Genomic DNA, 115,343 nt, shown 5'->3' with positions numbered 1-115,343 from the left:
TCAGACTCTGGCGATGAACGGCGTCGTGACGACGGGGGCGGCCATCTATATCACCCTCGGACAGAATATCGGAACGTGTCTTACGGCCATGCTTTCCAGCGCCGGAGCCAACAGGACGGCCAAGAGGGCGGCGGCCATCCATCTGACGTTTAATACGCTGGGAGCCGTTATTTTCGGTATCGGAATGTTTGCGCTGTCCCTGCTCCGGCCAGCGATGGCCGGTTCGGGGATTAGCTCCGTCCAGATTTCGATGTTCCATACAATTTTCAATGTGACGAACACCCTTCTTTTATATCCGTTTGCCAACCAGCTCGTGAAAATTTCAGGGCTGCTTGTAAAGGATGGGGAACCGGAAGAGGAGAGCAGAGAGGACAGCCGTGAAATCGAGACGGCCTTCCGCCATCTGGATCAGCGTATTTTCGAATCGCCTGTCTTTGCCATTGAGGTGGCTCAGATGGAGACCGTACATATGGGGCAGATAGCCCTCAATAATATCCGTCTTGCCACAAGCGCCATTTTGAACAGGGATAAAGAGAAGACAAAAGAGGTTTACAGGAATGAGAAGGACATCGACAGGATGGAAGAGCTTCTGACAGGATATCTTATCAAAGTCAATAACCTGTCCCTGACCGAACACCAGAAGCTCCTGGTCAACAACCTGTTCTACAGTATCAGCGATATTGAGAGGGTGGGCGACCACTGCGAGAACCTGGCGGAGCAGGCTGATTATATGGAAGAACATAAGGTGGCCTTCTCAGAGACGGGAAGCTCAGATTTGAGCGCGATCAGCGAGAAGGTGGTAAAATCATTCACCCACGCCATTGCGGCCAGACAAACGGGCGATATGGACGATGTGAGGAAGGTGAGCCAGTATGAGGACGACGTGGATATGCTGGAAGAAGAATTGCGGGACAAACATATTGAACGCCTTTCAAGCGGCCAGTGCGATCCGTCCTCCGGAGTCGTTTTCTTGGATATTATCAGCAATCTGGAGAGAATATCAGACCATGCCTATAATCTGGCGGGGTATGTGAAAGATGAGATGTAAGAGATTTTATTTAAGAAACTGAGTATGGAAAATTTCAGATAGAAAACGGATCATAAGAAACGGCTGGTGGAAAGTCCTTTTTCACAGGCCGTTTCTTATTTAAGTGACTTACAATGGAAAATCCGTGAAGCATACAACGGGATTTTGCAGATTACCGGGTCAGGATCCTGGGGTTTCTTTTTTGTTTAAAAGCTCCCTGTCAAAAAAAACATCGACGATCCGTTTTTCCGGAGGCGGGGTCAGAAGTGAACCTGCAATACCGCAGACAATCGCGATGGGCAGGGCAATCATCATCGGATGGACACCGATGGAGATGCCGCCGAACAGACCGATGACAATGGCGCCGGAGATGCCGCCTCCCAGCATGGAGGCCATGGCTCCTGCAGCATTAAAACGTTTCCAGAACATCCCGGCAACCACCGGCATAAAGAGCGCCGCAGACAGACAGGTCCACCCGTAAGTAGTCAGTTCCAGAACACTGTCGGGCGGGTTCATGGAGGCAATTACGCCGATTGCACCGACAACACCGGTGGCAAGGCGTGATATCATAAGCATCTTTTTCTCAGATACATCGGGATGGATGCTGCTGTAAAGATCCTTGGCTACCGCAGTGCCGACCACATGAAGCGTAGAGTCAACGGTGGACATCATAGCGGCAAAGATCGCCGAAATCATAATACCGCCCAGGACGGCATTCAACTGCGTTTTAATCAGCTGAGGCAGAGCCTCATCGGGGGCGTCCAGGCCGGGCAGCAGGATGCGGGCGCCGAATCCCATTACACTGACATTGAAATACATCCAGGTGATGAAAACCATGGCAATCGGAAGCGCCAGTTTCATGACCTTCAGATTTTTAGCGGTGGCAAAACGGATCAGCATATAGGGCTGTCCGAACGAACCGAACAGATAATAAACAACCCACGACACAATCAGAATATTGGGAAAGGCATTGTTTACCCCGTGGGGACTCAAGAGTCCCGGATCGATGCTCTGCAGGGCTGTCTGAAGGTTTCCGATGCCGCCTATCTTACTGAGAATAATCGGGGTGGCGAACAGAAAGCAGATAACCATGACAATGGCCTGAATAAAATCCGTGTAGGCAACAGCCAGGAAACCGCCTGCCGTGGTATAAAATACAACGATAATGCCAAAGAGAATGATGCCCCACATATACGGAATGCCGAAAATACTTTCCATCAGGATTCCTGAGCTGACAAACTGCACCATGAGCATTGGTATGTAGAAAATGAAAATCATCACGGCGATGATTGTATTGATGGTTTTATTTTCATAGCGGGCAAACAAGAGGCCCGGGATAGTGAGTGCATTGACTTTTTCAGAAATTAACCGTATCCTTTTACCGAGCAGGACCCAGGCCAGGATGCCGCCGAAGGACATGCAGAGCCCGCCCCAGATGACTCCGGCCCAGCCGTTGCGGTAACCATAGCCCGTAACACCAATAAAAGTGCTGGCGCTGATCAGCGTCGCAGCCCAGGTGGTTGCAATAACCCATGGCCCCAGGGAGCGTCCGCCTACATAGAAGGCCGACATGCTTGTACTTGCCTTACCGGCATAAATGCCGATTATGAAAGTCGCAATCAGATAAACGGTTAAAATGATCAGATATGTTTTTACCATTGGCAGAAATCCTCCTTTCTTGCAGCCGGTCCGCTACCACTTTTTATAGCAGTATACGGTGGCGCCAACAACAGAAGCCAGATAAATCAGCCAGAATACAGTTACCCAGTCCGGAAGATTAAACATTCTGTTTCCCCCTTTCATTAAGCGGATACGATTCCGCTTCCATGTACAGTAACCCCACCCTTTAAAATCAGTTCAGCCTGTGTAAGATTGGCCAGATCATCCATTGGATTGCCGCTCAGGACAAGCAGATCCGCCAGTTTTCCCGGTGTTATGGAACCGATTTTATCCTGCATTCTCAGGTTTTCGGCTGCGGTGATGGTAGCCGAATTCAGAATATCGCCCCTGCTCATCCCATAGGATTCCATCTGCTTCATTTCAAACAGGAAATCCTCATGGGGGGTGTAGGTAGCGCCGCAGTCCCGTCCGAAAGCAATTTTGACCCCAGCTTTGCAGGCATTAGAGAATTGACGCCCTTTACGTTCGTTTACTTCCGCTGCTGTACGGACTACAAAGGGAGTCAGCCATGTCCCGGGCACGGTTCCGTTCTCGGCAATCCGCACATAGGGGGTGAAGGTGGGAACAATATAGGAGCCTTTTTCCAGCAGTTTTTCGATTACCTCTTCGTCCATAAAACTGCAGTGTTCGATGCTGGTGGCACCCGCTTCCAGCGCATTTAAGATGGACTGTTTGCCATGACAGTGGACTGCGCTTGCCATTCCGTACTTTTCCCCCTGTTCAATGGCAGCTCTCATCTCATCCACTTCCAGTTCGGAAACACCCGGTTCTTCACCTTCCCGGCCAAGGCCGCCTGAGCCCATGAATTTCAGGAACTGGGCCCCGTCGTGTATCAGTTCCCGCGCAGCCTTGCGGGCTTCGTACGGAGAATCCACGATTTTCCCGGTAAAATGTCCTCCCGTCATTTTGATGGCCATACCACAGGAAACGATGCGCGGTCCCTCAAAACGTCCCTTTTCAACCTCATCCCTCAGGGCAATCACTTCCATTCCGGTGGAGCCGCAGTCACGCACCGTTGTGATTCCTGCGTGCAGAAGTTTCTCCATACTGTGCATGCACTCCATCAGGATCTGGCTGGTATTGGAATTATGCATAACCGTCATAGGCATATTTCCGCCGTTCATACACAGGTGGGCATGACATTCTATCAGTCCGGGAACCACATATTTTCCGGTCAAATCGACTACGTTGACGTCTTCATGCGCTTCGATCCCAGCCTCCACCCGAAGGATGCTTTCCCCCTCGATAAGAATATCTTTTGGAAGAAATCTGCTGTCCTGCCATACCAGGGCGTTTTTGTAAAGTGTCATCATTGAATCAGCCTCCTTCTCCCCCTTGAAACACCAGGGGCTTCTCTTTGATTTAATAGTATCTGAGGTTCGGGTTGAAGTCCAATTGAAAAAAAGAAGGTCTTATTGTAAAATTATTGACATATATAGAAACTTTCTATTATAATCCATTTAAAACCGGTGTAGAGGGGAGGATGAGTGTCATTAATATAGAAAATATCAAAGCATTTATTTTCCTGTATCGCAGCGGGAGCTTTCAAAAAGCTGCTTCCGAGTTGTATATTACTCAGCCGTCCCTGACATCCAGAATCAAGTCGCTGGAAAAGGAGCTGGAGGCCGAACTTTTTGTCCGAAGCAGAAAGGGTGTGGAACTCACTGAAAAGGGCCAGATATTCCTTCCCTATGCATTTCGCATCATGGACGCCTATACACACGGACGGGAAGCAGTCCGCAAGAAGAGCGACGTGCTCTGTATCGGTTCTTCCTCCTATTCGTTATTATTAAATAACATGCTGGATTTTTTGAGAAAAGACAGACAGCTCACGTTGAATGTAAGAACAGGGCCAACCCAGGCTCTGCTTGAATATCTGCTCAATGGTGAAATAGACTGTGCAATCTCCCAGTATATTGATCATCCGGATATTTCCCAGAGCTTTTTGTTTGATGAGCCTATTTCACTCTTTTCATCGCTGAATCATCCGTTTGCAGTCCGGAAAAAGCCGGTTACACTGGAAGAGCTTTCCCTTGAACCTCTGGTCGTGTACGACGGGAAATCGAGTTTCTGGTCTGAGATAGAGCGGTACTTTGACAGGAAGGGACTTATCCCTTACCGGATGGTGGAGATAGACAGCCTGGCTGCCAGTAAGAGCGTCATTATGCAGGGCAATGCACTTGCATTTCTTCCGGACCATCCGCTGGAAGCGGATGTGGCGGGAGGGAAGCTGTACAGGGTGCCGACAATTCCGCCGATCAGGGTGAAGAGGGGGAACTACCTCAGTTTCCGTAAGGATATAGCGCCCGAGAAGATGGGGTATGTTACATTATTATCGGAATATTTCACAGATCATTGATTCACAGAACAAGGAATATAAAAGCAGAAAATAAATAAGCGAATGCGGCATCCCGGCAATTTTGCTCACAGGGATGCCGTATTCGCTTATTATATAATAAATGTCACGTTTCTTCCAGATAGTTTTTTTCTATGTAATACCGTTCGGAACCCTTATGCAGCGGAATAGCCAGATCGTTGCAGATAAATCCTTTCTGCGTCAGTGAAGCGAGTGAATCGTGGCTGGCGGCCAGCTGTGGGATAGACTCATCCAGAATTTTCGTAATCTGGTAGACGAGATCCTCATCCATTCTCTCATCGACGCAGAGAAGGCATTTGATGCCGAAGGAGTCAACGTCTTCGTCCTGGCCCGGATACGTTCCGGCCGGGATTACCGTCTTATAATAGAAAGAATTCTTTGAAAGAATGGTCCCAAGTTCCTCAGGAGTGTACTTCAGGAGACGGCAGGGAATGGTATCTGCAAGCTCGGTCAGCCCGGTGATGGGAATTCCGGCGAAACCGTGTACGGCATCGAGACTTCCATCCTCTACGGCAACGGAACCGGAGCCAAGCCCGGAGTTGACAAGGGTGGTCCTTTTGGAGTTCAGGCCAACCGCATCGATGGCAATGCGTGCGGAAAGATCCGTTGTAGAACCCTGAGGGCCGATTGCAGCGCTTTTACCCGCCAGATCGTGGACGAAAGTGAGCCCTGCCGACTCAGGGGCCATCCAGTTGGAAACGCTGACATAAATGGCGCCTATGGTCCGAAGGCTCTTAACGGGCCGGTTCTCAAACTCATGTGTTCCGGAATACGCAGCCAGCGCCACATCTCCGCTTACAAGCCCCATGTCTATCTGTCCGTCCTCAATCCATTCCACATTGGTGAAAGAACCGTTGGAGGCGCTGATATTGATTTTGATATTGGAGTCATGCTCACTGATCACCTGGGCAATGGCATTGCCGACCGGGAACATGGTCCCCCCACTGTCGGCTGTTCCTATCGTCAGAACCTGAAGTCCGCTTTTCATCTCCTGGGATGTCTCAGAATCGGAGGAGAACGGGGAACTGTCGGAGCCGGAGGAAGAACAACTGCACAAAGCGGTGGAAAGACCCAGAAGGGCGGTAAAGACGAAAGCTTTTGAAAATAATTTTTTCATTTATATATCACCTGTTTGTATTTTATGGTTAAACATGGTTGTCTGATGCAGAAGATGATTAAAAAAATATGCGAAATCTTTACATCCGTCTATACTATAACACAGGTGGGGGAATTCGTCCAATAAAACAACGAAAAGCACGCTTCGCGCACGTTTCATTGCCAATCAACGATAAACAGCCCGGCTGTTTTTGGGGGGCCGGGCTGTCTATGTAAATTAGTATATTAAGTTAGCAATGAACGTGCTTTTATTTCACAAAACTTCCGAATACGGAAAGGAAGATTGGATTGTAGATATCGTCGATGATAACGGCGAAGGATGGGTAAAGAACCCATGCTACATTGTGCCATCCGTACTCATCCATAACGGCTTTCTCATTGGCAACGGCATTAGGGCCGGAACCGCATCCCCATCCGCAGTTACCTGCAGCCATAACAGCAGCGCCGTAGTCGCGGCCGAACATGTTGTAGGATACGAAGATTGCAAATGCTGCCATTAAGACTGCCTGACAGAGAAGGATGATACCCATCTGGCCGGCTACAGGAGCCAGTTTCGTGATATCGGTGGTCATGAGCACGAGAGCCAGGTAAAGTTCCAGGAACATATGCTCAATGGCGTCGACTTCAGGAACATAGAACTTGATATTGCATGCTTCCATAACATTACGGGCGATTGCGCCTGCGAACAGACAGCCGATGAATTTAGGCATTTCAATCATTGGGATGTTGTCAAGGATGCAGTAAATCGGCATACCGAGAGCAGCGATAAGCAGTGTCATGGCAAACATGGAAATCATTCTGCTGTTGTCAAGTGTTGCAACAGTACCTGTTTTTGCTGATTCCGGTTTGTCGTTCGGGTCGGATTTAAGACCGTGACGGGAAATCAGGAATGCGGCTACAGGACCGCCAATCAGGGAACCCATGATATTTCCCATGGTACCGGCAGCAACACCGATTGTGGTGGCATCCGCTGCGCCCCAGCTTTCAAAGATAGGTCCGAATGCGGATGCTGTACCAACGCCGCCCGACATTGCGGAAGAAGAGCATTGCAGAGCCAGAAGCGGATGAAGGCCAATCATGTTGCCTACGAATACGCCCAGAAGATCCTGAAGAGTAATCAGGACGCAGGCTGCGATGGCAATCATGGCGCAGAGCTTGCCGCCTGCATGGCGGAGCATCTTTAAGCTGAAGCCGAAACCTACGCAGAGGAAGAACAGGTTCTGGCATAAGTCTTTCATAATAGCTGCATCGAAGGAGAGGCCGATAATGCCGGCTCCTTTGATGATAGCGACAACAATTGAGAAAATGATACCGGATACAACCGGTGCCGGGATTGCGTATTTACGCAGTAATTTTGAGTGGTTTACAATCGCACGGCCAAGAAAGATTACAATGGCGGCGAAGCCCAGTGTGGTGAGATACTCGAACTTGAAATTTGCAACAGCCCCATCTGCTGCCGGTGTGTAAGTACCGAAATAGCCCATGATAGTTTCCATAGAAACAATACCCTCCATTTCTTTTAATAAAGTTTATATTTTTTTTATAAATTTAGTGTAAAAGATTCGTTAATCGAAGTCAATTTATGTAATTAAGTAAAGAGTTTAGTAACTATAGTAAGTGAATAAGGAGGAATTGGTGAGAAATTCGGACAGGCAGGGGGATTGGGGGGGGGTGAAAACACCCCGTGGAATACATCGCAAGTGAACAGTAACGTTGAGTGTGCTTGTTTCTCAAATATAAATATGCATTTCTATACTTCTGGCCTGCAGTATTGTATAATAGAATAAACAAGAATTGACCGGGCAGAGCGAGGAAAACTTCTTTACTATTTTGAAAGGGTGGAAAATGATGACAGAAAGTTCTGATAAAACAAAAGTTAAAAGAGAAGAAAGACGCAAATCACTCAGAAAGATAAAGAAATTGAGTTTCCAACGGTGCTTGATGGAGTTATCAACACATTTGAATTTATACTGGACGAAAATTTTACAAATGCAATTACCGCATATAATATTTGGGCATTTAGAGGAAATGTTGATGTTGGAATCATTGGAACTCCGCCATATAAAGGAAGCGCTGTTTTACAGTTATTTGATGAGATTTCCAAAATACTGTTAGATAATGGAGTAGATCCAAAATACCTGAGGACGGATTGAGAGAAGATAGATGGGGAGTAAACAATTCAAGTCTGTTGCGCCACACATTTTGAAGTTGTAAAGGAGGGATAATTATGGAATTTCCTTTTCTTGACGCACCAAACACAGCAGCGATTATTTGTTGTCATGTAATTAACGGCGAAGAACCTGTTTTATATGTAACACATGATGCAGATGATGGTATGTGGCAGTTTTTATGTGGAAAGGAACACGAAATAGAAGAGGCAAGGCTGGTTTCTCTAAAATATGTATTTGATCTGGATGACTCAGTTGGTATGTTGGCAGATATGCCCTGCGGTTACTATGCAATAAGACAAAAACGGGAGGATGATTGGATGGTTGGAAAGCGTTAAAGCTCAGTTTTACAAAAATACTGAATGGAAAAATTAAATTCGGAGGAGTTGTATGACGTTCCCTATATTATCCCCAGGAGGACATTTAAGAAATGGCTTTTGATTTAAACGGAGGTTTAAATAATCGTAATAAGGACACCAGATAGCTTGAGTTATCTGGTGTCCTGCATTTTTATACACTGTTTGAATTAAGAAATTATAAAAACTAAGTTTGTCCACTGTTTGGAGGACATGCTTTTATGGCACGTTCTTGCAGGCTGCGGAGTGGAGCGGTGAACGGAGCCGCTTCTTTTACTGGTTCCCGGGCTTAATAAATAAAAAGCTGTGTCCAGTAATCTGTTCCGCTGGCGTCTTTGTAATGGCCTACGCCGATAGAGGTGTAGTCTTTATTAAGAATATTTGCCCTGTGTCCTGAACTGTTCATCCAGCCCTGCATTACGGCCTCCGGTGAATTCTGGCCATAGGCGATGTTTTCGCCGGTTCCTCTGTAGCTCACACCGGCCTGGCTCAGAGCGGTGCTGAAACTACTGCCGTCCGGTCTGGTGTGGGAAAATGTTTTCTTGATTTCCTGGGCGCGGAGCTGGGCTGCCTCCGCCACGCGTGTATCGACAGTCAGAGGACTTAAACCGGCTTTTGCACGTTCTGCATTTACCAGGGCGACAACAGCATTACTGTACGCATCCTGGCCTTCTTCCTGCTCCGGCTGATCGGGAGTCTCATTATCCGGCAGCTCCGGTGTCGGGAAAATAAAATCAGGAGGAGCCACTTCCGGCAGAACCGGTCCTGTCCCCCAGTTACCATTCTGATTCCAGTTACCTCCCTGGTTCCAGTTACCGTTCTGTCCCCAATTTCCGCTGCCCGGAAGACAGTCCTTTCCTCCTATTCCAATTACATAAGCGCTTCCGCCTGAAAAAGGAATCTGATAGGTAGATACCGCAGCGAAGGATGTCATTGGCATTGCAGCCGTTGCAAACATAACCGCAGCAGCAGATAAAGTGTTAACGAATATTCGTCTCATGGTTTTTCCTCCTTAGTTGTTACATAATTATTACATATTTGTTACAAAATCATATTAACACATAATAACTGGAAAACCATTAGGGAAAAACTGGAATTACCACGGAATCAGCGCCCGGTATCCTCTGGAATTCTAATCTTTTACATACCGGTACCGGATTGACGGTCTTCCGCCGGTCTGATAATCAATTGTACTGATAAGCTCCCCTGTTTCTACCATATAATTCATATATCTGCGGATTGTAATCCGTGACAAATGAATCCGTTCGGCAATCTGCTCACTGGAATACGTGTCATCCCTGTTTTCTTTCAGAAACGCGCGTATCAGCCCAAGCGTCGTCTCGTTCAACCCCTTCGCCAGGTTAGCCGAGGCGGTTCCGGTGCTTTCCTGGCGGGTCAAAAGCTTATCGATTTCACCCTGCCCCATGTTACTTTTGGCCTGGTTTAAATACTCCTTCATCTGGCTGTATTTATCCAGGGCCACTTTAAAACGGGTATACTCAAACGGTTTGACAAGATAGTCGATTACACCCCGGGAGAGGAGCTGGAGGACGATGTCCGTATCGCTGGCCGAGGTTACCATGATGATTGAGGGCGCCTTGCCCATGGCATGGAGCTGATCGATAAATTCGGCGCCGTTCATAAGCGGGGTATAGTAATCCAGGATAATCAAATCCGCATCGTTTTCTTTCAGATACTCAAGTGCCTCGATTCCGCTTTTAAAAACATGAATCACCCGGAAGGAAGGGGTCAGCTCCACATACTGTTTGTTGATGGACGCCACCATGGGATCGTCTTCTATGATAATGACCTGATACATTACAGGTTCTCCTTTCTTGTAAAGGTGAGGGTAAAACAGGAACCTTCGCCTTTTTCCGTATCAATGGCGATATCCCCGTTATACTCTTCTGCAATCTGGCGAAGCAGATAGAGGCCGGTTCCACGGGTTTCGCCCTTGGAAGAAATGCCTTTTTCGAAAATATGCTCCAGCAGTTCCTGGCTGATTCCGCCACCGGTGTCCTCACATGTAATAATGTTGCAGTCAGGGCGGCAGTAGATTCCAAGCGTGATCTCTTTCAGCTCATTGTCCTGGTTTTTGCAGCTGTTCAGTTCCTCTATGGCATTTTCCAGCAGGTTGCCGATGATGGTGATTAAGGCGTCCTGAGGGAGAATCAGCTCACTTTCGATGCAGCTGCTGTCGTGTGTCAGGGACAGACGGATACCCAGCTCCGCGGCGTGCATCATTTTTCCGATAATCAGCGCGCAGATCCTGGATACGCGGATACAGTCGGCCGTCTCGCGGATGGACTGGCTGGATACCAGATTACTGTTGATGATAAACTGTATGGCCTGCTCGATTTCCCCGATCTGGAGATACCCCAGGATGACATGGAGCTTATTTAAGAATTCATGGTTAAAAGCGCGCAGCGTATCAAGCATGCTCCTGGTGCCGGACAGTTCGTCGGACATGGCGAGCATATCCGTTCGATCCACCATGATTACGAGCATGCCCTGAATCGGTTTTTTGCCTTTCCCCTGGATCGGAATTTCATTCATCAGGATCGAACGGCCGCCGATCATACAGGACTGTCGGTGGACGGATTTGCCCGTACTTACAACCGAGTCGAAATTTGTGGCGGGGTAAAGCTCGCGGAAATATTTTCCCATCAGCGGAGGGCCTTCCTCGGGGCCGTCGTGAAAGAGATTTCTGGCGACAATGTTGGAAAACAGGATCTTACCCTCGGTATCCGTGGCGATCAGGCCTTCCTCAATGGCGTTCATCACCTCGTCCTGCCGTATGTACATGTTGAGAAGCTCATGGGGATTAAAGCCCATCAGGGATTTTCTTAAAAACCGGATAAAGGCGTGGGTCAGCGGAATGCTGACGAGCATCATCAGGAAGAAAATCGCTATATGCACAAGCAGTATGTTCCGGTGTCTCGCCGATATATGCGCGGTAAAGACGGAAGCCATGACAAAACCGATGATTTTTCCGTCTTTTCTCTTGACTGCATGGAAAGCGCGCCTCTGGGCGCCCTTTGTCCCGTATCCCGTTGTGATATATGGTTCGCTCCCCTGTAAGATCATGGTTTCATCCCCGTCCACAAAAGTTTCGCCCGTCTTCAGGCGGTCCGTGTGATAGAAACGCAGTCCGTTGTTGTTATAGATGACGACAACGCTGATGTCGGGGATATTGGCGCTGAGAGAGTCGATATCCTCTTTGGCCACATTGCTGGGATAACCGTCCTCGAGCATGGAAATGACCTCCGGCATGGAGGCAATATAAGAGGCGGTGCCGCTTATGATGGCGTCCATATCCCGGCGCTGCCTCGTAATATCAAAATACAGGGTAATTGCCAGTGAAAATACGATAACGAATGCGGATAACAGTGTAAAAGAGCGGTACAGCTCTTTTTCAAGCGCATTCCGGGAATCTGTCTGATCCACGGCGCACCTCCTTATAAATCTGTTTCATTTTTTATTCTTCGGAAATTTATATTTTTATCTGTTTCAATCATACTATGATGGTATTTTACCATGTTGTTTCATGTTTTGGTAGTTTATTTGCTACGAAGCGTGAGATTTGGCGGCAGCATCCGTTTCGTCGGCGTCCGCCAAACAAAATTACAAAATTTTGCACAAGCAGGCAAATACCGCGGATGAAATGCGAAGGAGCGGGAATAATATTTATGAAATTTCAAAAAACCCCTTGCTATTTTGGGATTAATTGGTTACAATACAAGGTAGGTTGATTATTATTTAACAATCATGAATTTAATATATTCTTAGGAGGAATGAAATCATGGCAGTAAAAGTTGCAATCAATGGTTTTGGCCGCATTGGCCGTCTGGCATTCAGACAGATGTTTGGCGCTGAAGGTTACGAGGTAGTAGCAATCAACGACTTAACAAATCCAACAATGTTAGCCCATCTTTTAAAGTATGATTCTGCACAGGGCAGATACGAAGGACATACCGTAGAAGCAGGCGAAGATTACATCGTTGTAGACGGCAAGAAGATCACAATCTACGCTAAAGCTAACGCTGCTGAACTTCCTTGGGGAGAGATCGGTGTAGACGTCGTATTAGAATGTACCGGTTTTTATACATCAAAAGCAAAAGCACAGGCTCATATCGATGCAGGCGCTAAGAAAGTAGTTATCTCCGCTCCGGCAGGAAATGACCTTCCTACAGTCGTTTTCAATGTAAACCACGACATACTGACAAAAGAAGATACCATTATCTCCGCAGCATCCTGTACAACAAACTGTCTGGCTCCTATGGCTAAGGCATTAAACGACTATGCTCCGATTCAGTCCGGTATCATGTCCACAATCCATGCATACACAGGCGATCAGATGATCCTCGACGGACCACACAGAAAAGGCGATTTAAGAAGAGCAAGAGCAGGCGCTGTTAATATCGTTCCAAACTCCACAGGCGCTGCAAAAGCAATCGGCCTTGTAATTCCGGAATTAAACGGCAAATTAATCGGTTCCGCACAGCGTGTTCCGGTACCGACAGGTTCCACAACAATCCTTGTAGCAGTAGTTAAAAAAGCTGGTGTTACGAAAGAAGAAATCAACGCAGCTATGAAAGCAGCTTCCACTGAGTCCTTTGGTTACACAGAGGATGAGATCGTTTCCTCCGATATCGTTGGCATAAGATATGGTTCTTTATTCGATGCAACACAGACCATGGTTTCCCCTATCGGCGACGACTTATATCAGGTACAGGTTGTTTCCTGGTATGACAACGAAAACTCCTATACAAGCCAGATGGTTCGTACAATCAAATACTTCGCAGAATTATCATAATCGGAGAGACGGCAGAACGTATTTGCAGTGATTGGATCCCCGTTTCTTTGTGAACGGAGAGAGCGAACAAGCATAATAAGGATTCAACATGGGTCCGGTCCTCGGGACCGGACCTTTTTTCATATCACAGGAAAGCGCTCCTATGATATGAAAAAGCCTCATAGACAGTCAAGAAAGGAGCATTTTGCATGCTGAATAAGAAATCAGTTGATGATATCAATGTGAAAGGCAAAAAAGTTCTGGTACGCTGTGACTTCAACGTACCGTTAAAGGAAGGTAAAATCACCGACGAGAACCGTTTGGTGGCAGCCCTTCCGACTATTAAGAAATTAATCGGAGACGGCGGAAAAGTGATTCTCTGTTCCCACCTTGGCAAACCGAAGGGCGAGCCGAAACCGGAACTTTCCTTAGCGCCGGTAGCCGTACGCCTTTCCGAATTACTCGGACAGGAAGTAAAGTTTGCAGCGGATCCCGAGGTAGTGGGACCAAATGCAAAGGCAGCCGTAGCCGCCATGAAGGACGGAGACGTGGTATTACTGGAGAATACGCGTTACAGAGCGGAAGAGACAAAGAACGGAGAAGCGTTCAGCAAAGAGCTGGCATCTCTGTGTGAGGTTTATGTGGACGACGCATTCGGTACGGCCCACAGGGCGCACTGCTCCAACGTCGGCGTAACCCAGTATGTTTCAGAGGCCGCTGTCGGCTACTTAATGCAGAAAGAGATCGATTTCCTCGGCAATGCCGTTGACAGTCCGGTACGTCCTTTCGTTGCAATCCTGGGCGGAGCCAAGGTTGCCGACAAACTGAATGTTATTTCAAACCTTCTTGAAAAATGTGATACCCTGATTATCGGCGGTGGCATGGCATTTACCTTCTTAAAGGCACAGGGACTTGAGATTGGAAAATCCCTGGTGGACGACACGAAATTAGATTACTGCAGAGAGATGGTGGAGAAGGCTGAAAAACTCGGCAAGAACCTGCTCCTTCCCGTAGATGCCGCCGTGGCAGAATCCTTCCCGAACCCAATCGATGCGCCGATCGAGGTCCGCTATGTAGCGGTAGACGCGATCCCGGCAGATACAATGGGACTCGATATCGGAACCGAGACGGCAAAACTCTATGCGGAGGCCGTAAAATCCGCAAAGACAGTCGTATGGAACGGGCCAATGGGCGTATTTGAGAACCCCGTCCTTGCAAAGGGAACGATTGCCGTGGCCAAAGCTCTGGCTGAGACGGAGGCAACTACCATCATTGGCGGAGGAGACTCTGCGGCCGCAGTGAACCAGCTTGGTTTTGGAGATAAGATGAGCCATATTTCCACGGGCGGCGGAGCTTCCCTGGAATTCCTGGAAGGCAAAGAGCTTCCCGGCGTGGCGGCAGCCAACGATCGATAAGACGAAACGGAGTGTAGGAGGATAAAAAGATGGCAAGAAGAAAAATTGTTGCAGGCAACTGGAAGATGAACATGACCCCAACGGAGGCGGTTGCCCTTGTAAATACATTAAAACCACTGGTAGCTTCAGAAGAGACGGACGTCGTTTTCTGTGTTCCGGCTATCGATATCATCCCTGTCGTAGAAGCCTGCAAGGGAAGCAATATCGCAGTGGGCGCCGAAAACATGTACTTTGAAGAAAAAGGCGCGTACACCGGAGAAATCGCACCGAACATGCTCACGGACGCGGGCGTGAAATATGTGATTATCGGACATTCCGAGAGAAGAGAGTACTTTGCCGAGACAAATGAGACCGTAAATAAGAAAGTCCTGAAGGCATTTGAACACGGCCTTACACCAATCGTATGCTGCGGTGAAACTCTGGCACAGAGAGAACAGGGTATCACGATCGACTGGATCCGCCAGCAGATCAAGATTGCTTTCCTAGACGTAACCGCAGAGCAGGCCCAAACTGCCGTAATCGCCTATGAGCCAATCTGGGCTATCGGAACAGGCAAGACGGCCACAACGGAGCAGGCGGAAGAAGTATGTGCGGCAATCCGCGTATGCATCGGAGAGATCTACGACGAGGCGACGGCAGAGGCAATCCGCATCCAGTACGGCGGTTCTGTAAACGGCGGAAACGCTGCGGAACTGTTTGCTCAGCCGGATATCGACGGCGGCCTTGTAGGCGGCGCTTCCCTGAAAGAAGAATTCGGGAAAATCGTTAATTACAAATAAGTCTTTTTAGTAATAAGCTGTTTTAACAATGCAGGAGCCGAATGACAGAGCGTCAGGCGGCTCCTTTTTTTAATTCATAGGAAATTACGTCCTATGAATTAAAAACGCTCCGCGAGGATGCACACCCGCAGGAAGTGGTAATAATAAATTACCGAATTCGCATTTTTCCAATCATAACCGGAATGGCAGAGACATTGAAACACTTGTTTCGCTGTGATATAATAAATTATTATAAGAATCAAACAAGTTTTACAACGACTGAAAGGGGACGGAAAATATGGACAGACCGGTCAGAAGACTTCGGCTGGAGCACGGACTTAATATAAGAGATATGGGAGGATTTGAGACGGCCGACGGCAGGGTAACTGCTTTTGGGAAACTCCTGAGGGCCGGAGCCCTTCATAACCTGACTGAGGAGGAGTGGAAACGGCTGACTGAATACGGAGTTAAGACGGTCCTGGATCTGCGCAGCCTGTCGGAGATAGAGACTGCCGCGGATGCGGTGCCGGAGGGAGTGGAGTGGTATCACTGCCCGATACAGACAGAGCAGATTGATACAAAGGATATAACGGAATCGGCGGAGAAAGCGTTTGCCGGGAGCCTGACGGAAGGTTACCTGAATATTGTTAAGAACCACGGCGCCCTTCTGGCCGAGGCGGTAAAGAAGCTGATTGCCGGCCTGGAGCGGGGAGCCGTTCTTTTCCACTGTACGGCCGGGAAAGACAGAACCGGGATTCTGGCATCCTGCATTTACTATCTCTGCGGTATCGCGGAGGAAGATATAACGGCTGATTATGAAGTGACTTATACATATAACAAAAAAGGCATGGACAAACTGCTGGGTATGCTGGATGAGGAGACGAGAGGCAGGATGGAGCCTTTCATGAGATCGGATGCACAGAGCATGGAGCGCCTTCTGGATTTCTACAGGGAAGTATCCCTTCCCCAATACCTTGGCCAATACGGCGTGACGGAGACGGAGCTTGAATCGCTGCGGAACAGTTTCCTTAAGTGAGGCGGGTAACGGACCGGAGTTACGGGAACACCAAAAGCAGGTGCGGCGTCTGTTTCGGCTGCCGCCGGATACAAAAGGACGGGACGGAAAAAAACGTGATTCTTTTTTACGAAGGAGGGAGGGGCTGGAATGGAAAATAACAGGCTTTTTAAGACGAATGTATTGGTCAGCCTGATTCTGGTAATCGGCTTTGCCCTCACGGCAATGCTCAGCTACCGGGCCAACTATGAGGCTTCTCTCGACAGCATTGAGCAGGTGTCGTCCCTGACGGCAGAGGGAATTTATTACCAGTTGTCGACGAAATTTGCAAAGCCGGTCAACATCTCGCTGACGATGGCCCATGACAGCCTGCTTAAGAATCATCTTTTGGAGGAATCTTCCCGCCTGGAGGATGAGGAGTATATTAAAACGACGAAAACATATCTCGACACATACCGTGAAAAATACGGTTTTGATTCTGTATTTCTTGTTTCTGCCGCCTCATCGCGCTATTACAATTTCAACGGGGTCGACCGTATACTGACTGAGGACAGTCCGGAAAACACCTGGTACTACAAACTGCTTCAAAGTGATGAGGAATATTCCCTGAATGTAGATAATGATGAAGTGGCAGGGGCGGACAATGTGATTACCGTGTTTGTGAACTGCAAGGTAAAGGCGGACGATGGTTCCACACTGGGGATTGTCGGCGTCGGAATCCGCATTGAATATCTGAAAGAGCTGCTTCAGGGCTATGAAGATAAATTCGATGTGACGGCCAGCCTGCTGAACCGGGATGGAATGATCGAGGTATCGACGACATATAACGGATACGAACAGAGGGACTGGTTTAAAATCAACGGCTGCGAAACCATCAGGGGACAGGTGCTGGACTGGAAGTCATCGGATACAAATCTGGAGGTTTGGGCATCCCAGGGTGAGAAAGGGACGGAAAAAAGCTATGTGGTCGCCCGTTATATACCGGAGCTTTCCTGGTATCTGACCGTGGAACAGGACACGGGACAGATACTCAGTTCCATCAGGATTCAGCTTTACATGACAGCGATATTGCTTTTGCTCATTATTGTGACGGTTCTGATTGTCATCACGGCCGTGATCCGCAATTTTAACAAACAGATTACTGAGCTGATGGAAGAGAGACAGGGCAGCTTTAAGAGGGCTACGGAGCAGCTCTATGATAATATTTATGAGCTGAACATCACGAAAAACTGTACCGTGGGTAAGAGGACGGAAGCGTATTTCGGGAGCCTTGGCGCCGGGGATCTGCCGTACAGTGAAGGACTGCATGTTATCGCTGAAAAACAGATTAAAGAAGAATTCCGGGAAGGCTATGTCAGTACCTTTGAACCATCCAATGTGATAAAAGAATATGAGAGCGGCAATAACCATCTGCGCTATGATTTTCAGATTACACAGGATGGGACGAACTATTTCTGGATGCGGATAGACGCTTATATTTTTTACTCCTCGGAAGACGATTCGATCCATATGTTCACCTACAGGAAGAACATTGAGGAGGAGAAGGAAAAGGAAATGCAGGCCGTGATGGATGAGATGACCCAGTTTTATACCAAGACGGAAACGGAACGGCTGATAGAGGCCGTCCTGGCTGAACACAGGCCGGGAATGTATGCTTTCTTTATCTTTGACATTGATAACTTTAAGAAAGTGAATGATCAGCTGGGGCACGTGTTCGGGGATTACTGTATCCGGGAATTTACCGGAATTATCAAAAGACATTTTGAGAACAAAGATATTCTGGGACGGATTGGAGGCGACGAGTTTGTGGCCTTTGCAGAGGTACCCGATATGGACTCGGTACGGAGAAAAGCCGGGGAACTTACCCGTTCCCTTGACACGGTCATCGAATACCAGGATATGAAATGGAATATATCCGCCAGCATCGGCGTGGCGGTCTACCCGTCGGGCGGCCTGCAGTTCGTGGAACTTTACAGGAATGCCGACAGAGCGCTTTACCAGACAAAGGAGAGGGGAAAGAACGGTTTCACAATCCATAAGCCCGTTATCCCGGCGGAATAAACAGGAAAACCTGGGAAAATTCGTCAAAAATTTATCATACAGCCATTGAAAGTTACCGTGAAATCATGTAAAATAAGAAATTGGCAAGAATAATATAAATGCCTTCTGTTTTACCCGTGATTACCGGTGTTTCAATGGCTTTTTTCCGGGTGTCGGATCCGGTTTAAGCATGCACTCCGGGAGAAACAGGAGAAGAAGATAAAGGAGATAGATTATGAGCAAAAAACCAACTGTATTAATGATACTTGATGGTTATGGCCTGAACGGCAATTGTGAGCACAATGCGGTTTGTGAGGCAAAGACACCGGTTATGGATCAGTTGATGAGCCAGTGCCCTTATGTGAGAGGCAACGCCAGCGGCCTTGCCGTCGGTCTTCCCGACGGCCAGATGGGCAACTCTGAGGTAGGCCATCTGAATATGGGAGCCGGCCGTATCGTATATCAGGAACTTACAAGAATCACGAAATCTATCGAAGATGGTGATTTCTTCACCATTCCGGAATTTTTGAAGGCAGTGGAGAACTGCAAAAAAAATAATTCGGCTCTTCATCTGTTCGGACTTGTTTCCGACGGAGGCGTCCACAGCCACAATACCCATATTTACGGACTTCTTGAACTGGCAAAGAAAAACGGACTTGAGAAAGTATATGTACACTGCTTCCTGGACGGCCGTGACACACCGCCTGCATCGGGCAGGGATTTTGTTGCGGAGCTGGAAGAGAAGATGAAAGAGATTGGAGTCGGCCGCGTCGCTTCCGTAATGGGACGTTACTATGTAATGGACCGCGACAAAAACTGGGATCGTGTGGAGCGGGCATACAAGGTACTGGTGGACGGCGAGGGAGAGAAGGCGGACAGTGCGACCGGCGGCATCCAGGCATCCTATGATAAGGAAGTCAACGATGAGTTTGTGGTTCCCTTCAATGTAGAGGAGAACGGTAAACCGGTGGCCCTGATCCGGGATGGGGATTCCGTTATTTTCTATAACTTCCGTCCCGACCGCGCAAGGGAGATTACAAGAGCATTCTGTGATGATGAGTTCACCGGCTTTGCAAGAAAGAAACGTCTGGATCTGGTATTTGTATGCTTTACGGATTATGACGAGACAATCGGCAACAAACTGGTTGCTTTCAGAAAAGAGGAGATTACCAATACATTCGGCGAATTCCTGGCGGCACATGGAAAAACACAGGCGAGGATTGCCGAGACGGAGAAATACGCCCATGTGACATTCTTCTTTAATGGAGGAATCGAGGAGCCGAACGAGGGCGAGGACCGTATTCTGGTTCCGTCACCGAAAGAGGTTCCGACCTATGATCTGAAACCGGAGATGAGTGCACCGCAGGTATGCGATAAACTGGTGGAGGCAATTAAGTCCGGCAGATACGATGTGATCATCATCAACTTTGCAAACCCTGATATGGTAGGCCATACGGGAGTTGAAGCGGCCGCCATCAAGGCAATTGAGACGGTGGACGCCTGCGTGGGAAGAACCGTGGACGCCATCAAAGAGACAGACGGCGTGCTCTTCATCTGCGCCGACCACGGTAATGCAGAGCAGCTTGTGGACTATGAAACGGGCGAACCCTGGACCGCCCATACGACGAACCAGGTGCCTTTCATCCTTGTAAATGCAGATCCGGCTTACAAATTGAGGGAGGGCGGATGCCTGGCCGATATTGCTCCAACCTTAATAGAACTGATGGGAATGGAACAGCCGAAGGAAATGACTGGAAAATCACTGCTTGTGAAGTAGAAATAAGAAACACCCCGGCCAACCGGAAACTCACGAAGGGAGAACCGGCAATCCGGGGTGTTTCTGCATCATTGAAAGGGCATCGGATTACTCGTAGAGCTTGTGATAGATTTCTTCGCTGAGGGCATCGACATAGGCCTGGTTCGGAAGATCCTGTCCTGTGATCAGACGATCCTGAATTAATTCGAACCGCTTCAGTTCCAGCTCCTCCCCGGTCAGTCCGGGTTCCTCTTTTTTCAGCTCCTCATCCAGTTGTGTTCCGGTCCAGGTGGAGGTAAACCATGCAATCAGTTCCTCCGTGCGTTTTTCTTCCGCTTCCGCCTGCTTCAGGGCTGCGGCCAGGGAACTGCGGGTCTTGAACGAGACAACGAGGCAGGCAAGGCCGATGAGGGTAATAACCGACTGGAAGAAAATTTTGGAGCCTCCGGCCATTGGAAGATTGATAATTCCGGTCCAGCAGACGACGGCAAACACGAGCGCAGCGCCTCCCACCATCAGAAAAGCGGAGCTGGAAGAACGGAGATCCTCGCAGCGCTGGCGCCCGCTGACATAGACTCCGGCCGAGGCGGCCCTGGTCCGGTTTTCCTGTGTTCCGGCCGTGCCGGAGCCTTCTGCGGCGTCCTCCGGTCCGCTGTCGCGGCTTAAAAGCGTCTCAAAATTCTCCAGGTTTTCCAGGCTGTCCAGGTGTTCAAAATCAATCAGGTTATCCATGAGCTGTGAGGCGTCAAAGCCCTCCATGTCATGGTAGCGGTCCGTGGCGGCCTCTATTTTCTGCTGCTTCTCCAATTCGCGTTTTTCGGCCTCATAAGCTTCCTGTGATTCCACGAGCTCACCGCCGCAGTCGCTGCATGTAGTGATTCCATCGACAAATTCCATGTCGCATTTCGGGCAATATGGCATAATCAGTTCTCCTTGGTATTTTATATAGGTTTATTATAAGATAGAAAAGGGGATACGTCCAGAGGGAGTTGAGAAATGAGGACGCCTGTTTTTTTGATCTGTTTTTTGATTTGACGGCAACTTTTTTCCTGCTTTTGCAGTCTAATGTTTGAAAAGACAATTAAAACGAAAAACGAAAAAGGAGAAAAAAGGATGAAATTAAACAAGGTTAAAAAATATGCCGCTGTTGCAATGTGTGCTCTGGCTATGGTGAATGCGGTTCCCGCTATGCCTGCTTATGCGGCGCGGAGGAACCATGCTGCGGCTTCTACCGGGAAGGATACGGCTAAGATGCAGGATATTGCGGAAAAAGTGCAGAACGCATTTAAAAAACAGGATCTTGGAAAGGTGGCGGATCTTTGTGCGTATCCGGTGGTCATTTCCTATGCGGACGGCGAACTGGAGGAAATCCCCGATAAAGCCGGTTTTATGGCCCTGGGAAACTCGGCGGTTTTTACGCAGAAGCTTCTTGATTCAATCGAATCCACAAACATTGCCAAACTGAGCAGCACCGGCAACGGGGCCGTACAGATGGGTGAGGATTACGGACTGGCGCTCTGCAAAGTTAACGGAAAATGGAAAATCTATAATTTCATTTTAGACAGCGCTAAAAGCACGGTATCCGATTCCGTCAATGTCAAAGATGCGGCCCGGATGGCAGAACTGATTCAGAAAACATTCTCCTACCGCGACCTGGAGACTCTTTCCAAAATGTGCAACTACCCGGTCATCATCACCTATGCCGACGGCAGCTCCGTAGAATACAGCACGCCCCAGCAGCTCATGAAACTGGGAGAGGATAAAGTCTTCACGAAAAAACTGTCTACAGCAATCGACCAGACCGATATCAAAAAGCTCCAGGAAATCGGCAGATCCGGCGTCCAGATGGGCAACAGCTCCGGACTCAACATGTACAAATTCAACGGCTACTGGAAAATCAACCAGATTTATCAGTAATAAATACCCAAGGGGTAGCGTGCAAACACTTCACTGAAGTGTTTGCACGCTACCCTTTTCTCAACCGTTACGGTTCACACCCGGGCTGAAAACAGCTGTACTGCGAACCATAACGCTCAATCCCCATCCAGGAAAGAAATTTCTTTATCCACTTCCATTTACCATCAAAATAAGATAGAATAAAAAGAGCGTTCAAAAGAAGGGAAGAGATACTGATGAACCGAATGAAGACGAGTGAACTGATGAAACGCTTTGCGCCGTATTATCTGAGATATTGGAAGGTGCTGCTGTTTGATTTATTCTGTGCTGCGTTGACGACGCTGTGTGAGATCGTGCTCCCGCTTATTTTGCGGTATATTACCAACGAGGGGATGTATAATCTGGCAAACCTCACGGTAAAGACGATTGTCACCATCGGCCTTATGTACTTTGGGCTCAGAATCGTGGATGGGCTGGCCAGCTTTTACATGGCCTACACGGGCCACATTATGGGAGCCAGGATTGAGACGGATATGAGGAAGGACGCATTCTGCCACCTGCAGAAGCTGTCGGACAGTTTTTACAGCAACACGAAGGTGGGGCAGATTATGTCCCGCATTACGAGTGATTTGTTTGACGTGACGGAATTTGCCCATCACTGTCCCGAAGAATTCTTTATTGCATTCCTGAAAATCATAATCTCATTTTTCATACTGGCCAGGATTAATCTGCTGCTGACCATAGTGATCTTTATCTTTATTCCTGTCATGGCGGTATCCTGTACTTACTTTAACCTGAAAGTGCGCGCGGCCTTTAAGATGCAGCGCAACCATGTCGGGGAACTGAACGCCCGAATCGAGGACAGCCTTCTGGGAAACAGAGTGGTCAGGGCCTTTGGCAATGAAAAACTGGAAATTGAAAAGTTTCAGCAGGATAACCTCAAATTTCTCGAAATCAAAAAGCAGACTTATTTTTACATGGCGGCATTCCAGGACACGGTCAGAATGTTTGACGGTGTGATGTATGTGGTTGTCATCATTGCCGGAGGAATATTTCTGGTGAAGGGGATTATAAGCCCTGGAGATTTGGTGGCCTATACGATGTATGTGACGACGCTCTTATCCACGATCCGCAGAATTATTGAATTTGCCGAGCAGTTCCAGCGCGGAATGACCGGGATTGAAAGATTCTGTGAAATTATGGATGCTGACATTGACATCTTCAATGAGGACGATGCGGTGGAGCTTAAAGATTCCCGCGGAGAGATTAGATTTGAAAATGTTTCGTTCGAATATCCGGATGATCACACACTGGTGTTATCCGGGATCAATCTGACCATCCGTCCGGGGGAGAAGATTGCCCTGGTGGGACCTTCCGGCGGCGGTAAGACGACGCTCTGCAACCTGATACCGAGGTTTTATGACCCGACCGGGGGAAGGATCTGCGTTGACGGGAAAGATCTGCGGGGAATTACGCTGGAGAGCCTGAGAAGCCAGGTGGGTATGGTGCAGCAGGATGTGTACCTGTTCTCCGGCACGATCTATGATAACATTGTATACGGAAGGCCGGGAGCGTCCAGAGAGGAAGTCATCGAGGCGGCTAAGATGGCCGGAGCCGATGAATTTATCGACGGGATGTCAGGAGGCTACGATACCTATGTGGGAGAGCGCGGCGTGAAGCTGTCGGGAGGACAGAAACAGCGCATCAGCATTGCCAGGGTATTTTTGAAAAATCCGCCGATTCTGATTTTGGATGAGGCGACATCGGCTCTCGACAATGAGAGTGAAAAGATGGTGTCACAGTCTCTCGATAAGCTGGCTGTGGGAAGGACAACACTTACGATTGCCCACAGGCTCAGCACCATCCGCGGCGCGGACCGGATTCTTGTATTGTCCGGCAACGGCATACAGGAAGAGGGAAGCCACGACGAGCTGATGGAAAAACAGGGAATCTACTATCATTTATATACATCTGCCAACGGATTTGAAGATAACGGGGCAGAACGATTGGAGGAAACAAAATGAAAATTGCAGTTGTGACAGACAGCAACAGCGGTATTACGCAGGCGCAGGGCAAGGAACTTGGAATTAAGGTTCTTCCTATGCCTTTTATGATTGATGGAAAAGAATATATGGAGGATATCAGCCTGACACAGCGCGAATTTTATGAGAAGATGGCCGAGGATCTGGATATTTCCACTTCCCAGCCGTCGCCGGATTCAATTGTGGAGCTGTGGGACGGACTCCTTGAAGAATATGATGAGATTGTCCATATTCCGATGTCCAGCGGCTTGTCGGGTTCCTGCCAGACGGCTCTGATGCTGGCCGAGGATTATGACGGCCGTGTCCAGGTGGTAAATAACCACCAGATATCCGTAACCCAGAGACAGTCGGCCCTGGATGCCCTCACGATGGCTGAGAGGGGAATGAGCGCCCTGGAAATCAGGGAGGAGCTTGAGCGGACCAGCCATAATTCCACGATCTATATAACGGTGGACACCCTGAAATACCTTAAGAAGGGCGGCAGGATCACGCCGGCCGCCGCTGCTCTCGGAACGCTTCTCAGACTGAAACCGGTCCTTACGATACAGGGAGAGAAGCTGGACGCCTTTGCCAAGGCAAGGACGATGAAGCAGGCCAAAGCGATGATGATTTCCGCCATCCAGCACGATTTGGAGACAAGATGGAACGACAGGGAGGGAAAGAATACCCACCTTGAAATCGCCCACAGCAACAGTGAGGAAGCTGCCTTACAGCTGAAAGAGGAGCTGCAGGAGATTTTCCCGCATACGGATATTTATATGGATCCCCTGTCACTGAGTGTTGCGTGCCATATCGGCCCGGGAGGGCTGGCAATCGCGGCAGTGAAGAAAATCGAGTGCTAAATGAGAGGGATGAAGAGACTGAGAAGGAAATTAAAGCGTTCCGTAAGCATGAAGGTGCCGCTGCTTTTCTGTTTCCTGCTGGTGACTCTGATGCCGCTTCTCATTCAGGCCAGGTTTCTGGCCGGATTTTTCCGTCAGAGCCAGATTGAGGAGAGCATGATAGAGGCGCAAAGCAAATGCCTGATGCTTGCCAACAAGATGGTGACCCTGGATTATATCAACAATCCGTCCAACAATCCCGGCCTGGAGGCCGAGATGAATGTGACGGCGGATTTGTTTAACGGGCGTATCATAGTCATTGACAGCAGCTTTAAGATAATTAAAGACACGTTTGATCTGACCAAGGGAAAAACGAGTGTTGTGGAGGAGGTTCTGCGCTCATTTGAGGGAGAAACCATAAACCGGCGCAACAAAAAGAAGGATTATTTCTATCTGACCCTTCCGGTCTATTCCAAGGCGGATGCCAAGAAGGTGGAGGGAGTCCTCCTGATGACGGCCTCCACGGAGAGTATGGCCCTTCTGGAAAGCCAGGTCATGCATAAAGCGGGATTTCTGCAGTTTGTGCTTCTGTGCTTTGTGATTGCGGTGGATTTTCTGGCGGCATCGTTCCTTATGAAACCGTTCAGAAAGCTTCAGGAGAGGCTGAACCTCGTCTCGGAGGGGAATCTCGACCAGGATATCCAGGTGGAAGATTACAAAGAGACAAAGGGCATATCCGACGCGGTCAGCCAGACACTGAAAAAGTTAAAGGCTGTGGATCAGTCCAGACAGGAGTTTGTATCCAATGTTTCCCATGAGCTTAAGACGCCGATCACCTCAATACGGGTGCTGGCGGATTCGCTGATGGGGATGGAAGACGCTCCGGTGGAACTGTATAAGGAATTCATGGCGGATATCTCGGATGAGATCGACCGCGAGGGCAAGATTATCGACGATCTTCTTTCGCTTGTTAAGATGGATAAATCCTCACCGGATATGAATATTGCATCCGTTTCCATCAATGCGCTGATGGAACAGATTTTAAAGCGTCTGAGGCCGATTGCCAAGAGGCGTAATATTGAGCTGGTATTTGAGAGCCAGAGAGAGGTTACGGCCGATATCGACGAGGTAAAACTGTCGCTGGCCTTAAGCAACCTGGTGGAAAATGCGGTCAAGTACAACCGTGAGGATGGCTGGGTCCATGTGGTCCTGGACGCGGATCACAAATTCTTTTATGTAAAGGTAATTGACAACGGAATCGGGATTCCTCAGGAGTTCCAGGAGCACGTGTTTGAGCGTTTCTACAGGGTGGATAAGGCGCGTTCAAGGGAGACGGGCGGAACCGGCCTGGGCCTGGCGATTACAAAAAATATTGTAATCCTGCACCAGGGGGCGATCAAGCTCCAGAGTAAAGAAGGGGAGGGAACCACATTTACGGTCCGCATTCCTCTTAATTACATTCCGTAATATCCTGTGACGGCTGTATTCGGGCTACTGCCCACAGGCAGCATTTTGCGCCGGACCCCTTAGATGTGAAAGGATGGAAGTATATTTGAAACGATTATTTTGCCTTATGGCGGCTCTTTTATTGTGTCTTGGAATTTCAGGATGCGGGCGGGAGGAGAAAATTGCCGGGCCGGAAAAAGGCAGTTACCGGATTTATTATCTGAATCCCTCCAGGACAAAGCTTGCCAGCGTGGAGTATAAAACGGAAACGACCGATCAGGAGACATTGATCGGAGAATTGGCGGGACAGCTTTTAGAGGCTCCGGATAACCCGGATTACCAGGCTGCACTGGGAGAAAAGGTAATACTTCTGGATATGAGAAAAGAGGACAATGTCCTCTACCTGAATTTTAATAAAGATTATACGGCGATGAAGGCGACGAGGGAGATTCTGTGCCGTGCGGCGATGGCAAAGACCTTTACCCAGGTGGACGGAATCGATTATATCAGCATCAACTGCGACGGACAGCCGCTCCTCGATCACCAGGGCAGCCCGGTGGGGGCATTTTCAGCCTCCGACTTCGCGGAGAGCATCTCTGACGTGAACTCCTTCGAGAGAGTGGAGCTGAAGCTCTATTTTGCCAACGAAAAGAAAGATATGCTGGTGGAGGAGACAAGGGAAGTCGTCCACAATGTCAACACCTCCCTGGAGAGACTCGTGGTAGAGCAGCTGATCGCTGGTTCACAGGCGGGAAATTCGCCCGTGCTGCCAAAGGACACCAGGATTCTGAACGTGTCTTTGACGGATAATACCTGCTATGTAAATCTTGACAGTACTTTTATAAACGGCGAGGTGGAGGCGGCAGATTATATTCCGGTCTACGCGCTGGTCAACTCGCTGACGGAACTTCAGACGGTCAATAAGGTCCAGATTACGGTGAACGGGTCGGCCAATGTGATGTACCGCAATGCGATTTCTCTTTCGACGCCTTTGGAGAGGGAGAAGAAGTATATTGTGGCTGAGAAATGAGAACGCCGCCGCAGGCTGGGGGGCGGGATGGTGAGTGGGAGGTTATGAGTCTTCAGTCCCGGTTTGTAGTTTGTCGCAGGTGGGGAATCCGGGCAGGTTATGACCCGGGACTGAAGACGCCGAGGTTATCGCTTACCATTCCGGCCCGGCCTGCGGCCGCTGAATTGTTCTGTTTTATCTACCACGTCCGCTATCTTTCTTCGGAGGCGTCGCGGCCTCGTATCTTAATTAAATCCCCACTTTGGAGGTAATAAAATAAAAAGACCGTTTTTATGGATTGCAGGAGCATATGTACTTGGAGAGGTCACTGCTTACTGGTTCGGTAAAATGACGGAATACACAGGACGGGCGGCTGTTTCAGGCGGCTTGTTTGTGGTGGCGGTATTGCTGGCGGCAGGTATTTTACTTGGGTTTTATCTGAGAGTTGGAACGGGGAGTCTGCTTTTGTTGATTGGGGATGTAAAGGTCCCCAGGAGGTGGTTTTTACTGGCTATTCTGACGCTTTTCTGTTTGTCGGGGTGGTTCAGGATGAGAGTGGAAATGAAGAAATGGCCGCTGGAGGCTATATTGGCGGAGAGGGAATACGGGGAAGAGCGGGGCGGTAAAACGGGAAAGCGGGTGGATGCGGAAGGCAGGATCCGCGATGTAACGTTTAAAAATGAGATATATACTATTATTCTGGAGCCGGTGACGGTGACGGCCGGGGAGGAGCGGTATGAGGAGAACCGGATCATGGTTTCGGTGGAGGCAAAGACGGCGGAACGTCTGCCGGTGAATCGTTTGAAGGTTGGAGTGAATCTGTGGGTAAGAGGAAAAGCGGAATTGTTTCAGGAGGCCAGAAATCCGGGAGAATTTGATTATCGGATGTATTACCGCTCTCAGAAGCTGCGCTGCAGGATTAAAGCGGATAAGATAGAGACGGCGGGTGGGGATGAGGCTGCTTTTTGGAGACAGATTTCATCCGTCAGGCAATTTGTGAAAGAGGCGCTCGCTTTTCTTTATGGTGAGGAAGACAGAGGTGTTTTTCAGGCCATTCTTCTGGGAGATAAGAGTGAGATGGACAGTGAAATACGCGAGCTGTATCAGGACGGAGGGATTGCCCATGTACTTGCGGTGAGCGGCCTACATGTTTCTTTAATCGGGATGAGCCTATATGGATTTCTGAGAAAAAGAGGCGTTGGATATGGAAAAGCCGGTGTTGTATCGGCGGCTCTGCTTTTTTTCTACGGCTCGATGACGGGATTTGGGGCCTCCGTTTTCCGGGCGGTTTTTATGGTTTTCTGTTCCTTTCTGGCTTCGTATCTCGGGCGTACTTATGATTTGCTGTCGGCCATGGCGCTTTCCCTTATTTTACTTCTTTTCGATTCCCCATACCTGCTTTTTACAAGCGGGCTGCAATTGTCTTATGGCGCGGTAGGGGCCGTGGGTCTTTATAATGACTGGCGGTTAGTGCAGGGAAAGGAGAGGCGGTTATCGGGGGAGGGCGGAAAAAAGGTAAAAGACGGGAATGTGGATGTGGGAACTATGCTGGGGGCGCTTCGCTCTGCCCTGTCTGTCAGCCTGGCGATTCAGGTTGTCACTCTTCCTGCGATATTGTATCATTTTTATGAATTTCCCTTTTACGGGGTGGTTCTTAACCTGGTGGTAATTCCGCTGATGGCATATGTGGCGGGATCGGGGATTGCGGCGGTTGGTCTTTACGGCATATGGAGGGCTGTGAGTATCTTAAATCTGGCCGTGGCAGGGGGAGAGATGGGCGGCGGTTTGAAAAGCGGGCCGGTACAGTTCCTGGGCGGAGCCGCGTATTTACTTGGCGTAATCAGCCATGGCGCGGCGGGGCCCGGACACTACATCCTGTCCCTTTACCGCGGGCTCTGCCGTTTTACCCTGCAGCTTCCGTTGGCAACGGTGCTTACGGGGCGGCCTCCGCTTTGGTGTATTGGCCTTTATTATAGTGTGCTGGTATTTGTGTATATTCAGGCATTGAAAAGTGCGGCTGGGGACAGCGGTGAAGGAACGGTCGGAGCCACATTTGGAGTTAAGGCTGAAAGAACGGCTAAAACCGCGGCCTGTTTCTTTGCCATGCTGTTTCTGGCGGTAAGGCCGCGGGTCAGGGGGCTGGAAGTTTATTTCCTGGATGTGGGCCAGGGGGACGGGATATTTTTTCGCACAGGAACCGTCACGGCGCTGACGGACTGCGGAAGCAGCCAGCTTAAAAGTGTGGGAAAAAACAGGCTGGTTCCTTTTTTGAAAAGTAAGGGGATTGGCAGGCTGGACTACGTTTTTATCAGCCATGGCGACAGTGATCATATAAACGGAATCGTCTGGATGCTGGAAAATGAGAAAAATATTTCGGTTGGCCATATTGTCATGCCCTGTCTGGGAGAGGGGGAGGAAGTTTACCGGCGGATAGAAACGCTTGGAAAAATGAGAGGAGCGGATATCGTTTATATGGAGGCCGGGCAAAATCTGGATGAAGGAGCGCTGAAAATCACCGCCGTTTACCCCGGAAGGGAAGTCTATTCGAAGGACAGAAACGGGCATTCACTGGTGCTTTCCGTTATTTATGAGGAATACAGCATGCTGCTGACAGGGGATGTGGGGACTGCGGGAGAGAAGAAAATGCTGGAGGCGGGAGAATTGCCGTGCAAGGAGCAGCCGGAAGGACGGTTTGAAGGGGGAATTTCGGTTTTAAAAGCGGCCCATCACGGTTCTTCTACGTCTACGGGGCAGGAATTTCTGGCCTATGTGAAACCGTCGGTCACAATCCTGTCGTACGGCCGGGGAAACTCGTATGGTCATCCTTCACCGGAGGTGGTGGAACGTCTGGAAGAAATCGGAACCGGGATTTGGAGCACGGAACGATCGGGCGCCATTCGGGTTACGACAGATGGAAAGAAAATGAAGGTGAGAGGTTTTCTGCTGGACAGGAACCGTGGTTCCGGTCTATAATACCAGCAGGAACAATGTTACTGTTCACACTGCATTGCACTGTGAACAGTAACGCAACAATCTCCTGACGGACTGTCAGTAACGAATGCGGGTGAGGTCAAACCCGGCGACATTTTAGCAACACGAAGGAGCAGATTACAGATGCAGATAATCAATGAGGATATAAAGAGCGGACAATACAAAACGGTATATCTGCTGTTCGGTGAAGAGTCATTTTTGAAGCAGAGCTATAAAAAGAAGCTCAAAGAGGCCATTGCCGGTGACGATACAATGAATTACAATTATTTCGAGGGAAAAGGGCTGGATGTGAATGAACTGATCAGTCTTGCCGATACGATGCCGTTTTTCAGTGACAGGCGTCTGATTGTGGTGGAGGACAGCGGATTTTTTAAGACTTCCACCGATGCGCTGACCGACTATCTCCCTTCAATACCGGATACAACGTGTATTGTATTTGTGGAAGATGCCGTGGACAAGAGAAACCGCCTCTTTAAAAAAGTAAAGGAGCTGGGCCACGCTGCGGAGATGAAACGGCAGGACAGCGCACAGCTCGCAAGGTGGGCCGGCACAATTCTGGCACAGAACGGGAGAAAAATTACGAATGCCACGATGAACCTGTTTCTGGAGCGGACCGGCGACGATATGGAGAATATCAGAATGGAGCTTGAAAAGCTGATTTCCTATACGATGGGTGCGGATGTGGTCACTACGGAGGACGTGGAGGCCGTAACAACGGTTCAGGTGACCAATAAGATATTCGATATGGTCAATGCCATCGTAACGAGGAAAACGAGGCTTGCCATGGATTTGTATGAAGATCTCCTGACACTGAAAGAACCGCCGATGCGTATTCTGTTCCTGATAGCAAGACAGTTTAACCAGCTATTACTGGTTAAAGAATTGACGGCAAAGGGAACGGACAGAGGTACCATTGCATCGAAACTGAAAATCCCGCCGTTTGTTGCAGGAAAGGTTTCGGCCCAGGCCGGGGCATTTACAAAGGAACAGATTCTGGCCTGCGTGAAAGGATGTGTGGAGGCAGAGGAAGCAGTGAAAACGGGAAGGCTGAACGACAGGATGGCGGTTGAACTTCTGATTACGAAAAAGTACTGATTTGGAAAGAATGCTGACTTGGAAAAAATACTGATTCGAAAAGAATGCTGAACTTAAAAAAATTGCTCTGATTAAAATACTTCATTAGAAAGAAGACTTCATTTGATGAATATTTTATTAAAAAAGCATTCATTCGAAAATATTCCGGCATAGAAAAAGGTTTCCGCCACACCTGAGCGGAAACCTTTTTTCTATATAATGGGTTAATTAATTGTATAAATTGAAAGTTCCAGAGATTAAGCCATTGCGTTAACGGCTTTAGATAAACGGGATACTTTACGGGAAGCTGTATTTTTGTGATAAACTCCCTTTGTGGTAGCCTTGTCAATCTCGCTGATTGCAACTAATAATGCAGCCTGTGCAGCAGCCTTGTCACCGGCAGTAATTGCAGCATCAACTTTCTTGGTAACTGTTTTAACCTTGGATCTGATCGCTTTGTTTCTTTCAGCTCTTGTTTCAGCTACTAAAATTCTTTTCTTTGCAGATTTAATGTTAGCCAATCTGTACACCTCCATCTGATATATCATATATTATCAATTCTTTGGTTTGCATTAAAGCCTGGACACGGACAGTTCAATGTAAACATACTATTGTATTTTATCGAATAAAGTCAGGGATGTCAATATGTATTTTCCGGATTTATACAGTTTTTTCAGTATATTTTAAAGGAAAAACAGAAAAACTATAAAGAGTGAAAGTACCCATGAACCGCGAAAGGAGATTTGCGATGTTTGGCCGGAAAAACAGCAGGATAACCGATGAAAATAAAATAGGAGAATTACCGTCATTTGAAGCCAGGACCGACCTGGCCGTGGAGGAACAGGAGAGCTTTGCCGGGGACGGCGGAGAAATAAAGGGCGTTGCGCTCCGGGAATGGCATCACAGGAACAGCCATATCAGGATGACGGAAGTTTCCATTCTGGATGAGCGTGGGGCAAAGGCCATGGGAAAACCGATGGGAACCTATCTGACCCTGGATGTCCCGGATATGGCGGAAAAGGACGACGGCTATCATGAGGAAGTGGCCGAGGAGCTGGGGAAACAATTGAACCAGCTCATTAAGAAAATGTGTCCGCAGAAGAAAGAACAGGCCTCGATCCTCGTTGTGGGCCTTGGCAACATCCAGGTGACGCCGGATTCCCTTGGGCCGAGGGTGGTGGATAACCTTCAGATGACAAGGCATTTCCTGGGAGAATACGGGGATGATTTCTGTGAAAAGAACAAACTTCCCGTACTGAGCGGCATTGTGCCCGGCGTCATGGCGCAGACGGGAATGGAGACGGCCGAGATTGTAAAAGGAATTGTGGAGGAGACGAAGCCGGATATGGTCCTGGCGATCGATGCCCTGGCCGCAAGAAACGTCAGACGTCTGGCATCCACGATCCAGCTTACGGATACGGGAATCCATCCGGGTTCCGGCGTGGGAAACCACAGGCACAGCATGACGAAGGAGAGCCTGGGAGTGCCTGTGGCGGCTCTGGGAATCCCGACTGTGGTAGGTGCGGCGGCCATTGTACACGGCACGGTAGAGGCGCTGATTCATACGTTGTCGCTGAACAGTGGGACTGAAGGATATGCGAAATATATTGAGGATCTCGATCCGGAGAGCCAGTATGAACTGATCAGAGAGCTGATGGAGCCGGAGTTCGGCCCGATGTTTGTAACGCCACAGGATATCGACGAGAGGGTAAAACAGCTCAGTTTCACCGTTTCCGAGGGGATTCACAGGGCATTGTACGGCAAGAAAGAGTGAGTGAATACCGGCGCATCATGGTATAAATTCCGGGCGCTTTGTGAAGCGGAACCCATACAGCGGCGTACCAGATTAAGAAATCGGCAAGATTCAGGTAAAAAGAACCGGCTCCTGCATAGAATGGTAAAAGGAGAGAATTTTTAAGGCGGGACAGACATGAGGCCGGGAAAAATAAGAATCATTAGAGAATATATTGCAGGAAATAGAAAAATATCAATCTTCCGGCCGGCGGCAGCAATTTTGTGCCTGTTTCTGTTTGCTTTCTTTGGAGGCAGGGCGCTGCGGGGACTGCCGTCGGCTGTGGGGAATATTGTATCAAATTCATTCAGCGGTTACGAGAGCCGGACAGCGCTTTTTATATGGAGAAGCTGGTATCCGTCGGCCGGATTTACAGGTATAAATTCCGGTGGAGCAAGCAAAGAGGTTGATGAAATGGCAGGCCGCCTGGCTGGCTTTATTTTAAAACAGGTGCCTTACTACAGGCTGGCCGAGGGCAGTCAGGGGAAACTGTACAGAGAACTGGAGCCGGATCCGTCGTATGGGAATTATCTGGAGAGCAGCCGGATTTTAAAGGAATATGAGTGTCTTGTCAGAGATTTGGAAGGCAGCAGTGTGCTGGCCTCGGGCGGTGTTTCTACCTATACTAATACGTCGGAAAATGAAAATGGACCAGGGGCAGCAGGAATGTCCCCCGGCAATGCCGCGGGTTCAGGCACCGGAGAAGGACAGGGAGAGTCCGTGCAGACAGCCGGGGGGCAAAGCGCAGCGGGAGGCCAGCTTAAGGCATCCGGAAGTCCGGCCGGAGACTCGCTTATCAATAAGGGGACCGTCAGTTCGTCCGGAATCAGATACGTTTCAGCGCAATTGGCCGACTATGATTTCCTGATGAAACATTTTTATACGGTACACCCGACCACAACGGCGGGCAGAGATATGATGAGCGCGAAAACATTTTTGTCGGAGGATTTCTCGCTGAAACAGGGCAGTGATAAACCGCAGATTCTGATTTACCATACACATTCGCAGGAAGAATTTGCAGACTATCATGAAGGAAACAAGGATGCCACAATTGTGGGAGTGGGCACCTATCTCACCGAGCTGCTTGAGCAGAAGGGATATAATGTTATTCATGACACCTCTGTTTATGACCTCCGGGATGGGAAACTGGATCGGAGCAAGGCCTATACATACGCACTGGACGGAATAACGGCTATTCTGCAGAAAAATCCGTCCATTCAGGTGGTTCTCGACATTCACAGGGACGGCGTGAAAGAAAGCACGCATCTGGTTAAAGAAATAAACGGGAAAAAGACGGCCACGATTATGTTTTTCAACGGAACCAGCCAGACACCGGACGGGGCGATTGAATACCTTAAAAACCCCTACCGAACCGATAATATGGCGTTCAGCTTCCAGATGAAGCTCTGCGCCGACGCCTGCTATCCCGGGTTTACGCGGAAGATTTATCTGAAAGGGCTTCGGTATAACCAGCATGTGAGGCCGTGTTCAGCGCTCATAGAGGTGGGGGCGCAGAATAATACATATGAGGAGGCCAGGAATGCGATGGAGCCGCTGGCGGAGCTGGTGGATATGGTGGTGAGGCCGGAAGGGTGAAAATTTAACTGATTTAACTAATTTTGTTAAAGCCGTTTTTTAATAACGTCATGTTTATTAAAATCATCTTTAATAAAGTCATATTGTGAATCACGATAGTAATATTTTACAAATAAAAATCCCAGCAGAATCACCAGAGTCGTAAGGATACCGCCTTCGATTCCGAAAATACCGCCTGTAACAATGTTGTCGGCGGTAAAACGGGTAGTTATGATTCCTGAAATATTGATCCCGCTTACCGGCATGCCGAAGATCAGGCCCTGAAATGAGTTCCAGGTAAAATGATACCCGATGCACATCCAGATATTGCCCGATTTTATGTACATATAGGAGAAGAGAAATCCTACAAAAACGATATTGCAGAAGGATAAAAACGTTACTCCATTATTTCCTAGATGGATAAGACCAAATATGACGGATGGAATAAACATAATAAAAGGAAGATTTCCCACCCTGCGCAGAGTGGACATCAAAAACCCCCGGTTCATAATTTCTTCCCCTAAAGCAACGAGCATAAAGATAAAGAACCACCAAAACTGAAGCCATGAGAAGGTCGGTTTCCATGACTCCACAACAGCCTGCCCGGTTAAAACAAGGAGCAGAAAGACAATGGAGCAGCAGAGCGCGCCCAGGAACATACCGGTGAGCAATTCTTTACAGCCCTTTTTGACGGGTTTAAGGCCGATGGAAGAAAGAGTACGCTTCATGATCAGATGCCAAGCGGCAAGGGGAACGAGGATCATAACGGAATCATATAAAATCTGTCCGTAAACGGGAAAGAACACATCGTTTATCCAATTGAAGACCGCGTCGGACTGTTCGATGGCAGAGGGGTAGTGGCCGCTTATGATCAGGAGCCGCCGTATCACGACGACTGATATAGATGTCATGAAGTTGGCCAGAACGTAAAATGCCGAAATTACAAGGAGGATAACCCAGCCGGAACGCACCTGGCCGCTTTTATTTTTAATGACGGGGTTGTTTATAAGTAGATTCATATATGATACCTTTCGTTTTTTGATTTTCAGCAGTTATATAAATTATCATATCTTTTAATGACCAGGCGTACAAGAGTTTTAGAAAAGTTTTGAAAAAATCAGAGGAAAATGAACAGGCGGGATGGCCGGGAAACAACGGAAAGCACGCTTCGCGAATTTTTTCATTGCCACTCAATCAAATGAGTCTGCTGAAGGAAAAGCAGACTCATTTGGATCAGTACGACAGATTACTTTTTTAACTCGGAGGTGCTCGAGCCTTCTACATATTGCGGCTCTAATACAATATATGCGGCGGGAGCCGATGTCCCATCCTTGACGGCTCTCCGGCTTTCGATGCGGTGCAGCATCTGATTGGCTGCCGCCTCTCCCAGGGATTGCTGTGAAACACCGCAGGTGGTGAATACGAAATCCTGAAAATCGGTGGGCTGAACGGGATCGAGCACGACCATGTTCAAATCGTGAGGGATGGATTTGCCCAGTGTCTTGCACTGGCTGTAAAAATCGACAGCGATTTCATTAACCAGGCAGACTGCCGCCGTGACAGACGGATGTTCCTTAAAAACATTGGAGGCGTCAAATGTTTGACGGGTATTCAAAACATCCGAGTACGCATTGATATCAATATTGTATACATTGCTTTCGTCAAACTTGATTCCGCTGTCTTCCAAAGCGGTACGGTATCCCCAATAGGCATTGCGCCCGGCGATAAATGACTGCGGCACACTGAGAAGGACAATCTCCCGGTGTCCGAGGGAGACCAACTGTTTAACGGCCTGATAAGCCGCTTTCTCATCATCGGATATGACGGAGTCGCAATTGACGGCCGTATCATGGCGGTTAACCATAACGATGGGAAGATTGCTCTGAGCTACTTGGGCAATTTTCTGCGGTGTGGCGCTGATAGTTACAAGAAAAGCTCCGGCCACCTTATTTGCATTTGCGGTATCCAGGTATTCGTCACACAAAGTTGTCTTATAATCACTGTTGCAGAGGAGAACCATAAAACCGTGTTCATATAAAATCTTCTGGATGGTTTTAGCAATTTCTATCTGCGCATAGCTGGAGATGTTTCCCATGATTAAGGCAACCATATTGGAATACCCCTGAGCCAGGCTGCGGGCCATCTGATTGGGCTGATATCCGATTTTTGCGATTGCTTTTTCGACAAGCAGCCGCGATTTTTTGCTTACATTGGGGCTGTTTCTCAAAACCCGCGAAACGGTCGCCCGCGAAAGGCCGCATTCTTCAGCAACATCATCAATAGTGGCGCTCATAAGAAAAACCTCTTTCTAAGTAAATTTTGTTTGTTAATAATTGGAAATAATATGTTTCATTATATCCCAACGTCAGTTTAATGTCAAAGGAATTGACAGCTGTTCCGGGGGTTGTTCCGGGGCCTCTGTTTAGTGCAGCGTGTAATATTCGGGACGGCGGTTTTTCCAACTTGCAACGCTGTCCCGGACTTCTTCCTGATAATCGAGATCCAGAACTGCGTATTGAATCTCCTCCCGGTTAGAACACTGGGAAATAACCGTGCCCCAGGGATCGGCCACCTGTGACCGCCCGAAGGGGATGGACTCCACAACGTGGCCGTACTGGTTTACTGCGACGACATAAGTCAGATTAAACAGTGCGGTTCCTTTTACGAGAGTATCCCAGTGATCGGTGCGCGGCGGAAGCGGATTTCCGGCCGGGAAATAGGCCGGCACAAAAATGATTTCGGCGCCGTCCTGCACCATCCCCCGGGCCAGTTCAGGAAAACGTAAATCATAACATACCATCAGGCCGATTCTGCCGAAATCTGTATCAAACACTGCTGCTTCGGTACCTCCCTCCACATATTGGGATTCATCATATCCGATTGCTTTCATTAAGTGCATTTTATTATACCGTCCGATAATTTTCCCGTCCCGGTTAATAAAGAGCGCCGTATTATAGTACTTCCCATTTTCAGCCTGGCACATAAAGGTTCCCGGTATCAGATTGACATGAAGTTTTTTTGCAAGTGCGCACATCTGAGTGACAAAGTATCCGTCCAGAGGTTCCGGCCCCTGAGATTCCGAGCGGGCATCCGCATCAAAATAACTGTCTTCCGGAAAGACAATCACATCCAGGCCATTTTCTTCTTGAGCTGCTTTCTTCGCCATTCCAATCATCTTTTTGACATTTTCTTCGGCTGTGCCGGTGGAACCCATTTGACATAAAGCTACCTTGACCATATTCTTATCCCCTTTTAATCGCTGAGTGTAATATTAAATTTGCAGGTTCTACGATATTAAAGAGAGCGGTTACAAAACTGGTTTCTTAGAAAAATCATACATTATTAAAACGAAAAGGTCAATATAAAGTGAAAATAGATTGAAAAATTAGCTAAAATACACAATAAAAAATTAATTATTTGTTTAAAATGAGTATTTAATTCCTAAAGGTTATATTGTATGATTGAAAATATGAGAGCGGTCTCACAAAAGGAGAATCAAATAATAAGCATTCTGTTTTATCAGCCGGCTTGTCCGGTTACAGAGCTAAGAGGAGGTAAAGTGGTGAGAACAAACGTAGTAAAGGAAATGTCGTGGGTGGAATTTGATGAAAGAAGAAAGGAGACAAAGACCGTGATTATTCCCTCCGGAGCGGTGGAGGTTTACGGGCCCCATCTGCCGATGGGAAGCGATATTATTGTTTCTAAAAAAATTGCAGAGCTTGTGGCGGAAAAAACGGGAGCATTGGTGGGTCCCTGTCTGGAGGTAGGGCAGTCATTCGATTTGAATGCGTTCCCGGGAACGATCCCGACCAGGGCGGCAAATTTAAAGGCAGTTTACCGCGATATCTGTGAGGCTTTTATCAAATGGGGGTTTGAAAACATTTTTATTGTTAACAGCCATGTGGCGAATACGCAGCCCCTCAATGAGCTGATGGACGAACTGAGACAGGAGTACGGGATTACCGGGGCTTTGATTGCATTCTGGCAGTATATCCCAACGCTTACGAAGGATGTCTGGGAGACGGAAACGCCCCACGGCCATGCCAGTGAGGCGGGTACATCCGTACTGCTTCATCTTGCGCCGGAGCTGGTGGATATGGAGAAGGCGGTAAATTCTCCTTCCCTGATCGAAGATCCTTATCCCAATATTACCGTCTATACGGATTTCATTGAATATACAAAGACAGGAACACTCGGGGATGCAACAAAGGGGAGTGCGGATAAAGGCGCGGAAGCGGTGAAAAGAGCGGTTGAGGAGGTAAGCAATTACATTAAGGATTGTATGATTCACAAAGGGACAAAGTGAGAATAAGGAGGGGTATCATGAAAAAATGTTTTATTTGGGTGATGGCTGCAGTGGCATGTCTGGGGATGACAGCCTGCGGAGGAGCGAAAGAAAAAACGGTTTCCGGCAATGAGACATCCGGCAATGGGGAGGGAGGATTTGCAAAACAGTCCATAAAAGTCAGTTATGCAGGTACGAGCCAGGGAATTGACGGGATTGCCTTTGAAAAATGGGCGGAACTGGTTGCCGAAAAAACGGACGGGGCGGTTACGCTGGACGGCTACGGTGACTGCCAGCTTTCGGGCGGCGACATGGACCGCATGGTTGAATTGCTGGTTCAGGGCGGAGCCTATGATCTCTGTATATTAAGTGAGGGCGTTATGGAGGGAATCAACGGTGAATTCTATGCGTTGGAGGTTCCGTTCGCTTTTAACGGTTACGACGATGTATATGCACATGTGGATTCCGAGAAAGGACAGGCGTGGTTAAAGGAAGAATTTTCGGACACCGGCCTGACGTATCTTGCGACCCTGCCCAATGGAATTTCCCAGTTGACAAATGCCAAACACGAGGTTTATGAACCGTCTGATTTAAAGGATCTCCTGATCCGGGTTTACGGCGACAGTGATTTCAGGCTGATAAAAGCGCTGGGAGCCGATGCGGTGCCGATGAGCTTTTCGGAGCTGTATTCCGCCCTGCAGCAGGGCACGGTAGACGGCCAGATTAACGGACTTCAGACGATAAGCTCCGCCAACCTTCAGGAGGTTCAGAAATATGTCACAATGCTCAATATGACCTGGTCCGGTTATCATATGGTGACAAACAGCAAGGCCTGGTCCGGGTACAGTGAGGAACTCCGGAAAGTACTGGAAGAAACTTCGGTCGAAGCGGCCGGATATGCGCGTACCCATCTTGCGGAAACAGAAGAGAAACTTCGCGGTGAATTCGAAGAGGCCGGCGTTGTTTTCTGTGACTTATCGGAAGAACAGCTTGGTAAATTCAAAGAACTGGCTCTCCCGGTGGCAGAGGAGACGATTAGTACATTGAGTGAGAATACGATTGAGGTTTGGGAACTGAAGTGATACTTGTTTTTCGGCCGCCGCAGTAACGGGAAAGTCCCCGGCGGCCGATTCTTCTAGCGGAGGAATCAGTATGAAAAAGAAACTCCATCCGGATGATATTTTGGCGGTAATGGTATTTGCAGTTATGCTTACTATTACATTTGTAAACGTTGTTTCCAGGTATGTGTTCCATTTTGGCCTCTCCTTTTCCGAGGAGCTGGTTACCCATCTGGCAGTCCTGCTGTCGGGATTAGGGGCGTCACAGGCGGTCCGCAATGAATCCCATTACGATATTCCTTTGCTGGACGGCCTTATCCCCAAAAAACTGTCTTATATATTTAAATTATTTTCCGCTGCACTGACAATGGTATTTTGTCTCTACATGGCATACATGGGAGCGGTCATGGTGACACAGCAGTTTGCACTGCATAAACTGAGTGCCGCAATGCGGATTCCGGAGTGGATTTATGGCCTGGCTATCCCGGTAGGGTGCGGTTTTATGGGATACTATGCCGTAATCGTACTGTTCCGGGCGCTCCGGGGAAGTAAAAAACCGAATGGTACGGATAAAGGGGAAGGGGGAACGGTATGATTGGTTTTATTGTATTGTGTATTTTTCTGGCGCTTGTTTTAATTGGTGCTCCAATTGGAACATCGATGGGAATTGCCGGCCTGGTATGTCTTATTTTGGATGGTACGACATTGACCGTTGTACCCTATAACTACTACTCCTCTTTGACGAGCTTTGTTTTACTGGCTATCCCTTATTTTATTTTAGGCGGCGCCATTATGGAGCGGGCAGGAATTTCATCCAGGTTAATACGCTTTGCAAAGTCGATGGTCGGGCACATCCACGGCGGTCTCGCAATCGTCTGTGTCGTTGTCTGCTGCTTTTTTGCCGCTATCTGCGGCTCCGGACCGGCCACGGTGGCAGCTCTCGGGATGATCCTTGTTCCGGCTATGGTAGAAGTGGGGCATCCTGCGAATTCTTCAGCTGCCCTGATGGCAACATCGGGTTCGATCGGTATTATTATTCCGCCGTCTATTGTATTTATCGTCTATGCGTCGATCACCGGGCAGTCCACCAGCGATCTTTTTATGGCTGGAATTATTCCCGGGCTGATTATGGGAGCGTTTCTAATTATTGCCTGTCTTGTCACTACGGATAAAAAGAAACTGAAGGTACTTCCCAAAGCTTCGGCAAAAGAACGGTGGAGCGCTTTTAAGGATGCGTTTTGGGGTCTTTTAATGCCTGTAATTATTCTGGGCGGCATCTACGGCGGTATTTTTACAGCGACCGAGGCGGCTGCGGTATCGGCTGTTTACGGTTTGTTCGTAGGAGTTTTTATCTATCGGACGCTTAAGTTTAAAGATATAATTGAAATTTTCAGTTCCGCCTGTGAGACCAGCGGACAAACCATGTTTACGATTGGAACGGCGGCTCTTTTTGCCTACGTATTGACGATTTCCGGTATTTCCGGAGCGGTTACGAATCTTCTGGAAACATGCACCAACGGAAATACGTTTATATTCCTGCTGATTGTAAATGTGGTTTTGATTATTGCCGGCTGCTTTATCGATGGGAACTGCTGCCAGTATATTTTTACTCCTATATTTTACCCGGTTGCGCTTAGTCTCGGATATAGTCCGGTTGCGCTGGGCGTGGTAATGTGCATGAACTGCGCGGTTGGAATGGTCACGCCTCCGGTCGGCTGCAACCTGAATGTTGTCAGCAGTGTCAGCGGCGTACCGTTTAAAGAGGTCGTCAAAGGCGTTGTGCCATATATTATAGCAGGATTCGCGGCGCTGCTGCTGATCACCTATGTTCCGGGTATCTGCACATGGCTGCCGAATACGCTGAAGGGATAAAAAATGGAAGGTTAAATAGGGTCCGGCTGTTTTGTCAGCCGGACCGTTTGGATCAGTATGGCCGGTGGGAGGAGGCAATATGGATAGTCTGAAGAATGAAAAGATAGGGGAAAAGAAAGAGGAAAAGGAATATAGGCCGCCGCAGGAATTGAAAAGAGGGATTAAAAGCTGGCAGGTATCTTTTATTGGTCTGGGAGGCGTGATTGGTTCCTGTTACTTTCTGGGACTGGGAGCGTTAATCCGGGATATGGGCCCGGCGGTATTCTTCGCGTTTATTGTCGTAGGGATTATCGTATATGGAATGATGATTTCCTACGCAGAATTGTTGGTAAATCTGCCGCGCAAGGGATCCTTTATCGCGTATACCAATGAATTCCTGGGAAAAAGCGCCTCGGTTGGAATTGGATGGGCCTTCTGGTTTAACTGGGTTTGCTATGTTCCGTCGGAAGCCATTGCCGTCTCTGTGGTTTTAAACTCGCTGGTTCCCGGGATACCGGCGATGTATGCAATTGGGGCATTGACGCTGCTTACCATTATTAACCTGTGTGCCATAGATATTTTTGCGAAAGTGGAATCTACACTTGCCATTATAAAAGTCAGTGTCATTATTCTGTTTGCGGTGATTGCATTTGGTATTTGGGTTGGACTGTGGGGAAGCAGCGGGTTTCTTGGTGCACGGGTGAATTTTTCCGGGAGTGATTGGACGAAAAATCTGTTTCCGAACGGGGCAGGAGCCGTTTTAACGAACATGGTAGTAGTGCTGGTGACGTTCCAGGGAACGGAAATTGTGGGACTTGCCGCAGCCGAAGCGCAGGATCCGGAACACTCGGTGCCGGCTGCCTGCAAAAGCGTTACCGGCAGAATCGCCGCCTTATATCTGCTTCCCGTTTTTCTGATACTCTGCATTTTTCCGAGCGCTCAGGCAACGGTGGTCGATTCGGTATTCGCCCAGGTACTTACTTATTATCATTTGAATTTTTTTGCCGGAATAATGTCTGCAGTCGTTCTGGTTGCCGCCTTTAGTTGTGCCAATACCGGCTTTTACGGAACGGTAAGAAGTCTCTATGGCCTTTCTATAGAAGGACTGGCGCCAAAGAAACTGGGAAGTCTGGATAAAAAGGGGAACCCTAAAAATGCCGTTTTATTTACACTTGCCAGTATGTGGCTTGTACTTACTCTGGGTTTGTCGGCAGGGGGAGCGGCGTTGTATGAGAAACTTCTGAGCGTTTCCGGATTTACGGGAACGCTGGCCTGGATTGGAATTATCGCTTCGCAGCTTCAGTTCAGAAAACGGCTGCAAAAGAACGGTTACAATCCCCAGGAGTGTTTGAGGGCCTGTGTATCACCAAAACAGCAGTGGGTATCGGTATTCGCACTGGCGGCCCAGACACTCTGTCTGATTATGCTGGCATTTGGGAAAGGACAGCAGACAGTTTTTGTGATCGCATGCCTTGCCGTTATAATTCCGGTGGTAATTTACAGGATAGTGGGAAAAAGGGGACGGGAGGAGAAGAGTGAAGGCGGGGAGAAGACGTTTGATGAGATGTTTCCGCCGTTATGAGGATGAGTGGTAGGGGAAAAAGAGTCGCTTAACTGGCAATTAAGCGACATTTTTTTGCAGTTTTTCCACTGCTGCTAGATTCCTGTAAATTATAACACCCTTTCAGGGGATGGTCAACTGATAGAAAATGAATCTTAAGGGAATAAATGTTAAATAATTTCTTGCTTTTTCTTAATATTTTCCATATTTTAATGACAATTTCATCGTAGCCGTTTGAAACACACTCGCTTTTTCTTTTAAAATCACACGAACAATAGCATTATTTGTATATGAATACAAGGATATTGTAAAAAAGGGTCGCTTAATTGCCAGTTAAGCGATCCTTTTCAGGAAGGGGGCATTTATGAGCTGGTACGTATTACAGTGTAGAACAGGCCGGGAAGATACGATAATCCGTTCCTGCAGACAGCATATTTCACAGGATGCCCTCGATGACGCGTTTACATTCCGCTGTGAGAGGCTCTGGCGCTCGGATGGTGTCTGGAAACTGGTGGAGAAAGAATTGTTTCCCGGATATGTATTCCTTGAGAGCAGCAGGCCGGATAAACTTTCGGAGGAACTGGAAGCTTATCGTACGATACTGAGAGTGATGGAAGAACCGGGATATCTGATTTCTGTGTATGAGGAGGAAGAATGGTATCTGAGGAAGCTTTGCGGCGAACATCATTATCTTAGAATGTCCTATGGCTATAAGGACCAGGAAAAAGGCACTTCCTATATTACGGAAGGTCCCTTAAAGGGACTTGAAAATCAGATTGTAAAGTTTGACTGGCACCGCCGCTTTGCCCAGGTGGAAATTCCGGTATCACGGAAAAAGGTTGTCGTCTGGGCCGGGATTGGAATTGATGAGAAAATCCTGGAAGACACGAGTGGTGGAAGACAGGGAATGAGACAAGAGGGAGTAAAGGTTCTTGTTTCATAAAAGGGTTTGTAAAAATATGCATAAAGGTTGTACAGCTATTGAGGCATGCAGCCGGATTGTGTTGTTATACTGGTCGGGTTTAAGGTACCGGAGAGAAAAGGCATTTTGGAGCTTATAATTATAGTAGATGTAGGTTCTAAGAATGTTAGTATGGTTTTCGGCTAAAAATCTGAAAAAGGATCTGGAGTTTTTTAATAACTGCAGGAATGGCGAAGCCATGTCTTTTTTGGTCAGAGAGGAGTTCGGATATGTGGTATGTAATTCAGACTGTTACCGGAAAAGAGGAAGAGCTGATGCTCTTTATCCGTACATTATTGAGCCGGGAGCATTTTGAGAATTGCTTTATGATTCGGGCGGAATGGCTGAAACGGCTGGGGGGAGAGTGGCAGTTGCAGGTAAGGCCTTTATTTCCGGGATATGTATTTATAGAGACAGAGGAGCCGGAACGGATTTATATGGAATTGAAGGGTGTACCGAGATTTTCAAGACTGCTGGGGAGCGGCAAAGACGATTTTATTCCGGTTAAAGAGGCGGAAGAGAAGTTTCTGCGGGCAATTATGGATTGCAGAGAGGATTATAGCAATGCTGTCGTACGGTTGGCAGTTGTGAAGACTGACATAGATGGAAATGTGGTTTCCATAGGGGGAGCACTAAAATGCTTTGAAAGAGAGCATATTAAGGTGAATCTCCATAAGAGATATGCAATGGTGAAAACGTTGATGCTGGGAGAAGAAAGAACACTGATATTTGGAATACGCCTTGAAAAGGATAAAGAAATCAAGAGAATAAGATGACAGTGTGGAAGTTGTAAATGTTCATTTGAATAAGAATAGAGAGGTATTCAGAAAAGAGTATGTATAAAAAATATATAAAGAGGTTTTTAGACATTTGCTTGTCTGTGCTAGGGTTGATAATTTTATCACCCCTTTTTTTATTGCTTATGATCGCAATTAAGATGGATTCGAAAGGACCAATACTGTTCAGGCAGAAAAGAGTGGGGATTCATAAAACATATTTCAATATTTTGAAATTCCGTACGATGAAGGTCGATACGCCGAAAGATACGCCGACCCATATGTTAGCAGATCCGGAACAGTACATAACTAGAGTGGGGAGATTTTTGAGAAAGACCTCCCTTGATGAACTTCCACAGATTATTAATATTTTAAAAGGTGATATGAGCATTGTAGGGCCGAGGCCGGCTCTATGGAACCAGTTTGATTTGATTGCGGAGCGGGATAAGTATGGTGCTAATGATGTGATGCCGGGGTTGACGGGATGGGCTCAGATTAATGGAAGGGATGAGTTGGAGATTCCGGTGAAGGCAAAGATGGATGGGGAGTATGTGAAGAGGCTGGGGGTCAGAATGGATTGTGTCTGTCTTTTGGGGACGGTGTTATCAGTGCTTAAAGGGGATGGTGTGGTGGAAGGCGGAACTGGAGAAATAAAGAAGCGGACGCAGCAGTAATTGAAATAAGAAGAGTCAGCATTCTTTGCTTGATAAACAGAAAAAGAGAGTATTATGAAAAAAATATTAATAACAGGGGCTAATAGTTATATTGGGACTTCATTTGAAAAATGGGTAATGGATCCACGGTTTGATGGAAAGTATTGGGTGGATACTGTAGACATGAGGGGAGAAGAGTGGAGAAAAAGAGATTTTTCGCAGTATGATGTGGTGTTTCATGTGGCAGGAATTGCCCATCAAAAAGAAACAATGAAAAATATAGAACAGTATTATAAAGTGAACCGTGACTTAGCAATAGAAACAGCTTTGAAAGCAAAAACTGAATGGGTAAAGCAGTTTGTTTTTTTGAGTTCTATGAGCGTGTACGGTATAAAAGAAGGGGGAATTAACTCTCAAACAATGGAGGCTCCAAAGAGCAATTATGGAAAATCAAAATTAGAGGCAGAAACTGAAATTCTTAGAATGGCAACAGATGATTTTAGAATAGCAATTCTTCGTCCGCCCATGGTTTATGGACATGGTTGTAAAGGCAATTATAAGCGGCTTTCACATTATGCAAAAAAGCTACCTGTTTTTCCTGATATTCACAATAAACGGAGCATGATTTACATAGAAAATTTATGTATGTTTGTTCAAAGTATTATTGATAATGGGAAAAGCGGTCTCTACTGTCCACAAGATCCGGAATACGTATGCACCAGTAAAATGGTAAGAGACATTGCAGATATGACAGGGCATAGAATTATTATGATACCGCTTTGGGACGGGGTATCAAAAATATTTCCTATATCGATTATTAAAAAAGTATTTGGGAGCCTTTACTACGAAAATTTTGATGTCTGCAAACAGTTTTATACTTATAATCAATCTTTAATACGAACTGAAAAAATAGGAAGGCAGGGAGAAAGTCAGAAAAATGAATGAGGAAAACATCCCAATAAAAGAAATTCAAAAAAAATTACTGGAGATACTGATTTATTTCAGAGATTTCTGTAATGAAAATAATCTGTCTTTTGTATTAGCAGGGGGCACTTGTTTGGGAGCTGTCAGACATAAAGGATTTATTCCGTGGGATGATGATATAGACGTATTTATGTTTCGTGAAGATTATGAAAAATTACCCGAACTATGGAAAAAATATGCCGATACAGAAAGGTATACCTGTGTTAGATCGAACGAGAATTATAATATACATCATACTGCTACTGAAATAAAAGATAATAATACTACATTTATTAATAAACATAGCGTCGATTTAGATATTCATCAAGGAATTATGATCGATGTAATACCATTGGATGGGGTTCCTAAAAGTAGGAAAAAACAGTTTTATCAAATGATAAATTCAATGATATATTGCTGCTTTAATTTTCAGAGACTGCCAGAACATAAAAGTAAGGGGATTTTTTACTTGACAAAGTTGGCATTAGGCATTATTCGAACCGATAAAATGAGATATATATTATGGCATAATGCGGAAAAAAGAATGGCAAAATATTTACCATCGACATGTAATTACGTTGCTTCATTGGGTGAGGGAATGACGATTATGCGACAACATTTCAAAAAAGAATGGATGGAAAATATAATATATATGGAATTTGAAGGGTATAGGATGCCAGTTCCATCGGGGTATAATGAATTTCTGACTATTTCATATGGAAATTATATGGAGCTTCCTCCGGTAGAAGAGAGAGTTCTGCGTCATAATATTCTATTTATGGATTTAAATACCTCATATAAGAAATATAGAGGTTATAAATACTACCTAAATAAAAATAAATCTTAATTTTACAATTTGCGATAAAAAAAGAGGAGAGAACATGCTGAATTTTACAGTTGGACCGGTTATGATGAATAGCGCGATTTTAAATATTGGAGCTAACCAGGTTCCATATTTTAGAACACAGGATTTTTCAAAATTAATGATGGAAAATGAAAAAATGATGTTGAGAGCGATTGAAGCAAATGAAAGTTCACGAGTGATTTTTTTAACATCGTCAGGAACAGGGGCAATGGAAGCTTCAGTAAAAAATCTTTTTACTGGCCAAGATAAAGTTTTAGTTGTTAACGGAGGTGGATTTGGTGCAAGATTTAAGGCTATTTGTGATATGCATGGAATTCCTGCGGATTCCATTATTCTAGAACATGGGCACGCACTGTCTGAGGAAGATTTGTACCCATATGAAGGAAAGAAATACACAGCATTTCTCGTAAATGCAAATGAAACTTCAACAGGTGTTTTGTACGATATGGAGATGATTTCTGAATTTTGCAAAAGAAATAATTTGTTTTTGCTGGTTGATGCTATCAGCACTTTTCTTGCAGATCCTTACCATATGAAAAAGTGGGGGGTAAATGCAACGGTTATAAGTTCACAGAAGGCATTAGCAATTCCGGCAGGGATGGCTTTTGTGGTTGTGGATGAAAAAGCACAGGAGAGAATTTCCAGAATTAAGTTGAAAGAGATGTACTTTAACTTTAAAGACTATCTTTCAAATGGAAAGCGTGGACAAACACCATATACCCCTGCAGTCGGTACGCTATATCAGTTAAATAAAAGACTGGAAATGGTTTTAGAAGAGGGAGTTGAAAAACAGTGTCAGAAGACGGCTGAAATTGCTAATCTGTTTCGTCAAAAAATAAAAGGACTTCCATTTGAGATCTCCTCCGAGAATTGCTCCAACGCCCTTACACCACTGAGGTTGAAGGGAAAAATGATGGCGACAGAGTTAATTAATTATCTGGCAGATACCTATGATATTTATATAAATCCTTGCAGTGGAGAAGAGAAGGAAACTCATATAAGAGTAGGGCATATTGGTGAAATAAGTGATGAACAAATGAATGTTTTAATTGATGCATTTTATGACATGAATAGAAAAGGGGTATTATAGATGAAAGCATTATTGTTGGCAGCGGGAAGAGGAACACGGATCAGTCGCTATTTAAATGGGAACCCTAAATGTACGGTATCAATAGGGAAGACTTCATTGATAGAAAATACAATAAAAGCTTTGCAAAAAGCAGGAATATCAGAAATTGGAATAGCAACAGGTTATCGTCATGAAGTCATTAAAAGCATACTGAGAGACCATCCTATTAAATATTTTTATAATCCGTTTTATGATGTAACAAATAGTATTGCATCGGCATGGTTTGCGAAAGAATTTTTGATTGGACAAGAAGATATCCTAATTATGAATGCCGATGTCTTTGTAGAAGATGCCATTTTAGATATTGTTATTAATGAAAATCGAAGTCCAGTTATGTTGTCTGATGAATCTAGAAAAGAAGACGGAGATTACAAATTTTATTATGAAAATGAAATATTAATGAAATATGGAAAAGAATTAACTGGTGCAGATATCACAGGTGAGTATGTAGGAATTGCAAAAATTAAAAAAGAACATTTAACCAGATTCCTTAGTAAAATGGACGAGATGATAAATCAACAAAATCATTCTGTATGGTGGGAAAATATTTTATATGAGGAAGTAAATAATTATCCTGTATATGTACATAATATTCAAGGGAAATTTTGGGCAGAAGTAGATTATATAGAAGATTATGAAAGGATTTTAAATTATCTTGGTTATCAGTTAGGAGATTTCCTAAATGTCCAGGTAGATTAAAAAAATGGGTATGTTAAAAAAATTCAAAACTTTTTTTTCAACGCGAAGGTCAATGGCAGAGGTAAAAGATTATGAACTGCTTCATAATATGTCAGATAACGAACTGAAAGCTCTTCAAATCTGTTTTTTGGACATTATGAAGGATATTATTGCAATTTGTAATAAACATAATATATGTTATTTCCTCGCAGGTGGAACAGCTTTAGGCGCTGTTCGTCATAATGGTTTTATTCCATGGGATGATGATGTGGATTTAATTATGCCAAGAAAGGATTTAAATCGATTTGTACAAATTTTTGATCAGGAACTGGGAGATAAGTATGAATTGTGTAGCCCTAATGCAGAGCCACATATGGTCAGTAGTCTGATAACAGAGGTGTACAAAAAGAATACGTTAAAGACTATTCTGATGAATATTAATACTCCATTCCCCAAAGGCGTTCATATAGATATTTTTCCAATTGAATGTGTACCAGAACAGAAGGTCGAAAGAAATATTAAAGGAATAATATCGTTGGTAGCACAATATTGGACAGTTTCTTCGCTTCTTTATAAGTATCGAGATCTACGAGTAAAAAAATTTTTTAGTCGGACAATGTCTGGAAGAGTAAATTATCGTATCCGAATGATTCTTGGTTTTTTATCAAGTTTTCGTTCTTATGAATTTTGGTACAACCATTATGATATGTTTATAAGAGGAAAAGATTCAGACTTATGGGCAGTACCAACAGATATAGGCCATTATTTTGGCCATATTATGCCAAAAGAGGTTTACTTTCCGCCAGTTAAAGGTATTTTTGAAGGTATAGAAGTTAATTTACCTCATGACGTAGATACATATTTAAAAAATCAGTATGGTGATTATATGAGAATACCACCAATCGAGGAGAGGGAACGCCATTATTTTGTGGACTTTTGCCTTGATCTTACGAAGCGGAATGAAGAAAAAGGAAATGAGTAAAAGGTAAGAATCTGATGAAAAAAGAGCAGGAACAAGTAATAGATTTTGTAATTCCCTGGGTAGATGGCGCTGATATTGAGTGGAGAAAACAAAAGAAGCTTTATTGTGGAGAGATAGTGGGTGATGGTGATATATCACGTTACAGAGATTGGGATGTATTACGCTATTGGTTTCGTGGAGTGGAAAAATATGCTCCTTGGGTTAATAGAATACATTTTATAACATGTGGTCAATGCCCAGAATGGTTAAATCTAAAGCATGAGAAATTACATTTTGTAAAGCATGAAGATTATATACCAAAAGAGTTTTTACCAACATTCAGTTCCCATACAATTGAGTTGAATTTACATCTAATTAAAGGGCTAGCAGAACAGTTTGTATATTTTAATGATGATATCTTTTTAACTTCGACTGTTGAACCAACGGACTTTTTTAAAAACGGTTTACCCTGTACCCAGGCTGTCATGAATGCTATTGCCAACACAGATATAAATAACTATATGCCCCATATTCTAATGAATATAATGGGAATTATTAATATGAATTTTGATAGAAGTGCGGTAACAAAAAATTGGAGTAAGTGGTACAATCTTCAATACGGTAAAAATGTTATAAAGAATATTTTGCTTTCGCCATGGAAGAATTATACGGGATTTTATAACGAACATTTATGCACATCGTTTTTGAAAAAAACATTTTTTGAAGTTTGGGATAAGGAATCTGAGATTTTATCCAAAACATGTAGAAGAAAAGTTCGAACGAAAGAAGACGTCAATCAATATTTAATTGCCTATTGGCAACTTTTAACTGGACAATTTACTCCAGGCAAAATGAAAGGAAAATACCTGACAATTGGCCAGAATTCAGCCGAACAAATTTATAATACAATTGCTCACCAAAATAACAAAATAGTTTGTGTTAATGATGACCCTTTTGATATAAATTTTGAGTTTGAAAAGAAAAATATAATTAAAGCATTTGACTTTATTTTGCCGCAAAAATCTCGATTTGAAAATTAATTTTATACACTTTGGAAAAAGAAAGCGTTTATTATGAAAAGTATTATGTTTAATTTTTGCCACGTTATTATCGCATTATTATTGGGGATATTGTTGCTGTTTTCTTTTTATCCTGCTTATTTTGAGTTTATTCCGTTTATAGCTAAGTATGATATTTTAATAAATATTATTACAATTTGTTGTGTATTTTTTTATTTTCTACGCTATAGAAAAATACGTTCTGTTATTTTAATTGTTTGTCTTTTTACGATAATACAATTAATTTCTACGATTTTTAACCATGTAGACGTTAAAACATCTATATGGGGAAGAGGGATCTTACTGCTATCTATGTGTGGAGGAATACAGTGGGGCTATAATTATAATGAAAAAATGTTCCTTAAAATAATTTACTATTTATTTTATTGCTTGTTAATTATTAACTTGGCTACAATGTTTTTTTTCCCAGGAGGAATGTTCGAAAACATAAATGGTATCAAAGAGTATAATTTTTTTCTGGGTAATTATAATGTTTTTGTACTTTACTTTTTTATGGCAGGGATCTCAGGCTTTCTATATATAAAGAAATATAGGGGAAAAATGACAGTTGATTACATAATCTTATATTGTGTTATGTTTTTAACACTTTACAAGATGAGATCCGCAACATCTATTGTTGGTATATCATTGTTATTAATTTACAATATGTTTTTGAATAATAAATATACGCGCTTTATTTTAAATATCAAATTATATACAATCTTAAATATAATTTTTTTCTATGTAGTTGTATGGAATTCGTCTGAAAATCTGATTCTTAAAGCTATAACAGGCTTTCTAAAACGTGATATTACTTTTTCAGGCAGAGCAGAGATTTGGAAAGTAATAAAGCCATTTATTTACCAACATTGGCTAATCGGAAATGGTTTGGAAACTCAAGACGTTATTTTTGAAAAACTTAGTCCCGTACAAGCTGTTCATGCTCATAATATATATTTAGACATTTTGTATAAAAATGGGGTTTTAGGTTTTTTATGCATTGTGTTTATATTCTTTTTACTAATAAATAAATTGAAGAAAGTGGAAAGCCAGCAGATGCGGTACTATTTAGAGGCTTTTTTAGGGATATTCATGTTGATGTGCCAATTTGAAGCATATTCTATTAAATTTCTATTCTTCATGTTGGTATTTATATATATATATGCATCGGAAAATCAGAAAAAAGGTATACAATTAGGTAAACAACAGTGAAGACAAGACGAACATTATATAATTCGATAGCCAGTCTCACCTATTATATTATTACGATTTTATTGGGGATTGTTAACCGCAAGGCTGTAGTAAGTATTTTAGGAATAGAATATCAAGGGATTAATGGACTTTTCAGTAATGTTTTGTCCATGTTGTCTATTGCTGAATTAGGAATTGGGACTGCAATTATTTATCATTTATATAAACCGATACATGACAAGAATACTGCTGAAATACAGGTCTTGATGCGATTTTATAAAAAGTGCTATACTGCAATTGCATGTATTATAGGGGGATTAGGGATATGTATTATACCAGGTTTGAAATTTATAGTAGCTGATAACACTCTTCCGTATTCATTAACGGAATTGTATATATGGTTTTTGCTGGATGCAGTGGTATCATATTTATTTACATATAAACGTTCTATTTTGGTTGCAGATCAAAAGAATTATATTGTTGTAGGATGCGATTTGGTATACCAATGTGCGGTGAAGTTGGGGCAAGTTGTCATTCTTTATATGACACATGATTTCATACTTTATCTGTTTGTTATGGTAGTAACAAGGATTGCAGAAAATTTATATATTAATTATCTTTCTCAGAAGCTATATCCTTTTCTTATTGAAAAAAACGCAGAAAAGTTATCTCCACAGCTATTGAAAGATATAAAGCAAAAAGTGAAAGGAACTATCTTTCACAAAATTGGAAGTTTTGTTGTCTTAGGAACGGACAATATATTGATATCAAAGTTTCTTGGGTTGAAAGCAGTAGGAATATATTCAAATTATTTTTTAATAATCAATGCGATTAAAAATATTTGTACGCAATTGATATCGGCTGCGACGGCCAGCGTAGGACAATTACTTACAGAAAAAAATGAAGCAAAAGCTTATAATATTTTTATGGAAATGCAAATTTTGAATACAGGACTGATTAATTGTGCTGCAATAGGAATTTTTTGGGTAACGTCACCTCTAATAACAGTTATTTTTGGCAAGGAATTCACTCTTTCCAATGGGACTTTATTTATTCTTTCCTTTAATTTTTATATTCAAGGTATAAGAAATGTTTTTAGTATATTTAAAGAAGCAGCAGGTATATTATATGAGGATCGCTTCATTCCGGTTATAGAATCCGTAACAAATATAGTAATGTCAATTTTACTATTAAAATATTTCGGAATGGCTGGAATATTCATGGGGACAATTATCAGTACGCTTATAATTTTCTTTTATACCTATCCTTTGCTCGTTTATAGAAACATTTTTGGGAAATCTTTATTTGAATATTATTTAGAAATGCTATGGCTTCTAATTATACCAATGATTAGCTTGTTCTTTTCAAATGAAATTTTAAAGCGGTTTATTTATAATAATTTATATGAACAGATTATAGTAAACTTCATAATATCTGTTTTAATTTCTTCGTTGACTTTCGTTTGCTTCTATGCAATTTTTCATAAAGAAAGTGTTTTACTGATTAGACGTTTGACTAATCTTATAAGAAAAAATACCTCGATAAAGTGAAAAATAAACAAAAAATGTAACACCTAATATTATTGTGTGGTATTGAAAAAATAAAAAGTAACATGTTTCTATTTGTATTATTAAAAGCCGCGTTTATCCGCCTTACTGGCAGATAAACGCGGCTTTTTAATTTTACGTTATCTAAATCAGTATTTCAGGTATTCTACTATTTAAATCCGAATTTTCTATTTCTCTTTTAAAGAACAACCTTGAAAGAATTCTTAAAAAATGCTATATTTTATTGGAAGCTGATTAAATAAATAAAATGAGAGGAATCCCACCCATGGCAATAGTTGACCAGAGCAAAATCAGAAATTTCTGCATCATCGCCCACATTGATCACGGCAAGTCAACCCTTGCAGACCGAATCATAGAGAGAACCGGCTTACTTACCAGCAGGGAGATGCAGTCCCAGGTACTTGACAATATGGACTTGGAGCGTGAGCGTGGAATCACGATCAAAGCCCAGGCTGTCCGTACCGTATACACAGCAAAAGACGGAGAAGAATATATATTCAACCTGATTGATACCCCAGGCCATGTCGATTTCAACTACGAGGTATCGAGGAGTCTGGCGGCCTGTGACGGCGCTATCCTTGTCGTGGATGCCGCCCAGGGAATCGAGGCGCAGACACTGGCGAACGTATATCTTGCCCTCGATCATAACCTGGATGTATTCCCGGTTATCAACAAAATCGATCTTCCAAGCGCGGAACCGGACAGGGTTGCCGCCGAAATCGAAGACGTAATCGGAATTGAAGCGCATGATGCACCGAGAATCTCTGCCAAAATAGGCTTGAATATCGATGAAGTCCTGGAACAGATCGTAGAGAAAATTCCTGCCCCGCAGGGTGACGCATCCGCCCCGCTTCAGGCCCTTATTTTCGATTCCCTGTATGATTCATACAAGGGCGTTATTGTATTCTGCCGAATCAAGAACGGAAGCGTCCGAAAAGGGACTCCGATTAAGATGATGGCAACCGGGGCCACGGCCGATGTTGTGGAGGTCGGTTATTTCGGAGCCGGTCAATTCTTCCCGTGTGAGGAACTGGAAGCCGGAATGGTAGGTTACATCACGGCCAGTATCAAGAATGTAAGAGACACCATGGTGGGCGACACCATTACAAATGAGGAGAATCCATGCTCAGAGCCCCTTCCGGGATATAAGAAAGTGACTCCGATGGTATACTGCGGCCTTTATCCGGTCGACGGGGCAAAATATCCCGATCTCCGGGACGCCCTGGAAAAACTTCAGTTAAATGATGCCTCCCTCTTCTTTGAACCGGAGACATCCATCGCCCTCGGATTTGGTTTCCGCTGCGGTTTCTTAGGTCTTTTGCACCTCGACATCATTGAAGAGCGTCTGGAACGTGAATATAACCTGGATCTCGTGACGACGGCCCCCGGCGTTGTTTACCGCGTCCATAAGACAAATGGGGATATGATGGAACTTACGAATCCGTCCAATCTTCCGGATCCGTCCGAGATTGAATATATGGAAGAACCGATTGTGTCCGCAGAAATCATGGTAACAACCGAATTTGTCGGTGCAATCATGACACTGTGCCAGGAGCGCCGCGGCGTTTATCTTGGAATGGAATATATCGAGGCGACCAGAGCCTTATTAAAATATGAACTTCCACTGAATGAGATTATCTATGACTTCTTTGACGCACTGAAATCACGTTCACGCGGATATGCCTCTTTTGATTACGAACTGAAGGGATATGAAGAGTCCAAACTGGTGAAACTCGACATACTTGTGAACCGGGAAGAGGTCGATGCACTTTCCTTTATCGTATTTGAAGGTTCTGCCTATGAACGCGGCAGAAGGATGTGTGAGAAGTTAAAGGATGAAATCCCGAGACATCTGTTTGAAATTCCGATTCAGGCTGCCGTCGGCGGAAAAATCATTGCCAGGGAGACGGTCAGGGCGATGAGAAAAGACGTACTCGCCAAGTGTTACGGCGGCGATATCTCGCGTAAGAGAAAACTTCTGGAAAAACAGAAGGAAGGCAAGAAGAGAATGCGTCAGATCGGCAACGTGGAAATTCCACAGAAGGCATTTATGAGCGTTTTGAAGCTGGATGAAGAGTAACTGGAATAAGCGATAGATAATAAACATCGGATATTAAGCGCCTGATAACAAACATCAGGCAATAAACATCAATCAATAGGCATCAATCAATAAACATCAGATAATAAGCATCAGGCAATAAATAACAGAAACCACAACAAATCATCAATCAGGCAGGAAAAAATGGAAAATAAGAACCCACTGGAATTATACATCCACATTCCATTCTGCGTTAAAAAATGTCAATACTGCGATTTCCTTTCTTTTGCAGCGGACGAAGAGACAAAACAAAGATATGTGGAGCAATTGGTAAAAGAAATCGGCATATGCGGGAAGAGAATGACCGGGCAGGGCGCGAAAACGTCCTTCCCGGTAATTTCTGCGTTTATAGGAGGCGGCACCCCGTCCTCCCTTGACCACCGCCATATTATCTCTATTATGAATGCAATAAAAGAAAATTTCACATTATTGCCGGAGGCAGAGATTACAATTGAGGCCAATCCGGGGACTCTTACCGCTGATAAGCTGCATGCTTACAGGGCGACCGGAATCAACCGCCTGAGCCTGGGCCTGCAGTCGGCCAACCCGAGTGAATTAAAAGCGCTGGGCCGAATCCATACCTGGAATGAATTTTTAGAAAGTTTCCGTTTGGCACGGGCAGCCGGTTTTGAGAATATCAATATCGATCTGATGTCGGCGCTTCCCGGGCAGAGCTTTGAATCTTATGCCGACACGCTCGAGTGCGTTGTACTTCTCGAACCGGAACATATTTCGGCATATAGTCTCATCATTGAGGAGGGAACTCCTTTCTATGAGAAATACGCATCAATGGAAGAAGAGATCAGGAAATATGGAGCAGTACGGCAAAAGGATGGTTCCAATAATTCTTTCCAAAGCTCTGCCGTTCCGGAACTACTTCCGCTTCCGGATGAAGAGGAAGAACGGAAAATGTATCATTACACGAAAGAATATCTGGCTGAAAAAGGGTATCACCGTTATGAAATCTCCAATTACTCCAGGCCTGGCAGGGAGTGCGTCCACAATAGGGGATATTGGCTCGGCACCGATTATCTCGGTATCGGCCTGGGGGCCGCGTCGCTTGCTGGCGGGGAGCGGTTTTCCGTAACCAGGGATATGGGACAGTATCTTGCATTAACCGAAGAAGAACTGGCAGCGGGACTTCAGTATGAGAACAGGGAGAGTCTGACGGAGCAGGAGAAGATGGAAGAATTCATGTTCCTGGGACTTCGGCTGACAGACGGCATTTTGGCCAGGGACTTTGAAATCCGGTTTGGCATCAATATAGAAAAGATATATGGTGAAATTTTTGGAAAACTGATGGAAGAAGGCCTGCTCCGGATGACGGGGACAGGAGAGGAAAGAAGATATCAGCTGACCGGGTTTGGACTTGATGTGAGTAACTGCGTGCTGGCAGAATTTCTTCTATAAAAAGGTTTTCTATAAGATCTTCTATAAGAAAAAAGGGAACACAGGCTGCTGTTCGCAGGTAATATTCCGCGAGGTGTTTATGCGCGCATCTTGCATAGAAATCCCGAACTGCAACGCGCATTACGCAGGAATCATTCGAGCCTGTAAGGAAATCTTTACATTTACATATGTATTTGCTATTATATAGTGAGTTTTAAAGAAACGATAACATTTATAAATGCGCTATTTAAAAAAGACATTTAAAAAAGACATTATAAAAAGAGATACTATAAAAAGCGATAAAAAGCTTGACACCAAAGCTATAAGATTAAAAAAAGAAGTAAATCAGCTTTATCCGGGAGGAACCACAGAATGGAAATCACATTGACACACTATTTGATCGTATGTCCCCTTTTATTTTTGGCAGGCTTGCTGGATTCAATTGCAGGAGGGGGCGGTCTGATTTCGCTTCCGGCTTTTCTGATTGCCGGAATCCCTCCGCATATGGCGCTTGGAACCAATAAAATGGGATCCTCCATGGGAGCAACCATTTCCACATTCCGCTTTGCAAAAAACGGATATATCCATTTGAAAAAAGTCATCTGGTTTATTGCAGCAGCCCTGACGGGTTCCACGATTGGCTCAAACCTGACGCTTTTAGTGAGTGAGAAAATCATAGAGTACCTGATGGTGATAGTGCTTCCCATCGTTGCTTTTTATGTGCTTTGTAATAAGAAAATCGGTGATGATTCACAGGCAGGGACAATATCGCCTGAGAAGTCATTTATCGTGTCGCTCACCGCAGCGTTTGTGTTTGGCATCTATGACGGCTTTTACGGCCCGGGAACAGGTACATTTCTGATACTCATCCTCACGGGTGCGGCAAAATACACGCTCAAAGAGGCGGCCGGAACGACTAAGGCCATCAACCTGTCGTCCAATATCGCTGCGCTTGTCACGTTCATCATAAACGGCAAGGTATTATACCCCCTTGGCCTGGCGGCAGGGCTCTGCAGCATTGTCGGAAATTATATCGGCTCCGGCCTCGTCCTTTCCAACGGACAGAAAATCGTGCGCCCGCTGGTGTTGGTCGTGTTGACAATCCTGTTTGGAAAAATCCTGTTTGGATAAAAAGATTAAAAACAGGATGGCAGCATAATACTCGATGTTTTACAAAATTCAATATTTTACAAAATTCAATGTTTTACAAATTACACCGTTTTACAAAATTTATAAAAAGACAATGCTCATAGAACATATCAATATGGAGGAAGACCCATGAAATGGAAAAAATTCACCCTGACGACAACGACAGAGGCCGTTGATTTGATCAGTTGTACATTTGACGAGATAGGTATAGAAGGAATTGAAATTGAGGATAACATCCCGCTGACGGAAAAAGAGACAAAGGGGATGTTTATCGACATCCTTCCCGAGCTTCCGCCCGATGAAGGTGTGGCAAAAGTCAGCTTCTATCTGGATGACGACGAGAATGTGGATGAAATGTTAAAAAAAGTGGACGAGGCCCTGGAAGAGCTTAAAATGTTTACCGACCTTGGCGCATGCACCATTGAGGAATCGGAGACCGAGGACAAGGACTGGATCAACAATTGGAAACAGTATTTCAAACCGTTTACCGTAGACAATATCCTGATCAAACCAACATGGGAAACCATACCGGAAGAGCATAAAGACAAGCTTTTGATCCAGATCGATCCGGGAACCGCATTTGGAACGGGAATGCATGAGACGACACAGCTCTGCATCCGCCAGCTTCAAAAATATGTAAACTGTGATACAAAAGTGCTGGACGTGGGAACCGGAAGCGGAATCCTTGGGATTACAGCCCTGAAGCTTGGCGCCAAAGAGGTATTTGGCACCGACCTGGACGAGAATGCCATCACGGCCGTAGGGGAGAACCTGGAGGCAAACGGCATTTCCACCGACCGTTTTAAGGTGCTGCAGGGAAATATTATCGATGACAAGAGTGTGCAGGACATTGCGGGCTATGAGTGTTACGATGTGGCCGTTGCCAATATCCTGGCCGATATCATCATCCTGCTCCAGAAGGAAATTCCGGTACACATTAAAAAAGGAGGAATTTTTATTACCTCCGGAATTATCAATATGAAGGAAGACGCGGTTAAAGCGGCGTTTGCGGCCAATGATGCCTTCGAAGTGATTGAAGTGACCTATCAGGGAGAATGGGTTTCCGTAACGGCGCGAAAGAAATAAGAGTACAGAAAAGATTCCAAAGCAGGGCGTCACTTCAGCCATTAAGGGGAAAACATGTATCATTTTTTTGTAGAACGCGAACAGATTGGAGAGGACGTCATCACGGTCGTCGGCTCCGATGTAAACCATATAAAAAATGTCCTCAGGATGAATCCGGGAGAGCAGGTGCTGATCAGCGACAAGAGGGGCGGCGATTATCTGTGTGTGGTGAAGGATTTTACCCGGGAAACCGTACGCTTCGGCATTTTAGAGGCCAGAGAAAGCGGAATGGAGCTTCCTGCCAGAATACACCTGTTTCAGGGACTGCCTAAAAGTGATAAGATGGAACTTATCATCCAGAAGGCTGTGGAGCTTGGCGTTTACCGGATCATTCCGGTGGAGACAAAGCGCGTGGTGGTAAAGCTGGACTTGAAAAAAGAGGAGGCCAGGCTGAAACGCTGGAATGCCATTTCCGAGAGCGCGGCCAAACAGTCAAAACGCAGTATAATCCCTGAGGTAACCGGTGTGGTAAAATATAGAGAAGCGCTTCAGATGACGGAAGGTTTTGGACTCAAATTGGTTCCCTATGAATGTGCCGAGGGGATGGAAGAGACCAGAAGACTTCTGGGAAAAGCGGAGCCGGGCATGGATATCGCAGTGTTTATCGGTCCGGAAGGCGGCTTTGAGGAAGAGGAGATCCGCCAGGCAAAGGAGAGGGAGATTTACCCTGTCACACTCGGAAAACGGATTTTGAGAACCGAGACGGCGGGGCTGTGCATTTTGTCGGCGCTGATGATTTCACTGGAACAATAGAAAAGAGGAATGAACATGGAAGCATACTTTGACAATTCGGCCACCACGCAGGTTTTTGACAGCGTGAAAGACGCGGTAGTGAACGCCATGACCATGGACTACGGCAATGCGGCGGCCCGGCACATGAAGGGTGTGGAGGCGGAAAATATTATTAAAGAGGCCAAAAGAGAGATTGCAAACTCCCTGAAAGTGCAGGAAAAAGAGATACTGTTCACTTCCGGCGGAACGGAATCCAATAACCTCGCACTGATTGGAACGGCGCTGGCGAATCAGAGGGCCGGCAAACATCTGATCACGACGGCTGTGGAACATCCGTCCATTTACAATACAATGGCATGGCTGGAGGAGCAGGGATTTGAAGTTACCTATCTTCCCGTGGATTCATTCGGCTGCATTTCACTGGAGGAGCTTTCCGAGGCGGTCAGGGAGGATACAATCCTGGTTTCCGTCATGTATGTCAATAATGAGATTGGCGCGGTGGAGCCGGTGGAAGAAATTTCACGGTGCATTAAGAAAAAGAATCCAAAGACGTATTTCCATGTGGATGCAATCCAGGCCTATGGTAAATATCAGATCCGGCCGAAAAAACAGGGGATTGATCTGCTGTCCGTCAGCGGACACAAGATTCACGGCCCCAAAGGGATTGGCTTTTTATATATTGATGAGAAGACAAAGATCCGCCCTATTATTTTCGGCGGCGGCCAGCAGAAGGGGATGCGTTCCGGAACCGAGAACGTACCGGGCTGTGCCGGCCTGGGAGCGGCCGTTAAGGAAATTTACCGGGATCACGCGGAGCATGTGGAGAAACTCTATACTCTGAGAGAGCGGCTGATAGCCGGGCTTAAGACCATTGAAGGTGTGACAATCAATGGCCATGAGGACAGACAGAATGCGCCCCAGGTGGTCAGCGCCAGCTTTGAGGGTGTTAAGAGCGAAGTCCTTCTTCATGCGCTGGAAGACAAGGGAATCTATGTTTCTTCCGGCTCGGCCTGTTCATCCAACCATCCCGGTGTCAGCGGAACACTTAAGGCAATCGGGGTGAAAAAAGAACTGCAGGATTCTACGCTGCGTTTCAGCTTTGGGATGTTTAACACGGAGGAAGAGGTAGACTACGCCGTTGAAACGCTGAAAGAGCTGCTTCCGGTACTGAGACGTTACAGAGCGAAATAATATGGCATCCAATGAGACGCAGGACAATGAAAGCGGATGAGCCATTCAGAGAGACAGAGAGGATAAATTAATTTATGGTACGGTCATTTTTAATAAAGTATGCCGAGATCGGTGTTAAAGGTAAGAACAGATACATTTTTGAGGATAAGCTGACCTCCCACATACATCACGCGTTAAAACGCCTGGACGGCAATTTCTCCGTGACTAAAGAGTCGGGGCGCATTTATGCGCATGCGGCTTCGGAATTCGATTATGACGAGGTTGTGGCTACTTTGAAGTGCGTATTCGGCATTGCCGGTATCTGCCCGATGGTCCAGATTGAAGACAAAGGATATGAGGATTTAAAAGAGCAGGTGGTCAAATATATTGACGAAACGTACCCCGACAAAAATTTTACGTTTAAAGTGGACACGAGAAGGGCCAACAAACAGTATCCCTATACATCCGAGCAGATCAACCGTGATTTGGGTGAGATTATACTGGAAACATACACTGAAACAAAGGTGGATGTCCACAATCCGGACGTGCTTCTCCATGTGGAGATCAGAGGAAAGCTCATCAACCTTTATTCCCTCGTTATTCCGGGCCCCGGGGGCATGCCGGTGGGAACCAACGGAAAGGCCATGCTTCTCTTATCAGGCGGTATCGACAGTCCGGTGGCAGGCTATATGATTGCAAAACGCGGCGTCATGATCGAGGCTACGTATTTCCATGCTCCGCCTTATACAAGTGAGAGGGCAAAACAGAAGGTCGTGGATCTGGCGAAACTGGTATCCAGGTATTCAGGACCGATTAAGCTCCATGTCGTGAATTTTACCGATATCCAGCTTTATATCTATGATCAGTGTCCTCATGAGGAGCTGACGATTATCATGCGCCGTTACATGATGAAGATTGCAGAAGAGCTGGCTAAAAAGGACGGCTGCCTCGGCCTGATCACAGGGGAGAGCATCGGACAGGTGGCCTCCCAGACCGTACATTCGTTGGCGGTAACAAACGAAGTGTGCACCTTGCCGGTATTCCGTCCGGTAATTGGGTTTGATAAACAGGAGATCGTGGATATTTCACAGAAAATCGGAACGTATGAGACATCGATCGAACCGTATGAGGACTGCTGTACGATATTTGTAGCAAAACATCCGGTTACAAAACCAAATCTGGAAATTATCCGCAAGTCGGAGAAAAAACTGGAAGAAAAGATTGATGAAATGATGAAACAGGCGATAGAGACGGCAGAAATAATAAGATGCTGATATTAAAAAGAACCGCTGCAAAGCAGGTGCTCAGGCAGCGGTTTTTTCCGTCAACAGTGCGTATTTTTTTGTTGAAGGTAATCACTTATACAATGTATGGTGCTAAGATGGTCAGAATCTCATCAATTTCTGATTCAGAATGGATGTTCAGATCGATAGGCTTGGACAAATCAAGGCTGAAGATACCCATGATGGACTTTGCATCAATTACATACCTGCCGGATACAAGGTCAAAATCGACATTAAATTTTGCTAAATCATTTACAAAGGATTTAACTTTATCAATAGAATTTAAAGAAATACTAACTGTTTTCATGAAAAAACCTCCTCTTGCTGCTAAGTTGTCACAGCGTATTATGATGGTAAAATGCTAACTCTATACTACCGAGATATGGAGGAAAAGTCAAGAGAGAGATTGTATGAAATCAGATGCTTTGCCGTTAATGTTCACGCCGGGCTGTATCCATGGGACGGTCTGCCGGGCGCAGAGCGGCTGGTTATAGTTTGGTCCGTCCGGTAAATTTTTAATTTAAGGAGAATGACAATGAAAAAAGCAGCACTGCACAATCTGGGATGCAAGGTAAATGCCTATGAGACAGAAGCCATGCAGCAGCTCCTGGAAGATGCCGGCTATGAGATCGTGCCCTTTAAGGAAGGGGCCGACGTATATATTATCAACACCTGTTCCGTGACAAACGTAGCAGACAAAAAATCAAGGCAAATGCTGCACCGCGCCAAAAAGATGAATCCGGAATCCGTGGTTGTGGCGGTGGGCTGTTATGTCCAGGCTGCCAAGGATGATTTGGAAAAAGACAGCGCTGTGGATTTGATAATTGGGAATAATAAGAAAAAAGATCTGGTGGAGCTTTTGGAACGGTATTTCGGCGACAGGGAAGAGCGCGAGGAAGTGATTGATATCGCTGCTTCCCATGAATATGAAGAACTGCACGTTAAAAAAATCGCCGGCCACACAAGGGCCTTTATTAAGGTCCAGGACGGCTGCAACCAGTTTTGCAGCTATTGCATCATTCCTTACACAAGAGGACGGGTCAGAAGCCGTGCTGTGGAGGATGTGGTGAGGGAAGTCGAGGGGCTGGCGGCAGCGGGATATAAAGAGATTGTACTGACGGGAATCCACCTGAGCTCCTATGGCGTCGATTTTGCGGGGGAGAAGAAGGAAAACCTTCTGAGTCTAATTCAGAAGCTTGATAAGATAGAGGGTCTCGAGAGAATCCGTCTTGGTTCGCTGGAACCGCGTATTATAACGGAGGAATTCACCTCTGCCCTGGCGTCGCTTAGAACGATCTGCCCCCATTTCCATCTTTCCCTTCAGAGCGGATGCAATGCAACCCTGGCCAGAATGAACCGCCACTATACGGCGGAGGATTATCTGGAACGGTGCGGGATTCTTAGAAAACACTTCGACAATCCGGCAGTCACGACGGATGTGATCGTAGGGTTTCCGGGAGAGACGGAGGAAGAATTCGCCACGACAAAAAAGTTTTTGGAGACCGTGCGGTTTTATGAGATGCATATTTTCAAATATTCAAAGCGGGAGGGCACAAAGGCTGCCGTGATGGAAAATCAGGTGCCGGAGCCGGTGAAATCGGTCCGCAGTGATATTCTTCTTACACTGGAGCGTGAAATGTCCGGGGCGTACCGGGAATCATTTCTCGGAAAAGAGACGGAAGTGCTTCTGGAGGAGCCTGTTATCATAGAAGGGGTGACTTATATGATGGGGCATACCAGACAGTATGTAAAGGCAGCAGTGCCGTTCAGGGAAGGGCTTAAGAATGCCACGGTTAAGGGGATGTTGAAAGGGAAACTGACGGATGAGATTCTCCTTTTGGAAGAATCGAGGTAACGGTGAACGTGAAATAATTACGAATAAGGCTGCATTGGGAAGGCACAGCGGACGATTGTGAATGGTCTGCTGTGCCTTTTGCAATTTTGTTTGTAAATGTGGTAAAATGGAATTATAAGATATGAAAACGGATGCTGGAGACGGTATTTGACACCGAAGTGGAATAACAGAACTGTTACACCGGGCCTGGTAGCACGGATTATTGAGTGGGCTGCGGAGGGGGATTCTGCTGAGGAGGTTGCATGGTCACGTGATGACTTCAGATTATAGGGGAAGGTAATGAGGAGGAAGAAAATGGGAAATAGTTTAAGGGAGATCCCCGGAGTGGGAGAACGGATTGAACAGCATCTGTTGAATATTGGAATTAATAAGGTAAGTGATTTGGTAGGGAAGGATCCGGAGGAGCTGTATCGTCTTGACTGTATTAAAAAGGGATTTCAGGAGGACAGATGCCAGCTCTATGTTTTCAGGCTGGCCGTTTACTATGCGGAACATGAGGCGCGTGAGCCGGAGAAATTGAAGTGGTGGTATTGGAAGGATAAAGAGTATCCGGAAAGGAATGAGGGGGAGGGGTGAGGGGAAGAACGGAAAGAATGAAAAAGAACTGGTGGCGTCCCACTACACCGCAGTGCACAACTTCGATTCCGCTGCGCTGCATCTGCAACGGCACACTTTCACGCTAGGCTCGAAAAGACCTCGCCAAGTGTTCAATGCGTCAGTCGCGGGCATTCGCCCTATGAAAAAACAGCCAAGTACATCCTCTTATGTGAGCAAGCTCCCAACGAAAAGAACTGGTGGCGACCCACTACACCGCAGTGCACGACTTCGATTCCGCTACGCTGCATCTCAGTCGCGGGCATTCGCCCTATGAAAAAACGGCCAAGCATAACTCTTTATGTGAGCAAGCTCCCAACAGAGTTATACTCGGCCGTTTTTTCGCACTGCTCATTGCAGGCGCGAAAATTTCTCTTGCCGAATGAAGGTTTTTAATGTAGAATAGATAAGAGTAGTTTAAAGGACGTGGATAAAATCATGGGCGATATTAGTAATACACAATTTTTTAAGGCAGTACAGGAAGAGAAGAAGCTGGAAGTTAGCCAGGTTCTGGAGCAGGTTTATGTTGCTTTGACTGAAAAGGGGTACAACCCTATTAATCAGATGGTCGGGTATATTATGTCTGGAGATCCGACCTATATTACCAGCCATAAGAGCGCCAGGAGCCTGATTATGAAGGTTGAGCGTGATGAGATTCTGGAAGAACTGATGAAGGTTTACGTGGAGACAAAACTTAAATAGTACGGGCTTGACCCGGGATTGGTTTTGTGGGACGGCTTTGGGCCGTTTTCTTTTGTTCTATATGATTCCGGAACGGATAACAGCGTAAGATAGGAAAGGCAGGACAGTTGGCAGGATGCCAGCTTGTTTTGTTATGGGTAAAACAGCTTATGAGAGTGATGGGACTTGACTTTGGGTCTAAGACGACGGGGGTGGCGGTCAGCGATCTGCTGGGTTTCACGGCCCAGGGCGTTGAGACGATCACCCGCAAGGACGAGAATAAACTGCGCCAGACGTGCGCGCGGATTGAAGAATTGATCGGGGAATACCAGATTGAAACGATAGTTTTAGGGTATCCTAAGAATATGAATAATACATCGGGAGGGCGCGTGGAGAAGACGCTTGCATTTAAAGAAATGCTGGAGCGCCGCACCGGTCTGCCTGTGATTTTATGGGACGAGCGTTTGACTACGACTGCTGCAGAGCAGATTTTAATAGAAAGCGGAGTGCGCCGCGAGAACAGGAAAGCAGTGATTGATAAAGTTGCGGCTTCCCTTATTTTGCAGGGCTATCTGGATTCACTGGCTATCAGTAAGGAAAATATGGCAAATACACAGCCGATGGAACAGTCGGAGGAATAGTGCCGCAGAAGGCGACGGTGCGCCGGGACAATTCTGCAGGCAGGAAAGGAAAATCAGAATGGATACATTTGACAAAATTATGGAAAACAGCGACGATATGATTACGCTCCAGACTGAGGATGGAGAATCAATCAGTTTTTATGTACTGGAAGAGACTAAGATGAATGGGGAAACCTATCTTTTAGTGACCGATTCAAAAGAGGAAGATGGCGACTGCTATCTTTTAAGAGATAAATCAAAACCGGAAGACCCGGAAGCATCTTATGAATTTGTGGACGATGACGGAGAACTCGATTACATGTCCAAAATTTTTGAGGAGCTTATGAGCGACCTGGGAGTAGAGATAGAGAAATAACAGAGATAGAGAAATAACAGAAAAACGAAAATGAAAGACACACGGAGGTGCAATCTTTGAAACAGGATATGAAACAAAATAAGGTAAAGATCATTCCGCTCGGAGGACTGGAACAGATCGGCATGAACATGACTGCCTTTGAATATGAAGACAGTATTATTGTCGTGGACTGCGGTCTGGCATTCCCAAGCGACGACATGCTGGGAATCGATTTGGTTATTCCGGACGTGACCTATTTAAAGAACAATATCAGCAAGGTGAAGGGCTTTGTTATCACACACGGCCACGAAGATCATATCGGCGCGCTGCCGTACGTACTGAAAGATGTACCGGCTCCCGTATATGGAACTAAGCTGACAATCGGACTGATTGACAATAAATTAAAAGAACACAACATGACAAAGTCCATCAAACGCAAGGTGGTAAAACACGGCCAGTCCATCAACCTGGGCTGCTTCAGAATCGAATTCGTTAAGACGAACCACAGTATTGCAGATGCATCCGCTCTTGCGATCTTCACACCGGCTGGAATTATTCTTCACACGGGTGACTTTAAGATCGATTATACTCCCGTATTTGGTGAGCCGGCTGACCTGCAGCGTTTTGCAGAGCTTGGCAAGAAAGGCGTTCTGGCGCTTATGTGCGACAGTACCAATGCCATCAGACCGGGATTTACCATGTCGGAGAGAACGGTTGGAAAAACCTTTGATTCCATTTTTGCAGAACATAAGAATAACAGGATTCTTGTTGCGACCTTTGCGTCCAATGTAGACCGCGTTCAGCAGATTATCAATTCCGCCTATAAGTATGGAAGAAAAGTCGTGGTGGAAGGCCGAAGCATGGTCAATGTAATCGGCACGGCCAGCGAACTGGGATATATCAATATTCCGGAGGGAACGCTGATCGATATTGAACACCTGAAAAATTACAAGAAAGAGGATACGGTCCTGATTACGACGGGAAGCCAGGGAGAATCCATGGCCGCCCTTTCCAGAATGGCCGCCAGCCTTCATAAAAAAGTATCCATTATGCCGGGAGATGTGGTAATATTAAGTTCAACACCGATCCCAGGCAATGAAAAGGCAGTTTCCAAGGTAATCAACGAGCTTTCCATGAAGGGAGCCGAGGTTATTTTCCAGGATACCCATGTTTCCGGACATGCCTGCCAGGAAGAAATCAAACTGATGTATTCCCTGATCCGTCCGAAATATGCGATTCCTGTGCACGGCGAGTACCGTCACCTGATGGCACAGAAGGGCCTGGCGGAGTCCATGGGCATCCCGAAGGAGAATGTCATCATCATGTCGTCCGGCGATGTGGTGGAGATTGGAGAAGAGGGCTACAAGATCGAAGATCACGTTCAGGCGGGAGGAATCCTTGTAGACGGACTCGGTATCGGCGATGTGGGCAATATCGTCCTGCGCGACCGTCAGAACCTGGCACAGAACGGTATCATTATCGTAGTGCTGACGCTTGAAAAATACAGCAACCAGCTCATGGCAGGCCCCGACATCGTGTCGAGAGGTTTTGTATACGTCAGAGAGTCGGAGGATCTGATGGATGAAGCCCAGAAGATCGTGGATGCGGCCGTACAGGACTGCCTGAAACGCCACGTGAGCGACTGGGGCAAGATTAAGAATATTATCAGAGACAGCTTAAGCGATTTCCTCTGGAAGAAGATGAAGAGAAATCCGATGATCCTTCCAATTATAATGGAAGTGTAAAACCGGTAGAGGATAAAAGAATACTGCTCACGGGCAGTATTCTGCAAGGCGTTTTCGCGCTTATTCTGCACGAAAATCCGAGTTACACGGCGCGAAACGGTATTTTTACCGTTTCTGTGCATCGTGAATAGACAGGAGTGACCGCGTATGAGCCGGACAACAAGAGAAATTAACAGAATAACCACGACAATTATCAGCATGTCAATCAGGCTGCTGTTCTATGCTCTTGTATTTTTCCTGCTTTATGAAGGTATCACCAGGGGGTACAGCATCGGGCATGAGATTTTTGCCCCGACGGCTGTGGCCGAAGCACCCGGTAAAGACATGGAGATTACGGTAAAAGAGGGCGAGTCCGTTTCGGCTGTGGCCGGAGAACTGGAAAAGAGCGGACTGATTAAGAACAAGCTGATTTTTGTTATCCAGGCAAAATTTTATGATTACGAAGTATATCCGGGTACTTACACGCTCAATACATCAATGACATCAAAAGATATGCTGAAACTGATCGATGAGAGTGGAATCGAGAACGAAAAAGCGGAAGCCAAAGCCAAAGAAAGCAGTGCCGTAACCGGCTCGTCTTCAAGTACCGAAGCGGAGAGCGGCAGCCAGAACACACCAAGCCAGGAAAGCGGCGGTTCGGGTGAGGAAAATGCAGCGAACGGCGTAAGTGCAGTGAATGAAAACGGCGGCAGCGCAGTTGGCGGAGAAGTGAATGACGGCGTGGCTGAGGCCGGCGGAGCAGGCGGAAATACCGGCGATGCAGGAGCCGGCAGCGCGGACGACGGCCTTCCGGCCGGCGACGTAGCCGATGAAGATGGAGCTTATGAGTCATGGTAGTGAATGAGAGAATAACATCCTATATTAATTCTCTGGATACGGGAAACGGCAGTCTCTGTGATGAAATAGAAGAGGAGGCTGTTTCTTCTTATGTCCCGATCATCAGAAAAGAGACGTCGGCTCTGTTAAAGACCCTTGTGGCAATGAAACAGCCGAAGGAAATTCTGGAGGTGGGCACCGCAGTGGGCTATTCCGCTCTTCTGATGAGCCGTGTGATGCCAAAAGACTGCCACATTACAACAATTGAAAAATACGAAAAACGTATTCCTATAGCGAAAGACAATTTTAAAAGGGCAGGGGAAGAAGGGCGGATCACTCTATTGGAGGGTGATGCAGAAGAAATTCTGAGCGCGCTTTCCGGCCCTTATGATTTTATATTCATGGATGCGGCCAAAGGGCAGTATATGCACTGGCTGCCTGTTATCCTGAAACTGCTTCCAAAAGGGGGCGTCCTGGTATCCGACAATGTGCTCCAGGACGGTGATATCATCGAATCCCGGTATGCGGTGGAGCGCAGGAACAGGACCATCCATGCGAGGATGAGGGAATATCTTTATACGCTCACCCATATGGAAGAATTTGAGACATCGATTGTCCCGATAGGGGACGGAGTCACAATCAGCGTAAAGAAATGAGGACCTGGAATATGAGAAAACTGGAGCTTTTGATTCCGGCGGGAAGTCTGGATGGATTAAAGACTGCGGTAATTTACGGAGCCGATGCCGTCTATCTCGGCGGAGAGGCGTTCGGCCTGCGGGCTAAGGCCAAGAATTTTACCAATGAAGAGATTAAAGAGGGAATTGCCTTTGCACACGGGAGAGGTGTCAAAGTTTATATAACGGCCAACATCCTGGCGCACAATGAAGATCTGCCGGGAGTGGAGCGCTATTTTGAGGAACTGAAGGAGATAAAACCGGATGCGCTGATTATATCGGATCCCGGCGTATTTGCCATTGCAAAGAGGGTTCTGCCCGATATGGAGATTCATATCAGCACCCAGGCCAATAATACCAACTATGGAACTTACCTGTTCTGGTACGGCCTGGGAGCAAAGAGAGTCGTTACCGCCCGGGAGCTGTCGCTGAAAGAGATACGGGAAATCAGGGATAAGATTCCGGAGGATATGGAGATAGAGAGCTTCATGCATGGGGCAATGTGTATTTCCTACTCGGGGCGCTGCCTGCTGAGCAATTATTTTGTGGGCAGGGATGCCAACCAGGGCGCCTGCACCCATCCGTGCCGCTGGAAATATTCGGTGGTGGAGGAGACACGGCCGGGAGAATACATGCCCGTATACGAAAATGAGCGCGGAACCTATATTTTCAATTCCAAGGATCTGTGCATGATCGAGCACATTCCGGAGATGATCGAGGCGGGAATCGACAGCTTTAAGATAGAAGGCAGGATGAAGACGGCCCTCTATGTAGCCACGGTAGCCAGGACTTACAGGAAAGCGATCGATGATTATCTGAAGAGCCCGGAGCTTTACAGGGAGAATATGGAGTGGTATAAAGCGGAAATTGGAAAATGCACATACAGGGAATTCACTACGGGATTCTATTTTAACAAGCCGGATGCCACTACACAGATTTACGACAGCAACACCTATGTGAAGAATTATACGTATCTCGGAACGGTGGAGGAAGTCAGGGAGGACGGCCTGATCCGGATCGAACAGAAAAACAAGTTTTCCGTTGGCGAGACAGTGGAGATTATGAAACCGGACGGCAGGAATCTGGAAGTTCAGGTTGCAGCCATTTATGATGAGGAAGGAAATCAGGTGGAAAGTGCGCCCCATCCCAAACAGATTCTTTATGTAGATCTGGGAGGAAATGCGGAGTACTATGATATTATCCGCAGAAGCGAGATGTAACGTTACGGATACTGTTTACATTGGAGGTTTACCCTACAAAGGAGGAAATCAATGACCTGGATCTTGGAAGGCGCTGCCGTTTTATGTCTGCTTTACTATGGGATTATCGCATTGTATTCTGGGCTGTCCACTTCGTTTGCACTGTTCTGGCCGTCGATGGCCGTTGTGTTTACGCTGCTTGCAGCGGGACTTCATTACTGTAATAAGCATCCGCAGTTGGTTCCGCACTGGCTGCCGGTGTCGGTGACTACATTTTGTACGGCCTGTGCCGTCATCTTTGTGGCGGTGGAGCTGATGATTGGATGGAGTGCCATTGCATCCAGCCGCCGGGCCGCCGAGTACGTGATTGTGCTGGGAGCTAAGGTGAGGGGCAGTGAGGTGAGCAATTCCCTGAAGAAAAGGCTGGACAGGGCGCTCACTTATGCGGAGAATAATCCGAATACCGTGCTGGTGCTTTCGGGCGGGCAGGGAGCGGGAGAGGATATCAGTGAGGCCAGGGCCATGTATGATTATCTTCTGTACAATGGTATTCCCGAATCCCAGCTTCTGTTGGAAGAACAGTCGGTCAACACGGTGCAGAACATTGTTTACAGTAAAAAGGTAATTGATTACCAGGAAAAATATAAAGCCATGGCGGCGAAAGAAAGCCTGATGGACAGCTACAGGGAGCGGTCCGACTCCGTGAAGATTGCGGTTCTGACCAGCAATTACCATGTTTTCAGGGCCAAATCCATTGCGAAAAAACAGGGGATCTACAATATTTCAGGGATTGCAGCCCCGGGAGATCCTGTTTTGGCCGTACATATGTGGGTAAGAGAAGGTTTTGCTGTACTGAAAGATAAATTTATGGGTAAAATGTAAGAAAGGAATGTGTATTGCCGTTCATAGACTGAGAAAGAGCAGAAACGCCGCAGACAGCGATACGAACAATCAGGAAAAGGATGATGAGAATGACAGTGAAGGATTTAAATGCATATCAGGTAGTATCAGAAACGTATGTAAAAGAATTAAATTCAGAAGCAATGATCCTGGAGCACAAGAAAACCGGCGCCAGGATTTTCCTGCTTTCTAATGAGGACGAAAATAAGGTATTTACCATTGGCTTCAGGACACCTCCGTCCGACAGCACGGGAGTTCCCCACATTCTGGAGCACAGCGTGCTCTGCGGATCGGAAAAATTCCCTGTGAAGGATCCGTTTGTGGAACTGGTAAAGGGATCCCTCAACACATTCTTAAATGCCATGACTTATCCGGATAAAACGGTTTACCCGGTAGCAAGCTGCAATGACAAGGATTTCCAGAACCTGATGGACGTCTATATGGATGCCGTGCTTCATCCCAATATTTACAATGAGGAAAAGATCTTTATGCAGGAAGGATGGCACTATGAGATGGAATCCGAGGATGGCCCCGTCACCTACAACGGAGTCGTTTACAATGAGATGAAGGGGGCCTTTTCATCACCGGAGAGCGTACTGGACCGGTATACGAGAAATGTGCTTTTCCCCGATACCTGCTACAGCAACGAGTCGGGAGGCGCTCCGGATGTGATTCCGTCCCTGACTTATGAAGAATTCCTGGATTTCCACAGAAAATATTATCATCCGTCCAACAGCTTTATCTATCTTTACGGAGATATGGATATGGCGGAGAAACTGGACTGGCTGGATCGGGAATATCTGAGCCGCTACGACAGGCAGGAGGTAGATTCCGAGATTCATATGCAGAAACCGTTTGATAAGCCGGAAGAACGTGAAATCTTTTATTCTATTACGGATTCCGAGCCGGAGGAACAGGCGACCTACCTTTCCGTGAACACCGTCGTGGGAGACGATCTCAATCCTCTCCACTATATGGCATTCCAGATTCTGGAATACACGCTGATTGATGCGCCGGGAGCTCCCTTAAAAGAGGAACTTGTAAAGGCGGGAATCGGCCAGGACATTCTGGGCGGCTACGAGAACGGCATTTTGCAGCCCTATTTTTCCGTGATAGCCAAGGATGCAGACAAGGAACAGCTGGGTGAATTCCTGGCCGTGGTCAAGGGCACGCTGCGGAAACTGGCCGACCAGGGAATCAATAAGAAGAGCCTTCTGGCCGGCATCAATTACTATGAGTTCCGTTACAGGGAGGCAGACTTCGGTTCGGCGCCCAAGGGCCTGATGTACGGTCTCCAGAGTATGGACAGCTGGCTTTATGACGGCGATCCTCTGATGCATCTGGAATATGAAAAGACATTTGAATTCCTGAAGAAAGCAGTGGACGAGGGATATTTTGAGGACCTGATCCGGACCTTCCTTCTGGATAACCCGTTTGAAGCCGTCATCACGGTCAGCCCGAAGCGTAATCTGACGGCCATCGAGGACGAAAATTTACGGAAAAAGCTGGCAGAATATAAGAAAAGCCTTACGGAAAGCGAAATCAAGGTCCTGGTAGAAAAGACGAAGGAACTGAAAACTTATCAGGATACCCCGTCACCCAGGGAGGATCTGGAGAAGATTCCTCTGCTTAGGCGTGAAGATATAGAAGAAAAACCGGAGAAACTCTGCCTGGAAGTGAAAGAGATGGACGGAACGACCGTGCTCTGCCACAATATGTTCACATCCGGAATCGGATACCTGAAGGTGATGTTTGACACGAACCGCGTGCCGTCGGAAGATCTGCCCTATGTCGGCCTCCTGAAAGCTGTTCTGGGCTATGTGAACACAAAAGAGCACAGCTACAGTGATTTGGCCAATGAGATTAATTTAAACAGCGGCGGTATCAGCCTGAGCGTGACTTCTTTCCCGAATTTATCGGATCCGGAGAAGTTTACGGGAGCCTTTACCGCCAGTGCCCGCGTGCTTTACGATAAGCTTGATTTTGGTTTTACAATGATTGGCGAGATGCTGATGGATTCCATTCTGGATGACGGGAAACGACTCGGTGAGATAGTCGGGGAAATGAAGTCCAGGAGCCAGGCAAAGCTGAATGCGGCCGCCCATTCCGCAGCGGTGGCGAGAGCTACGTCCTATTTTTCGGCCACCTCTGCTTTCAACGATGTGACCGGAGGCATTGCCTATTATCAGTTCCTCGAAGATATGGCGAAGAATTACGACGCGAAAAAAGAAGTCCTGATGCAGAAGTTAAAAGAGACGGCAGGACGCCTTTTCACGGCCGACAATATGACGGTGAGCTACACGGCGGACGATGAGGGATTTCAATATCTGGAATCTGCCATGAAGCTTTTAAAGGATAAACTTCCAAAGACCGGCGGCCCGGCGTATCCGTTCGTATGGGAAAAGGGCAACAGGAACGAAGGTTTCATGACGTCCTCACAGGTGAATTACGTGGCGCGCTGCGGCACCTTCTCCGGCAGCGGATATTCCTACACGGGTGCGCTGCGTGTCCTGAAACCGATTCTGGGTTATGACTATCTCTGGCTCAACGTCCGCGTTAAGGGCGGAGCTTACGGAGTCATGAACAGCGCCGGACGGTCCGGCGAGGGATATTTTGTATCCTACCGTGATCCGAACCTGAAAGAGACGGATCAGGTCTTTGAGGGTGTGGCCGAATATCTGGAGCAGTTCGATGCGGACGAGAGGGATATGACGAAATACGTGATCGGCACCATCAGTGATCTGGACACACCGCTCTTACCTCCGTACAAAGGAGCCAAAGCAGTTTCCGCCTGGTATTCGGGCGTGACCGATGAGATGCTCGCGGAGGAGAGAAGACAGATCCTGACCGCAAAGCCGGAGGATATCCGTGCGCTGGCAGGCATTATCAGAGCCATCTTAGACACGGGAAGTTTCTGCGTGGTGGGCAATGCCGAGAAGATTAAAGAAAATAAAGAGCTGTTCGGCAGCATAAAGAACCTGTTTAATTAAACGGGAAACGCTTGAAACAACGAATGTAACGGTTCAGAAGGTACGGAAGCGTTACCAACGAATGACAAATAAATGTAACGGTTTATGCGCTTAAAGTCCCCGAAAGGCGGCTTTCAAAGCGCGTGGACCGTTATGGATGAAGGAGCATGAATGCAGGATAATTTAAAATCAGGATTTGTAACTTTAATAGGACGGCCGAACGTGGGAAAATCTACGCTCATGAATCATCTGATCGGACAGAAGATCGCGATCACGTCCGATAAGCCGCAGACGACCAGGAACAGAATCCAGACAGTGTATACGGACGAGAGGGGACAGATTATCTTCCTCGACACCCCGGGCATCCACAAAGCAAAGAACAAGCTGGGGGAATACATGGTCAGCGTGGCGGAACACACGTTGAAGGAAGTCGATGTGATTCTGTGGCTGGTGGAGCCGAGCACATTTATCGGTGCGGGAGAGCGTCATATTGCAGAACAGCTTAATAAGGTAAAGACACCGGTCATGCTGGTCATCAATAAGATTGACACGGTAAAGAGGGAGGAGATCCTCACCTTTATCGCAGCCTATAAGGACATCTGCAAATTTGCCGAGATTATCCCGGTGTCGGCGTTAAAGGAAATCAATATCGAGGATGTAAAAGACTGCATTTTCAAATATCTGCCCTGCGGCCCGCAGTTTTACGACGAGGACACGGTAACGGATCAGCCCATGCGCCAGATTGCCGCCGAGCTTATCAGAGAGAAAGCCCTGAGAATGCTGGATGACGAGATTCCTCACGGTATTGCCGTTGTGATCGACCAGATGAAGGAACGTCCGAACGGACTCATTGATATCGATGCCACGATCGTCTGCGAACGCGAGTCCCACAAGGGAATTATCATAGGAAAAAACGGCGGGAAGTTAAAAAAGATCGGGACCTCGGCCAGGACGGAGATCCAGAACCTGATGGATACTCAGGTGAACTTAAAACTCTGGGTCAAGGTCAGGAAAGAGTGGCGTGACAGTGATCTTTATATGAAGAATTACGGTTATAACCCGAAGGACATATAGAGTTACCGGGTGCGGTGTGAACCGCAGCTCTATAGAAGCTTAGAGGACACGGCTTTCCTGCACTGGGAATCCGTGCCCCGAAAAAGGTCAGGAGGCGGAAGTTTTGAGAGAACTGGTTAAAACTACGGGCATGGTGCTCAGCGCATTTCCGGCAGGGGAATACGACAAACGTCTTGTCATCCTGACAAAAGAGCGGGGAAAAATCACCGTCTTTGCAAGGGGGGCAAAAAGGCCGGGAAGCCTGCTTCGGGCGCCCAGCCGTCCATTTGCATTCGGCGTGTTTTCTCTTTCGGAGGGGCGGGATGCATACAACCTCTACGGCGCCGAGATAGAAAATTATTTTGAGGGCCTTGAAAGGGACATGGAGTGCGCCTGCTATGCCTCCTATTTCGTGGAGTTTGCCGACTATTATGAGAGAGAGGGGATTGAGGGGACGGAGATGCTTAAGCTTCTCTACCAGTCCTTCAGGGCCCTCTTAAAACCTGCAATCCCAAACAGGCTGGTACAGCGGATTTTTGAGCTTAAGGCCATGTCCATAAACGGCGAGTACACGGAACGGCCGGGCCGGGCCGTCAGTGAGTCGGCCGTGTATGCCTGGGAATTTACCGTATTTTCACCGGTGGAAAAACTGTATACGTTTCTGCTTACCGATGAGGTGTTTGAGGAGTTCAGACGCTGCGTCGAAGACAATAAAAAGCACTACATAGACAAAAAATTTCATTCCCTGGAGATCCTGGAGGCGATTGTGTGATTCCATGTAAAGAAAAACCGGGGCACCTATTGAAAATAAAGGAAAAAGAAGGTATACTATAAAAACTTGATGCAAAATTAAAAGGGAGGATGAGTGATGAAAAAGTCAGGACTGCTTTTGGCAGTTGCTGCCGTGTCCGTTATGCTGATGACAGGCTGCGGTTCCCGGCAGAAAAGTACATTCTCTCCGTCTGTAAGCTGTGTATATGTGACGCAGGATGGCGCTGTTTCCAGTGCACTGGTTCAGGAATATGAAGGAGATGCTGTTGACGGCAAAGATTTACAGCAATATCTGGAAGCCGCTGTGATCCGGTTCAATCAGGAGAACGGGGCTGAAGGGCTGGCGGAGAACAAGATGGGAGGCAGCAAGCTTCCGGTATCGTTACAGAGCTCCACCGCCGACAAAGGTGTGCTGAAGGCCATATTCGACTATGCGTCCCTGGAGGATCTGATTCATTTCCGCCAGACAAATGACAACGAGGATATGAGCAATACGGTCACAGCACTTGAGGTTAAGAAAACTGCCGATGCCGATACGGCGGGCTGGTTCGCCGACGCGAAGTTCGTGAAAGCGGATGGGAAAGAGGCTGCGGCGGACGAGATAAAGTCGAATGCCGAGGCGTCTGTCGCCATGATAGAAGGCGGTGGCAATATTATGTTTTCCGGCAAAATCCTTTACATGACGGAAGGTACAGAAAAGAGAGATGAATACACGGTAACAATACCGGAGGGCGGCAAAGCCCTGGTCGTGTTCAAATAGATAGGAGGATAAATTAAAGATGGAAAAGACAATGGAAAAAATTGTAGCCCTTGCCAAATCAAGAGGTTTTGTATACCCTGGTTCTGAGATTTACGGCGGACTTGCCAATACATGGGACTATGGTAACCTTGGTGTGGAGCTGAAGAACAATGTAAAGAAAGCATGGTGGCAGAAATTCGTGCAGGAGAGCCCGTACAACGTAGGCGTTGACTGTGCAATCTTAATGAACTCCCAGACATGGGTAGCTTCCGGCCATCTCGGCGGATTTTCCGATCCTCTTATGGACTGTAAGGCATGTAAAGAGCGTTTCCGTGCCGACAAGCTGATTGAGGACTATATGGATGAGAAGGGAATCAAAATCGAGGGTTCCGTTGACGCCTGGTCCCAGGAAGAGATGAAAAAGTACATCGACGACAACAATATCTGCTGCCCAAGCTGCGGCAAGCATGATTTTACCGATATCCGTCAGTTCAACCTGATGTTCAAGACATTCCAGGGTGTAACGGAGGATGCCAAGAATACCGTATATTTAAGGCCTGAGACTGCCCAGGGTATCTTCGTTAACTTCAAGAACGTACAGAGAACATCCAGAAAGAAGATCCCGTTCGGAATTGCCCAGATCGGTAAATCCTTCCGTAATGAGATTACACCCGGAAACTTCACGTTCCGTACAAGAGAGTTCGAGCAGATGGAGCTTGAGTTCTTCTGTGAGCCGGATACCGATCTGGAGTGGTTCGCATACTGGAAAGAGTACTGCATCAACTGGCTGAAAGCGTTAGGCATCAAAGATGAAGAGATGCGTGCAAGAGATCATGAGAAGGAAGAGCTGAGCTTCTACAGCAAGGCTACAACGGATCTGGAATTCCTGTTCCCATTCGGCTGGGGAGAACTCTGGGGCATTGCGGACAGAACCGATTATGACCTGACACAGCATCAGAACACATCCGGACAGGATATGGCTTACTTTGATGATGAGAAGAAGACAAAATACATCCCTTACGTAGTTGAGCCGTCACTGGGCGCCGACCGTGTGACACTGGCATTCCTCTGCGCAGCCTATGACGAGGAGGAGATTGGAGAGGGCGATGTCAGAACCGTCCTTCATTTCCATCCGGCGCTTGCACCTGTAAAAGTAGGCGTGCTTCCTCTGTCCAAGAAACTGAATGAGGGTGCGGAGAAGGTTTATGCCGAGCTTTGCAAATACTACAACTGTGAGTTTGACGACAGAGGCAACATCGGAAAACGTTACAGAAGACAGGATGAGATCGGTACTCCGTTCTGCATCACCTATGACTTCGACTCCGAGACAGACAACGCTGTTACGGTAAGAGACCGTGACACAATGGAGCAGGTACGTGTTCCGATTGCAGAGCTGAAGGATTATTTTGAGGATAAATTCAGATTTTAATACAATGATATAAGACAGCGCAGGGCCGGAATTTCCAGGGGCGGAGTCTCCTATGATTCCGGCCCTGATTTCTTCGGGTTGAGGCTGGTGAATGAAAGAATCCGGATAAAAAAGGCCTTTGGTTGCAGTTTTAAAAAGCTGCAGCCGGAGGCCTTTTTTATAAAAACGTCTTTAACATGGGTGTTCTGTCCTGTTTTATAAAACGGTGTCATACCAGAGCCATCAGCCGCACCCACACACCGCTCGCCCCTTTAACGGCGGGAAAGGTTCCGATGGTGCTGCAGTGCGTGCAGCCCAGTTTTTCCAGGTTGCAGACGTTTTCTACAATACAGACGCCGTTTCCCATCAGAATTTTATGTACCTCCGTATCGCTGCCGTCCACACTGATGCTTTCCAGGGCAATAAAGCGGCTTTTCTTCGTCACCAGGTATTCTGCCGCTGACGGTGCGAGGCGGATATAGCCCCTGTTGATATAACCGTCGCTGCCATCCGTCCATTTATCGGCATGGCCGGTGTGAAGCAGAACCGCGTCCCCGTCGGGGATGATGCCGTTTACCTCTTCCCACTGTTTCAGATCATCCTTTGTTACGGCATAATTATACTCCGGAACGGAGAGGCTCACTACGGTGGCCGGGCCGATCAGAACGGCCGGGTCAACCGTTTCAATGCTGCCCCATTTACTGCACACATGGAACGGGGAATCCATATGGGTGCCGGTGTGGGGACAATAGCGGATTACTTCCAGGTTGTGAAGCGCGGGGCCGTCGCCTTCCCTGGAGAAGAAGTCTAATTCCGGGAGTGCAAGCGCCGGATCACAGGGCATATCGGCCTCTGCCATGTGGCTTAAATCTATCAGTCTGTTTCCTTTTAATTCGATCATATTTCTATCCTCCGTTATCTGATTAATCCTGTTTTTACTGTTCATTCCCTGCCCAGTAACATCTGAGCTTTACCGTAAGGTTAAATTTCTGCATTTTCTGCTTCCGGTTCGTCAAATCCAAGAATCATGCCGGCGGCAAAGCTTACGCCCAGCGCGATTAATCCTGTAATGACGGCATGGATCAAGTTCATTGCGTTTTGTACATCCATGAAAATCAGGATGGAGGCAGCGGCAGGAGGCACGAAGGAAAATGCCCGGACCGTTACAAGGCCGGCATACAGGCCAGCGGCTGCGCTGCCGATCAGGGCGGCAATCATAGGACGTTTATAGCCAAAATTAGAGTAAGTAGACGGCTCACTGGCGCCGCTTAATACGGCCGTGATTCCCATTCCGAAACACTGTTCCTTTCGCTTTTTATCTTTTGCCCTGACGGCAGTGGCCAGACAGGCGCCTCCCTGGGATACGTTTACGCAGAGCAGGGAAATGATACACAACGCTTCATATCCGTTCAGCCCCACGGTAGAGATGGCGTCCAGAATGAAAGGCCACTGCATACCGCACATGTTTAAGAATGGGAACATGACTGCGAAACAGATTTCCGCAAGCACATGGTTGACCGACTGAATCCACATAACAAAGGTGCGGATCAGCTCTGCGATTCCGTTGCCGATCGGCCCGATCACCAGTACTGCGAGAAGTGAGGAGAGGAGCAGGACCAGCATTTGCCCGAAGAAATTAAACAGGCTTTCCGGCAGCCGTTTTTCCACCTCACGGTAGAGCAGCCCCATGACCCACACGAGAAGAATTATGGGCAGTACGCTGTAGCTGTACGTAACATCCGAGACAGGAAGGCCGAAAAAAGAGACAGCGCCCCCTGAAAACAGACCCAGAAAGTCCGGTGAAAACATGATCCCGACCGCAGCTACGGGGAGCAGGGCGGGCAGTTTAAAATACTTTGCCGCAGATACCGCCACCTCAAAGGGAAGGAAGTAGTAGGGGGCGTCGCCGATGGCGCTTAATATCGTGTAGGTCTGGTTCCCGGAGGGGAGGACGCCGCAGAGCGTCAGGATAATAATCAGCACCTTGATTAGACCTCCTGCCATAATCAGGGGAATGACCGGGAGCATGCATTCCTGTATTGCCTTCATAATTCCCTGAAGAATGCGCAGGCCTGTGTTTTTTTCTTGTACCTGAGTCATAATAAATTTTTCCTGTAACTATTCAGATTCCGGATAGTTATTTTTTCCTTTCATTTTTTTATCCTCAGGTGATAACGCATCAGCCAGGGCCCTTGGAGAAGGCTCACCACGAAAGATCATGTTCCAGATAAAAATCTGCGTTGTCCACCGTGATGGTATCGGTGGGTTCATAATAAAATTCGTCTAAGGTTTTTCCGTCCAGATAGTCGCAGAGATATTCAATTCCATCGAGAATCATGGACGGATGCTGCAGGACAGTCCCATGGATGCCTCCCTCTGCCATGATTTTGAGCGTGCTTTTCTGGCCGTCGATGCCTACGACTGCGATTTGGCCGTCTGCCCCGGCTTCGCGGAGCGCCTGGTAACATCCTTCCGCCATATTGTCGTTCTGGCAGATGACGCCGTCTATGTTATCGTAAATCCGGAGGCAGTCCTCCATCACGCTTTTTGCATTTTTTATGGTAAACTCACCGTCATATTCACCGAGAACATGAATCCGGCTGCTTCCGGCAAGTACATCCGCAATGGCCTGGCCGCGGTCGATTGTACCCGAGGAATCCGGAATTCCAGTGAGCTGGATGACATTCCACTCCTCTTTATCGGGAAAACGCTCCTCCAGTATCTGTAAAAATAGAAGGGCGGCTTCTTTTCCCATGGAGTAGTGATCGGCTCCCACAAAACTTACGACCCGGGCGGAGGGGGAGCTTCGGATGCGGTTATCCACGGTGATAACAGGGATACCCTTTGTATTTGCGTATTCGACGGAGGAGAGGCAGCCCTCCATTGTGTTCGGAATGAGTACAATTCCGTCTACGCCGCTGTCCGCCATGTTCAGGATATCCTGGTTCTGCCGTTTCTGGCTTCCGTCTGCATCGCATAGAAGAATCTCTGCCCGGAGATTGCCTCCTGTTCCCGGATATGCCTTTTCCACAAGCTCTTTCATTGCCTTCCGGTAAGCAAGCCGGGTGGTGGGCATGCTGACTCCGATTGTATAATGGTCTTTTTTTACAGCCGGAAGTTCCTTCAGTTCTTCCCCGGCCCGGCTGCACCCTGTGGGCAGCAGAAGAGACAGGATTACCGCTATGAAAAATGTGTTATGAAAAGCAGGCCTGATTTTGCTGATTTTAAAATTTGTCTTTTTCATTTTTATCTTTCCGTCATTTTTGACTAAATTTATTATAACTGAAGTGAAAAATTGTTTAAATACACCATTTTTTCACTTTAGTGTCTTTTATTTACTTCTTACTTCGCGTTACTGTCCGATCAGCCACATGGCGTTTTCACGGTATTTACTGGGAGTCGTATTTTCAAGCTTTTTAAAGATTTTCAAAAAGTGCTGGAAATTCGGATATCCGACCAGATCCGCCACCTCGTACACTTTATAGCCGGGATCGCGGAGCAGTTCTTTCGCCTTATCGACCCTCAACTTCTGAAGGTACTTATTAAAACCGGTCCCCTCCACCTCGGTGAAGATCCGGGACAGATAGGAGGGGTTAATGTAGACCTGGGCCGCCACCTGTTCCAGGGAAAGCCGTTCTCCATAGTGAAGCTGGATATATTCTTTGGCCAGGCGGACAATTGCGCTTTTGCGGCCGCTTACCTCCGGCGGCAGTTCCTCTGAAGAGCCGGGGTATTCACAGCCGGACTCCTCCTCATCCGGCGGCAATGGAGAAGGAGAGAAATGGTTTTGAAGGCCGTTTCGAAGCAGTTCCATCTGTTCCCGTTCCCCGATTTTTTCCAGACATCTTGTCGCTGCTTCAAACAGTGCGTCGGCGGAGGCCGGTTTGAGCAGGTATTCGACGACTCGGCCGCTGGAGAGCATCCTGCGGGCGGCTTCGAAATCACTGTATCCGCTGAGCCCTATCACGGCAATATCGTATTTTCTCCGGCAGATTTCCTCTAAGAGCATGACTCCGTCCATACCCGGCATCCGGATATCAAGGATCATGATATCCGGTTTGGCTGTTTCCATGAGCCGAAGAGCATCCAGACCGTTTTCGGCCTCGTAAAGCGCTGTAATTCCCAGGCGTTTCCATTCAATCTGCTGTAATGCATATTTTCTGGCGGCAGGTTCGTCGTCCACGACGATCATTGTATATTCTCGCTGCATTTGTTTCTCCTTTCAAGCGGTACTTCTAATATCACGGTGGTTCCCTGTCCCGGCCGGCTTTCCATTGAAATGCCGTAATCCTCCCCGTAGGTGATTCGGATCTGTTCCCTGATATTGCGCAGGGCATACCCTTTACCGCGGACATGATCGAAGACGGCCATTTCAGAGAGCACCTCCCGGCACGTTTCATCCGACATGCCGATTCCGTCATCCTGCACGGTGAAGCGGAGTCTCGTACCTGTTTTTTGGAAACGGATCCGGAGGCAGTGGTTTCCGGGTTTCTTTTCAAAACCGTGGACAATGGCGTTTTCTACGATTGGCTGGTACAATTGCTTTAATGAGAGATAGGAGTCCATATCGGGAAAGGTTTCTATCCGGCATTCCATGGCCTGTCCGTAACGCATCTGCTGGATCTGCAGGTAGGCACGGAGCATTTCAAGGATCTCATTCAGAGGGATTTTTTCCTGCCCCCTGGCCAGATTCAGGCGGAAATACTGGGACAGCTTCAAAATCATGGCAGCGGAAACATTTGCCTTCTCTTCATCGGCCTTGCAGTAAATCGTGTTCAGGGTATTGTACAAAAAGTGTTCGTCCATCTGGGACTGGAGGGAAGAAAGTTCCGCCTGTTTGCGGAGGAGCTGCTGCACATAGACCTCATCGATCAGCTTTTTCAGCCGGATGATCATATGGTCGTAGGCGCGCAGCACAAGGCCGATTTCATTTTTCCCTCCGGAAAAGCCGAGGGGTTCAAGCTGTCCTTTCTCCATCAGTTCCATTTTTTTCTGCAGTTTTCCAAGCGGCCGGACTACCAGAAAATAGAGGATCAAGGAGCCGAGCAGAACACCGGCCAGACCGGAAATAAACAGGATACCGATAAATTTTCGGTCTGCAATGCCCGTATAAATCTGCTGTTCCGGGACTGCGCACATGTATTTCCAGCCGTCCTCAAGAGAGGTATAGAAGCCCACCAGCCATCGCCGCCCATCGGCTACGGCAAAATAGCTGCCCGTATTTTCCGTTTTGGAGTAGGCTTCCCTGAACAGAGGATTCTCTGCCAGCATTTCATCCGGCATAATGGAGCCGTCATCCGAGGCGTCGCAGTAGAGAAGCCGCCCCTGATAGGAGCCGATCACATTCAGGCTTCCTTCCCGGCCGCGCAGACCAGCCATGATATTTTCAAGATAGCCGTTCTTCAGCACGGAAACAAGGGAAGCGTGTTCCGTATTTTTATTGCCCGGGATGGCTCTCCAGCAGGCCAGACGCGTTTCACCATTTTCATAGGCAGGGAGCAGCGACCAGGTGGTCTGGCCCTGCATGCCGTCAAGCCAGGCCTGGTAGAGTAAACGTCCCGTTCCCTCCGGATCCGGAAGCTTTTCATCCGGGTCGGATGAGAGAATAGAGGGAGGATTATCTGAAAGAAGATACATATGTTCAATATAATTGTTTGGCCAGGAACTCTGCCCCAGGGCAAGGAGAAGACCGCTTTGGAGTCCCGGTTCCTCTGGAGATTCAAGATACTTTTTTAAAAGCTCCAGGAATTCCCTGCTTCCGGACAGAGTTTTACCGGTACTTTCAAGCTCTTTCATGACGTCCTGCATCAGCAGGGAGGTTTCATAGAGGCGTTCCGCCGTCTGAGTCTCCGCCGCTTTCAACTGCGCCTCTCTGGACGTGCTGATGTCATAGGAGCCGAACGCGGCGGCAGGAATCAGAATGATGAGAAAAACAATCACCGGAATCTGAATCTGGATTTTTTGATACCATGGAATTTTTTGCATTTTTTCACCTCACCCGATTTTTGTAAAGTAAAATACCCGATTTGGCATTTATTTTAGCGTATTCAGGGAGAAAGTACAAGCCGGTCTCCCTGCTTTCCGGGAATGAGGTTAAGAAATGATAAATTTTGTAAATAATTTGGAAATATTTCTAGAAAACCCCTTTACTAGAGGCAAGTTTATGTTATAATATTCACGATGGGCGGATTGAGCAGGCGCATATCCAGATACCCATTGCAGCGTCATGTATGCATGTAAGCAGCAGTGGACATCTGGATATGCGCCTGTAAGAGTGGGACCTGAGCGTACATTTAAGCGCCTATTAAGTAAAAAGCTCCTCGCGGATGCACATTTGCGCGAAGATGCAGCCCGCCGCAAAGCGGCAGCGCCCGGCACGCGGGTCCGGTAAGCCGGACTCTTTACTTTTGGGAAAATAGACGTTTAAATGTGCGCTTGCAAGAGCGTACCGCAGACGGACAGGCGAGGAACTTCAGTCTGTGGGCAGTCTCAATCCACGTCTCATCGAAACATGTAAATGTTAACATATAAACTTTAGGAGGAAGAAAACTTATGGCAAAATGGGTTTATAAGTTCGAAGAAGGCAGTGCAGCAATGAGAAACCTTCTCGGAGGCAAAGGCTGCAACCTTGCAGAGATGACCAACTTAGGAATGCCGATTCCACAGGGCTTCACAGTAACAACAGAGGCTTGTACAGAGTACTACAACAGTGGAAAACAGATCACACAGGAAATTCAGGATCAGATTTTCGAAGCAATTACCTGGTTAGAGGGTATCAATGGTAAGAAATTCGGAGATACAGAAGATCCGTTACTGGTATCTGTACGTTCCGGTGCACGTGCTTCCATGCCTGGTATGATGGACACAATCCTGAACCTTGGCTTAAATGACGTTGCAGTGGAAGGCTTTGCAAAGAAGACAGGAAATCCAAGATTTGCATATGATTCTTACAGAAGATTTATCCAGATGTATTCCGACGTAGTTATGGAAGTTCCGAAGTCCCATTTCGAGAAAATCATCGATGCGATGAAAGAAGAAAAAGGCGTACACTTCGATACAGAATTAACTGCCGATGACTTAAAAGAACTGGCTCAGAAGTTCAAAGCCGTTTACAAAGAGGCTATGAACGGCGAAGAGTTCCCACAGGAACCGAAGGATCAGTTAATGGGCGCTGTTAAAGCCGTATTCCGTTCCTGGGACAACCCACGTGCCATCGTTTACCGCCGTATGAATGATATCCCTGGCGACTGGGGTACCGCAGTAAACGTACAGACCATGGTATTTGGTAACAAGGGTGAGACAAGCGGTACAGGCGTTGCCTTTACACGTAACCCATCCACAGGTGAAAAAGGCATTTACGGTGAGTACCTGATCAATGCACAGGGCGAGGACGTTGTTGCCGGCGTTCGTACACCACAGCCTATTACACAGTTAGAGAAAGATCTTCCGGACTGCTACAAACAGTTTATGGATCTGGCTATGAAGCTGGAAAAACATTTCCGTGATATGCAGGATATGGAGTTCACAATTGAAGAGGGCAAACTTTACTTCTTACAGACACGTAACGGCAAGAGAACAGCTCCGGCTGCACTTCAGATTGCCTGCGATTTAGTAGACGAAGGCATGATCACAGAGGAAGAGGCTGTTTGCAGAATCGAAGCAAAATCCCTTGATCAGTTACTTCACCCAACATTCAACCCGGCAGCTTTAAAGGCCGGCGAAGTAATCGGTTCCGCACTTCCTGCATCACCAGGCGCTGCAGCAGGTAAAGTTTACTTTACTGCAGATGAAGCAAAGGCAGCAGGCAAAGGCGGCAGAGGCGAGAGAGTCATCCTGGTTCGTCTGGAGACATCCCCAGAGGATATCGAGGGTATGCATGCAGCTCAGGGTATCCTGACTGTCCGCGGCGGTATGACAAGCCACGCAGCCGTAGTTGCACGTGGTATGGGTACATGCTGTGTATCCGGATGCGGTGAGATTAAGATCGATGAGGAGGCTAAGACCTTCACACTTGGCGGACATACCTTCCATGAGGGAGACTACATCTCCTTAGACGGTTCCACCGGTAAGATTTACAAGGGCGACATCGAGACACAGGAAGCTTCCGTAAGCGGAAACTTTGAGCGTATCATGGTATGGGCCGACAAGTTCAGAACTTTAAAAGTCCGTACAAATGCCGACACACCGGCTGATACTTTAAATGCTGTAAAACTGGGTGCAGAGGGCATCGGCCTTTGCCGTACGGAGCATATGTTCTTCGAAGCCGACAGAATTATGAAGATCAGAAAGATGATCCTTTCCGAAACAGTAGAAGCAAGAGAAGAAGCACTGAACGAATTAATCCCATTCCAGAAGGGCGACTTCAAGGCAATGTACAAAGCCCTGGAAGGCAGACCAATGACCGTTCGTTACCTGGATCCGCCGCTGCATGAGTTTGTTCCTCATACAGAAGAAGAGCAGGCTGAACTGGCTCAGAACATGGGTCTTACCTTAGCAGAAGTAAAAGCAAAAGTTGACGAATTACACGAGTTCAACCCAATGATGGGTCATCGTGGCTGCCGTCTTGCAGTTACCTATCCGGAGATTGCAAAGATGCAGACAAGAGCCGTTATGGAAGCCGCTATCGAAGTAAAAGAAGAGTGCGGATTTGATATCGTTCCAGAGATCATGATTCCGTTGGTAGGCGAGAAAAAAGAGCTTAAGTTCGTTAAGGATGTAGTAGTTGAAGTTGCCGAGCAGGTTAAGAAAGAGAAAAATTCCGACATGCAGTACCACATCGGTACCATGATTGAGATTCCTCGTGCCGCTCTTACAGCAGACGCTATTGCTGAAGAGGCAGAGTTCTTCTCTTTCGGTACAAACGACTTAACACAGATGACATTCGGATTCTCCCGTGATGATGCAGGCAAGTTCCTGGATTCTTACTACAAAGCAAAAATTTATGAGTCCGATCCATTCGCAAGACTTGACCAGACAGGTGTTGGCCAGTTAGTAGAGATGGCAGTTAAGAAAGGCCGTCAGACACGTTCTGACCTTAAGTGCGGTATCTGCGGCGAGCACGGCGGAGATCCGTCTTCTGTAGAGTTCTGCCACAAAGTAGGCCTTAACTACGTATCCTGCTCCCCATTCCGTGTGCCGATCGCACGTCTGGCAGCAGCACAGGCAGCTCTGAATAACAAATAATTGCGTTTCACCGAGTATTCGGCGGGACAGCGAAATCAGGAGGTTCACCAGGTGACTGGTGGACCTCTTTTTGTGGGGATTTAGTTGAGATGCGAGGACGCCTCTGTAAGACGGCGGACGGGGGAGTGGGAGGGTGTGTATGAGTCTTCAGTCCCGGTTTGTAGGTTGTGGTGAGGGGGGAATCCAGGAGAAAAAATTCCTACGGGGACTCGCTCCCGCTTGTGGAATGCGCAGCGGATGCTAGCTTCGTGAGAAACCTCAGCAAGCACCGGCGGATTCCAAGGTCTCCCTTCGGAAAGTTTTCTCCTTCCTTCCCCGGGCAGTTTGTCGACGGGACTGAAGACTCAGCGAAGTGTATTGCCCCGTCCGCCGGCTTCAGGGCTGATTGTCTCTTTCGTCAAGTAAGGGGGAGGTATTGTCGCGGCCACTATGTAGTCGTGAATCTTTTACCTTATGAAGGTATTTCGGGCTGGATTCAGAGAAAAATCCAAAGCTATATTTAATGATGAATCAAAAAATTCAATGGTTATTCAAGGACAGATAAAGCTTCAAAGCTCAGATTCATCAATTGAATACCATACAGGGGGCATTCTCCTGGAATTCGAGGAAACGTAGTGGCAGCGGCAATACCTCCCCCCCTTTGAAGGAATAAGAACAATTCAGCGGCCGCAGGCCGGGGATCGGGATGGCGACAACCTTCGCGTCTTCAGTCCCGGGCCATAACCTTCCCGTGGGGAATCCGGGAGAAAAAGATTCCGCAGGGAACCTGGGAGTCCATTGGTACTTACCGAGGTCTTTTCGAGGTTAGTACCATTATGTACTCCAAAGAGCGCAAGCGTTTCCCGGAGGAACTTTTTCTGCCCGGATTCCCCACCTGCGATCAAACTCAATCCGGGACTGAAGACTCATAATCCCCCTCTCACCATCCCGCCCCCGACCGTACCGGCGGCGTTCTCATTCCTCAATTAAATCCCCTATTTATGGCTCAACAGTAACTCAGAAAGCCATGGAAAGTCACATTCTTCTTGCAATCCCGTTTCCGCTATGCTACCATAAATTTAAGCAGAGTTACGGAAATTCTATTTCACATCTTACATTCTCATGCCGAATATGGCATTCAAAAGACTCTTTGCTTATGCTCCAACACACATTGTAGGCAGGGAGGCGGACGTTCTTCCTGTCGTAGTTTACAGAAAGAGAGAACCGTTATGAAGGAAGAATTAAGATGAACTACAAAACATGCCGGGCCCAGCGAAGAATTGCAGTTTCCGGAGGACATGGAGTTCAATCTGAGTGATTTTGCGCTGTTTCTGTCAGTCATGAAAAACCGGGAAGCGCATCAAAACGTATTGAGCATTATCATGGAAGAACCGGAACTGCAGCTGGCAGAAATCCATGTAGAAGAGGTTGTTTTGAACCGTATCGGCAAACGGGCCATCCGTCTGGACGCCTGGGCGGTGGATAACCGGAACCGGCACTATGCTACGGAGATGCAGAATGACACGGAGAAGGATGATGTAAGGCGGAGGGCACGGTATTATCAGGGACTTTTGGATACGCCTCTCTTAAAATCAGGCAGGGAGACCCGGTATAGACACCTTCCGTCCACGATTGTGACATTCATAACCCAGGAGGATATATTCGGACGCGATTTGGCAAAATACACCTTTAAGGAGCAATGTCAGGAAATAGCCGGTCTTTGCCTGGAGGATGGAACCACCAAGATTTTTCTTAATATGACAAGTAGAAACGGGGAGCCTACCCTGGTCAGTCTGCTTCAGTACATGAAGAAGACTCGTCTGGACAATCCGGACGTTGTGATAAGGGATGAAAGAATCCGGAAACTGGATGAAATTGTAACCGAAGTGAAGCAGTCAGAAGAATGGGAGGCTGTGAAGATGAGTATATTATCCGTTGGAATTGAGCGTGGCCGGGAGGCAGGTTTGGCTGAAGGCCTGCACGGCAAATTAAAAGAGCAGACCGCAAAAAAACTGGCCAAAGGGAAAAATGCAGAAATCATAGCAGGAGAACTGGAAGAAGAGCTGCCGGTGATTGAGCAGTTGATCCGGGAACTGGAGGAAGAACAGGAATAGTGCAATAACAGAAACAACGCAATAATAGAAATACCGCAAGAATTAGAGATTTAAAACAAATAAGGTTTTCTTAAAAGGGCAGTCCGGAAATTTCCGGAAGGCTCTTTTTGCATTGCAAGACATTGCCAGGTAAAACCGTCCATAAACTAAAATCGTTATAAGCCAGAAAAATAGTCTGTATCGTTATAACCCGTCTTTTGAGCAGCTGCTATAATGATATTACAATGAAAAAGGGGGATGGATATGAAATCACGCAGGTATTATAAAAGAAAAAATACATTCTTTTTATTTCTCATGCTGCTGCCCGGATGTCTTTATCTTCTGATCAACAACTATCTCCCGATGGCGGGAATTACCGTGGCTTTTAAAGATTACAATCCCTTAAAGGGAATCTGGGGGAGTGAGTTCTGTGGCGGTAAGAACTTTGAATTCCTTTTTAAAACAGCCGATATTTTCTATGTCATGAAAAATACGGTGCTTTACAATGCCGTTTTTCTTATATTGACCACGGCCGGCGGGATTGTGCTGGCGATTCTTTTAAGCGGGGTGAGGAACAAGATTCTGGTGCGCATCCTTCAGACCGTTTACTTACTTCCAACCCTGGTATCCAGCGTGGTTCTCACCTATATGGTTCTTACGATACTGGATGAAAAGTCAGGTTTTTTCAACAGCGCGCTTTTTCCCGCACTCGGGTTAAATCCGGTTGCCTGGTACAGTGAGCCTAAAGTGTGGATTGTATTGCTGCCCCTTCTGAACCTGTGGTCCAATGTCGGGCAGACGAGCATCATTTATTATGCTTCCCTAATCAGCTTTGACCGAACTTACTATGAAGCGTCGGCCATGGACGGAGCTTCGCGCCTCCAACAGGCAGTCTACATTACGGTTCCGCTGCTGAAAAGGACGATTGCGCTTATGGTAGTGTTGGCGCTGGGACGGCTGTTTACCTCCAACTTCGGGTTATTTTATCAGATTCCTATGGATTCAGGCGCGCTGTACAGTACGACGAATGTGCTGGATACCTATGTGTACCGGGGGCTGATTCAGTTAAATGATATCGGGATGGCATCCGCAGCGGGGCTTATACAGTCACTTTTGGGTTTTGCCCTGGTATTTTTGACAAATTGGGGACTGCAGAAGTACAGTCCGGAAAACTCGATTTTTTAGAAGGCTTGGAAGGAGTGAGTGATGATGAGAGGAAAAAGGTTAAGTGATTACCTTGTGGAAATAGCGGGCGGCGCGATACTGCTTCTGGCGATGATATTCTGCCTGTTTCCCTTTTTGCTGATGATATCGTCTTCCCTGACCTCGGAGGCCTCCCTGATTCGGGACGGTTACGGGCTGATTCCGCGTGAGTTTTCGCTGGCGGCTTATGAATATCTGGTCAAAGAACTTGGAACCATCGGGCATGCGTACGGTATCACTCTGCTCGTCACGGCGGTGGGGGTGACGGCCAGCCTTGTGATGACGCTGCTGTTAGGGTACGTGATGGCCAGGAAGACATTTCCCTTCCGGAAATTTCTGACGGTCTATGTGCTTTTGACCATGCTGTTTAACGGCGGGCTGGTTCCGACCTACCTTATTTATACACAGATGTTCCATATCCGTGATACCCTGGGAGCCCTCATTGTTCCCAATTTACTTCTGAGCGGATTTAATGTAATATTAGTTAAGAACTACTTTGCATCCACGATCCCGGAGGAGATTTACGAAGCAGCGGAGCTGGATGCGGATAATGAACTGAAAATTTTCTGGTATGTTGCCCTGCCGATGTCGAAGCCGATTGTTGCGACGGTCGGCCTCTTTACGATGCTGAACTACTGGAATGACTGGCTGAACGGACTCTATTACGTCAATGAGCCGCAGCTTTTCAGTATCCAGAACCTGTTGAACCGGATTCTGAATGATATGAACTATCTTCAGTCGGGGGAAATGCTGATGGATGTGGGATATGTGCTTCCTTCCATGAGTATTCGGATGGCGATTGCGTTAATATCCCTGCTGCCGGTCGTGCTTATTTTTCCGGTTTTCCAGAAATACTTTGTCAAGGGGATTACGTTTGGAGCTGTGAAGGGCTAGCCGCGTCAGTATTGCGCAGGCGGGATAGAGCGCAAAATACCGTTTTTGGCAGGACATGTACAACAACAGGGGCGGTGCAGAATGAAAGGGGCGGATTTTAGATGGAACTTCTGATTGTGGACGATGAATATTATGCGGTGGAAGGGCTGAAAAAGCTGATTAACCGGATTGATTCTCCGGTTCAGAATGTCTTCTGCGCTTATAATTTAAGAGATGCCAAACAGATATTTTTACAGAATAATATTGATGTGATGCTCTGCGACATTGAGATGGAGGAGGAGAACGGAATCGATCTGCTGCGCTGGGTCAATGATTACTCCCCGGATACGAAAACCATCTTTCTGTCATGCCACGACAGGTTCCGGTACGTCCAGCAGGCGCTTCAGCTGGGGGCGGTCAACTATATCCTGAAACCGGTCGATGAGGAAGAGCTGACCCGACTTTTAGATTCCGCCCATCAGATGATCCTGGAACAGAACAGGAGATTCTGTGATTTAAAGCTGGCAGAGCTGATGAAAAAGTATGTTCCGATTCATCAGAAGCGGGAACCCGGTATGTCCAATCTGCTGCGGGAGGTGGACACGTTCATTGTGGACCACATTGATGAGTGCATCAGCCGCAAGGATGTGGCGGATCACGTATTTTTAAATGCCGATTATATGAACCGGGTCATCAAGAAGGAGACCGGCCTGTCGGTCGGAGAATATATTGTCCAGAAAAAGCTGTCGGTTGCCAAGTTTCTGCTGCTGGAGACGGATATCCCGGTCGGCGATATTGTCTTCCGGGTAGGCTATACCAATGTGGCGTATTTTAATAAGTCCTTCAAGAAGGAGACGGGGGTGACACCCAGGGAATACAGGAGAAATCATACGGCGGAGGAGGCATTATGCAGGAGGGAGTAAAGGAAGAAAAGTATTTCAGCATCAATTTCCGTTTCAGGATTATGACGGTATTTATCATCTGTGCCATGATTGTGATTCTCCTGCTCAATTATTCGCTGTCGATGAGGACATATGAAAAAAGCATTCTGGAGGCCAATTCCCAGCTCATGGATATGTCGATGAAAAGCGTGGATGACAGTCTGATGAAGAACAGCGAATTTCTGCGGATTATCCTGACGAATAACATGAATGTATATAATATGGCGGAAGCGGAGACAGAGTCAGAGTCAAATCTGGCTCTTTATCGTTTGTTTCAGGATATGGAGAAAAGCATATTGGGGCTGACTTATTATGATGCCTTCTTTATTCTGGACGAGAAGTATAATACGTTTAATACCGTGGGAAATGATGAACTTTCCCTGGAGGAGAAGGATATCATGGGGCGGTATCTGAAAGAAAAACAAAGGGATCTCTCCTGGCAGAACGGTAACTGGCAGATCCATCCCGTATCGTCTACAAATTATCTGCTGATTGCCGAAAATATGGACGGCATTATGATTGGCGCCTGGCTCAATATGGAACATCTGAGTGAGCAGATAGAGTCGGGGAGCTTCGGAGAGGGGGCCGCCGCCTTTTTTACAGACGGTGACGGAAAAGTGTTGTCCGGTTCTTTCCCCTCTGCCGGCGGAACCCTTTCCATGAAAAAAGGAGAGAAGATATACAGGGCGGAAAATGGGGAGCGTTACCTGGCGGTGGAACGGGAATCCCGGTTCGGCGGTCTGGTGCTGCATACCATGGTTCCGATGGATAAGATAGCCGAGGAACTGTCAACGGCGCGCAATGTCACGTATATCACAATATTCGGATTTGCGGTCCTTCTGATATTCCAGATCTATTTTTTCAGGGTTCTTCTGGTGGGTCCGTTAAATGAACTGGTCCTGGCCATGCGTCTCATTAAAGAGGGGGCGGACATGCCGAAGGCACGCCCTGGAAATGTCGCCAATGAATACAGGGTGGTTTATGACACGCTGGATGAGATGGTGGACGAGATTAAAGAATTGAAAATTAAGGTATATGAGGAAGAACTGAGGAAAAATGACATCATGATGGAGTATTTAAAACAGCAGGTCAACCCTCATTTCTTCCTGAACTGCCTGAATATTATCTACAGTCTGACCAATATGGAAGATTACCGCTTAATCCGGCAGATGGTGGAGTATCTGATCAAATATTTCCGCTATATCTTCGGAAAAACGGACGAACTGGTGCTGATCCGGGACGAGATTTCCCATCTGGAAAATTTCCTGCATATCCAGGAGATGCGCTATCCGAACCGGTTCCGCTATCAAATCAGGGTGGACGAAGAGGCGGGAACGGAGAAGATACCGCCGCTTCTGATTCAGACTTTTGTGGAAAATTCTATTAAGCACTCCGGCATGCTGTCCAGCAACCAGCTTCTGGAAATTAAGGTCGGCGTTTCATGGGGAGAGGAACTGGAAATTACGGTATCCGACAACGGAAAAGGGTTCAGCTTGGAAATACTGGAAAAACTGCGCAATAAGGAAAGCATTCTCTACGACAACCGGAAACATATCGGCATTGAGAATGCAATCCGCCGGACCAACGTGATTTATAACGGGGAGGAAAAAATCTCTTTCTACAATGAAAATGGCGCCCATGTAAAGATTGTGCTTCCACGGACCGACGTTCCAAAACATACCTTTTAACGGCCAAAACAGACGTCTTAAATGTCGCCTCAACAGGTCGGATTTGTTATAACACCGAATGAAACGGCTGTGGTAAAATCAGGTTATATTAAAGAATTATATGAGGGAACAGCAAGGAGGGTAAGATGGAGGAACAGAGAATTTCTTTATCGGAGACAAATCCGGACGCATTTATGCGTCTGCGTCTGAACATGAAAAAGGAAGGCCCGAGGCCTGCGGTCGTGTATTTTCCTGGGGGCGGTTATCATAATATCCATGAGCCGAGCGTAGAGCCGGTTGCCGATTTTTTCAGGAAAAAGGGGTTTCATGTTTTTGTAGTCAACTATTCAATCAATGAGAAGGCGGCCTATCCGGCCCCGCTTCTGGAAGCGTCCAGGGCGGTGTGGCTGGTACGGAAAAACGCCGCCAAATGGAATGTAGATCCGGAACGCATCAGTCTGTTGGGCATGTCTGCCGGCGCCCATCTGTGCACGGCGCTGAGCACGATGTGGCAGTATGAGGAATGCCAAAGGGACGGCATGCCATACGGCGGAAACCGGCCGAATGCGATTGTCACGGGATATACGCCGACAATCTTTGCCGACTTTTTTGAACAGCCGCCGGAAGTGCTGGCCAATTTTAAGGGTCAGGGACCCGGTAACCTTTTGGGAAAGGAAGGGACGCGCTGGGCGGATATTCACGAGCTGACGACCCACGACCTTGTTACCAAAGATACATGTCCCGCTTTTCTTTGGAAATCCACAACGGATTTTCCGGGAGATACGTTCGCCTATGCCAATGCGCTGAAACGGGAAGGGATTCCGTATGAGGTCCATGTGTTTTATGACGAGGGAGTTAACTGCGTGGGAATGGGCAAAGAAGGGGCATCGGCCAATACGATGATGTGGCCGGAACTGGCGGTTAACTGGCTTTACAAGGTTCTGAGAATCGAGGTTTCATAAGGAAAAGGGGAGGTGGGAAACTTGAAATTCAGTCGAAAACGGTGGTTGTTCCTGCTGTTTGCCCTGGGGGCGGCGCTCGTGGCGAACGGATGCAGCCGCAGGGAAGAGGACAAAAAGGGCCAGGAATTGCCGGTGCTGAACGTCATGTTTGCATCCTATGGGGGAAGCATACCTTCGGACCTTCAGGACGTGGAAAATGCCCTTAACGTGATTCTGGCGGAGAAAATAGGGGCGGCGGTGAAGCTGAATGTTTTCTCCTCCTCGAGTTACGATACCCAGGCAAACCTGATGCTGACCGGGGACTCGGTGGATTTGATGGCCACCAGCACCAACACAAGCTACGCGCAGTGTGTGACCAAAGGTTTTTTTATTGAGATGGATGAACTGCTTGAGCAGTACGGACAGGGGATAAGGGAGGCGCTTGGGGAAGAACTCCTGCGCTGTACCCGCGTAAACGGAAAAATGTACGGGATTACCGGAATTCCTTTGGTAATGGCGCAGGATACCAGCTTTGCGGTCCGCAATGACATTCTTACGTGCTGCGGGATTGACCTTTCCTCCGTCCATACGGTGGAGGATGTGGAGCAGGTCCTTCAAACGATCAGGGACAACCATCCCGACATCATCCCGCTTGCCAATGCAAGTACAAAGCTTGGGTATAAGAGCCTTCAGAACCTGTTTTTAAACAGCCACGGACTGGAGGATTTGGGGGACGGCTGTGTGCTGGATTATGCGACAATGACGGTTTCCAGTCTTTACAGCCATCCGGTTTACGAGGAGCTTGCGGCCCTTATAAGAGACTGGCACGGGAGAGGACTGCTGATGCCGAACGCCTCGACCAATACGGATTCGCGCAACAGCCTGATGAATGCCGGCCGTGTGGCCGCAAGCGTTGCCTTCTCCTATAACCCGGCGAATTCCATGCGGGAGGATGCAATGTACAATACGACGACGATCCATCTGGGAAACAGCCCGATTCTTGTGACGGGCATGATGCAGCTTACCTGTTGGGGAATTCCCGTTACATCGGAGCATCCCGACAAGGCAATGCAGTTCTTAAACCTTCTTTACACGGATGCGGAGATTGGCAATCTGCTGCAATATGGGATAGAGGGCGTCCACTATGAAAAGACGGAAGAGGAGAACGTGATCCGGTATCCGGAGGGCGTGGATGCAACCACTACCGGTTATTTTCTGAAAAGCCCCGGAATTACGGATATTAACCCGGAATGCTTTGTGATGGAACCGCTGCCGTCGGATATTTATGAGCAGGTCCTGGCGTTTCGTGACACCTTTGCCGTATCCCCGATTGTGGGATTTACGGCGGATATGACGGCCTGCAAATCGGAGGTGGCGGCCGTTGCCAATGTGATGGCCCAGTATGTGAACCCGCTGCTTTCGGGTGTGGTGGATGTGGAACAGGTGCTGCCGGAGTTCCGACAGAAACTGAAGAGTGCGGGCCATGAAACAATTATCAGAATGAAACAGGAACAGCTTGACAAATGGCTGAGTGAGAACAGATAGAGGGAGGATTTATTTTACAGTGGAAGCAAAAGAATATGTGTTTTTATCGGAGTGCCTGGGCGGCGAAGCCAAGGTTATGATTTTTGTACCCAAAAACAGGGAAAATGACAGAATAAATTCCATTCCGGTATTGTGGACAGTGGGGCCGGGCGATCACAAAAAATGGATGATGCAGAGCGATGTCTGCCGTCTGGCGGAGGAGGCCGGGATGGCCGTAGTCAGCGTGGACACCACAGATACCTGGGGAGGTTTAAACCGGCCCGCTGAGAATTACTATTTTGAAGATTACCTGACCCGGGAACTGCCGGCTTTGGTAGAAACGGTTTTTCCTGCCTGCCGGGAACCGGAACTTAATTATATTACGGGTTTTTCAAAGGGCAGTTACATCGCTTTCAGGATGGGAATGAGCCATCCGGAGCGGTTTGGAACCGTCATCTCGATTGGGGGCGGAGGACTGGATGCCTATAGTTTTTACTATGATATCGGAACAATGAATCCGGGACTGATTGAGCGGATGTTCGGCCTTAAAACACCGGAAGAATTTGAAAAATCAGACTACAATCCGGAAAATCTGGTTGACCGTCTTTACCGGGAAGGCAGGAAACTGCCTGCGCTCTACCTTTTCTGCGGCGAAAAGGATGCGCTTGCCAGGGTGGTAAATGTGAGGATGCATATGAAGCTTGAGGCATTAAATATCCCGCACAATTTTACACTCTTTGACAGCGGCCATGACTGGGTTACGGTAAACAAGAGTATTGAGAAAGTGATAGAAGAAATGGGGAGGTCATTATGGAGTCGACGGTAACAGTAAATCAGACGGCAAAGCATACATTTTTTACAAGGACATTCGTGGTAATACTGGTAATCCAGTGTTGTTATAATATGGCGGCAACTTTTATCGCCACCCCCATCGGACGCCAGGGAGTCAGTCTTGGGGCCAGCATGACATTTCTGGGAGTTCTGTCTTCCGTTATGTCCGGAATGTACATGGTAATGCGTCCGGTGGCCGGAATCGCCATTGACCGCATCAATCCGAAATACGTGCTGATCGGTCAGTATACCCTGCTTGTTACCTCCTACGTATTATCGGCGGTGGCCGGAAATCTGGGAGTTTACGTTGCCAGCCGTCTGGTATACGGCCTGGCCTTCGGGGCCATCGGCGTTACGATGCCGACGGTGGTAGGCCGCGCAATGCCAAAGGAAAAGATGGCCCAGGGGCTTGGCCTTTATATGATGCTCCCTTTGGTGCTGAAGATTTTCACACCGAACATTTCCCTTTTCCTCGTGGATAACTGGGGATTTGCCGCCAGCTATACGGTATCAATCGTCCTGATCGCCATAGCCCTGATTCTGCTGATCACTCTGAAAATTGATTTTACAGCAGGGGTGAAAAAAGAGAAAAAGAAATTTTCATGGAACAATATTATCGCGGTGGAGGCATTTCTGCCGACGCTTTCCAATATTTTTACGGGGATGGTTTTTACCGCCGTTATCATGAATATCGTAGTATACGGGGACGCCATGGGATTTGGACAGATTGCCCTGTTTATGACATTCTATAATGGCGCCCAGGTGGCGACCCGCGGACTGGGAGGCTATCTGGCGGACAAGATCGGAATCCGCAGGACCATGTATCCCTGTCTCATTCTGATGATAGCCACCGTGGCGATTCTGGGGAGCACGGACAACTTTACCATGGTACTGGTGGCGGCCGTCCTGTTCGCCATTGGATTCGGCGGCGCACAGCCGGTTATGACGGCAGTCTGCATGAGAACCGTGAGCCGTGAACGGGCGGGAGCAGCCAATGCGACCTATATGCTGGGAGCCGACGTGGGAACCATGGTCGCTTCCACCGTAGTCGGAGTGCTTATTGATGCGTTTGGGTTCCAGCAGATGTATCTGTATATGATAATCCCGGGAGTGATGGCGCTTTTGACCTTTGCGCTGACGATGAAGGTGATGGGGAAACAGATTATTGCTGCAAGCCGGAAGGAAGAGGTTGAGGAATGAGAACGCCGCCGGGACGGCCGGGGCGGAATGGTGAGAGGGAGGTTGTGAGTCTTCAGTCCCGGTTTGGGGGTTGTTGCGGGTGGGGAATCCGGGGAAAAAAATTCCTACAGGGACTCGCTCCCGTTTGTGAAATGCGCAGCGGATGCTGGATTCGACAAAACCTGCCACCGCACGCTTTTGCACTAAGCTCGATAGAACCTCGCTAAGTGCTCAATGTGTCATCAAGCACCGGCGGATTCCAAGGCCCCTTTCGGAAAGTTTTTCCCCTCCTTCCCCCAAAGGCAGGCTATGGTCCGGGACGGAAGACGCGAAGGTTTTCGCCATTCCGGCCCGGGCTGCGGCGGCTGATTGGTTCTATTCTTTCTAGGGGGAGGTATTGTCGTGGCTACTACGTTACTTCGGATGCCGGGGTGATGTTCTTTTTTAAGCTCTTAATTAATTAATTTTTTTCTTGCAATCCCATGTCCACCATGCTACGATAAATTTAAGCAGGGTTTCGGAAATTCTATTTCAAATCTTAACATTCTTATGCCGGATATGGCATTCAAAAGACTCTTTGCTTAACGATCCAATACACCGTAGGCAGGGAGGCAGAGGTTCTTCCTGTCGGAATTTACAGAAAGGAAGAAACGTCATGAGGGAAGAAGTAAGACGATCCGGGAAACAGACGGAATTTAAGGATGAGCTGCAGGTTCCGGAGGATATGGAGTTTAATCTGAGTGATTTTGCACTGTTTTTGTCAGTCATGAAAAACAGGGAGGCACATCAAAATGTACTGAGCATTATCATGGAGGAACCGGAACTTAAGCTGGCAGAAGTCCATGTAGAAGAGGTTGTTTTAAACCGTATCGGCAAACGGGCCATCCGGCTGGATGCCTGGGCTGTGGATAACCGGAACCGGCATTATGCTACGGAGATGCAGAATGATACGGAGAAGGATGATGTAAGGCGGAGAGCCCGGTATTATCAGGGGCTTTTGGACACCCCGCTCTTAAAATCAGGCAGGGAAACCCGGTATAAACACCTTCCGTCCACGATTGTGACTTTTATAACCCAGGAGGATATTTTCGGGTGTGATTTGGCAAAATACACCTTTAAGGAACATTGTGAGGAAATAGCCGGTCTTTGCCTGGAGGATGGGACTACCAAGATTTTCTTAAATATGACAAGTAGAAATGGGGAGCCGACCCTGGTCAGTCTGCTGCAGTATATGAAGGAAACGCGGCTGGACAATCCGGAAGTTGTAATAATGGATGAAAGAATCCGGAAACTGGATGAAATCGTAACCGAAGTGAAGCAGTCAGAAGAATGGGAGGCTGTGAAAATGAGTATATTATCTGTTGGGATAGAGCGTGGAATGGAGCGCGGCCGTGCGGAGGGATTGGAATGCGGCCTCAGAGAGGGCCGGTATTGCAAACTTAAGGAACAGACTGAAAGAAAACTGGCAAAAGGAAAGAGTGCAATAATCATAGCGGAGGAACTGGAAGAAGAGCTGTCTGTGATAGAGCAGGTAATTCGGGAATTGAAGGAAGAACAGGAGAATTCCAATTGATAAATGGGATAACACAATAAAATGAAATGAAATGATAAAGGCGCTGTTTCATACCTGATTTAAGGGCATGAAACAGCGCCTTATATTGAGTGGCAATGAAAAGTTCGCGGAGCGTGCTTTTCGTTGTTGGTGACGGCAGCCTGTGCTCAGGACAGCGGACTGTCGTTAATTGACCGTGATTCGTCCATAGAGTTTTTTGCCTTTTAGTATGGTAAGCTTAGAAGGAGCGCTCACTCACTGGCTGACGGCCGGGCTGCTACCGCCTCCGACAGTTTCTTCTTGGCCTTACGGCACTTACTGTAGCACAGACAGGCGGCGACGATCCAGGATATCCCTTCGCTGTAAGGAACGGATGGGAAGCCCAGGGGAGCGACTAGCAGAGCTGCAAGGGTCAGGCGGACGACGAGTCCGGTGATATTGCAGATAGCCGGAGTGACTACATTGCCGGTTCCCTGAAGGAAACCGATAAAAAGATTAAGCATCCCAAAAACAGGATAAAAGATGGACAGCATAAGCAGGAAGCTCTGCCCCAGGTTGGCAACCTCCTCACTGACGCCGAACAGAAGAATGAACGGTTTGCCGAAGAGGATGACAATTCCGGCGATGGTGACGGAAAGGGCAAGCATCATTTTAACTCCGATGGAATAGCCCTCCTGTATTCTCTTATACTGTCCGGCTCCCATATTCTGGGCGGTGAAAGTGGAGACGGCGGAGGCTACGCTGACCGCAGGCAGCATGGCAAGGGAATCGAGCCGGTAGGCGGAGGTGATGGCCGTAACGGCCTGCACGCCCAGCGTATTCATGATGCCCTGTAAAATGATGCTTCCAAAGGACATAACTCCCGACTGGAGCACACAGGGGAGGCCGAGCCTCGTCTGTTCCCTCAATGCCTCCATGGCAAAATTGTGCCGGCAGGGTATTTTCCTGATGACATGTATGTACAGGTATATGAGGACATAGAGACAGGAGAAGAGCTGCGACAGCACCGTTGCCAGCGCGGCGCCCATGATTCCCCAGTGGAATACGGCCACAAAGAGGATATCCACAAGGATATTGGTAAAGGTGGCGATGACAATGGCTTCCATGGAGGTTCTGCTGTTTCCCATACCCCGCAGGACGGAGCTGCATATGTTATAAAGCATGACAAACGGAATTCCAATGAAAATCACGGAAATATAAGTTTTTGTCATGGCGAAGATACTTGCATCCGTATGCATCATGGCCAGCACCTGATCAATAATGCCGAGGCTTAGAAAGGCCATTACGATGGAAGCGGGGAGAAGATAGAGAAAGGAGGTGCGGGCTGCCTCCCCGATTTTCTCCTTCTCCTGACGTCCCGTCAATTGGGCAATATAGATGGAGACACCGGTGGTAAAACCGATTATCACGTTGGTAAAGAACATGACAATACTGGTTGAAACACCGATGGCGGCGACCGCATTCTCACCGATAAAGTTGCCGGCAATCATGGAGTCGGCGATATTATACAATTGTTGCAGCAGACTGCTGGCCACAAGAGGGGCAGCAAACTGAAACAGTATTTTTGTGATATTTCCTTTTGTCATAGATAACTCCTGATTCATTACTGTTTAGCCGAAGGCCGGGCTGTAGGCTATTATGGCCTGGATGGCTGATCTCATCATAGCATATGCGTTTTAAAAAGTCACTGATTTTCAGTGCTTCTTGTGAAGACAGCAGTTAGTATAGAAGCGGGGCTGCCTCTGGAAGACGGCGGAGGAGGATGCAGCTGCCACGTCGATAACTCTCCATTTTCAAGGAAGAAGACGAAGCTGCGGCCGTCCCGGCGTCGTTGTCCTTTCTGCTTTTGTTCCCCGGTCTATAGATATTTTATAAAATAGTAGTGGTTAACAGGACTGGGGTTATGATATAATGTCCGCATTGCGGACATTATATCATGCGCATGCAGATTTCTGCGCTTGCCGCAGAAAGTCTGGCGCTGAATTCCGTCGGAGACTCATATTCACGAAGTGGATATGATATACTACGAGCACTAAATCCGGGTTCCTAAAGTATTGGGATCCAACGAAAGAACATTATTAAAAAGGAGAATATCATGCTGCAATTTCATGGAAGTGAAGAATATATCGCATCAGACGAGCTGATCCGCAGTGTCAATATCGCTGCCGCATTAAAGAAGCCTCTGCTTCTGAAAGGGGAGCCGGGAACCGGAAAGACGATGCTGGCCGAGGCAATCGCCAATTCTCTGGGGATGGAGCTTCTGATCTGGAATATTAAATCCACGACCAGGGCACAGGACGGCCTCTATGTTTATGATACGGTCCAGAGGCTGTATGACAGCCAGTTTGGGACAGAGGGGGTAAATGATATCGGTAAATACATCCGCCTGGGCAAACTGGGGGAGGCTTTTAAACGGGATAAGCAGGTGGTTCTGCTGATCGATGAGATTGACAAGGCCGATTTAGAGTTCCCGAATGACCTTCTCTGGGAACTGGACAAGATGGAATTCTACATTCCTGAGACCGGGGAGACGGTGAAGGCGTCGGTGCGCCCGATTGTCATCATCACCTCGAATGCGGAGAAGGAGCTGCCGGACGCATTCCTGAGGCGCTGTATTTTCCACTATATTGCATTCCCGGATGCGCCGATGATGGAGCGGATTATAAAAGCCCATTATCCGGAGCTGGATCAGAAACTGATTGACGGGGTGCTGGATGCATTTTACAGGGTCAGGGATATCAGGGGACTTCAGAAGAAACCGAGCACGTCCGAAGTGCTCGACTGGATACAGGCGCTGGCAATTGGCGGAATTTCCGTAAAGAAACTGGAACGGGAGATACCTTTTGCCGGAGTGCTGTTAAAAAAGACAGAGGACTTAAAGCAGGTGGAGAACAGACATGTTTACTGATTTTCTTTATCTTTTGCGCCGCCAGGGGATGAAGACGGGGCTGAATGAGTGGAACAGCCTGATGGATGCTTTGTCCATGAATCTGAACGAGGCCAGCCTGACGGAGTTTTACTATATGGCCAGGGCGGTTCTCGTAAAGAAAGAATCGGATTACGACAAATTCGACCAGGCCTTCCTGGAATATTTTAAAAATGTCACCACGTACGAAAGTCTGCCCCAGGAGGTCCTCGACTGGCTCTCCAAAGCCAGGGAACAGACGCCCTATGATAAGGATGAGGTGGATGCCCGCTTTGACGGTCTTGGCCTGGACGAAATCCGGAAAATGATGGAGGAGCGCCTGAAGGAACAGCACGAGCAGCACCACGGCGGCAATAAATGGATCGGGACGGGCGGAACGAGTGCATTCGGCCATTCCGGCTACAGCCCCAAGGGGATACGGGTAGGCGGCCCGGGTAAGAACAGAAGCGCCCTCCAGGTGGCGGAGGAGCGCAGTTACAGGGATTTCAGGGACGATTCTGTCCTTCAGGTACGGCAGTTCCAGATTGCCCTTAGAAAGCTGCGCCTTCTTTCCTGCCGTGAAGACGGTCCGAAGACGGAACTCAACGTGGAGAAGACGATAGAAAGAACGTGTGACCAGGGCGGAAGACTGGAGCTTGTCATGGAACGGCCGAGAAAAAATCAGACGAAACTGCTCCTTCTCATGGACAGCGGCGGCTCCATGTGGAGTTATGCAGAGCTCTGCAACAGGCTGTTTCAGGCGGTGGACCGGTCCGCCCATTTTAAAGATTTGAAGGTGTACTATTTTCATAATTGTTTTTATGACTATCTGTTTACAACGCCGTCCTGCAACTGGAGAGAAAAGGTGCAGACGGAGTGGGTGATGAACAACCTGAAATCGGAATATAAGGTGATTCTGGTGGGGGACGGAGCGATGGCTCCGTCGGAACTGCTTTACCGGGGCGGGAGCCTCGATTATTTTCACCGCAACGACAAGACAGGCCTTTACTGGCTGGAGACATTAAAACGGAGATTTCCATCGTCTATCTGGCTGAACCCGATCAATGAAAAGGTTTGGGATTACACATACGGCTATCAGACCATCGGCCTGATACGGGAGCGGATAGCCATGTTTCCCCTGACGGTAAGCGGACTGGAGAATGGAATCAAAACTTTGAAAAAAGGAGAATAGGCAGGGAATGTGCCAGTTGATGACGTGATAAAGTGACAGGAGGAAAGACATAAATGGAACAAGTGGAAACGCTTCTTTGGCTGTCCGACAGCCTGGAGATGCATACAATCGCCGTCCGCAGGATGATTCATCAGAAACCGGAGCTGGCCTTTGAAGAATATAAGACGGCAGGGCTAGTGATGCAGGAGCTTCGGCGGATGGGAATTCCCTACGAGGAAAGTCCGGTGGAGCCAGGAATCGTTGCGGTAATCGACAGCGGTAAGCCGGGGCGGCTTTTAATGCTCCGGGCCGATATGGATGCACTGCCCATCGAAGAGACAGCGCAGGTGCCTTTTCGTTCCCTGAATAAAGGCATCATGCATGCCTGCGGCCATGATGTACATACGGCAAATTTGCTGGCTGTCGGAGAAATTCTAAACCGAATGAAGGAATTTTGGTGCGGCAGGGTTAAGTTGGTATTCCAGCCTGCGGAGGAGCGCGGAGGAGGCGGCCGCCAGATGATAGAGGCAGGGCTTTTGGAGGAACTTCCCGACGCCTGCATGGCGCTTCATGTGACATCCGATCAGCGGGGAAAGTTCTATGTGGGCGTTGGCCCGGTGACGGCGTTTTCCGACCGATGTAAAATTGTGGTGCATGGAAAAGCGGCTCATTCCTCAGAGCCGCAGGAGGGAGTTGACGCCGTCTATATCGCCGCTTCGATCATCGTCGCTCTCAACACGCTGGTGCCGAAGAATTTAAGCCCTATGGAGCATTCAACTCTTAATATGGGGATGATATCCGGCGGAGCTGCTCTCAACGTGATTACCGACCGGGTTGAAATGCATGGCATGATGCGCAATGCTGAATCACAGACCAGGAGAGTTATGATGGAGAAGATACGTTCCCTGTCGGAAGGGATTGCATCCGCCATGGGCGGAAGTTGCGAAGTGAAATTTGAAGAGGGGTATGCGGCGGTTTATAATGACAAAACCCTGGCAAAGCAGGTGGTTTCCACTATCAAAGAGAATGAGAAATCGCTTTATAAGGGGTTTCTCACAGATGAGCCGTATCCGGAAATTGTCACCGGCGATCTTCTCAGACTGGCTTCGGAAGATTTCGGCTTCTTTTCACAAAAGGTGCCTTCCTGTTATATCATGATGGGTACAGGCGAAGGCGCTCCGGTTCATAATCCGGACTTTAAGGTGGATGAAGCATATATAAAGCTGGCGTCGAGGACGATGGCCGCTGTTGCGATAGAATATCTGAAGGACTGAAATAAGAAAATTATATAGAAAAACCGTTCGGACAGGCCAAGACCATGAAAGGAAAAGGCATTGGTATATCCGGACGGTTTTTTGCGTGCATTATTTTCAAGCTCGCTACAGCAGCTGCGTATTCTTAAGCAGGAACGGAAAGTTTTCTTTCAGGTGGTAGAATTCCGCGAGATGGGTCGCAGTCAGCCTCACAGCCAGCTCTTCATCCCGAGCCTCGATGGCGTCGGCGATCATCAGGTGAGTGACGCTGGCAGTCATAGCTTCAACAAAACGGTATGAGAGCATTACCTCCATCTGCCGGAGAAACTGTGACTGATATTTTTCCAGGACAGGATTCCTGGCAATAATACTGAGCTGCAGGTGGAAAAGGTAATCATTGCGTATCCGTTCCAGACGTCCGGCGTTCTCGTCTATCATACAACATTTCTCTGCCAGAGTTCTGAGACGGTGAAAATCTTCATTACTTCCACGGAAAATTGCAAGGCGGACAGCCATGGAATCCACCGCGATCCGCATAATTCCCAAATTCTGGATCATCTCATCGTCATAGGTAGCGACCTGTACAAAACGGTTGGGATAAATTACTACAAGCCCCTCATTTTCAAGCTGTTTTAGAGCATTTCTTACGGGAGTACGGCTGACACCCAATTCCTGTGCGATGGCGACCTCCGGGATGCGATCCCCTGGTTTCAGTTCCATATTTAAGATAAGGTTTAATATATGGTCATATACAGGTTCTGTCAAACTGGCAGAAGATTGTGTTTTCATCAATTCTCCCCCTCCTTATTTTATTTTCAAACAGATAATCGAATAAATGATATATCTATTATATATTAAAATTCCCATTAGTTCAATAATAAAATGAGATTTTTATAAAATATAAATAACTTTATAAAGTATATAAAAACTTTATTACCAAAAATAAGGCTTTATATTTGTTAAAAACGCCAATTGAAATTTATATTATTTGCAGATATTATATTAAATATAAAACAACTTTATAAAGTTTAAATAATTAAATAAAATGTTGAAAGCATAGGGAAGTAAGGAGAAAGGAATATGTTAAATGAGAAAGAGGCAAAAGAGTTAAAACTTTTTTCGAAAACAATCCAGATGTATACGATGAAAACGATCGGCTCCCTGGGAGTAGGACATGTGGGCGGCTCTTTATCCATAGCGGATTTGCTGGCAGTGCTTTACGGTAAAGAGATGAAATTTGACAGTAAAAATCCAGAATGGGAGGAGAGGGACTGGCTGGTTTGTTCCAAAGGACATGCCGGTCCGGCTATTTATTCAGCACTGGCTCTTAAAGGTTATTTTCCGGAAAGTGAATTGATGACGCTTAACAGGCCTGGTACACACCTTCCAAGCCATTGTGACAGGAATCTTACGACAGGAATTGATATGACGACAGGCTCTTTGGGACAGGGAGCATCTACAGCAGCCGGAGTGGCTTATGGAATGAAACTGGACGGCAGAGAGAATAAGGTTTTCCTGATTCTGGGTGATGGTGAAATACAGGAAGGCCAGGTGTGGGAAATGGCGCTTTTTGCAGCCCAGCGAAAACTTTCCAATCTGATTGCGTTTGTGGACTATAATCATATCCAGTTGGACGGGTATACAGATGATATCTGTTCATTGGGAGATATTAAAGCTAAATTTGAATCCTTCGGCTGGTTTGCCCAGGATGTAAACGGTCATGACGTCAATGAAATACAGAATGCAATCGAAAAGGCAAAGTCACAGAACGGCCGTCCTTCCATGATTGTATTAGAGACGGAAAAGGGCCATGGATGGAGTGAAATAGCGGGAGGCATTAACGGCCATTGCCCTACTGTGTCACCGGAGCAGCTTAAGGCAGCTTTGGCTGAGATGCAGTCTGATTACGAGAAAATTGAGGAGGGCTTATTATGATAAAGACAACAGATAATATTTGTCCGGAGTCAATGGAAATGAGAAAAGCATTCTGTGAAAGTCTGATAGAATTGGCCGGAGAGGACAGGAATGTTATAGTTATGGACGGGGATCTGATGGGAGCTATGGGAACGAAGCCATTTGCCGGCGAATTCCCGGAACAGACTCTTGACTGTGGAATCCAGGAGGCAAATGCGGTCGGAGTAGCCGCCGGTATGTCTGCGGTAGGGAAAATTCCATTTGTCCACTCATTTGGCCCGTTTATCAGCCGGAGAGCATGTGATCAGGTATTTATGTCCGGAGCTTACGCAAAGCTGAACGTTAAACTGGTCGGTTCCGACCCCGGCATAACGGCTCAGATCAACGGAGGCACTCATATGCCGTTTGAGGACATGGGGATTATGAGAGGAATTCCGCAGATGACCATTGTGGAGCCGACTGATATTACGATGCTCCGTTCCGTAATGCGGCAGATGAAAGAAAATTACGGGATGTACTATATGCGTCTGGTACGGAAATCATGTATGAAGATATATGAGGCAGGTTCAGAGTTTGAGATAGGGAAAGCCGTTATATTGAGAGAAGGAAGAGATGCGACGGTAATAGCCAGCGGATACTGCGTTGCGCAGGCGCTTAAAGCGGCGGAGGAGCTGGAGAGAGAAGGGGTTTACATACGTGTTATAGATATGTTTACCTGGAAGCCGGTAGATGAAGAGACAATTGTTAACGCTGCGAAGGAGACAGGAGCCATCGTCACGGCCGAGAACCATAATGTGATAAATGGGCTGGGCTCAGCAGTGGCCGAGACAGTGGTAAAGCACAGTCCTGTGCCGATAGAGATGATAGGCGTGCAGGACCAGTTCGGTGAAGTGGGAGATTTAGATTATCTGGCCGGCCGGTTCGGGCTGAAGTCTGAAAATATAATAGAGGCAGTGAAAAAAGCAATGAAGAGAAAACAGCAGAGCAGAGAAAAAGAATGGCAATAAGAAAATAATAATGCAGAGAAAACAGGAGGAAAATCATGAAAGCGCTTGTCAAATTTGAGCTTGGGGCTTTGAATGTTAAGGTTATGGAAGTGGAGAAACCAAAAATCTCGCCCGACGAAGTTTTGATAAAGGTAATGGGGGCAGGAATTTGTGGGACGGACCTTCACATACTGAAAGACAACAGTTATCCGGTCAAGCCTCCCGTCATTTTAGGACACGAGGTATCCGGGGTGATTGAGGAAGTGGGAGAAAATGTAAAAGGCTGGAAAACAGGTGACAAAGTAGTAAGTGAGACGTATTATTATACTTGTGGAAACTGCTGTTTCTGCAAGACGGGCAATATTAATCTATGTGAGGAAAAGCTCTCCATCGGCAGCGGGGTAAACGGAGCCATGGCGGAATTTGTAAAAGTACCAGCCAAAAATCTTCACTTATTTCCGGAATCACTTTCTTTTGAAGAGGCATGTATGACAGAGCCGCTGGTATGTTGTGTCCAGGCCGTATTCCAGCACGGCAGACTGTCACCGGAGGATTATGTGGTACTGACCGGCCCGGGAACCATAGGACTTTTGACACTCCAGGTCATTAAGCTGTTTGGCTGCAAGACAGTCGTGTTGGGAACGAGGAAGGATGAAGAGAGACTTCAGAAAGCCCTTGAGCTGGGGGCGGACAAGGTCATGTACGTGGAGGATGAGGACATCGCAGCACAGGTGAAAAGCTATTGCCGGGGAATCGGTGCAGATGCCGTGTTTGAATGCTCAGGCGCAGTTCCTGCCATTCGTCTTGCCATGGATTTGATGCGGAAAGGGGCTCATTACACACAGGTTGGCATACCAAGCAAAGATGCGCCGATTGACATGGGCAAGGTTGTACTGAGAGAATATACGATAACAGGTACGTATGCGACAAGGCCTGTATGGTGGGATAAAACGATAGAACTCCTGAACGACGGAAAAATTGATTTGAAATCCCTGATGAGTACCGCATATCCTTTGGAGATGTGGGAAAAGGGATTTGATGAGGCAGTCCGTGGGGAAGGATTCAAACATATTATATTGCCGAACAGTTGAGTGGCAGACGGAGGGGTAAAATGAAAAAAAGCATCAAAATCATATTCATTCTATTTAATACGGTGTTATTTTTAAGTAACTTTATTTTGGTGGCATTTTTGCCTAAAACATTGCTGTTTGGGTGGATGCCGTCACAGTTTGCTTTTATGGCAGGCTCAATGGTTATAGCCAGTGCGGTTTGGGGACTTTACTTTAATAAATTTTATGATACGCAGGGGCATATTGACGAATTGTACGGAGAAGAGTAGGAGGGGACAAAATGAGAACAGAATATTGGATTGTCTTAGGTATCTTATGTTATGCAGCTTTTATGGTGTTTCATGGCTTTAGCAATTTTAAACAGACATCAAAATCAGCAGAGAGTTTTTTCAATGCGGACCGCGGTGTTAATTCTTTTGTGCTGGTTTGTACTACAGCGATCTCCGTATACAGCGGCTTGTCCTATTACGGATATCCGTCCGGAGTATATAGCGGCGGGATTGGTTATCTTGCAGCGGCCGGCTGCGCGGTCAGCGGACTCTTGTTTTGCCTGATCGGTTACAGGATTTGGATTCTTGGAAAAGAATATGGTTTCCAGACGCCGTCAGATTATCTGAGAGAGCGGTATTATTCGGAAGGATTCGGCCTTTTCGTGGCAATCCTGCTGGTATTCTTCAGCATCCCCTATATCGCAGTGCAGTTGATCACGATCGGCGAAGGTATTTCAGTAACGACAAACGGCGTATTTCCTTATCTTCCGGCCGTTCTTTTAGGAACGGTCTGTGTATCCTTACATATTATCGGAGGTGGTATGAAATCTGTGGCCTGGCTGGATACATTTCACACCATCCTGGGCGTTTGTGCCGTATATATTGTCGTTGTCTATCTCGTAACAAGATATTTTCCAAACGGAGGACTTGTAGAAGCGGCAACAGCCGTAGCGAGCAACCCTGAGACGGCTAAAACATTAAGCACACCCGGACCAAGCGGAGCCTATACATGGAAGGGAATTCTGAACATGGCTCTGACCGGCGCCGTGGCTACGATTGTATGGCCCCACGTTTTTATGAGATGCTATATAGCAAAGAGTACTAAGAATTTCCGTGTGATGTCGTGGGCTCTGCCTCTGGCTCATCTGATACTGACGTTTGGACTTGTCATTGTCGGCTCCATCCTGGCTCCTGCAATTTTAGGCGCAAACTTTCCGGAGCCTGACAAGGTAATGCCCATGCTGGCAAATCAGTATTGTACGCCGCTCATTGCCTTTGTATCGATTCTCTGCCTGTTTGCATTTGCGGTTTCAACTGCGGATTCCATGCTTTTGTCGGCCAGCGCCATGGCATCCAGAGACATTTATATCCGGCATTTTTATGAGAAAAAAGGCAGAAGCGTAGACTCCAGAAAGGTAGTTTATTTCGGCCGGGTCGTATTGGTTGTGGAGATGATTGCCTGTATTTTTATTACAGTGACAAAATCGGCTTCCATCATTGACTATGCCTATAAATTATCCTCTCCATTCTTTGCAATGATTCTCCCGTGTACCATCGGAGGTCTCTTCTGGAAAAAGGGAACAAAAGAGGGGGCTATTGCAGGAACGGTCAGTGGAGTAATCATTACAACTATTTTTACATTCTTTGTTACGCCGCCGTTTGGTTTCTCTGCGCTTCTCTGGGGACTTGCGACAAACATTGTATTTTATGTTGGCGTCAGCCTTATGACTACGGTGCCGGCTGAAATATCTGAAAAGTATATTACACGTGTTGAACGTATAATAAGCGGCAGCACGGAGATATTTGAAATCACGAATGCGGCGGTTGCTGAAGCAAAACAGGCATAGAACAATCAGGGGAAAGGGACTCGTATATGAACAGTGTATTTCAGGCTTATGGGATTCGTGTGAAGTATCCGGAGCGGTTCAGAATTTATATAAATCAGAGGCAGCAGTTTAATAACAGAAATGGGATGGTAAAGTTCGACGATACGGTCGGCCCCCAGGACGGCCGGATTTCACTTACTGTTTCCTGGGAAGAGGCCAAAGAACAGACCGAATTTGCAAAACAGTATCTGGAACATGCCGAAGATCATTATTCCAAAAAAGTAAAAAACCGTTACAGGATATTGGAGAAGGAACGGCTCACCAGGGATGGCCATGAAATTGCATTCCTGCATACACTGCTCCTGTCCCAGACCCATATTTTTAAGGTGATGGGAAAAAACATTCAGCTTGAAATTATGCAGACAGCCCGTTATTGTGATGAGACAAATCGAATTATTATCGCGACGGTTATGGCGGAACGCAGCTATTTTAAGGGACATGAGTCCGGCTTAAAACAAATGCTTCTGTCAGTCGAATGTCATGCGGATTCCGGTTTAAATGAGCCGGATCTGCTTGAGGAAAGTGAGTGATAGGATGAAATTGATGATGATAAAACCGGCAATTTACAAATATGAAAAAGCCAGTGACTTTGCTGAGGAATTTGCCCTGGGAAAGGGTGATCTGGTCATTACCAACGAATACATTTATGAACCGTATTTTGGAGGACTGAATCTTGGCTGCGACGTCCTGTTCCAGGAAACGTACGGGGCGGGGGAGCCGTCGGATGACATGGCGGAGGCTATGTACCGCGATATGAATGGAAGCTACAGAAGAATCATTGCAATCGGCGGCGGCACGGTTATTGATATTTCAAAGCTGTTTGCCCTGAAGAATGTATCACCGGTAGAAGACTTGTACGATGGCAGGCTGGAGATTGTGAAGGATAAGGAACTTGTCCTGGTGCCGACTACCTGCGGGACGGGAAGCGAAGTTACTAATATTGCAATCCTGGCTCTGAATGAAAAGGGGACGAAGAAGGGTCTGGCAGTGGATGAGATGTACGCGGACAGCGCGGTTCTGATTCCGGAACTTTTAGAAGGCCTTCCATTCAAATTCTTTGCCGCCAGTTCCATCGATGCGCTGATCCACGCGGTTGAATCCAGCCTGTCCCCAAAGGGAAATGAGATGACCCGGCTGTTTGGCTATAAGGCAATTGAAATGATCTTGAACGGTTACAAAATAATTGCAGACAAGGGAGAAGAGGCCAGAATCCCGCTGTTGAGCGATTTCCTGACAGCCAGCAATTATGCTGGCATCGCTTTCGGGAATGCAGGCTGCGCCGCTGTCCATGCCCTGAGCTATCCTCTCGGCGCCAAATATCACGTGGCCCACGGCGAGTCCAATTATGCCATGTTTACCGGAGTCATGAAACAATACATGGAAATCAAGAGCGACGGGGAGATTGACAGACTGAATCGGTATATTGCCGCGATTCTGGGATGTGGGACCGCTGAGGTTTATGATAAGCTGGAAGAACTTTTAAATCACCTGCTCCAGAAAAAGGCGCTGCGCGAATATGGCGTAACAGTGGAAGAGCTGGAGGAGTTCACTGTCTCAGTTCTTGAAAACCAGGGCAGGCTCCTGGCCAATAATTTTGTGCCTCTCGATAAAAAACAGATTTTCAAAATATATAGTCAATTATATTAATAGATTTACCGGGACTGCATTTACCGGGAAAAGAGGAGATTATTTATGAAATTTTTTATAGACACAGCAAAGGTGGAAGATATCAGAAAAGCAAATGATATGGGAATTATCTGCGGTGTAACTACGAATCCATCCCTGATTGCCAAAGAAGGCAGGGATTTTAACGAGGTGATCCGGGAAATTACCGGCATCGTGGACGGACCCATAAGCGGAGAGGTTAAAGCGACGTCAACGTCTGCCGGGGACATGATCCGGGAGGGACGTGAGATAGCAGCCATCCATAAAAATATGGTAGTCAAAATTCCGATGACCGCGGAGGGGCTGAAGGCGGTAAAGGTTCTGGCCGCAGAGGGTATCAGGACGAATGTGACACTCGTATTTACGGCAAATCAGGCGCTCCTGGCCGCCAGGGCAGGAGCCGCCTATGTATCACCGTTCCTTGGAAGGCTGGATGATATATCAGTGTGCGGAATCGATTTAATCCGTACGATTGCAGACATATTCGCACGTTACGAGGATATTG

99 protein-coding genes (2 of these 99 cut by a window edge) are annotated in these 115,343 nt (G+C 47.1%); 79 read left to right on the top strand and 20 right to left on the bottom strand.

What is annotated here, in order from left to right; all coding sequences use genetic code 11:
- Nucleotides 1-1,048 carry the 3' portion of a Na/Pi cotransporter family protein gene (locus tag V3C10_16495; protein WVP60902.1) on the top strand. The gene continues 629 nt to the left of window position 1, outside the view, so the window shows 1,048 of its 1,677 coding nt (coding positions 630-1,677); the start codon falls outside the window, past its left edge; its stop codon occupies nt 1,046-1,048.
- A gap of 159 nt (nt 1,049-1,207) precedes the next feature.
- Here the strand turns inward: V3C10_16495 and V3C10_16490 are convergent, their stop codons facing one another.
- Nucleotides 1,208-2,686, bottom strand: a complete 1,479-nt coding sequence (locus V3C10_16490) for a sodium/proline symporter (GenBank protein WVP60901.1) — start codon at nt 2,684-2,686, stop codon at nt 1,208-1,210.
- 143 nt (nt 2,687-2,829) lie between these two features.
- Entirely contained in the window at nt 2,830-4,020 is a 1,191-nt protein-coding gene (locus V3C10_16485) for an amidohydrolase family protein (protein ID WVP60900.1), read from the bottom strand.
- Between the two features lie 170 nt (nt 4,021-4,190).
- Between V3C10_16485 and V3C10_16480 the strand changes: the two genes are divergently transcribed.
- Nucleotides 4,191-5,066 (top strand): LysR family transcriptional regulator, encoded by an 876-nt coding sequence (locus V3C10_16480; protein ID WVP60899.1) that lies wholly within the window; start codon nt 4,191-4,193, stop codon nt 5,064-5,066.
- A gap of 103 nt (nt 5,067-5,169) precedes the next feature.
- Here the strand turns inward: V3C10_16480 and V3C10_16475 are convergent, their stop codons facing one another.
- Together V3C10_16475 and V3C10_16470 are read right to left on the bottom strand one after the other, a co-directional pair.
- On the bottom strand, nt 5,170-6,201 hold the full coding sequence (locus tag V3C10_16475) for a TAXI family TRAP transporter solute-binding subunit (GenBank protein ID WVP60898.1): 1,032 nt from the start codon (nt 6,199-6,201) through the stop codon (nt 5,170-5,172).
- 247 nt (nt 6,202-6,448) lie between these two features.
- Nucleotides 6,449-7,696: a sodium/glutamate symporter gene (locus V3C10_16470; GenBank protein ID WVP60897.1), complete on the bottom strand. Its 1,248-nt coding sequence runs from the start codon at nt 7,694-7,696 to the stop codon at nt 6,449-6,451.
- 438 nt (nt 7,697-8,134) lie between these two features.
- On the opposite strand from V3C10_16470, the gene V3C10_16465 reads away from it, so the two are divergent.
- Both V3C10_16465 and V3C10_16460 read left to right on the top strand, forming a co-directional pair.
- Nucleotides 8,135-8,353 carry a hypothetical protein gene (locus V3C10_16465; protein WVP60896.1) on the top strand — a complete coding sequence of 73 codons (219 nt, stop codon included), beginning with the start codon at nt 8,135-8,137 and terminating at the stop codon, nt 8,351-8,353.
- Nucleotides 8,354-8,427: 74 nt separating this feature from the next.
- A complete protein-coding gene (locus tag V3C10_16460) occupies nt 8,428-8,706 on the top strand; it encodes a hypothetical protein (GenBank protein ID WVP60895.1) in 279 nt (92 codons plus the stop codon).
- Nucleotides 8,707-9,013: 307 nt separating this feature from the next.
- Here the strand turns inward: V3C10_16460 and V3C10_16455 are convergent, their stop codons facing one another.
- The 3 genes from V3C10_16455 to V3C10_16445 form a co-directional block, all read right to left on the bottom strand.
- Nucleotides 9,014-9,724, bottom strand: coding sequence for a CAP domain-containing protein (locus V3C10_16455; GenBank protein ID WVP60894.1), 711 nt, complete (start codon nt 9,722-9,724; stop codon nt 9,014-9,016).
- Between the two features lie 132 nt (nt 9,725-9,856).
- Nucleotides 9,857-10,543 (bottom strand): response regulator, encoded by a 687-nt coding sequence (locus V3C10_16450; protein ID WVP60893.1) that lies wholly within the window; start codon nt 10,541-10,543, stop codon nt 9,857-9,859.
- Nucleotides 10,543-12,171 (bottom strand): sensor histidine kinase, encoded by a 1,629-nt coding sequence (locus V3C10_16445; protein WVP60892.1) that lies wholly within the window; start codon nt 12,169-12,171, stop codon nt 10,543-10,545. Before V3C10_16445 ends, V3C10_16450 begins: the two co-directional genes overlap by 1 nt.
- Before the next feature lie 355 nt (nt 12,172-12,526).
- Between V3C10_16445 and gap the strand changes: the two genes are divergently transcribed.
- The 6 genes from gap (at nt 12,527) to gpmI (ending at nt 20,524) form a co-directional block, all read left to right on the top strand.
- Nucleotides 12,527-13,540 (top strand): type I glyceraldehyde-3-phosphate dehydrogenase, encoded by a 1,014-nt coding sequence (gene gap, locus V3C10_16440; protein WVP60891.1) that lies wholly within the window; start codon nt 12,527-12,529, stop codon nt 13,538-13,540.
- A gap of 188 nt (nt 13,541-13,728) precedes the next feature.
- Nucleotides 13,729-14,934, top strand: a complete 1,206-nt coding sequence (locus V3C10_16435; GenBank protein WVP60890.1) for a phosphoglycerate kinase — start codon at nt 13,729-13,731, stop codon at nt 14,932-14,934.
- A gap of 29 nt (nt 14,935-14,963) precedes the next feature.
- A complete protein-coding gene (gene tpiA / locus V3C10_16430; protein ID WVP60889.1) occupies nt 14,964-15,713 on the top strand; it encodes a triose-phosphate isomerase in 750 nt (249 codons plus the stop codon).
- A 277-nt stretch (nt 15,714-15,990) separates the two neighbouring features.
- Entirely contained in the window at nt 15,991-16,728 is a 738-nt protein-coding gene (locus V3C10_16425) for a tyrosine-protein phosphatase (protein ID WVP60888.1), read from the top strand.
- 129 nt (nt 16,729-16,857) lie between these two features.
- On the top strand, nt 16,858-18,768 hold the full coding sequence (locus V3C10_16420; GenBank protein ID WVP60887.1) for a sensor domain-containing diguanylate cyclase: 1,911 nt from the start codon (nt 16,858-16,860) through the stop codon (nt 18,766-18,768).
- A 214-nt stretch (nt 18,769-18,982) separates the two neighbouring features.
- On the top strand, nt 18,983-20,524 hold the full coding sequence (gene gpmI, locus V3C10_16415) for a 2,3-bisphosphoglycerate-independent phosphoglycerate mutase (GenBank protein WVP60886.1): 1,542 nt from the start codon (nt 18,983-18,985) through the stop codon (nt 20,522-20,524).
- Nucleotides 20,525-20,611: 87 nt separating this feature from the next.
- On the opposite strand, the gene V3C10_16410 is transcribed toward gpmI, so the two are convergent.
- Nucleotides 20,612-21,424 (bottom strand): hypothetical protein, encoded by an 813-nt coding sequence (locus V3C10_16410; protein ID WVP60885.1) that lies wholly within the window; start codon nt 21,422-21,424, stop codon nt 20,612-20,614.
- Between the two features lie 192 nt (nt 21,425-21,616).
- Here V3C10_16410 and V3C10_16405 point away from each other — a divergent pair, with 192 nt between their 5' ends.
- The 7 genes from V3C10_16405 (at nt 21,617) to holA (ending at nt 31,803) form a co-directional block, all read left to right on the top strand.
- Nucleotides 21,617-22,420, top strand: a complete 804-nt coding sequence (locus tag V3C10_16405) for a hypothetical protein (protein WVP60884.1) — start codon at nt 21,617-21,619, stop codon at nt 22,418-22,420.
- 215 nt (nt 22,421-22,635) lie between these two features.
- Nucleotides 22,636-24,423, top strand: coding sequence for an ABC transporter ATP-binding protein (locus V3C10_16400; GenBank protein ID WVP60883.1), 1,788 nt, complete (start codon nt 22,636-22,638; stop codon nt 24,421-24,423).
- Nucleotides 24,420-25,283: a DegV family protein gene (locus tag V3C10_16395; GenBank protein ID WVP60882.1), complete on the top strand. Its 864-nt coding sequence runs from the start codon at nt 24,420-24,422 to the stop codon at nt 25,281-25,283. The genes V3C10_16400 and V3C10_16395 overlap by 4 nt, the downstream gene beginning before the upstream one ends.
- A 9-nt stretch (nt 25,284-25,292) precedes the next feature.
- Nucleotides 25,293-26,729, top strand: coding sequence for an ATP-binding protein (locus V3C10_16390; GenBank protein ID WVP60881.1), 1,437 nt, complete (start codon nt 25,293-25,295; stop codon nt 26,727-26,729).
- Between the two features lie 85 nt (nt 26,730-26,814).
- Nucleotides 26,815-27,738, top strand: coding sequence for a GerMN domain-containing protein (locus V3C10_16385; GenBank protein ID WVP60880.1), 924 nt, complete (start codon nt 26,815-26,817; stop codon nt 27,736-27,738).
- A 327-nt stretch (nt 27,739-28,065) separates the two neighbouring features.
- Entirely contained in the window at nt 28,066-30,690 is a 2,625-nt protein-coding gene (locus tag V3C10_16380; GenBank protein ID WVP60879.1) for a ComEC/Rec2 family competence protein, read from the top strand.
- A gap of 141 nt (nt 30,691-30,831) precedes the next feature.
- Complete coding sequence (gene holA / locus V3C10_16375) at nt 30,832-31,803, top strand: DNA polymerase III subunit delta (GenBank protein WVP60878.1); 972 nt, start codon at nt 30,832-30,834, stop codon at nt 31,801-31,803.
- Nucleotides 31,804-32,039: 236 nt separating this feature from the next.
- On the opposite strand, the gene rpsT is transcribed toward holA, so the two are convergent.
- Nucleotides 32,040-32,303, bottom strand: coding sequence for a 30S ribosomal protein S20 (gene rpsT, locus V3C10_16370; GenBank protein WVP60877.1), 264 nt, complete (start codon nt 32,301-32,303; stop codon nt 32,040-32,042).
- A gap of 227 nt (nt 32,304-32,530) precedes the next feature.
- Here rpsT and gpr point away from each other — a divergent pair, with 227 nt between their 5' ends.
- Nucleotides 32,531-33,556: a GPR endopeptidase gene (gene gpr / locus V3C10_16365; protein WVP60876.1), complete on the top strand. Its 1,026-nt coding sequence runs from the start codon at nt 32,531-32,533 to the stop codon at nt 33,554-33,556.
- Nucleotides 33,557-33,712: 156 nt separating this feature from the next.
- Nucleotides 33,713-35,170: a stage II sporulation protein P gene (locus V3C10_16360; protein ID WVP60875.1), complete on the top strand. Its 1,458-nt coding sequence runs from the start codon at nt 33,713-33,715 to the stop codon at nt 35,168-35,170.
- A 26-nt stretch (nt 35,171-35,196) separates the two neighbouring features.
- Here the strand turns inward: V3C10_16360 and V3C10_16355 are convergent, their stop codons facing one another.
- The 3 genes from V3C10_16355 to V3C10_16345 all read right to left on the bottom strand — a co-directional run bounded on the left by V3C10_16355 (nt 35,197) and on the right by V3C10_16345 (nt 38,387).
- Nucleotides 35,197-36,168, bottom strand: a complete 972-nt coding sequence (locus tag V3C10_16355; GenBank protein ID WVP60874.1) for a type II CAAX endopeptidase family protein — start codon at nt 36,166-36,168, stop codon at nt 35,197-35,199.
- Between the two features lie 227 nt (nt 36,169-36,395).
- Nucleotides 36,396-37,442: a LacI family DNA-binding transcriptional regulator gene (locus V3C10_16350; GenBank protein ID WVP60873.1), complete on the bottom strand. Its 1,047-nt coding sequence runs from the start codon at nt 37,440-37,442 to the stop codon at nt 36,396-36,398.
- 129 nt (nt 37,443-37,571) lie between these two features.
- Nucleotides 37,572-38,387, bottom strand: coding sequence for a nitrilase-related carbon-nitrogen hydrolase (locus V3C10_16345; GenBank protein WVP60872.1), 816 nt, complete (start codon nt 38,385-38,387; stop codon nt 37,572-37,574).
- Between the two features lie 324 nt (nt 38,388-38,711).
- Here V3C10_16345 and V3C10_16340 point away from each other — a divergent pair, with 324 nt between their 5' ends.
- The 23 genes from V3C10_16340 to thiI all read left to right on the top strand — a co-directional run bounded on the left by V3C10_16340 (nt 38,712) and on the right by thiI (nt 63,644).
- Entirely contained in the window at nt 38,712-39,455 is a 744-nt protein-coding gene (locus V3C10_16340) for a creatininase family protein (GenBank protein WVP60871.1), read from the top strand.
- Nucleotides 39,456-39,472: 17 nt separating this feature from the next.
- The gene (locus V3C10_16335; GenBank protein ID WVP60870.1) at nt 39,473-40,516 is read left to right on the top strand and encodes a TRAP transporter substrate-binding protein; all 1,044 of its coding nucleotides are present in this window, start codon (nt 39,473-39,475) and stop codon (nt 40,514-40,516) included.
- 70 nt (nt 40,517-40,586) lie between these two features.
- The gene (locus V3C10_16330; GenBank protein WVP60869.1) at nt 40,587-41,087 is read left to right on the top strand and encodes a TRAP transporter small permease; all 501 of its coding nucleotides are present in this window, start codon (nt 40,587-40,589) and stop codon (nt 41,085-41,087) included.
- Nucleotides 41,084-42,364, top strand: a complete 1,281-nt coding sequence (locus tag V3C10_16325; GenBank protein WVP60868.1) for a TRAP transporter large permease — start codon at nt 41,084-41,086, stop codon at nt 42,362-42,364. The genes V3C10_16330 and V3C10_16325 overlap by 4 nt, the downstream gene beginning before the upstream one ends.
- Nucleotides 42,365-42,443: 79 nt before the next feature.
- The gene (locus V3C10_16320; GenBank protein WVP60867.1) at nt 42,444-43,925 is read left to right on the top strand and encodes an amino acid permease; all 1,482 of its coding nucleotides are present in this window, start codon (nt 42,444-42,446) and stop codon (nt 43,923-43,925) included.
- A 343-nt stretch (nt 43,926-44,268) separates the two neighbouring features.
- Nucleotides 44,269-44,847: a transcription termination/antitermination NusG family protein gene (locus tag V3C10_16315; protein WVP60866.1), complete on the top strand. Its 579-nt coding sequence runs from the start codon at nt 44,269-44,271 to the stop codon at nt 44,845-44,847.
- A gap of 248 nt (nt 44,848-45,095) precedes the next feature.
- The gene (locus tag V3C10_16310) at nt 45,096-45,641 is read left to right on the top strand and encodes a transcription termination/antitermination NusG family protein (protein ID WVP60865.1); all 546 of its coding nucleotides are present in this window, start codon (nt 45,096-45,098) and stop codon (nt 45,639-45,641) included.
- A 59-nt stretch (nt 45,642-45,700) separates the two neighbouring features.
- On the top strand, nt 45,701-46,315 hold the full coding sequence (locus V3C10_16305; GenBank protein WVP60864.1) for a sugar transferase: 615 nt from the start codon (nt 45,701-45,703) through the stop codon (nt 46,313-46,315).
- Nucleotides 46,316-46,369: 54 nt separating this feature from the next.
- Nucleotides 46,370-47,239, top strand: coding sequence for an NAD-dependent epimerase/dehydratase family protein (locus V3C10_16300; protein ID WVP60863.1), 870 nt, complete (start codon nt 46,370-46,372; stop codon nt 47,237-47,239).
- Nucleotides 47,232-48,104: a LicD family protein gene (locus V3C10_16295; protein ID WVP60862.1), complete on the top strand. Its 873-nt coding sequence runs from the start codon at nt 47,232-47,234 to the stop codon at nt 48,102-48,104. The genes V3C10_16300 and V3C10_16295 overlap by 8 nt, the downstream gene beginning before the upstream one ends.
- A gap of 34 nt (nt 48,105-48,138) precedes the next feature.
- Complete coding sequence (locus tag V3C10_16290) at nt 48,139-49,212, top strand: aminotransferase class V-fold PLP-dependent enzyme (protein WVP60861.1); 1,074 nt, start codon at nt 48,139-48,141, stop codon at nt 49,210-49,212.
- Nucleotides 49,213-49,950 carry a phosphocholine cytidylyltransferase family protein gene (locus tag V3C10_16285; protein WVP60860.1) on the top strand — a complete coding sequence of 246 codons (738 nt, stop codon included), beginning with the start codon at nt 49,213-49,215 and terminating at the stop codon, nt 49,948-49,950.
- A gap of 4 nt (nt 49,951-49,954) precedes the next feature.
- Nucleotides 49,955-50,911 carry a LicD family protein gene (locus tag V3C10_16280; GenBank protein ID WVP60859.1) on the top strand — a complete coding sequence of 319 codons (957 nt, stop codon included), beginning with the start codon at nt 49,955-49,957 and terminating at the stop codon, nt 50,909-50,911.
- 14 nt (nt 50,912-50,925) lie between these two features.
- Nucleotides 50,926-51,930 (top strand): stealth family protein, encoded by a 1,005-nt coding sequence (locus V3C10_16275; protein WVP60858.1) that lies wholly within the window; start codon nt 50,926-50,928, stop codon nt 51,928-51,930.
- A 33-nt stretch (nt 51,931-51,963) separates the two neighbouring features.
- Complete coding sequence (locus tag V3C10_16270; protein WVP60857.1) at nt 51,964-53,160, top strand: O-antigen ligase family protein; 1,197 nt, start codon at nt 51,964-51,966, stop codon at nt 53,158-53,160.
- Nucleotides 53,157-54,689: a hypothetical protein gene (locus tag V3C10_16265; protein ID WVP60856.1), complete on the top strand. Its 1,533-nt coding sequence runs from the start codon at nt 53,157-53,159 to the stop codon at nt 54,687-54,689. The genes V3C10_16270 and V3C10_16265 overlap by 4 nt, the downstream gene beginning before the upstream one ends.
- Before the next feature lie 283 nt (nt 54,690-54,972).
- On the top strand, nt 54,973-56,787 hold the full coding sequence (gene lepA, locus V3C10_16260; GenBank protein ID WVP60855.1) for a translation elongation factor 4: 1,815 nt from the start codon (nt 54,973-54,975) through the stop codon (nt 56,785-56,787).
- Between the two features lie 162 nt (nt 56,788-56,949).
- Nucleotides 56,950-58,215 (top strand): radical SAM family heme chaperone HemW, encoded by a 1,266-nt coding sequence (gene hemW / locus V3C10_16255; GenBank protein WVP60854.1) that lies wholly within the window; start codon nt 56,950-56,952, stop codon nt 58,213-58,215.
- Between the two features lie 351 nt (nt 58,216-58,566).
- Complete coding sequence (locus V3C10_16250; protein WVP60853.1) at nt 58,567-59,325, top strand: TSUP family transporter; 759 nt, start codon at nt 58,567-58,569, stop codon at nt 59,323-59,325.
- 147 nt (nt 59,326-59,472) lie between these two features.
- Nucleotides 59,473-60,429, top strand: a complete 957-nt coding sequence (prmA, locus tag V3C10_16245) for a 50S ribosomal protein L11 methyltransferase (GenBank protein ID WVP60852.1) — start codon at nt 59,473-59,475, stop codon at nt 60,427-60,429.
- Nucleotides 60,430-60,483: 54 nt separating this feature from the next.
- A complete protein-coding gene (locus tag V3C10_16240; GenBank protein ID WVP60851.1) occupies nt 60,484-61,221 on the top strand; it encodes a 16S rRNA (uracil(1498)-N(3))-methyltransferase in 738 nt (245 codons plus the stop codon).
- Between the two features lie 15 nt (nt 61,222-61,236).
- Nucleotides 61,237-62,391: a cysteine desulfurase family protein gene (locus V3C10_16235; protein WVP60850.1), complete on the top strand. Its 1,155-nt coding sequence runs from the start codon at nt 61,237-61,239 to the stop codon at nt 62,389-62,391.
- A gap of 74 nt (nt 62,392-62,465) precedes the next feature.
- Entirely contained in the window at nt 62,466-63,644 is a 1,179-nt protein-coding gene (gene thiI, locus V3C10_16230; protein ID WVP60849.1) for a tRNA uracil 4-sulfurtransferase ThiI, read from the top strand.
- Between the two features lie 85 nt (nt 63,645-63,729).
- Here thiI and V3C10_16225 read toward each other — a convergent pair whose 3' ends face one another.
- A complete protein-coding gene (locus V3C10_16225) occupies nt 63,730-63,960 on the bottom strand; it encodes an HPr family phosphocarrier protein (protein ID WVP60848.1) in 231 nt (76 codons plus the stop codon).
- Nucleotides 63,961-64,188: 228 nt separating this feature from the next.
- On the opposite strand from V3C10_16225, the gene mtaB reads away from it, so the two are divergent.
- From mtaB to V3C10_16150, 15 genes are all read left to right on the top strand, one after another.
- The gene (mtaB, locus tag V3C10_16220; protein WVP60847.1) at nt 64,189-65,508 is read left to right on the top strand and encodes a tRNA (N(6)-L-threonylcarbamoyladenosine(37)-C(2))-methylthiotransferase MtaB; all 1,320 of its coding nucleotides are present in this window, start codon (nt 64,189-64,191) and stop codon (nt 65,506-65,508) included.
- A gap of 294 nt (nt 65,509-65,802) precedes the next feature.
- On the top strand, nt 65,803-66,084 hold the full coding sequence (locus V3C10_16215) for a helix-hairpin-helix domain-containing protein (protein ID WVP60846.1): 282 nt from the start codon (nt 65,803-65,805) through the stop codon (nt 66,082-66,084).
- Nucleotides 66,085-66,540: 456 nt separating this feature from the next.
- A complete protein-coding gene (locus V3C10_16210) occupies nt 66,541-66,804 on the top strand; it encodes an IreB family regulatory phosphoprotein (GenBank protein WVP60845.1) in 264 nt (87 codons plus the stop codon).
- A 149-nt stretch (nt 66,805-66,953) separates the two neighbouring features.
- On the top strand, nt 66,954-67,424 hold the full coding sequence (gene ruvX / locus V3C10_16205) for a Holliday junction resolvase RuvX (protein WVP64644.1): 471 nt from the start codon (nt 66,954-66,956) through the stop codon (nt 67,422-67,424).
- A 58-nt stretch (nt 67,425-67,482) separates the two neighbouring features.
- Nucleotides 67,483-67,779, top strand: a complete 297-nt coding sequence (locus V3C10_16200; GenBank protein WVP60844.1) for a DUF1292 domain-containing protein — start codon at nt 67,483-67,485, stop codon at nt 67,777-67,779.
- 56 nt (nt 67,780-67,835) lie between these two features.
- Nucleotides 67,836-69,503, top strand: coding sequence for a ribonuclease J (locus V3C10_16195; GenBank protein ID WVP60843.1), 1,668 nt, complete (start codon nt 67,836-67,838; stop codon nt 69,501-69,503).
- A 147-nt stretch (nt 69,504-69,650) separates the two neighbouring features.
- Nucleotides 69,651-70,340, top strand: a complete 690-nt coding sequence (locus V3C10_16190; GenBank protein WVP60842.1) for an endolytic transglycosylase MltG — start codon at nt 69,651-69,653, stop codon at nt 70,338-70,340.
- On the top strand, nt 70,334-70,975 hold the full coding sequence (locus V3C10_16185) for an O-methyltransferase (GenBank protein WVP60841.1): 642 nt from the start codon (nt 70,334-70,336) through the stop codon (nt 70,973-70,975). Before V3C10_16190 ends, V3C10_16185 begins: the two co-directional genes overlap by 7 nt.
- An 11-nt stretch (nt 70,976-70,986) precedes the next feature.
- Nucleotides 70,987-72,213 carry a U32 family peptidase gene (locus V3C10_16180; GenBank protein ID WVP60840.1) on the top strand — a complete coding sequence of 409 codons (1,227 nt, stop codon included), beginning with the start codon at nt 70,987-70,989 and terminating at the stop codon, nt 72,211-72,213.
- A gap of 51 nt (nt 72,214-72,264) precedes the next feature.
- On the top strand, nt 72,265-73,074 hold the full coding sequence (locus V3C10_16175; GenBank protein ID WVP60839.1) for a YdcF family protein: 810 nt from the start codon (nt 72,265-72,267) through the stop codon (nt 73,072-73,074).
- Nucleotides 73,075-73,157: 83 nt separating this feature from the next.
- A complete protein-coding gene (locus V3C10_16170; protein WVP64643.1) occupies nt 73,158-76,082 on the top strand; it encodes an insulinase family protein in 2,925 nt (974 codons plus the stop codon).
- A 150-nt stretch (nt 76,083-76,232) separates the two neighbouring features.
- The gene (era, locus tag V3C10_16165; GenBank protein ID WVP60838.1) at nt 76,233-77,135 is read left to right on the top strand and encodes a GTPase Era; all 903 of its coding nucleotides are present in this window, start codon (nt 76,233-76,235) and stop codon (nt 77,133-77,135) included.
- 103 nt (nt 77,136-77,238) lie between these two features.
- Nucleotides 77,239-77,886: a DNA repair protein RecO gene (gene recO, locus V3C10_16160; protein WVP60837.1), complete on the top strand. Its 648-nt coding sequence runs from the start codon at nt 77,239-77,241 to the stop codon at nt 77,884-77,886.
- A gap of 96 nt (nt 77,887-77,982) precedes the next feature.
- The gene (locus V3C10_16155; protein WVP60836.1) at nt 77,983-78,645 is read left to right on the top strand and encodes a hypothetical protein; all 663 of its coding nucleotides are present in this window, start codon (nt 77,983-77,985) and stop codon (nt 78,643-78,645) included.
- A 19-nt stretch (nt 78,646-78,664) separates the two neighbouring features.
- A complete protein-coding gene (locus V3C10_16150; protein ID WVP60835.1) occupies nt 78,665-80,053 on the top strand; it encodes a glycine--tRNA ligase in 1,389 nt (462 codons plus the stop codon).
- A 208-nt stretch (nt 80,054-80,261) separates the two neighbouring features.
- Here V3C10_16150 and V3C10_16145 read toward each other — a convergent pair whose 3' ends face one another.
- The 5 genes from V3C10_16145 to V3C10_16125 form a co-directional block, all read right to left on the bottom strand.
- Complete coding sequence (locus V3C10_16145; GenBank protein ID WVP60834.1) at nt 80,262-80,933, bottom strand: cyclase family protein; 672 nt, start codon at nt 80,931-80,933, stop codon at nt 80,262-80,264.
- A gap of 80 nt (nt 80,934-81,013) precedes the next feature.
- On the bottom strand, nt 81,014-82,132 hold the full coding sequence (locus tag V3C10_16140) for a PTS transporter subunit EIIC (protein ID WVP60833.1): 1,119 nt from the start codon (nt 82,130-82,132) through the stop codon (nt 81,014-81,016).
- Between the two features lie 103 nt (nt 82,133-82,235).
- The gene (locus V3C10_16135; GenBank protein WVP60832.1) at nt 82,236-83,276 is read right to left on the bottom strand and encodes a sugar ABC transporter substrate-binding protein; all 1,041 of its coding nucleotides are present in this window, start codon (nt 83,274-83,276) and stop codon (nt 82,236-82,238) included.
- 108 nt (nt 83,277-83,384) lie between these two features.
- Complete coding sequence (locus V3C10_16130; GenBank protein ID WVP60831.1) at nt 83,385-84,242, bottom strand: response regulator; 858 nt, start codon at nt 84,240-84,242, stop codon at nt 83,385-83,387.
- Nucleotides 84,221-86,017 (bottom strand): sensor histidine kinase, encoded by a 1,797-nt coding sequence (locus V3C10_16125; GenBank protein ID WVP60830.1) that lies wholly within the window; start codon nt 86,015-86,017, stop codon nt 84,221-84,223. Before V3C10_16125 ends, V3C10_16130 begins: the two co-directional genes overlap by 22 nt.
- 567 nt (nt 86,018-86,584) lie before the next feature.
- Between V3C10_16125 and ppdK the strand changes: the two genes are divergently transcribed.
- The 11 genes from ppdK to V3C10_16070 all read left to right on the top strand — a co-directional run bounded on the left by ppdK (nt 86,585) and on the right by V3C10_16070 (nt 102,019).
- Nucleotides 86,585-89,215, top strand: coding sequence for a pyruvate, phosphate dikinase (ppdK, locus tag V3C10_16120; GenBank protein ID WVP60829.1), 2,631 nt, complete (start codon nt 86,585-86,587; stop codon nt 89,213-89,215).
- 1,277 nt (nt 89,216-90,492) lie between these two features.
- On the top strand, nt 90,493-91,308 hold the full coding sequence (locus V3C10_16115) for a hypothetical protein (GenBank protein WVP60828.1): 816 nt from the start codon (nt 90,493-90,495) through the stop codon (nt 91,306-91,308).
- A 243-nt stretch (nt 91,309-91,551) separates the two neighbouring features.
- A complete protein-coding gene (locus V3C10_16110) occupies nt 91,552-92,472 on the top strand; it encodes an ABC transporter permease subunit (protein WVP60827.1) in 921 nt (306 codons plus the stop codon).
- Nucleotides 92,473-92,493: 21 nt separating this feature from the next.
- A complete protein-coding gene (locus V3C10_16105; protein WVP60826.1) occupies nt 92,494-93,384 on the top strand; it encodes a carbohydrate ABC transporter permease in 891 nt (296 codons plus the stop codon).
- A 101-nt stretch (nt 93,385-93,485) separates the two neighbouring features.
- The gene (locus V3C10_16100; GenBank protein ID WVP60825.1) at nt 93,486-94,286 is read left to right on the top strand and encodes a response regulator; all 801 of its coding nucleotides are present in this window, start codon (nt 93,486-93,488) and stop codon (nt 94,284-94,286) included.
- A complete protein-coding gene (locus tag V3C10_16095) occupies nt 94,271-95,992 on the top strand; it encodes a histidine kinase (GenBank protein ID WVP60824.1) in 1,722 nt (573 codons plus the stop codon). Before V3C10_16100 ends, V3C10_16095 begins: the two co-directional genes overlap by 16 nt.
- Nucleotides 95,993-96,117: 125 nt before the next feature.
- Complete coding sequence (locus tag V3C10_16090; GenBank protein ID WVP60823.1) at nt 96,118-96,933, top strand: alpha/beta hydrolase; 816 nt, start codon at nt 96,118-96,120, stop codon at nt 96,931-96,933.
- Nucleotides 96,934-96,954: 21 nt separating this feature from the next.
- Entirely contained in the window at nt 96,955-98,457 is a 1,503-nt protein-coding gene (locus V3C10_16085; GenBank protein ID WVP60822.1) for an ABC transporter substrate-binding protein, read from the top strand.
- A 19-nt stretch (nt 98,458-98,476) separates the two neighbouring features.
- A complete protein-coding gene (locus tag V3C10_16080) occupies nt 98,477-99,262 on the top strand; it encodes an alpha/beta hydrolase-fold protein (protein ID WVP60821.1) in 786 nt (261 codons plus the stop codon).
- A complete protein-coding gene (locus V3C10_16075; GenBank protein WVP60820.1) occupies nt 99,247-100,467 on the top strand; it encodes an MFS transporter in 1,221 nt (406 codons plus the stop codon). Before V3C10_16080 ends, V3C10_16075 begins: the two co-directional genes overlap by 16 nt.
- Nucleotides 100,468-101,101: 634 nt before the next feature.
- Complete coding sequence (locus V3C10_16070) at nt 101,102-102,019, top strand: hypothetical protein (protein ID WVP60819.1); 918 nt, start codon at nt 101,102-101,104, stop codon at nt 102,017-102,019.
- A gap of 230 nt (nt 102,020-102,249) precedes the next feature.
- On the opposite strand, the gene V3C10_16065 is transcribed toward V3C10_16070, so the two are convergent.
- Nucleotides 102,250-103,584 carry an MATE family efflux transporter gene (locus V3C10_16065; GenBank protein ID WVP60818.1) on the bottom strand — a complete coding sequence of 445 codons (1,335 nt, stop codon included), beginning with the start codon at nt 103,582-103,584 and terminating at the stop codon, nt 102,250-102,252.
- A 509-nt stretch (nt 103,585-104,093) separates the two neighbouring features.
- On the opposite strand from V3C10_16065, the gene V3C10_16060 reads away from it, so the two are divergent.
- Genes V3C10_16060 through V3C10_16050 form a run of 3 tightly spaced genes read left to right on the top strand, consistent with a single transcriptional unit; the run spans nt 104,094 to nt 107,348 of the window.
- The gene (locus tag V3C10_16060; protein WVP60817.1) at nt 104,094-104,906 is read left to right on the top strand and encodes a MoxR family ATPase; all 813 of its coding nucleotides are present in this window, start codon (nt 104,094-104,096) and stop codon (nt 104,904-104,906) included.
- Complete coding sequence (locus V3C10_16055) at nt 104,896-106,095, top strand: VWA domain-containing protein (GenBank protein ID WVP60816.1); 1,200 nt, start codon at nt 104,896-104,898, stop codon at nt 106,093-106,095. Before V3C10_16060 ends, V3C10_16055 begins: the two co-directional genes overlap by 11 nt.
- Before the next feature lie 53 nt (nt 106,096-106,148).
- Nucleotides 106,149-107,348, top strand: coding sequence for a M20 family metallopeptidase (locus tag V3C10_16050; protein ID WVP60815.1), 1,200 nt, complete (start codon nt 106,149-106,151; stop codon nt 107,346-107,348).
- Nucleotides 107,349-107,453: 105 nt separating this feature from the next.
- Here V3C10_16050 and V3C10_16045 read toward each other — a convergent pair whose 3' ends face one another.
- Nucleotides 107,454-108,116 (bottom strand): GntR family transcriptional regulator, encoded by a 663-nt coding sequence (locus V3C10_16045; GenBank protein ID WVP64642.1) that lies wholly within the window; start codon nt 108,114-108,116, stop codon nt 107,454-107,456.
- A gap of 291 nt (nt 108,117-108,407) precedes the next feature.
- Here V3C10_16045 and V3C10_16040 point away from each other — a divergent pair, with 291 nt between their 5' ends.
- The 8 genes in view from V3C10_16040 to fsa are tightly spaced (at most 45 nt apart) and all read left to right on the top strand, a layout consistent with a single transcriptional unit that may run on beyond the window.
- Nucleotides 108,408-109,262 carry a transketolase gene (locus V3C10_16040; protein WVP60814.1) on the top strand — a complete coding sequence of 285 codons (855 nt, stop codon included), beginning with the start codon at nt 108,408-108,410 and terminating at the stop codon, nt 109,260-109,262.
- Nucleotides 109,259-110,248: a transketolase C-terminal domain-containing protein gene (locus V3C10_16035; GenBank protein ID WVP60813.1), complete on the top strand. Its 990-nt coding sequence runs from the start codon at nt 109,259-109,261 to the stop codon at nt 110,246-110,248. The genes V3C10_16040 and V3C10_16035 overlap by 4 nt, the downstream gene beginning before the upstream one ends.
- A 35-nt stretch (nt 110,249-110,283) precedes the next feature.
- Nucleotides 110,284-111,318, top strand: a complete 1,035-nt coding sequence (locus V3C10_16030) for a zinc-binding dehydrogenase (GenBank protein ID WVP60812.1) — start codon at nt 110,284-110,286, stop codon at nt 111,316-111,318.
- A 20-nt stretch (nt 111,319-111,338) separates the two neighbouring features.
- Nucleotides 111,339-111,566: a hypothetical protein gene (locus tag V3C10_16025; GenBank protein ID WVP60811.1), complete on the top strand. Its 228-nt coding sequence runs from the start codon at nt 111,339-111,341 to the stop codon at nt 111,564-111,566.
- 11 nt (nt 111,567-111,577) lie between these two features.
- Nucleotides 111,578-113,134: a sodium:solute symporter family protein gene (locus tag V3C10_16020; GenBank protein ID WVP60810.1), complete on the top strand. Its 1,557-nt coding sequence runs from the start codon at nt 111,578-111,580 to the stop codon at nt 113,132-113,134.
- A 26-nt stretch (nt 113,135-113,160) separates the two neighbouring features.
- Nucleotides 113,161-113,703, top strand: coding sequence for a hypothetical protein (locus V3C10_16015; GenBank protein ID WVP60809.1), 543 nt, complete (start codon nt 113,161-113,163; stop codon nt 113,701-113,703).
- Nucleotides 113,704-113,707: 4 nt separating this feature from the next.
- Entirely contained in the window at nt 113,708-114,820 is a 1,113-nt protein-coding gene (locus V3C10_16010; protein ID WVP60808.1) for a 4-hydroxybutyrate dehydrogenase, read from the top strand.
- A gap of 45 nt (nt 114,821-114,865) precedes the next feature.
- On the top strand, nt 114,866-115,343 hold the 5' portion of the coding sequence (gene fsa, locus V3C10_16005; GenBank protein ID WVP60807.1) for a fructose-6-phosphate aldolase. 185 nt of this gene lie beyond the right edge of the window; 478 of the gene's 663 nt are visible here — the first part of the coding sequence; the start codon lies at nt 114,866-114,868; its stop codon lies off the right edge, out of view.

The sequence above is a fragment of the [Clostridium] symbiosum genome, assembly GCA_036419695.1.
Classification (GTDB): domain Bacteria; phylum Bacillota; class Clostridia; order Lachnospirales; family Lachnospiraceae; genus Otoolea; species Otoolea symbiosa_A.
The sequence above is the reverse complement of the archived record's forward strand: the minus strand, read 5'-3'. Positions and strand labels throughout refer to the sequence as shown.

Excerpts from the sequence above, each read along its gene's own strand:
- V3C10_16050 (WVP60815.1), top strand. The coding sequence starts at position 106,149 with ATGGAACAAGTGGAAACGCTTCTTTGGCTGTCCGACAGCCTGGAGATG.
- V3C10_16435 (WVP60890.1), top strand. The coding sequence starts at position 13,729 with ATGCTGAATAAGAAATCAGTTGATGATATCAATGTGAAAGGCAAAAAA.
- V3C10_16405 (WVP60884.1), top strand. The coding sequence starts at position 21,617 with ATGAAATTAAACAAGGTTAAAAAATATGCCGCTGTTGCAATGTGTGCT.
- holA (WVP60878.1), top strand. The coding sequence starts at position 30,832 with ATGCAGATAATCAATGAGGATATAAAGAGCGGACAATACAAAACGGTA.
- tpiA (WVP60889.1), top strand. The coding sequence starts at position 14,964 with ATGGCAAGAAGAAAAATTGTTGCAGGCAACTGGAAGATGAACATGACC.
- V3C10_16315 (WVP60866.1), top strand. The coding sequence starts at position 44,269 with ATGAGCTGGTACGTATTACAGTGTAGAACAGGCCGGGAAGATACGATA.
- V3C10_16010 (WVP60808.1), top strand. The coding sequence starts at position 113,708 with ATGAAATTGATGATGATAAAACCGGCAATTTACAAATATGAAAAAGCC.
- V3C10_16040 (WVP60814.1), top strand. The coding sequence starts at position 108,408 with ATGTTAAATGAGAAAGAGGCAAAAGAGTTAAAACTTTTTTCGAAAACA.
- V3C10_16185 (WVP60841.1), top strand. The coding sequence starts at position 70,334 with ATGGTAGTGAATGAGAGAATAACATCCTATATTAATTCTCTGGATACG.
- V3C10_16280 (WVP60859.1), top strand. The coding sequence starts at position 49,955 with ATGGGTATGTTAAAAAAATTCAAAACTTTTTTTTCAACGCGAAGGTCA.
- V3C10_16110 (WVP60827.1), top strand. The coding sequence starts at position 91,552 with ATGAAATCACGCAGGTATTATAAAAGAAAAAATACATTCTTTTTATTT.
- V3C10_16075 (WVP60820.1), top strand. The coding sequence starts at position 99,247 with ATGGAGTCGACGGTAACAGTAAATCAGACGGCAAAGCATACATTTTTT.
- V3C10_16390 (WVP60881.1), top strand. The coding sequence starts at position 25,293 with ATGAAGAGACTGAGAAGGAAATTAAAGCGTTCCGTAAGCATGAAGGTG.
- V3C10_16360 (WVP60875.1), top strand. The coding sequence starts at position 33,713 with ATGAGGCCGGGAAAAATAAGAATCATTAGAGAATATATTGCAGGAAAT.
- V3C10_16290 (WVP60861.1), top strand. The coding sequence starts at position 48,139 with ATGCTGAATTTTACAGTTGGACCGGTTATGATGAATAGCGCGATTTTA.
- V3C10_16180 (WVP60840.1), top strand. The coding sequence starts at position 70,987 with ATGAGAAAACTGGAGCTTTTGATTCCGGCGGGAAGTCTGGATGGATTA.
- ruvX (WVP64644.1), top strand. The coding sequence starts at position 66,954 with ATGAGAGTGATGGGACTTGACTTTGGGTCTAAGACGACGGGGGTGGCG.
- ppdK (WVP60829.1), top strand. The coding sequence starts at position 86,585 with ATGGCAAAATGGGTTTATAAGTTCGAAGAAGGCAGTGCAGCAATGAGA.
- V3C10_16125 (WVP60830.1), bottom strand. The coding sequence starts at position 86,017 with ATGCAAAAAATTCCATGGTATCAAAAAATCCAGATTCAGATTCCGGTG.
- V3C10_16095 (WVP60824.1), top strand. The coding sequence starts at position 94,271 with ATGCAGGAGGGAGTAAAGGAAGAAAAGTATTTCAGCATCAATTTCCGT.
- V3C10_16400 (WVP60883.1), top strand. The coding sequence starts at position 22,636 with ATGAACCGAATGAAGACGAGTGAACTGATGAAACGCTTTGCGCCGTAT.
- V3C10_16130 (WVP60831.1), bottom strand. The coding sequence starts at position 84,242 with ATGCAGCGAGAATATACAATGATCGTCGTGGACGACGAACCTGCCGCC.
- V3C10_16270 (WVP60857.1), top strand. The coding sequence starts at position 51,964 with ATGAAAAGTATTATGTTTAATTTTTGCCACGTTATTATCGCATTATTA.
- V3C10_16485 (WVP60900.1), bottom strand. The coding sequence starts at position 4,020 with ATGATGACACTTTACAAAAACGCCCTGGTATGGCAGGACAGCAGATTT.
- V3C10_16210 (WVP60845.1), top strand. The coding sequence starts at position 66,541 with ATGGGCGATATTAGTAATACACAATTTTTTAAGGCAGTACAGGAAGAG.
- V3C10_16410 (WVP60885.1), bottom strand. The coding sequence starts at position 21,424 with ATGCCATATTGCCCGAAATGCGACATGGAATTTGTCGATGGAATCACT.
- V3C10_16140 (WVP60833.1), bottom strand. The coding sequence starts at position 82,132 with ATGACTCAGGTACAAGAAAAAAACACAGGCCTGCGCATTCTTCAGGGA.
- V3C10_16190 (WVP60842.1), top strand. The coding sequence starts at position 69,651 with ATGAGCCGGACAACAAGAGAAATTAACAGAATAACCACGACAATTATC.
- V3C10_16065 (WVP60818.1), bottom strand. The coding sequence starts at position 103,584 with ATGACAAAAGGAAATATCACAAAAATACTGTTTCAGTTTGCTGCCCCT.
- V3C10_16250 (WVP60853.1), top strand. The coding sequence starts at position 58,567 with ATGGAAATCACATTGACACACTATTTGATCGTATGTCCCCTTTTATTT.
- mtaB (WVP60847.1), top strand. The coding sequence starts at position 64,189 with ATGAAAAAAGCAGCACTGCACAATCTGGGATGCAAGGTAAATGCCTAT.
- V3C10_16320 (WVP60867.1), top strand. The coding sequence starts at position 42,444 with ATGGATAGTCTGAAGAATGAAAAGATAGGGGAAAAGAAAGAGGAAAAG.
- V3C10_16310 (WVP60865.1), top strand. The coding sequence starts at position 45,096 with ATGTGGTATGTAATTCAGACTGTTACCGGAAAAGAGGAAGAGCTGATG.
- gap (WVP60891.1), top strand. The coding sequence starts at position 12,527 with ATGGCAGTAAAAGTTGCAATCAATGGTTTTGGCCGCATTGGCCGTCTG.
- V3C10_16060 (WVP60817.1), top strand. The coding sequence starts at position 104,094 with ATGCTGCAATTTCATGGAAGTGAAGAATATATCGCATCAGACGAGCTG.
- V3C10_16055 (WVP60816.1), top strand. The coding sequence starts at position 104,896 with ATGTTTACTGATTTTCTTTATCTTTTGCGCCGCCAGGGGATGAAGACG.
- V3C10_16135 (WVP60832.1), bottom strand. The coding sequence starts at position 83,276 with ATGAAAAAGACAAATTTTAAAATCAGCAAAATCAGGCCTGCTTTTCAT.
- lepA (WVP60855.1), top strand. The coding sequence starts at position 54,973 with ATGGCAATAGTTGACCAGAGCAAAATCAGAAATTTCTGCATCATCGCC.
- V3C10_16300 (WVP60863.1), top strand. The coding sequence starts at position 46,370 with ATGAAAAAAATATTAATAACAGGGGCTAATAGTTATATTGGGACTTCA.
- V3C10_16115 (WVP60828.1), top strand. The coding sequence starts at position 90,493 with ATGGAGTTCAATCTGAGTGATTTTGCGCTGTTTCTGTCAGTCATGAAA.
- V3C10_16305 (WVP60864.1), top strand. The coding sequence starts at position 45,701 with ATGTATAAAAAATATATAAAGAGGTTTTTAGACATTTGCTTGTCTGTG.
- V3C10_16045 (WVP64642.1), bottom strand. The coding sequence starts at position 108,116 with ATGAAAACACAATCTTCTGCCAGTTTGACAGAACCTGTATATGACCAT.
- V3C10_16355 (WVP60874.1), bottom strand. The coding sequence starts at position 36,168 with ATGAATCTACTTATAAACAACCCCGTCATTAAAAATAAAAGCGGCCAG.
- V3C10_16455 (WVP60894.1), bottom strand. The coding sequence starts at position 9,724 with ATGAGACGAATATTCGTTAACACTTTATCTGCTGCTGCGGTTATGTTT.
- V3C10_16480 (WVP60899.1), top strand. The coding sequence starts at position 4,191 with ATGAGTGTCATTAATATAGAAAATATCAAAGCATTTATTTTCCTGTAT.
- hemW (WVP60854.1), top strand. The coding sequence starts at position 56,950 with ATGGAAAATAAGAACCCACTGGAATTATACATCCACATTCCATTCTGC.
- prmA (WVP60852.1), top strand. The coding sequence starts at position 59,473 with ATGAAATGGAAAAAATTCACCCTGACGACAACGACAGAGGCCGTTGAT.
- V3C10_16200 (WVP60844.1), top strand. The coding sequence starts at position 67,483 with ATGGATACATTTGACAAAATTATGGAAAACAGCGACGATATGATTACG.
- V3C10_16145 (WVP60834.1), bottom strand. The coding sequence starts at position 80,933 with ATGATCGAATTAAAAGGAAACAGACTGATAGATTTAAGCCACATGGCA.
- V3C10_16330 (WVP60869.1), top strand. The coding sequence starts at position 40,587 with ATGAAAAAGAAACTCCATCCGGATGATATTTTGGCGGTAATGGTATTT.
- V3C10_16335 (WVP60870.1), top strand. The coding sequence starts at position 39,473 with ATGAAAAAATGTTTTATTTGGGTGATGGCTGCAGTGGCATGTCTGGGG.
- V3C10_16070 (WVP60819.1), top strand. The coding sequence starts at position 101,102 with ATGAGGGAAGAAGTAAGACGATCCGGGAAACAGACGGAATTTAAGGAT.
- V3C10_16295 (WVP60862.1), top strand. The coding sequence starts at position 47,232 with ATGAATGAGGAAAACATCCCAATAAAAGAAATTCAAAAAAAATTACTG.
- V3C10_16275 (WVP60858.1), top strand. The coding sequence starts at position 50,926 with ATGAAAAAAGAGCAGGAACAAGTAATAGATTTTGTAATTCCCTGGGTA.
- V3C10_16215 (WVP60846.1), top strand. The coding sequence starts at position 65,803 with ATGGGAAATAGTTTAAGGGAGATCCCCGGAGTGGGAGAACGGATTGAA.
- V3C10_16425 (WVP60888.1), top strand. The coding sequence starts at position 15,991 with ATGGACAGACCGGTCAGAAGACTTCGGCTGGAGCACGGACTTAATATA.
- V3C10_16170 (WVP64643.1), top strand. The coding sequence starts at position 73,158 with ATGAGAATGACAGTGAAGGATTTAAATGCATATCAGGTAGTATCAGAA.
- V3C10_16350 (WVP60873.1), bottom strand. The coding sequence starts at position 37,442 with ATGAGCGCCACTATTGATGATGTTGCTGAAGAATGCGGCCTTTCGCGG.
- V3C10_16225 (WVP60848.1), bottom strand. The coding sequence starts at position 63,960 with ATGAAAACAGTTAGTATTTCTTTAAATTCTATTGATAAAGTTAAATCC.
- V3C10_16475 (WVP60898.1), bottom strand. The coding sequence starts at position 6,201 with ATGAAAAAATTATTTTCAAAAGCTTTCGTCTTTACCGCCCTTCTGGGT.
- V3C10_16285 (WVP60860.1), top strand. The coding sequence starts at position 49,213 with ATGAAAGCATTATTGTTGGCAGCGGGAAGAGGAACACGGATCAGTCGC.
- gpr (WVP60876.1), top strand. The coding sequence starts at position 32,531 with ATGTTTGGCCGGAAAAACAGCAGGATAACCGATGAAAATAAAATAGGA.
- V3C10_16420 (WVP60887.1), top strand. The coding sequence starts at position 16,858 with ATGGAAAATAACAGGCTTTTTAAGACGAATGTATTGGTCAGCCTGATT.
- V3C10_16035 (WVP60813.1), top strand. The coding sequence starts at position 109,259 with ATGATAAAGACAACAGATAATATTTGTCCGGAGTCAATGGAAATGAGA.
- V3C10_16345 (WVP60872.1), bottom strand. The coding sequence starts at position 38,387 with ATGGTCAAGGTAGCTTTATGTCAAATGGGTTCCACCGGCACAGCCGAA.
- V3C10_16025 (WVP60811.1), top strand. The coding sequence starts at position 111,339 with ATGAAAAAAAGCATCAAAATCATATTCATTCTATTTAATACGGTGTTA.
- era (WVP60838.1), top strand. The coding sequence starts at position 76,233 with ATGCAGGATAATTTAAAATCAGGATTTGTAACTTTAATAGGACGGCCG.
- V3C10_16100 (WVP60825.1), top strand. The coding sequence starts at position 93,486 with ATGGAACTTCTGATTGTGGACGATGAATATTATGCGGTGGAAGGGCTG.
- V3C10_16490 (WVP60901.1), bottom strand. The coding sequence starts at position 2,686 with ATGGTAAAAACATATCTGATCATTTTAACCGTTTATCTGATTGCGACT.
- V3C10_16380 (WVP60879.1), top strand. The coding sequence starts at position 28,066 with ATGACGGAATACACAGGACGGGCGGCTGTTTCAGGCGGCTTGTTTGTG.
- V3C10_16470 (WVP60897.1), bottom strand. The coding sequence starts at position 7,696 with ATGGAAACTATCATGGGCTATTTCGGTACTTACACACCGGCAGCAGAT.
- V3C10_16015 (WVP60809.1), top strand. The coding sequence starts at position 113,161 with ATGAACAGTGTATTTCAGGCTTATGGGATTCGTGTGAAGTATCCGGAG.
- V3C10_16175 (WVP60839.1), top strand. The coding sequence starts at position 72,265 with ATGACCTGGATCTTGGAAGGCGCTGCCGTTTTATGTCTGCTTTACTAT.
- V3C10_16235 (WVP60850.1), top strand. The coding sequence starts at position 61,237 with ATGGAAGCATACTTTGACAATTCGGCCACCACGCAGGTTTTTGACAGC.
- V3C10_16450 (WVP60893.1), bottom strand. The coding sequence starts at position 10,543 with ATGTATCAGGTCATTATCATAGAAGACGATCCCATGGTGGCGTCCATC.
- V3C10_16325 (WVP60868.1), top strand. The coding sequence starts at position 41,084 with ATGATTGGTTTTATTGTATTGTGTATTTTTCTGGCGCTTGTTTTAATT.
- V3C10_16155 (WVP60836.1), top strand. The coding sequence starts at position 77,983 with ATGAAAAAGTCAGGACTGCTTTTGGCAGTTGCTGCCGTGTCCGTTATG.
- V3C10_16090 (WVP60823.1), top strand. The coding sequence starts at position 96,118 with ATGGAGGAACAGAGAATTTCTTTATCGGAGACAAATCCGGACGCATTT.
- V3C10_16240 (WVP60851.1), top strand. The coding sequence starts at position 60,484 with ATGTATCATTTTTTTGTAGAACGCGAACAGATTGGAGAGGACGTCATC.
- V3C10_16395 (WVP60882.1), top strand. The coding sequence starts at position 24,420 with ATGAAAATTGCAGTTGTGACAGACAGCAACAGCGGTATTACGCAGGCG.
- V3C10_16020 (WVP60810.1), top strand. The coding sequence starts at position 111,578 with ATGAGAACAGAATATTGGATTGTCTTAGGTATCTTATGTTATGCAGCT.
- gpmI (WVP60886.1), top strand. The coding sequence starts at position 18,983 with ATGAGCAAAAAACCAACTGTATTAATGATACTTGATGGTTATGGCCTG.
- V3C10_16105 (WVP60826.1), top strand. The coding sequence starts at position 92,494 with ATGATGAGAGGAAAAAGGTTAAGTGATTACCTTGTGGAAATAGCGGGC.
- V3C10_16460 (WVP60895.1), top strand. The coding sequence starts at position 8,428 with ATGGAATTTCCTTTTCTTGACGCACCAAACACAGCAGCGATTATTTGT.
- thiI (WVP60849.1), top strand. The coding sequence starts at position 62,466 with ATGGTACGGTCATTTTTAATAAAGTATGCCGAGATCGGTGTTAAAGGT.
- V3C10_16150 (WVP60835.1), top strand. The coding sequence starts at position 78,665 with ATGGAAAAGACAATGGAAAAAATTGTAGCCCTTGCCAAATCAAGAGGT.
- V3C10_16030 (WVP60812.1), top strand. The coding sequence starts at position 110,284 with ATGAAAGCGCTTGTCAAATTTGAGCTTGGGGCTTTGAATGTTAAGGTT.